This window comes from Duncaniella dubosii, from assembly GCF_004803915.1.
GTDB lineage: Bacteria > Bacteroidota > Bacteroidia > Bacteroidales > Muribaculaceae > Duncaniella > Duncaniella dubosii.
On record NZ_CP039396.1, the window covers coordinates 576446 to 691788 of the forward strand.

The 115343-nt window shown below is 49.4% G+C and carries 99 protein-coding genes, 5 tRNA genes and 6 pseudogenes (2 of these 110 running past the window's edge); 73 read left to right on the plus strand and 37 right to left on the minus strand.

The genetic code is table 11. The features are described from left to right. The 6 genes from E7747_RS02485 to ypfJ all read left to right on the plus strand — a co-directional run. Positions 1-1048, plus strand: the 3' portion of a protein-coding gene (locus E7747_RS02485; RefSeq protein WP_136413902.1) for a potassium/proton antiporter. The gene continues 443 nt to the left of window position 1, outside the view; the window shows 1048 of its 1491 coding nt (coding positions 444-1491); its start codon lies off the left edge, out of view; its stop codon occupies positions 1046-1048. Positions 1049-1391: 343 nt separating this feature from the next. Then, positions 1392-1465 (plus strand) — tRNA-Asp (locus E7747_RS02490). Between the two features lie 112 nt (positions 1466-1577). Further along, positions 1578-2300, plus strand: coding sequence for a DNA alkylation repair protein (locus tag E7747_RS02495; RefSeq protein WP_136413904.1), 723 nt, complete (start codon positions 1578-1580; stop codon positions 2298-2300). Positions 2301-2512: 212 nt separating this feature from the next. Then, positions 2513-2586: transfer RNA gene (locus E7747_RS02500), tRNA-Asp, on the plus strand. 259 nt (positions 2587-2845) lie between these two features. Then, positions 2846-3559 (plus strand): MIP family channel protein, encoded by a 714-nt coding sequence (locus E7747_RS02505; protein ID WP_123615708.1) that lies wholly within the window; start codon positions 2846-2848, stop codon positions 3557-3559. 126 nt (positions 3560-3685) lie between these two features. Continuing rightward, on the plus strand, positions 3686-4555 hold the full coding sequence (ypfJ, locus tag E7747_RS02510) for a KPN_02809 family neutral zinc metallopeptidase (protein ID WP_136413906.1): 870 nt from the start codon (positions 3686-3688) through the stop codon (positions 4553-4555). Positions 4556-4658: 103 nt separating this feature from the next. Here ypfJ and bcp read toward each other — a convergent pair whose 3' ends face one another. Together bcp and E7747_RS02520 are read right to left on the minus strand one after the other, a co-directional pair. Next, the gene (bcp, locus tag E7747_RS02515) at positions 4659-5114 is read right to left on the minus strand and encodes a thioredoxin-dependent thiol peroxidase (RefSeq protein WP_136413908.1); all 456 of its coding nucleotides are present in this window, start codon (positions 5112-5114) and stop codon (positions 4659-4661) included. A gap of 151 nt (positions 5115-5265) precedes the next feature. Further along, a complete protein-coding gene (locus E7747_RS02520; RefSeq protein ID WP_136413910.1) occupies positions 5266-5715 on the minus strand; it encodes a cupin domain-containing protein in 450 nt (149 codons plus the stop codon). A 209-nt stretch (positions 5716-5924) separates the two neighbouring features. On the opposite strand from E7747_RS02520, the gene E7747_RS02525 reads away from it, so the two are divergent. Together E7747_RS02525 and E7747_RS02530 are read left to right on the plus strand one after the other, a co-directional pair. Next, positions 5925-6302 carry a winged helix-turn-helix transcriptional regulator gene (locus E7747_RS02525; RefSeq protein ID WP_123615712.1) on the plus strand — a complete coding sequence of 126 codons (378 nt, stop codon included), beginning with the start codon at positions 5925-5927 and terminating at the stop codon, positions 6300-6302. Continuing rightward, entirely contained in the window at positions 6259-7278 is a 1020-nt protein-coding gene (locus tag E7747_RS02530) for a glycosyltransferase family A protein (protein ID WP_136413911.1), read from the plus strand. The genes E7747_RS02525 and E7747_RS02530 overlap by 44 nt, the downstream gene beginning before the upstream one ends. A 9-nt stretch (positions 7279-7287) precedes the next feature. On the opposite strand, the gene E7747_RS02535 is transcribed toward E7747_RS02530, so the two are convergent. The 6 genes and pseudogenes from E7747_RS02535 to E7747_RS02560 form a co-directional block, all read right to left on the minus strand. Next, positions 7288-8505, minus strand: coding sequence for an aminotransferase class V-fold PLP-dependent enzyme (locus E7747_RS02535; RefSeq protein WP_136417012.1), 1218 nt, complete (start codon positions 8503-8505; stop codon positions 7288-7290). A 42-nt stretch (positions 8506-8547) separates the two neighbouring features. Then, entirely contained in the window at positions 8548-9396 is an 849-nt protein-coding gene (gene sufD, locus E7747_RS02540) for a Fe-S cluster assembly protein SufD (RefSeq protein WP_168185193.1), read from the minus strand. Continuing rightward, positions 9336-9902 (minus strand): hypothetical protein, encoded by a 567-nt coding sequence (locus E7747_RS02545; protein ID WP_136413915.1) that lies wholly within the window; start codon positions 9900-9902, stop codon positions 9336-9338. Before E7747_RS02545 ends, sufD begins: the two co-directional genes overlap by 61 nt. Further along, positions 9899-10663 (minus strand): Fe-S cluster assembly ATPase SufC, encoded by a 765-nt coding sequence (gene sufC, locus E7747_RS02550; RefSeq protein WP_123615716.1) that lies wholly within the window; start codon positions 10661-10663, stop codon positions 9899-9901. The genes E7747_RS02545 and sufC overlap by 4 nt, the downstream gene beginning before the upstream one ends. A gap of 625 nt (positions 10664-11288) precedes the next feature. Next, a pseudogene (gene pyk, locus E7747_RS02555) lies at positions 11289-12739 on the minus strand (pyruvate kinase). A 274-nt stretch (positions 12740-13013) separates the two neighbouring features. Further along, positions 13014-13910: a helix-turn-helix domain-containing protein gene (locus tag E7747_RS02560; RefSeq protein ID WP_123615718.1), complete on the minus strand. Its 897-nt coding sequence runs from the start codon at positions 13908-13910 to the stop codon at positions 13014-13016. 238 nt (positions 13911-14148) lie between these two features. On the opposite strand from E7747_RS02560, the gene E7747_RS02565 reads away from it, so the two are divergent. The 5 genes from E7747_RS02565 to E7747_RS02580 all read left to right on the plus strand — a co-directional run bounded on the left by E7747_RS02565 (position 14149) and on the right by E7747_RS02580 (position 17569). Next, complete coding sequence (locus tag E7747_RS02565) at positions 14149-14577, plus strand: LbetaH domain-containing protein (protein WP_228449231.1); 429 nt, start codon at positions 14149-14151, stop codon at positions 14575-14577. Further along, on the plus strand, positions 14556-14708 hold the full coding sequence (locus E7747_RS16845; protein ID WP_228449232.1) for an LbetaH domain-containing protein: 153 nt from the start codon (positions 14556-14558) through the stop codon (positions 14706-14708). The genes E7747_RS02565 and E7747_RS16845 overlap by 22 nt, the downstream gene beginning before the upstream one ends. A 4-nt stretch (positions 14709-14712) precedes the next feature. Next, positions 14713-15780 (plus strand): alpha/beta hydrolase, encoded by a 1068-nt coding sequence (locus E7747_RS02570; RefSeq protein ID WP_123615720.1) that lies wholly within the window; start codon positions 14713-14715, stop codon positions 15778-15780. Further along, on the plus strand, positions 15777-15959 hold the full coding sequence (locus E7747_RS02575; RefSeq protein WP_123615721.1) for a hypothetical protein: 183 nt from the start codon (positions 15777-15779) through the stop codon (positions 15957-15959). The genes E7747_RS02570 and E7747_RS02575 overlap by 4 nt, the downstream gene beginning before the upstream one ends. A 260-nt stretch (positions 15960-16219) precedes the next feature. Continuing rightward, positions 16220-17569: a tyrosine-type recombinase/integrase gene (locus E7747_RS02580; protein ID WP_136413916.1), complete on the plus strand. Its 1350-nt coding sequence runs from the start codon at positions 16220-16222 to the stop codon at positions 17567-17569. Between the two features lie 267 nt (positions 17570-17836). On the opposite strand, the gene E7747_RS02585 is transcribed toward E7747_RS02580, so the two are convergent. Next, a complete protein-coding gene (locus E7747_RS02585; protein ID WP_123615723.1) occupies positions 17837-18349 on the minus strand; it encodes a hypothetical protein in 513 nt (170 codons plus the stop codon). A gap of 3 nt (positions 18350-18352) precedes the next feature. Beyond that, positions 18353-19021 carry a DUF3800 domain-containing protein gene (locus E7747_RS02590; RefSeq protein WP_136413918.1) on the minus strand — a complete coding sequence of 223 codons (669 nt, stop codon included), beginning with the start codon at positions 19019-19021 and terminating at the stop codon, positions 18353-18355. 281 nt (positions 19022-19302) lie between these two features. On the opposite strand from E7747_RS02590, the gene E7747_RS02595 reads away from it, so the two are divergent. The 9 genes from E7747_RS02595 (at position 19303) to E7747_RS02630 (ending at position 25750) form a co-directional block, all read left to right on the plus strand. Then, a complete protein-coding gene (locus tag E7747_RS02595; RefSeq protein ID WP_168185194.1) occupies positions 19303-20430 on the plus strand; it encodes a hypothetical protein in 1128 nt (375 codons plus the stop codon). A gap of 238 nt (positions 20431-20668) precedes the next feature. Further along, the gene (locus tag E7747_RS02600) at positions 20669-20998 is read left to right on the plus strand and encodes a DUF3853 family protein (protein ID WP_135994023.1); all 330 of its coding nucleotides are present in this window, start codon (positions 20669-20671) and stop codon (positions 20996-20998) included. Next, positions 20995-22038, plus strand: coding sequence for an AAA family ATPase (locus tag E7747_RS02605; RefSeq protein WP_136413922.1), 1044 nt, complete (start codon positions 20995-20997; stop codon positions 22036-22038). The genes E7747_RS02600 and E7747_RS02605 overlap by 4 nt, the downstream gene beginning before the upstream one ends. Before the next feature lie 86 nt (positions 22039-22124). Then, complete coding sequence (locus E7747_RS16445) at positions 22125-22754, plus strand: hypothetical protein (protein ID WP_168185195.1); 630 nt, start codon at positions 22125-22127, stop codon at positions 22752-22754. Next, positions 22706-23011 (plus strand): toprim domain-containing protein, encoded by a 306-nt coding sequence (locus E7747_RS16450; RefSeq protein WP_168185196.1) that lies wholly within the window; start codon positions 22706-22708, stop codon positions 23009-23011. The genes E7747_RS16445 and E7747_RS16450 overlap by 49 nt, the downstream gene beginning before the upstream one ends. After that, positions 22998-23495 carry a DUF3408 domain-containing protein gene (locus E7747_RS02615; protein ID WP_168185197.1) on the plus strand — a complete coding sequence of 166 codons (498 nt, stop codon included), beginning with the start codon at positions 22998-23000 and terminating at the stop codon, positions 23493-23495. Before E7747_RS16450 ends, E7747_RS02615 begins: the two co-directional genes overlap by 14 nt. A 185-nt stretch (positions 23496-23680) precedes the next feature. Beyond that, complete coding sequence (locus E7747_RS02620) at positions 23681-24067, plus strand: plasmid mobilization protein (protein WP_136413926.1); 387 nt, start codon at positions 23681-23683, stop codon at positions 24065-24067. After that, entirely contained in the window at positions 24048-25004 is a 957-nt protein-coding gene (locus E7747_RS02625) for a relaxase/mobilization nuclease domain-containing protein (RefSeq protein WP_136413928.1), read from the plus strand. Before E7747_RS02620 ends, E7747_RS02625 begins: the two co-directional genes overlap by 20 nt. Positions 25005-25006: 2 nt before the next feature. Next, on the plus strand, positions 25007-25750 hold the full coding sequence (locus E7747_RS02630; protein ID WP_107035866.1) for a hypothetical protein: 744 nt from the start codon (positions 25007-25009) through the stop codon (positions 25748-25750). Between the two features lie 299 nt (positions 25751-26049). Here E7747_RS02630 and E7747_RS02635 read toward each other — a convergent pair whose 3' ends face one another. Beyond that, positions 26050-28086 (minus strand): outer membrane beta-barrel family protein, encoded by a 2037-nt coding sequence (locus tag E7747_RS02635; RefSeq protein ID WP_136413930.1) that lies wholly within the window; start codon positions 28084-28086, stop codon positions 26050-26052. 152 nt (positions 28087-28238) lie between these two features. Between E7747_RS02635 and E7747_RS02640 the strand changes: the two genes are divergently transcribed. The 3 genes from E7747_RS02640 to E7747_RS02650 are packed head-to-tail and all read left to right on the plus strand — an operon-like array spanning position 28239 to position 31127. Then, on the plus strand, positions 28239-29657 hold the full coding sequence (locus E7747_RS02640) for a sensor histidine kinase (RefSeq protein WP_136413931.1): 1419 nt from the start codon (positions 28239-28241) through the stop codon (positions 29655-29657). Further along, positions 29647-30327 carry a response regulator transcription factor gene (locus E7747_RS02645; protein WP_136413933.1) on the plus strand — a complete coding sequence of 227 codons (681 nt, stop codon included), beginning with the start codon at positions 29647-29649 and terminating at the stop codon, positions 30325-30327. Before E7747_RS02640 ends, E7747_RS02645 begins: the two co-directional genes overlap by 11 nt. 8 nt (positions 30328-30335) lie before the next feature. Then, complete coding sequence (locus E7747_RS02650) at positions 30336-31127, plus strand: hypothetical protein (protein WP_136413935.1); 792 nt, start codon at positions 30336-30338, stop codon at positions 31125-31127. Between the two features lie 314 nt (positions 31128-31441). Here E7747_RS02650 and E7747_RS02655 read toward each other — a convergent pair. Further along, positions 31442-31515 (minus strand) — tRNA-Ile (locus tag E7747_RS02655). Positions 31516-31710: 195 nt separating this feature from the next. Here E7747_RS02655 and E7747_RS02660 point away from each other — a divergent pair. From E7747_RS02660 to E7747_RS02690, 7 genes are all read left to right on the plus strand, one after another. Next, on the plus strand, positions 31711-33441 hold the full coding sequence (locus tag E7747_RS02660; protein ID WP_136413937.1) for an SWIM zinc finger family protein: 1731 nt from the start codon (positions 31711-31713) through the stop codon (positions 33439-33441). 79 nt (positions 33442-33520) lie between these two features. Beyond that, a complete protein-coding gene (locus tag E7747_RS02665) occupies positions 33521-35467 on the plus strand; it encodes an McrB family protein (protein WP_136413939.1) in 1947 nt (648 codons plus the stop codon). A 43-nt stretch (positions 35468-35510) separates the two neighbouring features. Further along, positions 35511-35927 (plus strand): hypothetical protein, encoded by a 417-nt coding sequence (locus E7747_RS02670; protein WP_136413419.1) that lies wholly within the window; start codon positions 35511-35513, stop codon positions 35925-35927. After that, positions 35914-36270 (plus strand): IS66 family insertion sequence element accessory protein TnpB, encoded by a 357-nt coding sequence (tnpB, locus tag E7747_RS02675; protein ID WP_136413421.1) that lies wholly within the window; start codon positions 35914-35916, stop codon positions 36268-36270. Before E7747_RS02670 ends, tnpB begins: the two co-directional genes overlap by 14 nt. Positions 36271-36348: 78 nt before the next feature. After that, the gene (tnpC, locus tag E7747_RS02680) at positions 36349-37950 is read left to right on the plus strand and encodes an IS66 family transposase (protein ID WP_136413423.1); all 1602 of its coding nucleotides are present in this window, start codon (positions 36349-36351) and stop codon (positions 37948-37950) included. Positions 37951-38051: 101 nt separating this feature from the next. Then, the gene (locus tag E7747_RS02685; RefSeq protein ID WP_136413941.1) at positions 38052-38375 is read left to right on the plus strand and encodes a hypothetical protein; all 324 of its coding nucleotides are present in this window, start codon (positions 38052-38054) and stop codon (positions 38373-38375) included. Continuing rightward, entirely contained in the window at positions 38359-39708 is a 1350-nt protein-coding gene (locus tag E7747_RS02690; RefSeq protein WP_136413943.1) for a 5-methylcytosine restriction system specificity protein McrC, read from the plus strand. Before E7747_RS02685 ends, E7747_RS02690 begins: the two co-directional genes overlap by 17 nt. Positions 39709-39810: 102 nt before the next feature. On the opposite strand, the gene eno is transcribed toward E7747_RS02690, so the two are convergent. The 10 genes and pseudogenes from eno to E7747_RS02740 all read right to left on the minus strand — a co-directional run bounded on the left by eno (position 39811) and on the right by E7747_RS02740 (position 54448). Further along, positions 39811-41103, minus strand: a complete 1293-nt coding sequence (gene eno / locus E7747_RS02695; protein WP_136413944.1) for a phosphopyruvate hydratase — start codon at positions 41101-41103, stop codon at positions 39811-39813. Positions 41104-41271: 168 nt separating this feature from the next. Then, positions 41272-44496 (minus strand): carbamoyl-phosphate synthase (glutamine-hydrolyzing) large subunit, encoded by a 3225-nt coding sequence (gene carB, locus E7747_RS02700; RefSeq protein ID WP_123614151.1) that lies wholly within the window; start codon positions 44494-44496, stop codon positions 41272-41274. 27 nt (positions 44497-44523) lie between these two features. After that, a complete protein-coding gene (gene carA / locus E7747_RS02705) occupies positions 44524-45594 on the minus strand; it encodes a glutamine-hydrolyzing carbamoyl-phosphate synthase small subunit (protein WP_123614150.1) in 1071 nt (356 codons plus the stop codon). Between the two features lie 223 nt (positions 45595-45817). Next, positions 45818-48100, minus strand: coding sequence for a RelA/SpoT family protein (locus tag E7747_RS02710; protein WP_123614149.1), 2283 nt, complete (start codon positions 48098-48100; stop codon positions 45818-45820). Positions 48101-48147: 47 nt separating this feature from the next. Continuing rightward, complete coding sequence (locus E7747_RS02715; RefSeq protein ID WP_136413946.1) at positions 48148-49239, minus strand: mannose-1-phosphate guanylyltransferase; 1092 nt, start codon at positions 49237-49239, stop codon at positions 48148-48150. Positions 49240-49340: 101 nt separating this feature from the next. Further along, complete coding sequence (locus tag E7747_RS02720; RefSeq protein WP_136413948.1) at positions 49341-50570, minus strand: ABC transporter permease; 1230 nt, start codon at positions 50568-50570, stop codon at positions 49341-49343. A 104-nt stretch (positions 50571-50674) separates the two neighbouring features. Next, positions 50675-51010, minus strand: a complete 336-nt coding sequence (rbfA, locus tag E7747_RS02725) for a 30S ribosome-binding factor RbfA (protein WP_123614146.1) — start codon at positions 51008-51010, stop codon at positions 50675-50677. Between the two features lie 125 nt (positions 51011-51135). Further along, positions 51136-52407 carry a serine--tRNA ligase gene (gene serS / locus E7747_RS02730; protein ID WP_123614145.1) on the minus strand — a complete coding sequence of 424 codons (1272 nt, stop codon included), beginning with the start codon at positions 52405-52407 and terminating at the stop codon, positions 51136-51138. A gap of 38 nt (positions 52408-52445) precedes the next feature. Then, the gene (locus tag E7747_RS02735) at positions 52446-52898 is read right to left on the minus strand and encodes a GatB/YqeY domain-containing protein (RefSeq protein WP_123614144.1); all 453 of its coding nucleotides are present in this window, start codon (positions 52896-52898) and stop codon (positions 52446-52448) included. A 261-nt stretch (positions 52899-53159) separates the two neighbouring features. Beyond that, positions 53160-54448: pseudogene (locus E7747_RS02740) on the minus strand (O-acetylhomoserine aminocarboxypropyltransferase/cysteine synthase family protein). 180 nt (positions 54449-54628) lie between these two features. On the opposite strand from E7747_RS02740, the gene E7747_RS02745 reads away from it, so the two are divergent. The 5 genes and pseudogenes from E7747_RS02745 (at position 54629) to hutI (ending at position 61734) form a co-directional block, all read left to right on the plus strand. Next, on the plus strand, positions 54629-55108 hold the full coding sequence (locus E7747_RS02745) for an Lrp/AsnC family transcriptional regulator (RefSeq protein WP_136413949.1): 480 nt from the start codon (positions 54629-54631) through the stop codon (positions 55106-55108). A 130-nt stretch (positions 55109-55238) separates the two neighbouring features. Then, positions 55239-56942 carry a glutamate formimidoyltransferase gene (gene ftcD / locus E7747_RS02750; RefSeq protein ID WP_136413951.1) on the plus strand — a complete coding sequence of 568 codons (1704 nt, stop codon included), beginning with the start codon at positions 55239-55241 and terminating at the stop codon, positions 56940-56942. Between the two features lie 13 nt (positions 56943-56955). Further along, positions 56956-58968 carry a urocanate hydratase gene (locus tag E7747_RS02755; RefSeq protein ID WP_136413953.1) on the plus strand — a complete coding sequence of 671 codons (2013 nt, stop codon included), beginning with the start codon at positions 56956-56958 and terminating at the stop codon, positions 58966-58968. A 37-nt stretch (positions 58969-59005) separates the two neighbouring features. Then, a complete protein-coding gene (hutH, locus tag E7747_RS02760) occupies positions 59006-60487 on the plus strand; it encodes a histidine ammonia-lyase (protein ID WP_136413955.1) in 1482 nt (493 codons plus the stop codon). Between the two features lie 9 nt (positions 60488-60496). Then, positions 60497-61734 (plus strand): annotated as a pseudogene (gene hutI, locus E7747_RS02765) (imidazolonepropionase). Positions 61735-61849: 115 nt separating this feature from the next. Here hutI and E7747_RS02770 read toward each other — a convergent pair. The 3 genes from E7747_RS02770 to E7747_RS02780 all read right to left on the minus strand — a co-directional run bounded on the left by E7747_RS02770 (position 61850) and on the right by E7747_RS02780 (position 63787). Continuing rightward, entirely contained in the window at positions 61850-62407 is a 558-nt protein-coding gene (locus E7747_RS02770) for an RsmD family RNA methyltransferase (protein ID WP_123614138.1), read from the minus strand. Then, positions 62398-63222 (minus strand): DUF3822 family protein, encoded by an 825-nt coding sequence (locus tag E7747_RS02775; protein ID WP_136413957.1) that lies wholly within the window; start codon positions 63220-63222, stop codon positions 62398-62400. The genes E7747_RS02770 and E7747_RS02775 overlap by 10 nt, the downstream gene beginning before the upstream one ends. A gap of 184 nt (positions 63223-63406) precedes the next feature. Beyond that, a complete protein-coding gene (locus tag E7747_RS02780; protein ID WP_123614136.1) occupies positions 63407-63787 on the minus strand; it encodes a DUF805 domain-containing protein in 381 nt (126 codons plus the stop codon). Between the two features lie 370 nt (positions 63788-64157). On the opposite strand from E7747_RS02780, the gene E7747_RS02785 reads away from it, so the two are divergent. The 7 genes from E7747_RS02785 to E7747_RS02815 all read left to right on the plus strand — a co-directional run bounded on the left by E7747_RS02785 (position 64158) and on the right by E7747_RS02815 (position 69990). Then, positions 64158-64604 (plus strand): DUF4494 domain-containing protein, encoded by a 447-nt coding sequence (locus tag E7747_RS02785; RefSeq protein ID WP_123614135.1) that lies wholly within the window; start codon positions 64158-64160, stop codon positions 64602-64604. 55 nt (positions 64605-64659) lie between these two features. Next, entirely contained in the window at positions 64660-65334 is a 675-nt protein-coding gene (locus tag E7747_RS02790; protein ID WP_136413959.1) for a YggS family pyridoxal phosphate-dependent enzyme, read from the plus strand. Between the two features lie 54 nt (positions 65335-65388). After that, entirely contained in the window at positions 65389-66558 is a 1170-nt protein-coding gene (neuC, locus tag E7747_RS02795) for a UDP-N-acetylglucosamine 2-epimerase (protein ID WP_168185198.1), read from the plus strand. Continuing rightward, positions 66542-67240 carry an acylneuraminate cytidylyltransferase family protein gene (locus tag E7747_RS02800; RefSeq protein ID WP_123614132.1) on the plus strand — a complete coding sequence of 233 codons (699 nt, stop codon included), beginning with the start codon at positions 66542-66544 and terminating at the stop codon, positions 67238-67240. Before neuC ends, E7747_RS02800 begins: the two co-directional genes overlap by 17 nt. Then, positions 67230-68285 carry a sugar phosphate nucleotidyltransferase gene (locus E7747_RS02805; protein ID WP_123614131.1) on the plus strand — a complete coding sequence of 352 codons (1056 nt, stop codon included), beginning with the start codon at positions 67230-67232 and terminating at the stop codon, positions 68283-68285. Before E7747_RS02800 ends, E7747_RS02805 begins: the two co-directional genes overlap by 11 nt. Before the next feature lie 117 nt (positions 68286-68402). After that, a complete protein-coding gene (obgE, locus tag E7747_RS02810; protein WP_136413963.1) occupies positions 68403-69590 on the plus strand; it encodes a GTPase ObgE in 1188 nt (395 codons plus the stop codon). A gap of 31 nt (positions 69591-69621) precedes the next feature. After that, positions 69622-69990: a YraN family protein gene (locus tag E7747_RS02815; protein WP_136413965.1), complete on the plus strand. Its 369-nt coding sequence runs from the start codon at positions 69622-69624 to the stop codon at positions 69988-69990. Between the two features lie 103 nt (positions 69991-70093). Here E7747_RS02815 and E7747_RS02820 read toward each other — a convergent pair whose 3' ends face one another. The 4 genes from E7747_RS02820 to E7747_RS02835 all read right to left on the minus strand — a co-directional run bounded on the left by E7747_RS02820 (position 70094) and on the right by E7747_RS02835 (position 72882). Then, positions 70094-70897: an energy transducer TonB gene (locus E7747_RS02820; RefSeq protein WP_136413967.1), complete on the minus strand. Its 804-nt coding sequence runs from the start codon at positions 70895-70897 to the stop codon at positions 70094-70096. 46 nt (positions 70898-70943) lie between these two features. Further along, the gene (locus tag E7747_RS02825; protein WP_123614127.1) at positions 70944-71381 is read right to left on the minus strand and encodes an ExbD/TolR family protein; all 438 of its coding nucleotides are present in this window, start codon (positions 71379-71381) and stop codon (positions 70944-70946) included. Between the two features lie 32 nt (positions 71382-71413). Further along, entirely contained in the window at positions 71414-72070 is a 657-nt protein-coding gene (locus E7747_RS02830; protein ID WP_228449301.1) for a MotA/TolQ/ExbB proton channel family protein, read from the minus strand. A gap of 98 nt (positions 72071-72168) precedes the next feature. Further along, positions 72169-72882, minus strand: a complete 714-nt coding sequence (locus E7747_RS02835; protein WP_136413969.1) for a pyridoxine 5'-phosphate synthase — start codon at positions 72880-72882, stop codon at positions 72169-72171. 136 nt (positions 72883-73018) lie between these two features. On the opposite strand from E7747_RS02835, the gene E7747_RS02840 reads away from it, so the two are divergent. The 10 genes and pseudogenes from E7747_RS02840 to E7747_RS02885 all read left to right on the plus strand — a co-directional run bounded on the left by E7747_RS02840 (position 73019) and on the right by E7747_RS02885 (position 85517). Further along, positions 73019-73405 carry a hypothetical protein gene (locus tag E7747_RS02840; RefSeq protein ID WP_123614124.1) on the plus strand — a complete coding sequence of 129 codons (387 nt, stop codon included), beginning with the start codon at positions 73019-73021 and terminating at the stop codon, positions 73403-73405. Positions 73406-73651: 246 nt separating this feature from the next. Then, a pseudogene (locus E7747_RS17435) lies at positions 73652-74376 on the plus strand (NAD(+)/NADH kinase). Beyond that, the gene (locus E7747_RS02855; protein WP_136413973.1) at positions 74373-74669 is read left to right on the plus strand and encodes a hypothetical protein; all 297 of its coding nucleotides are present in this window, start codon (positions 74373-74375) and stop codon (positions 74667-74669) included. Before E7747_RS17435 ends, E7747_RS02855 begins: the two are co-directional and overlap by 4 nt. Beyond that, positions 74666-74833, plus strand: a complete 168-nt coding sequence (locus E7747_RS16455) for a hypothetical protein (RefSeq protein WP_168185201.1) — start codon at positions 74666-74668, stop codon at positions 74831-74833. Before E7747_RS02855 ends, E7747_RS16455 begins: the two co-directional genes overlap by 4 nt. Next, positions 74763-75110, plus strand: coding sequence for a M48 metallopeptidase family protein (locus E7747_RS02860; RefSeq protein ID WP_168185202.1), 348 nt, complete (start codon positions 74763-74765; stop codon positions 75108-75110). Before E7747_RS16455 ends, E7747_RS02860 begins: the two co-directional genes overlap by 71 nt. Before the next feature lie 611 nt (positions 75111-75721). Further along, positions 75722-78775 (plus strand): SusC/RagA family TonB-linked outer membrane protein, encoded by a 3054-nt coding sequence (locus tag E7747_RS02865; protein ID WP_228449233.1) that lies wholly within the window; start codon positions 75722-75724, stop codon positions 78773-78775. 36 nt (positions 78776-78811) lie between these two features. Continuing rightward, complete coding sequence (locus E7747_RS02870; protein ID WP_136413979.1) at positions 78812-80356, plus strand: RagB/SusD family nutrient uptake outer membrane protein; 1545 nt, start codon at positions 78812-78814, stop codon at positions 80354-80356. A 21-nt stretch (positions 80357-80377) separates the two neighbouring features. Continuing rightward, positions 80378-81655 (plus strand): SusE domain-containing protein, encoded by a 1278-nt coding sequence (locus E7747_RS02875; protein ID WP_168185203.1) that lies wholly within the window; start codon positions 80378-80380, stop codon positions 81653-81655. A gap of 66 nt (positions 81656-81721) precedes the next feature. Then, positions 81722-83179, plus strand: a complete 1458-nt coding sequence (locus E7747_RS02880) for a cadherin repeat domain-containing protein (RefSeq protein ID WP_136413983.1) — start codon at positions 81722-81724, stop codon at positions 83177-83179. Between the two features lie 364 nt (positions 83180-83543). After that, positions 83544-85517 (plus strand): alpha-L-arabinofuranosidase C-terminal domain-containing protein, encoded by a 1974-nt coding sequence (locus tag E7747_RS02885; protein ID WP_136413985.1) that lies wholly within the window; start codon positions 83544-83546, stop codon positions 85515-85517. Between the two features lie 193 nt (positions 85518-85710). Here E7747_RS02885 and E7747_RS02890 read toward each other — a convergent pair whose 3' ends face one another. After that, positions 85711-87159, minus strand: a complete 1449-nt coding sequence (locus E7747_RS02890) for a glycoside hydrolase family 28 protein (protein ID WP_123614116.1) — start codon at positions 87157-87159, stop codon at positions 85711-85713. 218 nt (positions 87160-87377) lie between these two features. Here E7747_RS02890 and E7747_RS02895 point away from each other — a divergent pair, with 218 nt between their 5' ends. The 4 genes from E7747_RS02895 to E7747_RS02910 all read left to right on the plus strand — a co-directional run bounded on the left by E7747_RS02895 (position 87378) and on the right by E7747_RS02910 (position 94114). After that, positions 87378-89111 (plus strand): glycosyltransferase, encoded by a 1734-nt coding sequence (locus E7747_RS02895; RefSeq protein WP_455550227.1) that lies wholly within the window; start codon positions 87378-87380, stop codon positions 89109-89111. A gap of 58 nt (positions 89112-89169) precedes the next feature. Then, entirely contained in the window at positions 89170-91728 is a 2559-nt protein-coding gene (gene glgP, locus E7747_RS02900) for an alpha-glucan family phosphorylase (protein ID WP_123614114.1), read from the plus strand. Between the two features lie 262 nt (positions 91729-91990). Continuing rightward, a complete protein-coding gene (locus tag E7747_RS02905) occupies positions 91991-92818 on the plus strand; it encodes an acid phosphatase (protein WP_123614113.1) in 828 nt (275 codons plus the stop codon). Between the two features lie 126 nt (positions 92819-92944). Then, on the plus strand, positions 92945-94114 hold the full coding sequence (locus tag E7747_RS02910) for a porin (protein WP_123614112.1): 1170 nt from the start codon (positions 92945-92947) through the stop codon (positions 94112-94114). A gap of 87 nt (positions 94115-94201) precedes the next feature. On the opposite strand, the pseudogene E7747_RS02915 reads toward E7747_RS02910, so the two are convergent. From E7747_RS02915 to E7747_RS02945, 7 genes and pseudogenes are all read right to left on the minus strand, one after another. Further along, positions 94202-95484: pseudogene (locus E7747_RS02915) on the minus strand (L-cysteine desulfidase family protein). 233 nt (positions 95485-95717) lie between these two features. Continuing rightward, positions 95718-96602 (minus strand): GTPase Era, encoded by an 885-nt coding sequence (gene era, locus E7747_RS02920; RefSeq protein ID WP_123614110.1) that lies wholly within the window; start codon positions 96600-96602, stop codon positions 95718-95720. A 155-nt stretch (positions 96603-96757) separates the two neighbouring features. After that, positions 96758-97741: a beta-ketoacyl-ACP synthase III gene (locus tag E7747_RS02925; protein ID WP_136413987.1), complete on the minus strand. Its 984-nt coding sequence runs from the start codon at positions 97739-97741 to the stop codon at positions 96758-96760. Positions 97742-97929: 188 nt separating this feature from the next. Next, positions 97930-98115 carry a 50S ribosomal protein L32 gene (gene rpmF, locus E7747_RS02930; protein ID WP_136413989.1) on the minus strand — a complete coding sequence of 62 codons (186 nt, stop codon included), beginning with the start codon at positions 98113-98115 and terminating at the stop codon, positions 97930-97932. Between the two features lie 85 nt (positions 98116-98200). Further along, positions 98201-98812, minus strand: coding sequence for a YceD family protein (locus E7747_RS02935; protein ID WP_168185204.1), 612 nt, complete (start codon positions 98810-98812; stop codon positions 98201-98203). Between the two features lie 263 nt (positions 98813-99075). Continuing rightward, positions 99076-100397: pseudogene (locus tag E7747_RS02940) on the minus strand (NAD(P)-dependent oxidoreductase). 12 nt (positions 100398-100409) lie between these two features. Continuing rightward, entirely contained in the window at positions 100410-101978 is a 1569-nt protein-coding gene (locus tag E7747_RS02945; RefSeq protein WP_228449234.1) for a glycoside hydrolase family 43 protein, read from the minus strand. Positions 101979-102258: 280 nt separating this feature from the next. Here E7747_RS02945 and E7747_RS02950 point away from each other — a divergent pair, with 280 nt between their 5' ends. The 15 genes from E7747_RS02950 to E7747_RS03020 all read left to right on the plus strand — a co-directional run. After that, the gene (locus E7747_RS02950) at positions 102259-102513 is read left to right on the plus strand and encodes a hypothetical protein (RefSeq protein ID WP_136413995.1); all 255 of its coding nucleotides are present in this window, start codon (positions 102259-102261) and stop codon (positions 102511-102513) included. A gap of 137 nt (positions 102514-102650) precedes the next feature. Continuing rightward, positions 102651-103850 carry a coiled-coil domain-containing protein gene (locus tag E7747_RS02955; RefSeq protein ID WP_136413997.1) on the plus strand — a complete coding sequence of 400 codons (1200 nt, stop codon included), beginning with the start codon at positions 102651-102653 and terminating at the stop codon, positions 103848-103850. A 94-nt stretch (positions 103851-103944) separates the two neighbouring features. After that, the gene (locus E7747_RS02960) at positions 103945-106131 is read left to right on the plus strand and encodes a S9 family peptidase (RefSeq protein WP_136413999.1); all 2187 of its coding nucleotides are present in this window, start codon (positions 103945-103947) and stop codon (positions 106129-106131) included. A gap of 20 nt (positions 106132-106151) precedes the next feature. Continuing rightward, positions 106152-107489 carry a hypothetical protein gene (locus E7747_RS02965; protein WP_136414001.1) on the plus strand — a complete coding sequence of 446 codons (1338 nt, stop codon included), beginning with the start codon at positions 106152-106154 and terminating at the stop codon, positions 107487-107489. 11 nt (positions 107490-107500) lie between these two features. Next, positions 107501-108430, plus strand: a complete 930-nt coding sequence (miaA, locus tag E7747_RS02970; protein ID WP_136414003.1) for a tRNA (adenosine(37)-N6)-dimethylallyltransferase MiaA — start codon at positions 107501-107503, stop codon at positions 108428-108430. Positions 108431-108762: 332 nt separating this feature from the next. Beyond that, positions 108763-108835, plus strand: a tRNA-Phe gene (locus E7747_RS02975). 15 nt (positions 108836-108850) lie between these two features. Then, positions 108851-108923: transfer RNA gene (locus E7747_RS02980), tRNA-Lys, on the plus strand. A gap of 242 nt (positions 108924-109165) precedes the next feature. Beyond that, positions 109166-110134: a DUF6043 family protein gene (locus E7747_RS02985; RefSeq protein ID WP_136414005.1), complete on the plus strand. Its 969-nt coding sequence runs from the start codon at positions 109166-109168 to the stop codon at positions 110132-110134. 371 nt (positions 110135-110505) lie between these two features. After that, positions 110506-110772, plus strand: coding sequence for a helix-turn-helix domain-containing protein (locus E7747_RS02990; protein ID WP_168185205.1), 267 nt, complete (start codon positions 110506-110508; stop codon positions 110770-110772). After that, positions 110750-112120, plus strand: a complete 1371-nt coding sequence (locus E7747_RS02995) for a DUF3987 domain-containing protein (RefSeq protein ID WP_136414009.1) — start codon at positions 110750-110752, stop codon at positions 112118-112120. Before E7747_RS02990 ends, E7747_RS02995 begins: the two co-directional genes overlap by 23 nt. Before the next feature lie 89 nt (positions 112121-112209). Further along, positions 112210-113292, plus strand: coding sequence for a DUF6371 domain-containing protein (locus tag E7747_RS03000; RefSeq protein ID WP_136414011.1), 1083 nt, complete (start codon positions 112210-112212; stop codon positions 113290-113292). Then, on the plus strand, positions 113289-113777 hold the full coding sequence (locus tag E7747_RS03005; protein WP_136414013.1) for a DUF3408 domain-containing protein: 489 nt from the start codon (positions 113289-113291) through the stop codon (positions 113775-113777). Before E7747_RS03000 ends, E7747_RS03005 begins: the two co-directional genes overlap by 4 nt. Positions 113778-113961: 184 nt before the next feature. After that, complete coding sequence (locus tag E7747_RS03010; RefSeq protein WP_136414014.1) at positions 113962-114348, plus strand: plasmid mobilization protein; 387 nt, start codon at positions 113962-113964, stop codon at positions 114346-114348. Continuing rightward, complete coding sequence (locus tag E7747_RS03015) at positions 114329-115285, plus strand: relaxase/mobilization nuclease domain-containing protein (RefSeq protein WP_136414016.1); 957 nt, start codon at positions 114329-114331, stop codon at positions 115283-115285. Before E7747_RS03010 ends, E7747_RS03015 begins: the two co-directional genes overlap by 20 nt. Positions 115286-115287: 2 nt before the next feature. Further along, positions 115288-115343: the beginning of a hypothetical protein gene (locus E7747_RS03020; protein ID WP_136414018.1), read on the plus strand. Its footprint extends 862 nt past the window's final position; 56 of the gene's 918 nt are visible here — the first part of the coding sequence; its start codon is at positions 115288-115290; the stop codon falls past the right edge of the window.

The window sequence follows — 115343 nt, forward strand, 5'->3', positions numbered from 1 at the left end:
AAGTCAGAAAGTGGCACTTCGCAATCACCTTCGCCCCATGCTTGAGCTTGAAAGCGGATCAAACGACCCTATGGCCTATATGCTAACCATAATACTTATAGAGGCCATCACTCTCGGCGGAGGGCTTTCGGCCGGTAACATAGCTGTCGAGCTAATCTTGCAATTCGGAGTGGGCGGGGCAACCGGATTTGTGATGGGCAAACTCACGCTTTGGCTCATCAGCGCATACCGGCGCATCGGCCGCAGCTCTGGCAATCAGGAGGATGCGTCCCAGGCCACTTCAATGATTTCGATACTGATGATCGGATGTGTATTCTTCACCTTCGCTATCACGACCGCCCTTGCAGGCAACGGCTATCTCGCCGTATATATCTGCGGGATAGTTCTCGGCAATGCCACACTTCCCAACCATCGCGGAATCTCGAAATTCATCGACGGCATGACATGGCTGGCACAGATAGTCGTGTTCCTTATGCTCGGCCTGCTCGTGAACCCTCACGAGATGATCGATGTTGCGGTGGTCTCAATCATGATTGGCATATTCATGATCCTTGTGGGACGTCCGCTCAGCGTGTTCGTCTCGCTCGCACCTTTGCGAAAAATCAGCACCCGGTCCAAGCTGTTCATATCATGGGTCGGCCTGCGCGGAGCCGTACCAATCATCTTCGCCACATATCCTGTCGTCGCAAATATCGAAGGTGCCGGACAGATTTTCAACATTGTGTTTTTTGTCACGCTCCTTTCCCTGCTAATACAGGGCACGACTGTAATAGCATCGGCAAAGAAACTGAAACTAATCGATCCGGATGCCAAGGAGGATGATGATTTCGGAGTCGAGCTTGCCGATGATATCCCGACTTCGCTCCAGACTCTAACCCTGACCGAACAGCATCTTGCAGGAGGAAACACCCTCCGCGACATGCAGCTCCCGGCCGGCTCGCTCGTCATGATGATCCGGCGCGATTCGCGCTATATCGTTCCTAACGGCACACGCAGGCTTCTGCCGGGAGATACATTGCTTATAATCCGTGAAGAAAAAAGCTCTTGACCATCATCACATGCACTGATAACATCAATAACGGCAGCAAATAACCGAATTTGATATAAAATCTGAATAAAATCAACCTTTATGTTCTTCAACAGTTCGGTAATTTTTGAACAGGCATAGCTGTATCGCACTGATACACAATAGTTTGCATTGATATTGAATTGTTATTGTATCTTATTGATATTCAATTGAATATGCAAATTTTACCGAACTATTGTTCTTTTTACATCGAAAAAATTTGCATATATCGGAAAACTCTCGTAACTTTGCACTCGCAAAACGGAAATAACGCCGGTTGATGAGAGAATCAACAAAACGGCATCCGAAAGCATCTCAAAACCTTGGTGTGGTAGTTCAGCTGGTTAGAATACCTGCCTGTCACGCAGGGGGTCGCGGGTTCGAGTCCCGTCCATACCGCTGAGGAGAGAGGAGAATGAGTAATTGTAAATTCCTTCGGGAATTGCGTTACTCATTCTTTTTTTATACCTTTACGCCGTGCCAAACACCCAATTATATAAACCCCTGCATTATGGATGAACTGCTTTATCAATGGACCGACATGCTGTCTGCCGAAATAGTTCCCGGCAAACGCGAAGTGCTGATGCGATTTTTCAAGACTGCACCCGGAGAATATGGTGAAGGCGACCAATTTTTAGGCATCACAGTCCCGTCTGTCAGGAAAGTATCCAAGCTTATGACTGAAGCTCCTTTAGAAGCTATCAGCAGAATGCTTAAGTCTGAAATCCATGAACACAGGCTGTCAGCCCTGCTGGTACTCGTCGAACGCTACCGACGGGCTAAAAAGAACCACGAGCTGAAAAAACAGATTGCCGATTTCTATCTGTCAAACACCCCCTCAATCAACAACTGGGATCTTGTCGACCTTTCGGCCCCAAAAATCATCGGTAACTACGTCTATGAAACAGGCAATTATGAAATACTTTACCGCCTAAGCCGTTCTTCAGACCTTTGGGAACAACGAATAGCCATAGTATCGACCTACACGCTGCTTTGCAACGGTATCACCGAACCAACGATCTCTATTTCTCAAAGCTATCTCACCCACAAACATGACCTCATACACAAAGCCACAGGATGGATGCTGCGCGAAATGGGAAAACGGACAGATGAGAGCCTGCTCACAAAATTTCTGGATGCACACACCCGGAATATGCCAAGAACAATGCTCCGATATGCAATCGAAAAACTTTCACCTGAACTGAGACAATATTACCTGCACCTGCCAAGATGAGAGAATTAGCCACACAGTCGACACTTACAGAAAGCTATGCAATGCCGATTTATTCCCAAATAGAACAATTATAAACCCGTTTCTCGCAAGAATAAAAAAATTGAAAAAAAAGTTCCATAAAAAATTGCACAATTAAGGATTGATTCATACCTTTGCAGTCGCAAAAAGACAATGAAACTATTGGTCAACAGCCTCGATGCAATTCAAACCTTGGTGTGGTAGTTCAGCTGGTTAGAATACCTGCCTGTCACGCAGGGGGTCGCGGGTTCGAGTCCCGTCCATACCGCTGAGGAGAGAGGAGAATGAGTAATTGTAAATTCCTTTGGGAATTGCGTTACTCATTCTTTTTCTGTATATTTGCCTCAGACAACTTTCTTTGATACCGCACACCCGGATGCGGATAATCAATCTCTCAGATAATATCTGCGCACCTACAAAACATTCACTTTCCAAAATTTGTTGATGAAACGAGGGAATGTGACATATTTTGCCTACACTCAACTCAAACCTAAATAATTTACGTTCAACTAAAATTCAATCAACTAATGAAGAAGTATCTTGCAGAGATGATCGGTACGTTTGTATTGGTCTTGATGGGCTGCGGTAGCGCAATTTTCGCCGGAATCGGAGTCGGAACAACCGGCTACGGAGTCACAACCCTCGGTGTAGCAATGGCTTTCGGTCTTTCGGTAGTAGCGATGGCTTACACAATAGGAAATATCTCAGGCTGCCATATCAATCCGGCAATCACACTCGGTGTATGGTCAAGCGGACGCATGAGCGGACGCGAGGCCGGAGGATATATGCTTTTCCAGTGTATCGGAGCGATACTCGCCTCTTTCGTCCTATGGATTCTTGTCCATACAGGTAATCAGGCCGGCATCGAAGCCGTGTTCAACGACACGACAACCACAGGAGCAAACAGCTTTATGCCCGGCAACATCGTACCCGCGTTTATTGCTGAAATGGTTTTCACTTTCATTTTCGTATTGGTGGTGCTTGGCTCTACTGACCAGAAAAAAGGTGCAGGCAATTTCGCCGGTCTTGCCATAGGACTCACACTTGTTCTCGTACACATCGCATGTATTCCTATCACCGGAACATCTGTCAATCCCGCCCGTTCACTCGGCCCGGCCATATTCGCTGCGATTGAAGGAAATGCCCAGCCCATAGCACAGCTCTGGCTCTTTATCGTCGCTCCCTTCATCGGCGCAATCATAAGCTCATACGTATGGAAGCTGATCGGATCTAAAGATTGATCGGTCCGTCGTAAAACAGATACATCATACAAAGGCTGTGTCAGGAAACCGACAGTCGATTTTCTGACGCAGCTTTTTTTATAGAATTGCAGCCATAGAGGTTGCATAACAACTAAATTGACGACTATGCGACTCAACGGACGACGCGAAAGCTCAAATGTCAGCGACCGGCGCGGCAGCGGTGGCGCACGTGGTTTAAAAATCGGAGGCGGTATAGGTGCTGTCATCATCGCCGTAATCATTGCTTGGATTTCGGGAGGAAACCCGCTCGATGTCATAACCTCAAATGTCGGAAACCTGACATCCAGCAATCATACCACACAGAACTATACCCCGACAGAAGAGGAGGAGGAACTCGCACAATTCTCACGGCAGATTCTCGCCGGAACTGAAGATGTGTGGACCAAGCTTTTTGCCTCAATGGGCAAGGAATACGAGCCTCCAACACTTGTATTGTTCACCGATGCCGTACAGAGCGCCTGTGGCAACGCTACCTCGCAGGTCGGGCCATTTTATTGCTCCGCAGACCAATGTCTTTACATTGACCTGTCATTTTTCCGTGACATGCGCAAGACTCTCGGAGCAGACGGCGATTTTGCCTACGCCTATGTCATAGCCCACGAAGTCGGACACCATGTCCAGCATCTTTTGGGCACACTCGATCAGGCTCACTCCCAGATGAACAGAGTCAACGAAACCGAAGCCAACAATATCAGCGTGCGCATCGAATTGCAAGCTGATTTCCTTGCCGGCGTGTGGGCACACCATGACAACGCCATGTTCAATTCACTTGAACCGGGCGACATCGAAGAAGCTCTCGACGCTTCAATGAAAATCGGTGACGATTATCTGCAGAAACGTGCTCAAGGCTACTCTGTCCCAGATTCTTTTACCCACGGAACATCAGAGCAACGTAGCCGGTGGCTAAAACGCGGACTTTCGACAGGAGATATAACAAAAGGCGATACATTCTCTATTCCATACTCCTCGCTCTGACATATATCGTTCACAGATAAAAGCCATCGGGCGGACACTTCGTTTTTCAGTGTCCGCCCGATGCTTTCATTATGCGCTGACGAGACCAGCCCGAACTCGCAGACTAATCTCCGATAAGTCCGAGAAGCTGCTCACCGGCTTTCTTGGTGTCGACCTTATTGATTATATGTGTTATCTTGTGGTCAGCATCGGTAATGAAAGTCGTACGGACTGTCCCCAAGTATTCACGTCCTGCCATTTTCTTTTTCTGCCATACACCGAAAGCCTGATTGACTTCTGTCGACGGGTCGGAAAGCAGAATGAACGGAAGTGAAAATTTATCCGCAAATTTAAGATGACTTGCCGAGGAATCCTTGCTGATGCCTATCACAGTATATCCCTTAGCCGTAAGCTCGCTGTTATGATCACGGATCGAACAAGCCTCAGCCGTACAACCGGGAGTGTTATCCTTGGGATAGAAGTAGACAATCAGTGGCTTGCCTGCAAAATCAGAACTTTTCACCTCGTTGCCATCTGCATCGAGACCGAGAATCTCAGGAATTTTATCGCCGATATTCATAGCATTATTTTATTATTAGAATTAATGAAGTTTTTTTCTGAGTTCAAATTTAATAAAACTTACACTTATATCAACGGAATCACTCCCTATAAAGTTGTCAACACTCCATAATAGCCGGTGATGTCATACAATTCTCTGTTATTGTATAGGCCTACCACTTTACCGGCCCGGCAATAATATCACCGTCCGTAATATCATCCGCCGTAAAGGTGTTGCCGCGATACTGCACGCAAAGCATGACAAGCGGTTCTGTCCCGTTGTTACGGACCGACCGGTAACCGGCGGGAGCTACACGCACCACACTGCCTTCCTCAACCGGAAACACATTGCCGTCAACCTGAAACTCACCTTTGCCCGACAGGAAAAAATAAAGCTCCTCATGAGTCTTGTGGATATGCAGGAAACCGGTCTCCTGCCCCGGAGCGAAAACCTGAAAAGAAAATTCGCTACCGGTGGCACCGACGGCCCGTCCTCCGAACACTTTTCCGGGGATTTTGATTTCAGGACTGAACTCAAGTACATAGTCCTTTATTTCCGATAGACTGCCAAGGTTGACAGCGCTATAGTTTTCAGCGCTTGAATTTTGTTGAATCTGTTTCATATCTGATAATGTTTTCAAATTTTATTTCTGCAAAGTTAAGCTACTAATCATTATTAATCAAGAAGTTACTTTCTGCTCGCATAGTTACTTTTTTATTACTTTTGCAGAGCCTCAACGACTTATACCGATACTTTTTTTCTAAAAAAATAGAATAAATATGCTCATATATCCAAAATCGCCACTAACTTTGCAAAATAAAGCATCATGATATGAAAGAAGAAGACAATGCCACCAAATACCCCATCGCGATATGTCCTATCCGTAATGTCGTCGCACGTTTCGGCGATAAATGGTCGCTGCTTGTCCTGCTCGTAATCGAGGGAGAAGGCACAGTGAGATTCAATGAATTGCGCAGAATCATTCCAGACATATCTACCCGCGTACTTTCTTCCACACTCAAAACGCTTGAGGCCGACGGACTCATCAACCGCAAAGTTTATGCGCAAGTGCCTCCAAAAGTGGAATACACGCTGACTGAAACCGGCAAATCGCTGATACCAATCATCAATCAGCTCACACAATGGGCACAGACGAACATGGAAAATGTCATCAGACACCGCGAGGATTACGCCTCTGCTCAAGGATAGCACATCAATCACAATGGGCACAGAAATAACAATAGTAATCCCTGTCTACAACAGGGCACACACGTTGGGGAGAACCTTGCGCTCGATTGAAGGTCAAAAAGTAAGCCCTGCGCGTGTCATACTCGTTGACAACAACTCGACCGACGATTCATGGGAAACGATGCAACGCTGGAGCAACCACATGAAAGAATGTGGCCATGATGTCATGCTGTTTAAAGAGAGGAAAACCGGAGCATGCGCGGCACGCAACCGCGGGCTCAGAGAGGTCGAAACTTCATTCGTGATGTTTTTTGATTCCGACGACGAGATGCTTCCCGACCACGTGGCCGATTTTTCGGAAGCAATCAGGAAAAATCCTACGTGTGATATCTTCGGACGAAGCATCGAGTGCGAGGAGGCAGATGGAAAGCGGCGAAAACTGTATTTTACGGCAAAATCTCCGATGTTCAATCATCTTTTCAGAGGCTGCCTGTCGACACAACGCATGGTAATAAGAACGGAACTGGTCCGACAGACCGGCGGATGGGACGAGACGCTCCCGGCATGGAATGACTATGAACTTGGGGTGAGACTATTGCTGGCCACCGACAGGATAATGGACATCGGCGGAAAGACGACCGTCGTGACCCATCATCTTGCCGATTCCATAACAGGCACATCGTATAGCTCCCGTCATGAACACTGGGAAAAATCTCTCGACCGAGTGGAGAAGCATTTCATAAACATCGGCCGCAAAGACCTTGCAAGACTTACGGATGCACGGCGCATGGTACTCGCTTCGCAATACCGCAGCGAAGGTGACACGTGTGAGGAAAATCAGATGCGTAAAAATGCGATCCATCAAGCCGCACGACTCTATGCCGAGGTCATTGACAAAACCGACAGCCCGTGGAAAATGAAGGCGGTCTATCTCCATAACCGCCTGTTCAAACGCCTGACGTGGGCGCTTGCCCGAATTATTTTTCCTTTAGGATGAACCGTTGCCTCAGCGCAGCATCTCACTGACGCGCTTCAGCGCCGAGAGAAAGGCATCGCATTCCTCAATTGTATTGTAGACTGCAAACGAAGCTCTGACCGTACCCTCGATACCAAGTGACTGCATCAGAGGCTGCGCACAATGATGACCGGTGCGGACAGCTATGCCGAGTTTATCGAGAAGCATCCCCATGTCATAATGGTGTTCGCCGTCAACGAGAAACGAAATAATGCCGCATTTACCGGGAGCGGTTCCATAAATCTTAAGTCCGGGTATCTCCTCAAGCATCCGGCGGGTAGTATATTCAAGCAGTTCATGCTCGTGGGCGGCAATCCGCTCGACACCAAGCCGTGTCATATAGTCAATGGCTTTTTCGAGAGCCGCAATGCCGATGAAATCAGGAGTGCCGGCCTCAAACTTATAGGGAAGCTCGGCGTAGGTAGTCTTTTCAAAGCTGACAGATTCTATCATCTCTCCCCCACCCTGATACGGAGGCATCATTTCAAGCCATTTGCGCTTGCCATACAGCACGCCGACACCGGCAGGGCCATACATCTTATGGGCTGAAAAGGCATAAAAATCGGCATCGAGATCCTGAACATCAATTCTGATATGAGGCGCGGCCTGCGCTCCGTCAATCAGAACCGGGACATCATGGGCATGAGCCTCGGCTATGATTTCCTTGACCGGATTGACAGTTCCAAGAACATTCGAGGCATGACAGATCGCGACAAAACGTGTATGCTCGTTGAAAAGCGACCGATAGACACCCATATCAAGCGAACCGTCCTCACGGATGGGGACAACACGCAATTTTATATCGGAACGGCGCTGAAGCAGCTGCCAAGGGACAATATTGGAGTGATGCTCCATGACCGACAGAATGATTTCGTCACCGTCACGGAAAAACGCCCCGCCATAAGACGCAGCCACAAGATTGATGGCCTCTGTCGTCCCTCGGGTGAATATGATTTCATCCGACGACGGAGCATTGATAAACTCTCTTACCTTACGGCGCGCACCCTCCTGAAGCTCGGTCGCCTCCATTGACAGGGTGTGTACGCCGCGATGGACGTTGGCTTTCGTGCGGGTATAGCCGGCAACCACAGCATCGACCACTTCGCGTGGAGTCTGCGATGTAGCCGTATTATCGAGATAGACTAAAGAGCGTCCATAAATCTTACGGTCAAGAATCGGGTAGTCCTCACGTATCTTAGCAATGTCCAACATTATTCCTTCTGTTTTTATATCCGTATGTCAAATATGAAATCATTCGTGGCAATCAGTGCTGCGACAGCCTGAACAGTCGCCGAGTGTACCCGAAAAACGACGGTCGACAAGATGCAGCAGTCGTTCGCGCAGACCGCTTATGTGCACACTGTCAATCACATCGACCATGAAAGCCTGCATGAGCATCGTACGGGCCTCTGCTTCGGGGATTCCGCGCGAACGCATATAGAAGAGCGCATCGTTGTCAAGCTGCCCCGTGGTGGCTCCATGTGAGCATTTCACGTCGTCGTTGTAGATTTCAAGCTGCGGTTTGCAGTGCATCCGAGCCTCGGTCGAGGCAAGTATGTTGCGGTTGCTCTGATAGGCTTCAGTAAACTGCGCGCCGGGAGCGACAAGTATGCCACCCTCGAATGCCGCGGTCGAAGCATCGTCAAGCACATATTTGAAAAGCTGGTTGCTCCGGCAGCGAGGGCTAAGGTGACGGATGGCAGAATCATTGTCGATGTGCATATTTCCTGAACCGATCACCATGCCTGCAAGATGCGTCTCGGCATTCTCACCGTTCAGGTCAATCGAGAATTCATTGCGAGTAGTCCCGCAGGTGAGTGTCGTGGAGTTGAACGAGAAATGCGAATCTCTTTCCTGACGGACAAACATGCGCGAATAGCGCGATGTGTTGACCGATGACTCTTCGATGGAACAAGCCTCGAAACGCGCTCCCGCTCCGACATAGACCTCGGCAATCTGCGAACCGAGATAGCTGTTAGCCGTATCCTGAGTATGGTCGCAGACAAGAAGCTGCATTTCCGCTCCTTCGTCAAGCACAATCAGCAGACGACGGAAAGCGGCCAGTGAAATAGGCGACGAAAAGATATTGACAAGCTGCAACGGACGCTGAATCTTAACTCCACGGGGACATAAATCAGAACCCCGTCCTGAGCCAGAAGAGTGTTGAGAGCCACCGAAGCCTCACCCATAGGAGCAATCTCACCGTAGTAGCGGTTGACAATCTCCGGGAGTTCCGAAGCTGCACGCTTCAGCGAACCGAAAAACACACCTTCAGGCAGCTTTGATTCAAGCTTAGATGTCGGATGAAACGAATCGTTGATGACAAGACCCAGCAAAGTAGACAGCGAAGGGACATCGCATTTGAAACTTGCAGCGACATCAACCGGGATATTGACACGCGAAATATTGACTCCGTAGTCTGGTGAAAACATCTCGTCGATAGAAGTCTTTTCAAATCCCTCGCAGTTCTTGTCTGGGAGGTGAGCGTCGCGAAGCTGTGCGAGAGCCTCGTCACGGAGTGTATTCAGTTTACCGGCCGAATTGGCGCACACTGTCTCATGGTTCTGCTCGAAAAGTCCGATATATTGAGTCAGTGCGTTGCTCATAGGTCATTTTCCTCCTTAATCCAGTCGTAGCCTTTTTCTTCAAGTTCAAGCGCAAGTTCCGGACCGCCGGTCTTCACGATGCGTCCCTTATATAATATGTGTACGAAATCAGGACGGATATAATCAAGGAGACGCTGATAGTGGGTGATGACGATAGTTGCGTTCTTGTCAGTCTTAAGTTTATTTACACCGCCGGCCACCACTCGGAGCGCATCAATGTCAAGACCTGAATCTGTCTCATCGAGAATAGCTACGCGCGGTTCAAGCACTGCCATCTGGAAAATTTCATTGCGTTTTTTCTCACCGCCAGAGAAACCCTCGTTGACAGAACGCGATGCAAGCTTGTTGTCAAGCTCGACAATCGCACGCTTCTGGCGCATCATCTTCAGGAAATCGCTCGCACTGAGTGGCGCTTCGTCAAAATATTTACGTTTGGCGTTGACGGCGGCACGCATAAAATTCACCATCGATACACCGGGAATTTCCACTGGATACTGAAACGACAGGAAAAGACCTTCATGGCTACGGTCTTCGGGAGAAAGTTCGAGTAGATTCACACCGTGGAGAAAAGCCTCTCCCCCGGTGACAGTATAGGCCGGATTTCCGGCAAGCACGCCTGAAAGGGTGCTCTTACCTGAGCCGTTAGGCCCCATGATGGCATGGACTTCGCCTTCGTTGACGCTGAGATTCACACCGCGAAGTATTTCCTTCCCCTCAACCGAGGCATGGAGGTCGCGCACTTCAAGTAGTTTCTTGCTCATCCTATGTATATATAATTGTAGCTGTAGTTATGTTTTCTTTATTTGTGATGCGAAATTACTCAATTTCTATCATCTACCAAAACATTTTTCCCAAGACTTTGGTTTGAAGGTCTTTCGCCAGTCTTGCCCGTTCTCCGACAATTTATTAAACAAAATATTGAAATGTATTTAACCGATGTTAAATCAGTAATCGAATCAGTCCTTTTAAAGCTACTTTCCTTAACAAAGGTTAAAAACACATCGTGTAACAATATTGTACTTTCATTGTAACACACTTGTAACACAAACGCATTAATTTTGCAATGTGAAATCAAACAAGCATCTTCATTCGCAAAGAAGATTGCTGACAAGATATAGAATCAATACCTATAACACGAAAATTTACGGTTGCAAAATAGTTTTTTAGTAGACAAAACCAAAGATTTATCACATTTTTACGAAAAGGCTGTCGAGAACGACAGCCTTTCTCGTTTTTATAACATTAATGAGAAATAAAAGATTAGCGACCTCCCCGCTTTTTGTATAGTCATGACAAAAAAATCGCTGAAATTCAAAAATTTCAGCGATTTTTTATTCATATCTAAATTTTTCCGGCCTTCACTAACCGAAAAATCAGTAAACCATATCAGGATTCATGAGCGGAAGTGCCGTGCTCAAGAATCGCTTGCACGGAGTTGATGGCAAGGAATGTCGCACCAGTTCCGTTGATTGCTCCGAGTATGGCGATACGGTCGGAATAGTCCAGCAAACCTTGTTCGATGAAATCGCGCAGGGCTTCAAGCGGATAGCGATGCTGCTGCGTATAATCCTTATAGTAATAAGCCTTGATTCCATATGAGATGCTCAGCCAGCGCATGGTGCGACGGCGGTAGCAGATTGCATAAACCGGACATGCACCACGGAAGGAGGCTATGAAACGGGCTGTACGGCCATGATAAGCGTTGGCAATTATAGCTTTCGTACCGATCTCTCGCTCGGACACTACTGCCTGACGGGCAAGGAACGATGTGACATGCTCATCGGCAAGCTGAGGAATATTATCGCTGGTAATGGTCGCGGTCAACGAAGCTTCAACTTCCTGAGCGACACTTGCCATAGTCGACACAGCCTCTACGGGATAGCGGCCGTTGGCAGTCTCTCCCGACAGCATCAGACAGTCGGCACGCTGGTAGACGGCATTTGCGATGTCGCTGACCTCGGCACGTGTCGGACGCGGAGATGTAATCATCGAATGTAGCATCTGTGTGGCCACAATGACAGGATGATGCGCGGCTATACACTTTTCGATCATTTCGTGCTGAATCACAGGGATGCGTTCAGCGGCCACCTCGATTCCAAGATCGCCTCGGGCAATCATGATGCCGTATGAAGCCTCAAGAATTGAGTCAAAGTTATCGACACCCTGCTGGTTCTCGATCTTGGAGATAATCTTCATGTCAGAACCAAGACGGTCAAGCTCGGCCTGCACGGCATGGACATCATCGGCACTGCGCACAAACGAGTGAGCCACGAAATCCACGCCAAGCGATGCTGCAGTGGCGAGTGTGGTCTTATCGCGTTCTGTCAGAGAAGCAAGATGGATGTCGCTGCCCGGGATATTGACACTCTTGCGCGAACCGAGTCCTCCGTCGTTAAGACAACGTGCACGAATAATGCCGGTGTCGGTATTGATATCGAGAATAAGGAAGTCAAGCTCTCCGTCGTCAATCAGAAAGTGCATTCCGGGATGAACATCCTGAGCAATTTCTGAATAGTTGAGACATATGCGCCCGGCTGTGGTGGGTTCAGACACATGACCGCAAAACTCAACTTCCATTCCTTCGCGAAACGCAATTTTCTCGTTTGGCTCTGCATTGACAGTGGTTCTGATTTCAGGACCTTTTGTGTCGATGATGATACCGATACGAGGCGAGACCGCCCGACAGTTTTCTACTATCCTTGCCATTCCTTCAGCCCAAGATGAGCCGAATTCATTCTCACGACATTCATTCCTGCCATAAAGAGGCTACGGATAAACTCAACATCACATCGACGGTCTGAAATCGTCGTTATAATTTTAGTGCTTTTTTTTAGCATGTGCCTATTACTTGATTGGGCGAAATAATTAAAACTAAACAATTCTCATCAGAACTTATCCTATTAGCCCGGATGAGAATGCGTTCATACCTTGACGGTATATGAAACTGGATTACATAAAATTTTATACAAAATTACTCAATTATATTGGTTAAGCCTCGCAATTATTAAAAATATTTTACAATTCAAGCGTGGCGCAGATATGCTGTTCGCCTTTCAAACCGACTCTCGAAAGCCATCGATAGCCGGTTTGAAAGGCGAACAGACATCAGACTTAATTCAGTTGCAGGCGATATTCCCTCGGAGTGTTGCCTGTCTGTTTTTTGAAGAAGCGTATGAAGTGCTGTGAATGCTGGAATCCGAGAAGTTCGGCTATCTGTTTGGTGCTCAAGGCAGGATTGAGCAATGAGTTTTTAGCAAAGTTTATCATTTTCAGTTGGATATACTCCTGTGCGGTCTTGCCTGTCTCCTGCTTTACAAGATCTCCGAAATAGTTGGACGAAAGGCATATCTTGTCGGCGAAATACTTTACTGTAGGTATTCCGTCAGTCGCGCCACGACCGCCATCAAGATATTCGTCAATCAATTGCTCGAATTTACCGATAGCGTTATGGTTCAGTTCTTCACGTGTTACAAACTGGCGCTCGTAGAAGCGCATGCAGTAATTGAGCATCACCTCTATATTGGAAATGATAAGAGACTTGGAGAACTTGTCGATGGGATGTTGCAGCTCACGGGCTATCTTGTCCATATAGTCCTGCAGAATCAGGCGCTCTTCCGTCGACAGATGCAACGCTTCGTTTGAAGCGTAGGAGAAGAATGTGTATTGCTTGATTTTCTGAGCTAAAGGAGTCCGCAGAAGAAAATCGGGATGAAACAGCAGTCCGACAGCTTCCGGTGCCGGTCCGTCCTCAAGACGGTGAACCCCCACCGTCTGCCCCGGGGCAAAACTGACTACAGTTTCGTCATCGAAGTCATAGGATGTCTTCCCATAGTTTATTTTACACCCCGTGGTCTTTTTTATGAAAAGCGAATAAAAACCGAAGTGCATACAATGAGTCGGCTGTTCTACTGTGTCGTCAAAATGTACTATGCCGACAAGCGGATGCCGCGTCTCAAAACCGAAATAACGGTTATATTTTTCAATAGTGTCTGCCTCGTATATTTCCATATAAGATTTCTTTTTGCAAAGATAGTTATAATCAGTTGTCACGCAATGTAGGAAACTCACCGATATGTAATCGGGGTACATAATTCCGTAAGATTGGTATATTTTGCGAATCAGAGATTTAAGGCAGATGCGTAATTCCGTAATCGAGGTATATTCAGGCGTAACATTGGTTATTCCCACCATCTTTTTTGAAGCTAATTTTGCGATGTGAAAACAAACGTAAAAGTGACAAATAATTATGGCTACTGTTATTGAACGTATGAGAAACGGCGAGCGCATATCAGAGACCGCACCCGAACTTCTCTGTGACGAAATCGAGAACACTCGCAAGCTTATTGCCAAACTGAACACAGGATTTCATACACCCGATGAAACCCGCGCTATACTTGAACGCATCTGGGGACAGAAACTGGACAGTTCGGTTAGGATGTTCCCGCCGTTCTATACCGCTCTCGGCAAAATGACAACTGTAGGCAAAGAGGTTTTTATAAACTTCGGCTGCACCTTTCTCGATCAGGGCGGCATAACGCTGGACGACGGAGTTTTCATAGGCCCGGGGGTGAAGATAGCAACGGAAGGACATCCCGAAGAGCCCGAGAGACGACATTCGCTGATTACAGCCCCGGTTGTGATACGCCGTAACGCTTGGATCGGGCGGGCGCGATAATACTTCCCGGTGTCACTGTCGGAGAAAACGCCATAGTCGCAGCCGGAGCGGTAGTGACAAAAGATGTCGCAGAAAATACAATCGTCGCAGGAATACCGGCAAAATACATTCGTGATATAAAACAAGGCTAACGTTATGAAACGATACATCTATTCAATGATAATCGCATGCTTTTTACTGACGACAATCAATGCACAAAACAATAATATTACAGACATGGAAAATCTCAAACTTACTTCCGAATGGGACAAGACTTTCCCGAAAAGTGAAAATGTTGAACATTCCAAAGTGGCTTTTGTCAACCGCTACGGCATCACTCTTGCCGCCGATATGTATGTTCCCAAAGGCGCAAAGACACCACTCCCGGCCATAGCTGTCTGCGGACCGTTTGGCGCAGTCAAGGAACAGTGTTCTGGTCTTTATGCACAGGAAATGGCTGAACGCGGCTTCATCACTCTTGCTTTCGATCCGTCATTTACAGGAGAAAGCGGCGGACAGCCTCGCTACATGACCTCCCCGGATATAAACACGGAGGATTTCAGCGCAGCGGTCGACTACCTTGTAACAAACCCCTCTGTCAATCCCGAAGGAGTCGGAGTCATCGGCATCTGTGGCTGGGGCGGTCTTGCCATAAATGCCGCTGCGGCCGACCCACGTATCAAAGCCACTGTTGCATCGACAATGTATGACATGAGCCGTGTAAGCGCCAACGGATATTTCGACAGCGCTGACACTCCCGAAGACCGCTATAAGATGAAATCAGAATTGGCTGTACAGCGTACAGAGGATTTCCGCAACGGAACGCCCAAGCTTGGCGGAGGTGTGCCCGACGTGCTTCCTGAGGATGCTCCTAAATTCCTTCGTGATTATTTCGACTACTATAAGACTCCGAGAGGCTACCACCCCAGATCGCTCAACTCAAACGGAGGACGCAACGCGACCTCGCCAATCCCGTGGATAAACTTCCCGCTCATGAGCCGTGCCGATGAGATTAAGAATGCGGTAATAATCATACATGGCGAAAAGGCTCATTCATTCTATTTTGGAAGTGACGCCTACAAAAAACTCACAGTAACTCCCGGACAGGACAACAATAAGCTCTTAATGGTTATCCCCGGCGCAAGCCATACGGACCTCTATGACCGAAAAGACATAATTCCGTTTGATGCTCTTGTCAGATTCTTCAATGAATATCTGAAATGAAACTACCCATTCTTTCAGGGCTGATGGCCATGTTGTCAATGACAGCTTGTGCATCATGCACCACAACGGATGATGACCCCATAACTGAAAATCCTGCTCCTAATCCGACTCCCGGCACTCAAACCGGCAACAATGGCAGCGTATTGGTGGCATATTTCTCATGTACGGGCACCACTTGAACCAAGGACTCCCTGATTATGAGTAGGTGGAAGGCGTGATTTTGAACGAAACCGTATGAAACTTTGTTAATAATATGCAGGTTGATTATCAGATATTTGCAAGCGTGAAACAAACTTTGTAATTTTGTGTGAGACCTCTTGAAACTCGCGAGTTGTGTTCAAAATGTGTTCAAATCCCATTTGCTGAACACGCTCCCTGATTGTTTTATTGGGTCCGCCATGTCTAATAAAAACTTGAACACAACTTTGAACACATCAATATGAATAAGGCTCTCTTCAGCGACGAATCCCGGAGATTCGCAGGGGCGACGGTGTATATCATTCTCGCTCCTGATAATAGGTATAAATTTGACACAGGCAAATCTGTGCCGTTGACAGTCTGCGTCACCCATCAGCGGTCGAGAAGATATTTCTCGACCGGATATAAGGTGTCATCAATGAAAGAATACGAGGCTCTGTTCTCAAAATCTAATTCCGCCATCGAAATCCGAAAAGAACTTCGCAAGATGTTTGATCGGGTATGCGCCAAAGTTGATGAACTAATCCTGCTAAATCGCTTCTCTGTAGCCGACTTGAAAAGTTATCTCGACAAGTCGGAAGGAAAAGTGACAGAAAAAACGATGAGAGCAGATGATACGTTTTCTTATTGGGCAGCTCTTGGAGCATCGAAAGAGAAAGTAAAGACCCGCGCGATGTATTCTTCCGCGCTTGATTGGTTCAAACTGTTCCGAAAGGATAAGCCTATTTCACTTGGTGCTGTCGATACCGCCATAATCACACGCTTCGCCAAATGGCTTGATGAACAGAAAGCACGCAACGGCACAGATCAGCCGCTTTCTTTGGACACACGAATGGTAATTCTTCGCGCCACCCGTGCTGTATTCAATCAGGCCTATAAAGATGGACACACCACTATGGTACCCAATTTCAAAGGTCTTATACATGCTGGCAATCGTCGCCGCCTGAACGCCTTGACTGTGGAAGAAGTGTTGAAATTGTGGGAATATTGGCTTGCTTCTCCCGATAAACAGTCAAAATATGCCCGTGCCGTAGGACGCTGGCTGCTCCTTTACTGTCTCAACGGGATGAACACCATAGATATGGCTAAACTTGTCTGGACAGAGAAGGCGGCAATCTCGCAGAAATTTCCGCAATTTGTTTTCATCCGCTCTAAGATTGACAGGGCAAACAAACCTATCGGCAAGCAGCTTGATGAAACATCAGTACCGATTATTCCGCAGTTACGGCAGTTGCTCGATGTATATGCCTCGCAATATAGTCCCGGTGAGCTTGTTTTCCCTGACATCTTTCTCAATGCTGTCACCGATGAGCAAAAAGCAATCCGCGTTCACGACTTTAACCGCCGGATTTCAAAGAACATAAAGGACGTATGCGAATCGCTCGGAATCCAAAGTGTCACTCCCCAGTATGCCCGCAACTCGTTTATCTCGGCATTGGCACATCATGGGGTCATGACCGCTTACATAGACTATGCGGTAGGCCATGCCACATCGGAGGTGTCTGCACTCCTTGCAGGTTATATTTCCAATGTAACACCTGCTATGATGCAGGCTTTCAATGAGAAAATATTTATCGTACCTCCGATATGATGAAGCTGATATAGAGCAACTTTTTTAATCGGAATGCTGATTTATCGTAGTACGCGCATATCAAATATGCCGAATTATCGTAGTTTGCAACGTTGGATTTTGCTGGTTTATCGAAGTTTTATTATCCTCATAAAACATTTTGAAGTTTCCAACGTTAGAATTTTGCAGGGTCAACAAAAATTTGTACCTTTGCACCAGAGTTCATTCCTCATTTGAGGAAAGGAAATCGAAAAACGCAAGCCTTGAAGCTCTGCGTTTTTTGCTTTTTTATAGAAGATTGGGTAGCCGTCTGCGACGGTACTTGTTCATGATTTTATTGCGAGCGGCATCCTTACCTTCAAGATGATATGCTGTTAGCAGATAATATGCAGAACCATTCCTGCGAGGTTCAAGAACAATTACATACTTCTCATCTATATCATAGATGTAAGTTCGCGGCGCACGAGGCTCGTCCACTGAGAAATAGAGCATATTATCCGCTTTCTTTTGCTCAACATGATGCCTAATCCAATGTAAACGCTGCGAGCGATGGGAGTCATATTCTCTATGGTGTGTATCTTTATCAATCTCCTTTCGAGTAAGATGATTGAAGAGATTCTCCATTGCTATCTGTCCATCTTCGCGTGGTGTTGGATAAATAGGCTTACCATTAAATGAAAAAGCCGGATTGTCCTGAATATCCCTGTTAAATATTCTCCTTAATGAATCGTTGCGTTGACTCTCGGACATGCCTAATATATCAAGCAGATCATTATATTTCTTTGTAAGATTTAATGGCATGACTCAACGCAGGTTTATAAAGAATAGATTCAGTTTGTCAGAATAGTTGGTTGTGCTAAGACTTTGTGAATTCAGGTGCTTTTTGATACGCTCAATTATGGCGACTTTCGCTTGATTGCGGCGTAGCTTATCGTTCATATTATATGATATTGCACCCATGATGAAATCTGTCAATTGCATTAACAGACTCTCATTCGAACAAATATTCTGAACATTTCTGAATACTCCATATTTTACGTTTAGTATTTCTTTAAGCCTACGAACCTTAACAGCGCTCAAGCTATCCTTGATGTCAAGATATACATTGTAATGATCCAGAGTATCGATTTTGTAATTAAGAAGATAGTAATACATCTTATAATAGAAATCATCGTAGGTGGTATTGTCATCTACCCTAATCAGACTTTTTTTAATTCCAATTGATCTAAATCGTAAGTCAGTATCAAAAAAATAATCTATCAAATCAAGATAAAACCTTATCTTAGACTGTGAAACATTACTCCATTTTATTTCCGCATAGAAATTATGCGCTTTTTTTAGCTCGTCTATTCGCTTGGTATGTCGACGGATTTGTGGATAGGCACAGCTGACTGAACCAAGAAACATGAAGTCCTTGCCGTCATGTTCAATATGACAGCTTTCATCACAGTATATGTTGAATGTCTTGTTCATGTACGCAAAATTACGAAAAAAACTTTGATATTCCGGGACTTCCCTTCGTTTGTTTTGACGTTGTTTGGGTGCGTGGGCTGCATATTAGAGTATATTGGGCATTTGCGTATTACGGAGAACCTGAAAGAGGTGTAGAAAGATATCATGTATTTGTGAGTACTGTGAACACTTCTATCTGAAGCGTTGTTTGATATGCCGAGTGCAGCTGTCTCGAAAATTTCAGTAAATCGGCATAGCTATTGGCATTCATATTCATCAACCCGTTAAACACCACCCCGCCAATGCCAAACCATACGACCCTACGCGATGTTGTGCCAATATTGGAAGATTTGAGGCAGCTTACGAAAGCTCCGCTGGTAGCCAAACAGGATACAATTTTTTACAAGCGAATTGCCGAAGCCACCAGCAAACTATGTTCTATTGACATCGAAAATGCTATCATCGAATCTCACGCCTCTGGAGAAATCGGAAAGGTACAAGCAGACCAAACCCGAAATTACTGTGCCGAGATTGCAACAAGGTTAATTACATTCTGGAATGTATTCTATACTTTGGACCGTGAACGTAAGAATAAATCCAAGGCAGACATGATAGACGGGTACGAAAGCAACCACTTCCTAAAAGACGTGGAGATGTTCTATATCTGTGCAGCTCATTATGAGTACGCACTAAAGGCTTGCCACAAAATCCCGGTGCCTGACGACTGGACGATAGATAAATACAAACAGGAAATCGAGCAATTCCATATGTCCGAAACCCGTGAGGGATGGCTTGAAAAGAAACGGGAGTTCCTTAAGAAATTACAGGAAAGCGTTGAATATGATGAATTTCTGTTGAAGCCATCATTCGATGTATACCATGAGTTGCGAAGTGTCTGTCGTAGAATTTTCATCACGGTGGAGCGATACTTTCCGCCATGTGAAATTCGGTTACATCCGAAATGTAGGGAAACTTTTATCCAAAAGATGCAGGTTCCCAATGGTAGTTATCCGGCACCTGAACAACCTGTAAAACAGAATCAGACAAATACGAAATCATGCCGCCAATGGGAAGAAGATCTGTTCCCTATGATACTTGTTTCGGAGTTATACGAAGTTTGTTCTGATGTTTTCGACAGCACCGAGACCCAGTTCCATTCATCACTCAATCTCCACGGCAAACATGAACCCATAAAGATACGCCCCAAGCAGAAAATCAAGGCTTGCTATCTCATATCGAAATTATACGAAATAGTTCCGGCCAAGCATAAAGCGGCGTGGCGTGAGGATATTCTCGCTCATCTTGATATTCAGTGGAGCTACTACGAAAAGAAGTATTGTCATCCACGCGGCGATGATGCCAGTGTGTCAAGCAGAGAATATGCTGATGAGATTGACAGAATCCTCAAAAATCACAAAAAACGAGCATGAGAGTCCGTGCAACTTAATGATACCACCCGCGCACCACTTTCACCACTTGAAATTCCACTTTTGAGACCTTATGATGCTACCCGTTAGAGCTTGATACTCTGACGGGTAGTCTTGTTATATCCATAGTCATACACCACATACACACCACTCATGACCGACAGTAATTTTGCAGTGTCCGGGAGTTACTCGGATGCGCTCTACAAGAGGGCGGTAAGTACAACTCTAAACAACACTGCGTATGACAAAAGACCAGTTACTCAAACTCCCTCTCTGGCAGTACACCGGAGAACAATTTTTAGAATTACTTGACTCTCATTTTGTCAAGACCACGACCGCAACCGAAAACGTGACCTCTGACGAAAATGTTGCCACCACTGCAAAGCGTTGGCTCGTTTATGGAATCAACGGACTCTGCGAACTTCTCCAGTGCAGTAAGGCTACCGCACACCGCATCAAGAATAGTGGTGTAATCAAAGATGCCATTACACAATCAGGCAGAAAAATCGTCATAGACGCCCAGAAAGCACTCGACCTTATGCAGGCTTATAAGGAAGGAGGTGAAAAGTGAGCGAAGTAAAGCAAGACATCCTCAGACTTTGGGAGGAGAAGCAGTTGCGAATCACTGATGAGATTCAGACTGCGCCGGAGGTGCTGTATGCCAACGGCAGCGTTATCGGTACGCTCGGCAACTTCTCGGCATCAACCGGAAAGGCAAAGAGCAAAAAGACTTTCAATGTTGCCGCCATCGTCGGAGCTTCGCTCGTCAACGGCAAGGTGCTGGGCTACACAGCCGAGTTTCCAGATGACAAGCGCACAATCCTCTACTTCGACACAGAGCAGAGTCCTTATCATTGTCAAAAGGTCATGGAGCGCGCCCTGCGACTTGCGAAACTACCGACCGATACACATCCGGAGCACTTGAAGTTTGCCGCTCTGCGCCAGCTTACACCCTCGTTGCGCCTTGAAGTCATAGAACAGGCAATAATCAACACTCCGGGCGTCGGGCTGGTAATCATCGATGGTGTGCGCGACCTGATGTATGACATCAACTGCGCCAAGGAGTCCACCGACCTTATCGGCAAGCTGATGGAATGGACTGACAAATTCCAGATACATATCCACACGGTTCTGCATCTCAACAAGAGCGATGACAACGCCCGTGGTCATGTAGGCACAGAACTCAACAACAAGGCTGAGACAGTCCTTCAGGTGAGCCGAAGCAAAACAGATGATACCGTATCGGAGGTATGCGCCGCTATGATTCGCGCCGCCGAGTTTGACCCATTTGCATTCCGGGTGAATGACTATGGATTACCAGAGATAGCCAGCGGATATGTATTTACCGAACCGGGCAAGAAAGCATCTTCGCCGTTCCCTTACAAGGAGTTGACCGAGGAACAGCACCGTGAGGCATTGGGTGTAGTTTTCGCCAATGGCCCGATAAAAGGTTGCCGTAACTTCGAGGCGGCATTGAAAGCCGGATATGCCGCCTGTGGACACTCGTATTCCAACAACAAGGTCAAGGGGTTGAAGACCTTTCTTGACAACAAAGGCATGATTCGCTACGAGAACCGCGAATATATCTACAATCCGGATTTCTACTATTGAAAACCACAATTTTGGTTTGGTTTAGCAAAGGGCATATATAATAGAACCTGAACCACGAACCAGCTCACCCAAACATTTTAGAACTCATGATAAAAGAGATTAAATCAATCCCTTTAGCCACCTTCTTGTCTCAACTCGGACATGAACCGACGGCGAGAAAAGGAACAAGGCTATGGTATAAATCACCGTTGCGACAGGAACATACGCCGTCGTTTAAGGTGGAAACCACGCTTAACTGCTGGTATGACTTCGGGCTTGGCAGAGGTGGAAACATCATCGACCTTGCAGCCGAGATGTATCAGTCAACCGACCTCCGCTATCTCATGCGTTGCATCGCTGACAGTTGTCCGGTGCTACCGGTGCAGACAGTCGCTTCCTCTTATCCCCAGCGACACTCCGCGCCGAGCATGGAGCGATTTGAGATCGTGCCACTGGAACACCGCGCACTTGTCGCATACCTCCAAGAGCGTGGCATTCCGGCACACATCGCCAGGGCGAAATGCAAAGAGGCGCATTACAGCGTCAACGGCAGATTTTATTTTGCCGTGGCATTCGAGAATATCAGTGGCGGCCGGAACTGCGCAACCGCTATTTCAAAGGTTGCCGGGGACGTAAGGACATCTCATATCTTCCGTGGGCGAGAGATGGCCCGTCAACAGAGTGTGTCGTGTTCGAGGGATTCATTGATTATCTCTCTGCGCTCACGCTCGGCATAATCAGCGGAGTCGATGCAATCATACTCAACTCGGTTGTCAATGTCTACAAGGTTATGCCTTATCTCAAAGATTACATAACAATCAACTGCTATCTTGACAACGACACTGCCGGACGAACAGCACTCACCGAGTTGACAGCCATATATGGTTCAACCGTAATTGACCGCTCCATACTATACTCCGAGTTCAACGACTTGAATGAGTATCTCACAAATCAAAGTTTCACCAAAAACACACTTTCCAATGAAAACAAATAAATCCACGGCATCCAAGTCAACCGAGTTGACCGATGCACCCAAATCCATAGTATCAACCATCAAACCACAAATTATTATGCAACCGGATAATTCAATCAACTCAACTCCCACTATCAATGCTGTAAACAGTGACAACGCTGTCAACAGCACTTCTCCTGCTAACACAGACAATCTGTTTGGCAACGAACAGACGGCAACGGAGGCAACAGCCGTAACCGACACTACCGAGCCACCGAAGCAACAGCGCGTGGGCAAGCAACAGCGCAAATCGGATTACGCCGATTTCAAGGCTACCTATCTCACTCCGGCAAAGCTTGTGAAGCGTCACCCTGTCAACATTGAGGACAGCGTGTGGGAGAAGTTCGAACGCATCGCCCGTATCCTCGGCGACCGTGACACCACCGTCGGCAGCTACATCAACGCCGTCCTCTTGGAGCATCTCAATCTCTATGCCAACGACATCGAAATATGGCGTAAACTCTGAGATGATAATGTCGGGATACCACTGCACCCGGTACACCGTGGGGCAGCTTCCCGATGAACGTAGTGAATTGGGAAGGCAAGGATATGTTTCGGGATTTCTTTTTCTCCGAAAACGACTCCCCAAAACTGCGCAGCATAAGCCGCTCTTTGCCTCCCCGATTCACATAAACCACAACAATGTCTACTATGAGTAAACCTACTGTCAGGAAGGGCGGTCGTCCCTCTAAACCGACCGATGAGAAGCGCACCCATGTGGTGACAATCAAACTGAACGATGCCGAATACTCCGACCTTCTGGAGCGGTCAAAAGCCGCCGGAGTAAAGATGGCGGAGTATGTCAGGCATGGCGCGTTCCGTCTCACTATCGTCAGTCGCCTGAGCGAGATTGAACAGGAGATCGCCAAAGGAATACTAAATCTCAGTTCCGATTTCAATCAGGCAATGACCTGTTTTCATCAGCTCAAACTTCGCAGCGCGGCCAATAAATTAGCCGCCGTTGTCGATAAGATGTTTGACATTCTCAAAAAATTGAGACCCAATAAAGATACCGATTATGTTTGCAAGAATACTTAAAAGCGGCACGTTTCACGATGTCGTGGGGTATGTGACGCGCCAGTTCCACGACCCCGAAGAATATACGCCGGACACATGGCGCATCATCGGAAGCGAAAATATTTTCACTACCGACTATGCGAAAATGGTGCAGTCGTTTGAAGCGATACATGGATTTATGCCCGGCAAGGAGAATCCGGCAGGACATATTTCCATCAGTTTTGACAACGCTGACGCGCCTCGTATGACCGATGAATTCATGGCTCAGCTTGCCAAAGAGCATATGGAAGGTATGGGAATCAAGAACACCCAGTTTCTTGTCGTGCGCCATCTGGAAACCGGACATCCGCATTTCCACATCGTCTATAATCGTGTGAATATGTCAGGCAAGGCAGTCGACGAGCGCAATAATTTCAGGCGTAGCGACCGTGTTGTAAAGGCCATCAAGGACAAATACGGACTCACATACTCGCCGCTGAAACAGAAATACGAGGACAGAATTCCGGTATTCAAGGAGCGGATCAGTCAGGCGATTTATGGCTGTAAGTCGTGGGATGAGTTCTCGCGCCGCCTCGCCTGTGCAGGAATTGAGGTAAAATTTCATGACGACCACAACACAGGCAAACACATAGGGGTGAAATTTACAGACGGCGATATAACGGTCAACGGGTCTAAAATCGACCGTGCTTTCACATATCGCCGCTTGAACAACCTCTTTGATTTCAATCGCAGACATGGGCAACAACAGTCTGATTACACTACGACGCGCCCCAAAGTAACAGTCGAATATACACCGACGCAGAAGTCCTCACTTGTGGAAGATGTGATTGAAGCCACCGTCGGAGCAATCGGAAATCTGTTCACTCTCGGCCCCGGCTTCGACCCGGAGGAACAGGCGTTTCAAAACGCCATCAAGAAAGAAGAAGCCAAACGTAAACGCAAATCAAGAAAAATCTGAATATGTCGAAACTCTATGATGACGTCAAAAAACAAGGTGAGCAGATTGACGACCTGCAAAAGACAGTAACCAACCACACAACTCGCATCGAGACCCTCGAAACCAATGCGAAGGCAACGCCACCGCCACAAGCAGTCAATCAAGGGCCGATAACGGTGAAATTGCCCGACAACATAGCGACCAATGAAAGCGTCGGCAAACTGCTTGATGAAAAGCTGCCGGAAACCTCGACCGACGACACTCTCAAAAAAGTCATGGAGCAACTTCCGAGCAGCCTGTCGAAAGGCGTTGCGGATCTGCTGTCGGACAATCTCGGGATCAAGGTCAAGGACGCTCTTCATGAGGGTTGCCGCAGGGAGTTTGCCGATGAGCGTGAAAAGCTCTATAACGTGGTGAACGACCTCCGCTACAAGGCCCAGTCCATAATATGGGGACAATGGTGGCGCGCAACCCCGCATTGGGTCTATGCCATCTTCGCAGTCCTTCTTCTCGCCGCCGGAGGCTTCGGCTACGCTTTCTTCTATCAGTTCAACGAAAACTCAAAGCTAAAAGATGTGGAATGGCTCTACCGATACGAAAGGCTCTGGTGGGAAGACAAGCAGCAGGAAGATTTACTGCAACGAGAAAAAATCTTTGCTGTCGGCACACAACATGAGCAGGATTCAATTAAGAACCGTACCCGCCAGCTCGAAAAATCCCGACACATAGAAGAAACCTTTCTATATTTCAATCCGACGGAGAAATAGCATTACTCTAATCGTAAGGCAGGCAACCCCAACATCTCTGCCGAGGTTGCCTGTCTTTGTCTATTGTATGATTAAGCTTATATTGAAGAGATATTATTTGAACTTGTATTGAAATAGCGTATCCGCACACGCAGCATCTGATCGTTGCAGCCCTTTAATTTGGGCATCAGACATTCCTGTTTGACGATATGGTTCATATCCTCGTGTTGTAACAATAACTTTTTTCTCTAAGCTACAAGAGCAAAAAGCCATCAATGTTATTAGTAGTAATAAAATTCGCATAAATCATTAGTTTAACGCTATTTTCCTGTGCCAAAACGCGATGTGTCAATGTTTGTTTCTTTGGGTTTGAAGCCGTTGAACCGCCAGATGAATGTCAGTTTGAGATTGTGAGACATGTCGCGCACTTTCATCCGGTAATCCTGACCGGCATGGTTGATAGTCATGGTTGGCGACCATTTATTGAAAATGTCATCGGCTTTCAAATCTAGTTCACAGCATCGATTCTTTCCGAACTGCCATTTTACGCCGGCATCGACTTTCCATATACTCGATAAGTCGGCTATACCCTGCAATGATGGCGAGATGTAGCTGAAATCAACGGTCAGTGATACCGGGCAGTTCTGACTGAACTTAAAAGAATTGCTAAATTCACCATAGAATATCCACTTGCTGTTGTCAAAGCCGATGTCATGAAAATGGTCGGCTTTCTCCCGCTGATTGAAAACATTGGCTGTGGCCGTGGCATTCCAGATATATCCTACACCAAAAGGCGCATAAAGATTAAGCCCGACAACGCGCTTATAGTTCATGTTGATGGTCTGATAGATGAGATTCATGGCATCCGGCGATTGGTAGGGAAGCTGCACCGTGGTCTTGTCGCCATATTGGAAATAGAAGGTCGCTACATATTTTTGCCTGAGGATATAGTTGAACTGGGCATCATATTGAATATAGGGTTGCAACTGGAGATTACCGACAATTGTCGAGTAGTTGTTAATGTGGCTCGTGCCGCCATGTAGTTCCCAATATGAGGGATATATGCGTTGGGTGTTGAAGTTCAGTTGAAATATGCTTTTTGGTGTTTTGTAGTAAGTCGCCCCAAACTGAGGAATAAAATTCCAGTTGTGTTGATATTTGTTGTGATAATATTCACCTTTTGCCGATAGGTTGAACGACAGTCCCCAGTCGAAAGATCGCTGTGTGCCGGCGTAAAAACTCGCCACATCTTCGCTGAGAATATCATCGAAATCGGGATTGTCGGACATTGCGTAGTGTTGTGAACTGTGATCTTTTGAGTGTTGATATTCTGCGCCATAGTTCAGTTGCCACTGTCCAAGCTGATGCTGTTGGTCGACATACACATGCCAGCGGTCTATCGCCTGACGATTTTCAGAGCCAAGCAGATAATCGGCATCCTTAAATAATGACTGTGAGCGGTTCTCGGAATAGTGGGTATAATCGCCACCGACTGTCATACCAAATGGCGCTGCATAACGCAAGGCTATGTTATGATAGCCGACAGGGGACAGCATATTGTAGGCATTTGTATAGTTTCCGAGAGTGCCAGAAGAAAGGCTCCAACTCTTTGAATCGGAGATTATCTGACCGTTGTAAGTGAGTTTAAGCGTTTTCCATGAAGCGGAAGCAAATATGGTATTGTTCCAGTTCTGACCGATTCTGCGCATATCATCCTCAATCATAGTCCGTTTACCATCATAAAGATGATTCGACCATGTTTCCTCGCGGCTCCACGATTTACTACGTGTCAGTCCATAGTTTAGGTCGAAAGTCCAGTCTTTTATAGCGTATGTGGCTGCAAGTACACCGCCATACGAACCATAGTGGGCTTGATTATATCCGGCTCTGACCTGTCCCTGCAAGCCGTCGAGAGGCGTCGGAGTTTTCAGAACCACATTGATTACGGCACCATTAACATGATACTTAGCCGGGGCGGAATACATAATCTCCACGTTTTTCAGCCTGTCAACCGGAGTGTTGTAGAGAAGTTGATAAAGATTCTGGAGCGGCATATTGGTAAGCTCGCCATTGAGAATAATAGTGACATTTGAAGCTCCCGTGAGCCATATCATACCGTTGTTGTTTGTGACGCCGGGCATATAACCGAGAGCCTCAAGGATATTGGTCACAGGCTTGTCCTTGACTATTCCGGGGAGGTCGACTACCATAATTCCGTCCTTACCTTTGACTTGTGGTTTCTCTCCCTTTACAACAACCTCATCGAGCTGTCTGGTAGAAATTGTATCAGTTGCTTCCGTCTGAGCCACAGCCGATATGAACGTAATGAATGAAGCGAATAATATGCCTTTCCTCATAGCTGTTTCGTTTTTGTTTGATGCAAAATTACAGGCATATGGTCTTTGGCAGATAATTCTCAACCTTATTTAGTCTTAAATGCTCCCTTATTTAGTCTTAAATTGAAGTGTTACTAAACAATTGTGTGACGGATTATTAGTAACTTCGCATTATGAAACGCTTTAAGACTATCTCGACTACGTTTATTGTTGTCATTGCAGTTATTTTCAGCTGCAATGTCTATTATCTCGTAAGCCTGTATAATTCTATAAGAAGTAATGTCGAACGCGATGTAATGACTGCTTTGGCCGATGCAGATATTGACGACCTAATGTTTCGGGCAGGGAGGGCGCAGGCATTGGCATCAAATGTACAAATGCAGGAAGACATTGAAGAATATAATGCCCCCAGAAAAGCAGAAGCATCAACATATAAAGATGAAAACGGTCAACTCATATCAGTCCGGACTGAAGCCGACGGAACTGTTATTGAAGAGCGCGCGATGTTATCTGAAAACTCGTCCTATTCCAATCAGATGGTTGATGCTATGAGCCGGCAATTTCACGCTATAATGGATAAATACATCCCTTACGATATGGAGGTTATGGATAGCGTCTTATATAATCAACTTTCCAATAGGTTCATATATCCGGATTTCCTATGTGTGGAAGTTGTCAACAGTAACGATTCCGTGATTTGCGGCAATCCCAAATTCAACGGAGAATCAGGATTGGATTCATTCAGCTTCAATATCAATCCTGACGAGGGAATATATTACAAGGCATATATGACACCACTAACCCGCCATATACTTTCGCAGATGTTTGGAATCATTATTACGGTATTTCTTCTGATGGTTGCATTCTCTCTGGCGTTTTGGTATCTGTTCCGCACAGTCTCGCGACTGCGCACCATTGAGGAGATGAAAGATGATTTTGTCAGCAATATGACCCATGAATTGAAAACGCCTATTGCCATAGCATATTCAGCCAATGACGCTCTGCTCAATTATGACACAACCAACGACCCCGACAAAAAGACAAAGTATCTGACGATTGCAAACAAGCAACTGAGACGACTTGGCGAACTTGTGGAAAATATCCTTGCAATGAGTATGGAACGTCGAAAAACCATGAAACTCAGACCTGAAGATCTACAGTTACGCGAGTTTGTAGAAGAAATCGCCGCAGCCCAGCGTATGAGAGGAGATAAGGATATAACCATCAATGTTAATATTCCCGAAAATACCACCATTGAGGCTGACAGGGCGCACTTGGCAAATGTACTGAACAATCTGATTGACAATGCTATCAAATACTCCAGAGATAGCGTTGAGATAACGGTAACCGGCGACAGCCATGATCTTTCGGTAAGAGATAACGGCATCGGCATTCCGTCAAAATCCATTCCCTACCTGTTCAATAAGTTCTACCGCGTTCCGCATGGCAACCGTCAGGATGTCCGTGGCTATGGCATAGGACTATATTATGTAAAGAGTATTCTCGACAAAATGGGCTGGGATATTGAGGCCAAGAGTACAGAAGGTGAAGGCTCGGTGTTCACTATTAAATACAGCAAAGATGAGCAATAAGATACTGTTTGTAGAAGATGAGGAAGACCTGACGCTGATTGTCGCCGACACTCTGCGCGGGCAAGGCTATGAAGTTGTCACTGCTGTTGATGGCGTAGTCGGACTTGAGAAATTCAAAACCGAAGCTGCCGATATAGTCGTGGCTGATGTCATGATGCCCAAAATGGATGGGTTCACTATGGCGAAGGAGATAAGGAAATTGTCGCCGACAGTACCATTGCTTTTCCTCACCGCAAAAAGCACAATAGATGATGTTGAGCAAGGTTTTGAAATCGGAGCCAACGACTATCTTAAAAAGCCCTTTGAACTCCGCGAACTGATAGTGCGGATTAAAGCACTATTAAGAAGGTATGGTGACAATCGCACCGAGGATATCCGGTTTGCAATTGGAGCCTATACTTTTAACGTAACGACCCAGACACTATCATTTGGCGACAAAGAGACAGAGCTGTCTCACTTTGAAGCCAAGATTCTTGAACATCTGGCAACCAATATCGGCAAGACTGTCGATGCCTCAGAATTGATGATTGCCGTATGGCAGCGCGATGAACAAAGCAACCGCAACTCCCTGCATGGTTACATCCACAAACTCCGCCGAACCCTGCGTCACGACCCCACAATTTCTATCATCAACCAGCGTGGGTTCGGCTATATGCTCACCATTAAATGAACCGGACTATGAAAGCTTACATCCTTACATTTGTTATCTGCCTGGCGGCACCGCTGGCGGGTTTCGCACAGCGGGAAGTGCCGGACACAATCAGTCTGCGCTGCGACTCATTGGCTAAATCCATCAATATCGGCGGTTTAGTCAAAAGCGACAATCTGACCTCATACATCGGTCCGACATTTCAATATGCCCCTGAGAACACCCCGCTCGTCGATAATAGTGCTTCAGCTCCTTTAAAACTGAATATCCCCGATTTTACCTTTGCTCCGGGACAAGCTTCAATCTTCCGGTGGACAAATGGGGAATTCATAGCCTCGGGCGGTACTACGGTATATCCGGGACTGATGCAGATTGACAGTGGTGCTCTCCGTGTATTTCATCGATTTGGGAACTTTGACATATATGTTGGAGGGAAAGTTAACAAGTATGGATTTTTCAGAGGCATACACACTCAATACGGAGTGGATGGAAGCATCACATATAATTTATCTCCGACAACCTCATTCACAGCATTTGGCACATACTATTTCGGCAGACCGCCTATGATTGGCGGCGGACTGCCAATGCCACCAGCAATGGTTGGCTACTACGATACGTCTAAATTCGGAGGGTACGTCAACCAATCGTTAGGCGAGCGATTTGGGGTTCTTGTCGGTGTCCAGACCGTCCAACAGGTGTACACCCGGGAATACCGTCCCGAACCAATAGTTACTCCCTACGTCAAAGTAGGCACCGGAAAGAAAAAAGTAGCAATCGGCCTTCCTGTTGGTCAAATTCTACACGGCATACTCACAAGATAGCTATCTGCAACGAGAGCATAGTTTAACATTTCTCTTTCGCAAATATATTCATCTATTTTGGTTTGGTTCGGGCTTTATATATGCCCGGTTAAACCTAAACCTATATATAGAGGCGGGGCAAAAGAAAATGGCTCCCCATAATTTTCTTTTTCCTCAGCTATAGTTTGAACACAGAATTTGAACACAAGGGCATGAACATGGTGTATGCCAAAGCGGCTCGAAATGAGTTGGCGCGGAGTTGTGTTCAGATTTGTGTTCAAAGCAAAAGAAAAAGCAGCTACGATTCATTTCGTAACTGCTTAGTTTTCAAGAGGTGGTCCCACTTGGGCTTGAACCAAGGACTCCCTGATTATGAGTCAGGTGCTCTAACCAACTGAGCTATAGGACCTTACGCAATTGCGTAGCTATCAGATACGCATAAGGCATAAGCCTCAGAACTTTTAGCGTTGCAAAGTTAGACATTTTTTTTATTTCCAACAATATGTTTGGCATTTTTTTGAAAAAATTTTATCCTGCGTGCCGATAATTCATTATATTTGCAAATAATCTTCATGTCATCCCTCCTACGCACATTTACCCTACGATGAAACTTAATTTAAAGCTATTCGAACAGCAAGTCGACCCTACAATACTTCAGCGCGGACTGAAATATTATAGAGCAGACCGCGTTGATGAAATCGAGCGTTCAGACGATGGCAAGGAAATTGATTTCATCGTAGTAGGCAATGAGCCTTATAAAGTCCACATTTCAACTGACGGTGATGAGGTGGTCGACTACAGTTGTGACTGTCCGTATGACATGGGGCCTGTATGCAAGCATGTCGTGGCTGCACTGTTCGAACTTCAGCATGATTCTTTTACAGAATATGAAGACATCACACCGTCAGATTCAAGGAAAGATATAAAATCAAAATCCGCTTCCGTTCCAAAAAGAAAAAATATCACGACTAAAGATATTGACAGGATTCTTGATTCGCTCTCACCCGAAGAACTTAAGAGCTTTATCCGAAATGAGATTTCAGACCGCGCCGTGAAAATGCGTCTCGTCAGTATGTATGGCGAAAAAGTCATGCCTCCTTCCACTGAAACCTACCGTTCTCAGATCCGCTCTATTATCTCAGAAGCCGGCGGACGTTACGGATATGTCGAATACCACTCTGCACGAATGGTCGGAAACAGCATACAGGAAATTCTTGATCACACGCAAGAAAATATTTCAAACGGGCAATGGGAAGCGGCATTTGCCAAAATAAAAGCCGTCATCGAGGAAGCTGAAACAATCGTCTCGTGTGGTGACGACAGCAACGGTTATCTCGGAGCAGTCGTAGCCAGAGCTTTTAGTATCCTAAACAATATAGCTGCCGGATGTATTCCCGAACCGCTGCGGACAGAGCTGTTCGACTACGTTATGAAAAACTATGAAACCGGCTTCCTTTCCGGATGGGGATGGAACATAAATTTCATTAAGGCAGCCTTAGAACTCGCCTCTGACGACAAGGGACTGGACCGGATTGAAAAATCAATCCCCATCGGCAAATATGAGCCATCTTCATTGCGAGAACGCGACGGGATGGAGATAATGGCCCGACTCCTTGAAAAACGTTATTCAAAGGATGCCGCCGATAAATTCATATATGAAAACCGTGCAAACCCGGATTTCAGGGAAAGACTTCTCCAATCGGCCATCGATTCTAAAGACTATGACACTGCTCTCCGTCTCGCAGATGAAGGAATTGCTTCTGACGATAGCTGGACTGCTCTCACCCACGCATGGGAGGATTATAAACTGAAAATATACATACTCCTGAATGACGCTCCCAATATAGCAAGTCTCGCACAAAAAATATTTTTAGATGACTCCAATATCAGAACTGACAAGGACGAAATTTACCGGCTGATCAAGGAGAATATACCGGCGGAGGACTGGAGTGAATGTGTGGCAAATCTTATTTCCAGAATTAAAACGGCAAACAGATATTCGACATTCGACAATCTTAAATTCATTTACATCAAGGAAAGCATGTGGGATGAATATTTCCACCTCCTCACCCTTCACCCCGACCTCCCACATCTCGAAGAAGCAGAACCATACTTCAAAACCCTGCATCACGACGAATTCATCAGCCTATATGTCGAATCAATACGGCTCTTTACCGACCGGAACATGGGGCGCAGCTCCTACCAGCAAGTGACACGCTATCTAAGGCATCTGAAAAAATTAGGCGAGCGCCGGACTGCCGACGACCTTGCTACCGAACTGAAAAACAAATATCCCAGACGCCGGGCATTGATTGAAGAACTCAGGAATCTATGACAGAATCAGCCCACTGTCATTCTCTGCAATATATAACCTTTTTACTTATTCACACAAACCTCAACCGATCATAAGATCTATGGACCGAACAGATTTTATCGAAACCCGGACAGATGTCATAAAAAATATCTATACACTATATTCCTATACCCTCTCAGATGAAAACGAAAGGGGATGGGCATTGGAGCGTTTTATGAAAGGCAAATGTTTCATCGTCGAGCCTTTCGGCAACACGCTCATGTTTTCTCCCAGCCGTTTCAGCGGCTACAAGGACAACACTTGGCAAAAACATTGCGAGATGCGTGGCGACGGAACTCAGACCAACGATAACTTCCGCAATCTTAAACTGTATAAGGACGTGGAAGACCCTTGGCTAACAATGAAATTTGACGAATTTCTGAAGAGATTCGATTTACAGCGTAATGAGCCTAAATTTTTCATTCCTGCCAACATGAATCTTAACGATCTGGAATCCGAACGCCATTGCTTCTTCATCAGCCCTACACATTGTAACGGCCAAAAGGAAACGGCGTGGAAAAGTTTCCGCGACAAGGGCATCGCTGCAATCGGATGGGAGAATGATGACTACTCCGATGTTGCTATTGAAGATATAAAAAAGATATATGCCGACCAGCCGAAAGCCGCGGAAGCCTTCAGCCTCATGAAGCTGATAAAAGAAGGCGATATAATCTGCTGCACCAACAATAACCGCGGACTGTGGGGAATAGGCATCGCCACTTCCGGATATAAATATGATGAAAATATCCATTATGCCGGAAAAGATGACAATGACGAAGATTCTTTCTACTCTCACTACGTCGAAGTCGCATGGCTTTGTTTCAAAGAACAAGGCTATATTCTTACCGCCGAATTAAACATCTCCCCGACCGAAAAGCAATGGCAACCTTACGGGACACTGACACGAAAAGAAATTCCCGACTATATCAACAATTACCTTCTAAAACTAAATCCGTGGAATATGGAGAAACATTATAAATACGAGCACTACATCAATCTTCTGAAAGCCAACAAAAACCTTATTCTCACAGGTGCTCCCGGCACAGGCAAGACATATCTCGCCAAAGCTATCGCAGAAGAAATGAATGCAGAGACAGGATTTGTCCAATTCCATCCATCCTACGATTACACTGATTTTGTAGAAGGACTCCGCCCCACCCCGCCTGACAAAAACGGCAATATCGGATTTGAGCGAAAAGACGGAGTGTTCAAGGAATTCTGCAAATCAGCAATTTGCTTTGATAACAGTTTTAATCAAAAACCTTATAAGCATATTAATAAGACAAATACTCAATGTGAGCCATCAAATACAAGGACTTTCTATCAGCTATATGAAGATTTAAAACGCCGCATAATAAATCGTGAGGTCACTTTATACACTAAATATCCTAAAAATATTATGGATGTACGTGTTGAGGACAATTATATCCTTTATAAAAAAGGAGACCGTTTTGACTCAAATTATATAAATATTGATTATGTTTTTAAGATCTACCATTATTATAAAGACAAGCATATATATGATATAACACGGTGCACATTTAACGAATTCTGTCAAATTATAGGCAATACGCTTAACTATACTTATTACAGAGGAATAGTTCAAGAATTGCTAAATATGAGCCATGATAATCCAACTAAAAACAAATTATCGCCTATTGCACCTTCCAATTCAACAACACCACATAACCAGCAGACAGACGCACAATTCTGCACAAATAAGCCTTTCGTCTTCATAATCGACGAAATAAACCGTGGTGAGATTTCCAAAATTTTCGGAGAGCTATTTTTCAGCATCGATCCGGGCTATAGAGGCAAAAAGGGAAAGGTCAAGACCCAATACCAGAATCTTATCACTGATAAATCCGATTCTTTTTATGAAGGATTCTTTGTACCTGACAATGTCTACCTGATAGGGACAATGAATGATATTGACCGTAGTGTCGAAAGCATTGATTTTGCAATGCGCAGACGTTTTGCAGTACAACCATCCGCGATAGCATATTGACGAACTCCGAAAGAGAGTTGTATCTTTGTCGACAAAAAGAATCATGGGTTATAACAAGTCTTTGTCCGATGTCTATTCAGAGACATGGACGCGTTACAAGAATCAATGCGAGACAGACGGCTATATCGCATTGAACCGTTTCTGTGCCGGTACCGGCGTCAACGTCCAGCGGCTTTATGAGTGGCTTCGGCGCCGCAAAATCAGCATAAGCGATTATCAACGCAGTCTGCCGGAGAGACCGGATTCGTCGCGGGAAGGTGGCGGGCCGTTATTCCGGGAGGTTAAGGTTCCCGGTATTCAGGTTGCGGATGAGAGCCGGGATGTCGGTGCCACCAGTGTCGTGCGTGACGTGCACATCGAACTCGGTTGGGGCCGAGGCGTGAGTCTGGGAGAGATAAGCGCGGAGGGGCTGGCGCTTCTGGTGGATGTCATGACACGCAGGAGTGATGTGGAGTCTTGAGGCGGATATGCGGCTCTGGGTATGCCGGCAGCCGGTATCGATGCGCTACGGCATCCGGGGTCTGGCCCAGATGGTGTGGTCGTGGAAGGGGCATTCTCCGGCATCGGGCGATGTGTATGTGTTTTTCTCAAAGGACCGCAAGACCATGAAGGCGTTGAAATGGGATGGCGACGGATTTTTGATGTACACAAAAAGACTGTCGCGAGGCCGTTTCCGGGAGGTGCTCAAAAAGGGCGATGACGGCGTGCGCAGGCTCCAATGGGACGATTTCTATATGCTGATGAGGGGCCTCACGCCTGTGAAGGTGATGGTCGAAAATCGCTTCAGAATGGCCGTAAAATAAGGCTTAATAATTTGTTAATCAAATAAATAAATGGCGTGGAAAGTTGCAAATGTCAGATATTTTTTGTAACTTTACACCATGAAAAAGAACGAGTTGATAGAGTTTCTGCAACGTCAGATCGAGTTCCTTCAAGGGCGGCTCGACGAGGCGTTGGCCTCTGTCAGCTCGCTTACTTTATCCAATGAAAAGCTGCAGTCGACCAACGAGAAGCTTGTGGCGACTGTAGATGAACTGCGCAAGCAAATGGCCTCAATGGAGGAGGCTATGAAAGGCAAAAGTGCGGAACTGAGCAAAGAGAAAGCCGCGCGTCAGGCAGTGCAGCGTCTGCAGGGCTCGCCGTCGGAGCGTCAGAAGAAACCGGTGACGACTCCTGCCACATCCGAAACTCGACAGCAGAAGCCAGAGAAGAAACGTACCAACAACGGCGCCAAAAGGAAGACGCATCCGGAGTGTGAGGTGGAGACCATTATAGTGGAGCCTGACAGTCCGGACTTCAATCCCGAGGCGGCGACGTTTATCGGCGAGTGCGATGTCGTGCGCTACGTCATGGAGCCGATGCGCTTCAAAAAAATTATCTACAAGGTCAGAAAATACGTGCAGGACGAGAAAATATACAAAGGTTCCGCACCCGCCACACCGCTGCTTAACTCGCAGTATACATCTTCCTTCATAGCCGGACTCGCCGAGCTACGCTATCTCCACTGCATGCCACTTGAAAATGCTGTCGAATACTTCCGTGCCCACGGCTTCGACCTTGACAAAGGCACCGCACAGAAGCTCGTAAGTAAGGTAAGGGTACATCTGGAAAATCTATACAAGGCGCTGGGTCAGGCAATAGTCGCGGACAATTATATCTGCGGTGACGAGACCTATCAGAAAGTGCGGCTGCAGGTGGCAACTCCTTCGGGAAGAAAGATCAAGAAAGGCTACATATGGGTGTTCGTCGGCATGACAACCGGGCTTGTGTACTTCTTCTATGACGACGGCTCCCGCTCGGCCGAAGTCTTCGAGCAACACATAAAAGGCTTCAACGGAGCCTTCCAGTGCGACTATTACTCGGGATACCGGCATATCGGAATCGGTGGGATGAGCGGGATAAAACGCTTGCCATGCCTGCAGCACATCAAGCGAAAGTTTCTCGATCTGAAAGACAATCCAAAGGCGCAGGAAATAGCAAAGCTCTTCGGACTCCTTTACCACTTCGAGCATCAGCACCGCATAGGCAAAGACGGATGGACGGCGGGAAAGCACCTTGAGTGGAGACAACGATACTCCAAGGTGATGCTCGAGAAAATCCGCATGAGACTGACAGCAGTCAAAGACCGCATCGGCGTGCCACCCGACGACCCGCTGCTCGCCGCCACCGAACATGCACTCAAACAATGGGACGAGATACCACGCATCTTTGCCTCACCCACCTACAGACTCGACAACAACGAAGTCGAGCGAATCAACCGCTACATATCCCTGACCCGTCGCCGACTTACAATCGGCTCCCACTCCGGAGCCGAAGCCGCCGCCCTGTACCACTCTCTTGCGATCACCTGCCACCGCTGCGGAGTCAACGTCTTCGACTACTTCTGCGACATAATCGACCGATGTGCCGCATGGCCGCCAAACACCCCGATCGAAAAATACCGCGACCTGCTTCCCGACCGCTGGAAACTCTCACAAAAATAGCCGCCCAAAACCTGGACGGCTATTTTTTTAAGCTATACCTGCTGTCGCGGACGGTTGTACGTTTTGCATGGCAGGAAATCATTGCTGCCGATAATACGGAAATGCTTGATGTCCTCGGCGACTTGAAAGAGGAAGTCATCACAAAAATGAACAATCTCAACAACGCCATCTGGAATTCCGCTACCGGCAACGGAATCGAAGGTCTGAATAATGCCTACCATATCGGAGGAGCGTATTTCTGCAAGCTCACCCACTATCTTGACGAAAATCAAAGCAACGTGGATGAAGCCTACCGACTCCTTTGGGACAACCATTTGCGTGGAGTACTGTTTGAATATCTGCGAGGCTCTGTCGACGCTATGGAAAATCTAAAAATGCTTGAGAATATTTTCTTTAAAACAGACTCCGATGTTATGCCTGAATGACAACACCCCTTATAGTGTTAAAGCCGATGAACTATGCGCATACGATGCGTTGCGGGCAATAGCCAACCGGCCTGTCAAGGATATTGTCGACAGTCATGGCAACAATCTGCTCATCTATCCCCATTCATTCCGGCAGAGCAAAGATAAAATCGGCAGTCAGAGCATATTGTCATGGCAGACAATATGGAGAGACGGTAAATGTGACGGCTCTGATATATCGACAGGAAATGTCGTAGGGTTCATCGGTATAGACGGCTGTGACATCACCATAAAATCCCGGTTCTCCGAAAACACCGGGGAAGATTATTTCCTTCACTATATGCTGCAAAAAGCACTATGTATCAACATATTCAATCTCAGCCACAGTTCCAGGCCGGAAACTCTGTTTGACTTCCTTCTCTTTCTGTTTCCAAAACACCTCAACGAAGCTCTTATGCAAGGCATTTATAAGGATTACCGTCATAACAGCTATAACGATGCCAACATCAGAGGTGTCATCGACATAAACCGGCACATAAACGCCAACATTCCTTTCAACGGCCGTGTGGCATACCACACACGGGAGCTAAGCTACGACAACCGTGTGACACAATTGATACGCCATACGATCGAACACATCGCCACGACAGACATAGGCAAGAAACTGCTGGAAAATGAAGCTGAAACCCATGCTTCCGTTTCTCGGATAATAGCTGCCACCCCGGGCTACCGCCGACAAGACCGCAGCAAAATAATAAAAGACAATCTAAAACCCTTAAGCCATCCCTATTACACCCGATATAAACCTCTGCAACAAATCTGCATGCGTATACTGAACCATGACAGACTTAAATATGGACCAAACGGCGACAGGATCTACGGCATATTGTTCGACATATCTTATCTCTGGGAAGAATATCTCTTCACACTCCTACGCCCTCTCGGATTCAAGCACCCCGACAACCGTTCAAACCGTGGCGGCATTTACCTCAGCCAATGCAACCACTTCATACGCTTCCCTGACTTCTATGACAGCGAGACAGTCATTGATGCCAAATACAAAGTGAGCATCGACACCCGCAACGATATAAACCAGATGCTCACCTATATGTACACCTTGAAAAGCAGACATGGGGTCATCATACAGCCGGCGGTTGATTGTACACAAATTCAACCATTCCGGCTAAACGGACACGGCAAAGATCATGGTGCAACGCTATACATTTCATCATTGCGAATCCCACGCGCAGCCGTGAACTACAATGCTTTCAAAGCAGCTATGAAGACATCAGAAAACGAATTTAAAACGATTCTGACATCTGTATTCAGAGAGAATGACACACCCCTACCCTGACACACCTCTCCGCCAAAACCATGAAGCAATTCAACATCCTACAATAAAAAATGCCGGCCCGGTCAGGGTCGGCATTGATTTTTATCGAAGTTTCAGGCTCGATTATTCTGCACGCTTGGTCTTCTTGCCATAGCCATACTGAGCAGCGTCGCCGAGTTCTTCCTGAATGCGGAGAAGCTGATTGTACTTCGCCATACGGTCAGAACGGCTTGCAGAACCGGTCTTGATCTGTCCGGCGTTGGTAGCAACTGCGATGTCAGCGATAGTTGCATCCTCAGTTTCACCTGAACGGTGAGAGATAACTGCAGTGTAACCGTTGCGCTGAGCAAGTTCTACGGCACGGAGAGTCTCAGTGAGTGAACCGATCTGGTTAACCTTAACGAGGATTGAGTTTGCGCAACCCATTTCGATACCCTTTTCGAGATACTTAACGTTGGTTACGAAGAGGTCGTCACCAACGAGCTGGCAACGGTCACCGATAAGGTCGGTAAGAATCTTCCAGCCTTCCCAGTCGCCTTCTGCCATACCGTCCTCGATTGAATCGATGGGGTAAGCGTTAACGAGTTCCTGAAGATACTTGGCCTGTTCTTCCGAAGTATATTTGGGAGCGTCAGCGCCCTGCTTCCAAGTGTAGTCATAACGGCCGTCCTTGTAGAATTCAGAAGAAGCGCAGTCAAGACCGATAGTCACATCCTTACCGGGAACATAGCCGGCAGCTTCGATAGCCTTGATGATGACATTGAGAGCGTCTTCAGTTCCGTCAAGTGCGGGAGCGAAACCACCTTCGTCACCTACTGCAGTTGAAAGACCGCGGTCGTGGAGCACCTTCTTGAGGTTGTGGAACACTTCAGTGCCCATGCGGATACCTTCCTTGAAGCAGCATGCGCCGATAGGACGGATCATGAATTCCTGGAAGCAGATGGGAGCGTCAGAATGAGCGCCACCGTTGATGATGTTCATCATCGGAACGGGGAGCACGTAGCTGTTGCAGCCACCGATATACTTGTAGAGGGGAAGATCGAGATAGTTTGCTGCTGCCTTTGCAACGGCGAGAGAAACACCGAGGATTGCGTTTGCACCGAGGTTTGATTTGGTTTCAGTTCCGTCGAGAGCGAGCATTGTCTCGTCAATCTTGATCTGATTGAGAGCGCTCATGCCCTTGAGAGCGTCAGCAATAGGACCGTTTACGTTAGCGACAGCCTTCTGGACACCCTTGCCCATGTAGCGAGACTTGTCACCGTCGCGGAGTTCGAGAGCCTCGTTCACACCTGTAGATGCGCCTGAGGGAACAGATGCGCGACCGAATGCGCCTGATTCGAGGATTACGTCTACTTCAACGGTAGGATTGCCACGTGAGTCAAGGACTTCACGACCGATAATTTTTTCAATTTTCATAGTCTATGGTTAATTATAATTGAGTTTTTTACCTTTATTGGATAGCCTCTTGGGCGAACTGATGATTTTCGTAAATGCGAAGGCAAATTTACGAATTATCCCGAGGCTTTGCAACAAGTGTTTGTTTAATTTTTATTGTATTTTGTAAAAGCTTAGAAAAAATACTCATTAATACTCATCCCAGCTCTTAATCTCGATTTCATCAAGCGGATGTGTGGTGAACGCGTCAATATATGCCGATGCGAGACGTGCGTTTGTCATCAGCGGGATATTGAGGTCAATAGCCGCACGACGGATCTTATAGCCGTTTGTCAGCTCTGTGGTCGAGAAATTCTTTGGGATGTTGATCACCATGTCAACCTTGTGGTCATGGAGAAGCTCGATGGCCTGAGGCTGCATGTCGGGCTGCGACGGCCAGTAGACACGGATTGCAGGAATACCGTTGTCGTTGAGATAGGCATGCGTACCGCCTGTCGCATAAATCGTGTAGCCACGGTTGGCAAGCTCATGAGCCGCATCAAGAAGGTCGGCCTTCTGTTTAGCCGTACCGGTCGACATAAGCACAGCCTTCGACGGAACGCGGTTGCCGACAGAAATCATAGCCTTTATGAGTGCTTCGGAAGAGTCTACGCCGATACAGCCCACCTCGCCTGTCGAAGCCATGTCGACTCCGAGCACAGGGTCAGCGCCCTGCAGACGCGAGAAGCTGAACTGCGAAGCCTTGATGCCGACATAATCGAGGTCAAAAGCATTCTTCGACGGTTTCTCGACAGGCAGACCGAGCATGACGCGTGTTGCAAGGTCGATGAAATTAATCTTGAGCACCTTCGACACAAATGGGAAACTGCGCGACGCACGAAGGTTACATTCGATAACCTTGATGTCGTTGTTCTTGGCAAGGAACTGGATGTTGAACGGGCCGGAGATTTCGAGAGCCTTTGCGATCTGGCGTGAAATCTTGCGGATGCGGCGCATGGTCTCGACATAGAGTTTCTGAGGCGGGAACTGAATGGTTGCGTCGCCTGAGTGGACACCGGCATATTCGATATGTTCCGAAATAGCGTATGCCACAATCTCGCCGTCCTGCGCCACGGCATCCATCTCGATTTCCTTAGCACCGGAAATGAACTGCGACACCACCACCGGATGCTGCTTCGACACGTTGGCTGCAAGCTGCAGGAAGCGTGTCAGCTGCTCTTGGTTGTGACATACGTTCATCGCCGCTCCTGAAAGCACATAGCTCGGACGGACAAGCACCGGGAAGCCCACCTCGTCGATGAAGTCGTTGATGTCTTCGAGGCTTGTAAGTTCGCGCCAGCGTGGCTGGTCAATGCCGAGACGGTCAAGCATGGCCGAGAATTTGTTGCGGTCCTCGGCATTGTCGATGCTCTGCGCAGTGGTTCCGAGAATATTGATGTTCTGCGCGTCGAGACGGGTCGCGAGATTATTTGGAATCTGACCGCCAACTGAAAGTATCGTTCCGTGAGGCTGTTCAAGATCAAGAATATCCATCACACGCTCGAAAGTAAGCTCGTCGAAATAGAGACGGTCACAGATATCATAGTCGGTCGAGACGGTTTCGGGATTGTAATTAATCATCACCGAACGCCAGCCCTCCTTCTTGACGGTAAGAAGCGCATTGACCGAGCACCAGTCAAATTCGACCGACGAACCGATGCGGTAAGCTCCTGAACCGAGCACCACAATCGAACGGTGGTCGTGTAGATAGTTCACATCGTTTTCGCGACCGTTGTATGTCAGATAGAGATAGTTGGTCTGAGCGGGATATTCGGCGGCAAGAGTGTCGATCTGCTTGACAACAGGGAGAATTCCGAGCTGTTTGCGGAAAGCGCGGACTTCGAGCAGCGATTTCTCGGGATCGGTCAGTTTGTCCTGATATACCTCGCGTGCAATCTGGAAGTCACTGAAGCCCTGTTCCTTTGCCTGACGCAACAATGCTTCCGGGATTGCTTCGACTTCATCATAGCCGCTAAGCTCCTTGGCTGTGGCGATGATGTTCTGAAGCTTATAGAGGAACCATTTGTCGATTTTGGTCAGTTCATGAATGCGGTCGACGGTGTATCCTTTGAACAGAGCCTGTGCGATAGCGAAAATACGCTTGTCGGTAGGCTCTTTCAGAGCGTGTTCAAGCTCGGGAAGGTCGCGCTGGTTATTGCCGACGAAACCGTGCATGCCCTGACCGATCATGCGGAGTCCCTTCTGGATGACTTCTTCGAATGTACGTCCGATAGCCATCACCTCGCCGACTGATTTCATCGACGATCCGATTTCGCGTCGTACACCGTGGAATTTTCCGAGGTCCCAGCGAGGAATCTTACATACTATATAGTCAAGAGCCGGCTCAAAGAACGCCGAAGTCTCTTTTGTCACTGAATTCTTAAGGTCAAAAAGACCGTAGCCGAGTCCGAGTTTCGCAGCAACGAATGCCAAGGGATAACCGGTGGCCTTCGACGCAAGTGCCGACGAACGGCTCAGACGAGCGTTGACCTCGATTACTCGGTAGTCCATCGAAGTCGGGTCGAACGCATACTGCACGTTACATTCACCGACGATGCCGATGTGACGGATAATCTTGATGGCAAGCTTGCGCAGCCAGTGATAATCCTCGTTCGAGAGAGTCTGCGACGGAGCGACCACGATTGACTCGCCGGTATGTATGCCCAGCGGGTCGAAGTTTTCCATGTTGCAGACTGTGATACAGTTGTCGAAACGGTCGCGCACAACCTCATATTCGACTTCCTTCCACCCCTTGAGCGACTTCTCGACAAGCACCTGAGGCGAAAATGCCAGAGCCTTCTCGACGAGAGCCACAAGCTCCTCCTCGTTGTCGCAGAAACCGCTGCCGAGACCTCCGAGGGCGTAGGCAGCGCGGACAATGACAGGATATCCCAGAGCGGCCGCCGCATTCTTGGCATCGGCTATCGAGTTGACAGCCTCGCTCTTGATGGTCTTCACATCTATCTCATCGAGCTTTTTCACGAAAAGCTCGCGGTCTTCCGTGTCCATGATGGCCTGCACGGGTGTTCCGAGCACTTCCACTCCATATTTTTCAAGGATGCCGGAGCGATGGAGCTCCACTCCGCAGTTAAGTGCGGTCTGACCGCCGAATGCAAGCAGGATACCGTCAGGCTTCTCCTTGCGGATGACACGTTCAACGAAATAGGGTGTCACCGGAAGGAAATAGATCTTGTCGGCAAAACCGTCGGATGTCTGGACGGTCGCGATATTGGGGTTGATGAGGACGGTGGTAATCCCCTCCTCCTTCATGGCCTTGAGTGCCTGTGAGCCTGAATAGTCAAACTCACCGGCCTCACCGATTTTCAACGCGCCGCTACCAAGCAGCAATACTTTCTTGATGTTCTCGTTACGCATGATGAAAGAATATCTGAGGGGATGACGTTAAAGCATATTGATAAATTCATCGAAAAGGAACTCCGTGTCCTTAGGGCCGGAACTTGCCTCAGGATGGAACTGGGCTGAGAAATATGGTTTCGACTTATGGCGGATACCCTCGTTAGTGCCGTCGTTCATATTGATGAAAAGCGGTTCCCACTCCTCGGGGAGCGTCGCATTGTCGACCGCGAATCCATGGTTCTGCGAAGTGATGAAACAGTTTTCTGTCCCGACGCGGCGCACCGGCTGATTGTGGCTTCTGTGACCGTATTTCAGTTTATATGTCTTTGCGCCGGCAGCCTTTGCAAGAAGCTGGTTACCCATGCAGATACCGCATATCGGCTTGCCAATTTCCATGGCCTTGCGGATATTGGCTACGGTAGCCTCGGCCATGTCAGGATTACCCGGGCCATTCGAGATAAACAGTCCGTCGTAGGGGATTGTGGTGAAGTCGTAGTTCCAAGGAACTCTTACCACCTTGACACCTCTGCGTGTGAGGCAGCGGATTATATTGTGCTTGACTCCGCAGTCGACAAGAACCACGGTCTTTTCTCCGTCACCGTGAACCTCGACCTCTTTGCAACTTACTTTTCCGACGAGGTTTTCAACGTTCGGGTCATAAAAATCGACATCTCCACAACCGTCAATCACTATTTTGCCGAGCATCGAACCATGTTCGCGGAGATGCTTGGTGAGCTGACGTGTGTCAATGCCGTAGATTCCGGGGATTTTTTCCTCCTGCAGCCACTGGGCCAGAGAGCGGTCCGCCTGCCAGTGGGAATGGTCATAGGAATAATCCTGAGCCACGATGGCCTGACAATGAATCTTGTCACTTTCGTAATATTCACTGACGTCGTCTTTCTCGCGACGCGGAGGAACGCCGTAGTTGCCGAGAATCGGATAGGTGGTGACGAGAATCTGCCCTTCATACGAGGGATCCGTCAAACTTTCCGGATAGCCGGTCATAGCGGTGTTAAACACCACTTCGCCGGCAGTTGAGGCTTCATAGCCAAAGGATTTTCCTTCAAAAGTGGTGCCGTCTTCGAGGAGCAGGACGGCGCGCTTAAACTGTCGCATGCGATGGAATGGATTATGAAGTTTGAAAGGGGTGCACTATTACCCGTGTGCAAAGTTACGACTTTTTCACCACATTACATGTCTCACCGGCTAAAAATCGAAACGCCACTGCCTCATTTTATATTATTTGGCATTTCAGTGTTACCCACCGGCATATAACAAGAGTGACGCATCGGCTGAAAAACCTGTGCGCCACTCTCGTGTCATGAAGTCTGATTTACGACTACTGTTCCTGTTCGTAGACCCTCACGCGGTCTGCCTTGCGGACTCCTTCGATTTTAAGGATGCTTTTGCAAAGCTCCACAACCGCCTCTGTGTTCGAGACGAGGACTCCGAGGTCACACGTAAACACTTCCTTGTCGGCCTCGATGTTGAGACGGCGGATATCGATGTTGAGCGCCGTCGAAATCATGCGCGTAAGTTCCTGAAGTATGCCGTGACGGTCGATACCCTCGATGCGGATATTCGCAAGGAAGCTTCCGCTGATTTCATCCCATTTTGTCGCGACAATCCGCGAACCAAAACTTGCTTTCAGCACCTGAGCACGCGGACATGTCAGCGAGTGTACTTCGACAGTTCCCTCGTCGGTGATGAAGCCCATCACCTCGTCGCCCGGAATCGGACGACAACACTCGGCAAATGCAAAATTGCTCTCCTGCTCGTTGAAACGCAACACGTAGGTCTCTTTGGTGTTGATTTTCGGACGCGCGGCCTTGGCAGCGGTGTCAGAGTCGGGAACCGACAGAAGTTTCTTGACCTTCGTCTTCTTGTTGTCTCCTCCGAATCCGAGACGGAACAGCCGCGACACAAGCGAACGCGCGCCACGCGATGTGTTGACATTCAGATAATCGTCAATCGACACCTCTCCGCTTCCGAGCTTATAGAAAAGTTCCTCGCGGGTGGCGACGTGATATATGCCGAGAATCTTTGTCATCACACTGTTGTTGACAATGATGTCGTTTTGCGCTATGAATTGGTCAAAAATCTTTTTACCCTCCTCGATGACCGGCTGCTGGACTTTTCTCAGCTCCTTTCGCAGACGTGTCTTGGCCTTGGCCGTGGCAAGAAACGCCATCCATTCAGGCTTCGGCGACTGGGAATGAGAGGTCAGAACCTCAACCTGATCGCCGGAATTGAGCCGGTGGGAAAGCGACACAAGCTTATGGTTGACCTTTCCGGCTATACACCTGAAGCCGAGCTGCGAGTGTAGCGTGAAAGCCACATCAAGCACGGTAGCCCCCGCAGGAAGAGTCAGCAGCTCGCCTTTCGGCGTAAAGACGACAATCTCAGTCGCGAAAAGATTGAGCTTGAGAGTGTCAAGGAAGTCAATCGCATTGGGTGTCGGATCGTCAAGGATGTCCTTGATGGTCTTGAGCCATACATTAAGCTCGCTTTCCTCCTCATGCTCCCCGATTTTATATTTCCAGTGTGCGGCAAAGCCTTTTTCGGCAATCTCGTCCATCCTGCGGCTCCGTATCTGAACCTCGATCCAGTTCCCGTCAGGACCCATGAGAGTGACATGAAGAGCCTGATAACCATTGGCCTTAGGATTTGTAATCCAGTCACGGGTACGGTCGGGATGCGGTCGGTAAAGGTCGGTCAGTGCCGAATAAATCTTGAAACACATCTCCTTCTCGGAAATTCCGTCGGGCGTATCGAATATGATACGCATAGCATAGAGGTCATAGACCTCCTCGAAAGGGATATGTTTCGTGTCCATCTTGCGCCAGATGGAATAGACCGACTTCAGCCGGGCCTTGGCCTCATATTTAAGCCCCATGCTGTCAAGGCGCTTGAGTATTGGGGTCGCGAAATCATTATAGACCATCTCGCGTCCGGCCTCGCTCTGGGAAATCAGCTTGGTTATGCGCTGATATTCTCCGGGATGCTCATATTTGAAGCTCAGGTCCTCAAGTTCGGTCTTGATTTCAAACAGTCCGAGGCGATGGGCAAGCGGAGCATATATATATAATGTCTCTCCGGCAATCTTATACTGCTTGTTGGGAGCCATCGAGCCGAGTGTACGCATGTTGTGCAGACGGTCGGCCATCTTTATGAGCACGACACGTATATCCTCGCTCATGGTCAGCAGGAGCTTTCGGAAATTTTCGGCCTGCACCGAAGCCTTGTCGCCGAAAATACCGCCTGAAATCTTAGTCAGGCCCTCGACTATACGCGCGATTTTCCGTCCGAAATGCTGTTCGATATCCTCGACGGTATATTCCGTATCCTCCACCACATCGTGGAGCAGAGCGGCGCATATCGAAGTCGAGCCGAGACCGATTTCCTGCGATGCGATTTTGGCCACCGCTATCGGATGGATGATATAAGGCTCGCCCGAACGACGCCTCACGCCTTTGTGAGCTTCCTTGGCAAAACGGAACGCACGCTCGATTATATCCACCTTCTTGCGGTGGTTGCTGGCCAGATAGCCGTCCAGTAAGTCACGGAACTGCTGTTCGACATGAGCATCTTCCTGCTCGGGAGTAAGGTTATATTCCTGCATCGTCTTGGTCGCGTAAGGTGGTGAATACTGATTTTACCGGGAGGTGCTTAAAGATACTTGTCGCCGAACGACAGTTTCGCATCCGTAACCATCTGTTTGATACGCTGCTCTTCAGCCTTAGGACATATCAGCAACACGTCGCCTGCATCGGCGATGATATAGTCATTAAGACCCTGCACCACTACAAGCTTATCGGGCGACTGGACGGCAAACATGTTGCCGGTGCTCTCATAGGCCAGCACATTGCAGTTCTGCGCCACGTTCTTGACCTCGTTACACGGCGAATTGTCATAGAGAGCACTCCAAGTGCCGAGGTCGTTCCATCCGAAATTCACACATTCGACATACACGTTGTCGGCCTTCTCCATGACCGCATAGTCGATCGAGTTTGGGGGACATGATGTGAAATTAGCGTTGATGAACTCCATCTCGCGTGGAGTACCGAAGTCGCTCACGCCACGGTCAAAGAGACATGTGAGATCAGCGTCATATTTGTGGAGCGCGCTGATGATCGACGATGCTTTCCAAAGGAAGATGCCTGAGTTCCAGAAAAATTCTCCCGAGTCAAGAAAGACCTTCGCGAGTTCGAGATTGGGTTTCTCGGTGAAGGTCTTGACCTTCAGGATTCCCGGCTCTGCTTCCTGACCGATCTGTATGTAACCGTAGCCGGTTTCGGGACGGACAGGTGTGATGCCGAGAGTCAGAAGCGCGTCGTGGCTTTCGACAAATTCAAATCCTCTGCGCACACAGTCCTCAAAAACATTCTCGCGGGTGATGAGATGGTCGCTCGGAGTCACTATCATGGATGCTTCGGGATCGAGCGCAGCGATATGGTAAGCGGCCCATGCGATACACGGTGCTGTATTGCGGCGGGCAGGCTCAAGAAGGATGTTCGAGGGAAGTATATCAGGTAGCTGTTCACGGATAAGCCCCGCATACTTCTCGTTTGTCACCACTATGATGTTTTCCTTCGGGACAATCGGAAGGATGCGGTCATACGACATCTGAAGAAGCGAACGTCCTGTGCCGAGGAAGTCGATGAACTGCTTGGGACAGTCCTCACGTGAATACGGCCAGAAGCGGCTTCCGACTCCGCCACACATGATTACGCAATATCTATGGATTGAAGGGGTTGACATAATTGATTGAAGTTGTTAATAGATTAGATTATTGATAACACAGATTACATCGGCTAAGTTACGAATTTTATTGTCAATAGCCAAAACAGAGGAGCGATTTTCTAATGCCGGTCGGAATCCGCGTGCGCTTTCACGCCACGCGAAGCTATCCAGCCTGACAGCAGCCCGATTGCAATGACCACCCCGGCTGTGATAAGGACATCCGTAAACTCAGGCACACAGGGATAGGTCACAATCGACATCTGCGAATGGTCACCACCGAGAGTTATGACTCCGAAATGTTCCTGAATCAGACACAGAATCACGCCTACCGTGATACCTATACCGCCACCGGTGACGGCAACCAGCACTCCCTGATTCATGAATATGCGCTTCAACATGCTGTCCGTTGCTCCAAGCGAGCTTAATATCCTCAGACTTTCCTCTTTCTCGATTATCAGCATCGAAAGCGAGGATAGAATGTTGAACGAGGCCATGACAAGCACAAAAACAAGCATCAGAAATGTGATCCACTTTTCGATTGAAATCATGCGGAACGAGTGTGATTCCTGCCTCAACCGGTCGGCGACGAGATAGTCAGAACCAAGCTTCTCTTCGATACGTTTAATGACTTTGGCCGTCTCTCGGGCATTGGCGACGCTTATCTCGATCGCTGTGCCCTCGGTCGTGTAGTCAAGCAGATTGCGCGCATCGTCAAGCGACAGATAGATCATCGCATTGTCAAATTCAGGCTGATTGCTGCGGTAGACACCAGTAACGACAAGCGTATCCGTCGAGAAAGCGGCCATAGGCAAGGCCGGATTTATTCGTCCGAGTCTGCGGGGGACAGTCAGCAACAGTCCCCGTTCGGGCGACGGTCGGGCATCGAGCTGCACCGCAGCCCCGACCCCGAGCAACGCTCCGCCGAAGCCATAGAGACTTGTAAGCGGCTCGCCGTCGATGAGCAGCGACTCCAGTGCCGACACTTCGTCGAAACCGTCGGGGATGCCACAGATATTGACCGGGAGCTGCGCCCCGTTGTAGATGGCGAGGGCTTCACCGCGTAGAGTCGGGAGCGCCACACGCACGCCGGGAATCCCCCTCAGCTCTTCGGCAAGCGAATCAGCGTCGGAGATGACACGTGTGTTGACTGGCGTTACCTTCACGTCGGGGTTTACAAGCGAAAGACGGTCGGAGGCCAGCTGCGAAAAACCGTTGAACACTGAAAGCACGCAGACCATAGCCAGAGCGGCCACGGCGATTCCGGCCATTGAGATATAGGAAATGATATTGACTGCCGTATGGCTTTTTCTGGCCAACAGATAACGGATTGCGATCCTTAGTGCAGGCATTGTGGTGATTGGGAAAGAAGATTGACTGGCATGTAATAAAAGCGGTGACGTTGAAAAACCGACGCCACCGCATATAAAGCGTATTTATCGTATTTCCGAGGCAACTATTTAGTGAGAAGCTTGTCGATATTGTCGATATAGTCGAGCGAGTCATCAAGATAGAAGCTCAGGTCCGGGCACTTCCTCAACTGGAAGCGGACTTTCTGCGCAAGCTCATATCTGATGGTCTTGGCATTGTTCCTGATGCTTTCGAGAAGTTCCTGCGATCTCTCTGACGGGAATATCGAAAGATATACCTTGGCGATGCTGAGATCCGGAGAGACTCTGACTATGCTCACTGACACAAGTGTGCCATGGGTCTTGGCTGTCTGCTGACGGAAAATCTCACTGAGTTCCTTCTGCAGCAGACGCGATATTTTAGCTTGACGTGTTGATTCCATGATTACATTTGTATTTTATAAGTGGTAAGCGGTCCGATGTTGTCCCTCGGGCCACTCTTATACAACGCGCCGACGACTGTAATAGTTGCCGCCGTTAATGGGCGTGACTACTGAAAATATGGCAATCAGTCGATGATGTCGAAGCCTGTGTAGCGGCGCAGACATTCAGGAATCACGATGCCCTGAGGGGTCTGATTGTTTTCAAGAAGAGCGGCCATGATGCGCGGAAGTGCGAGAGCCGAGCCGTTGAGAGTGTGGCAGAGACGTGTTTTCTTGTCCTCGGCACGGTAACGGCATTTCAGACGGTTGGCCTGATATGTCTCGAAATTGGAAACCGATGATACTTCAAGCCAGCGGCCCTGTGCGGCAGAGTAGACTTCGAAATCGAAGGTGATGGCTGAAGTGAAACTCATGTCTCCTCCACAGAGACGGAGTATGTGCCAAGGCAGACCGAGTTTTTCAAGAAGTCCCTGCACGTGGTCCTTCATTTCCTCAAGAGCGGCATATGAATTCTCAGGCTTTTCAATGCGCACGATTTCCACCTTGTCAAACTGATGGAGACGGTTAAGACCGCGGACATCCTTACCATACGAACCGGCCTCGCGGCGGAAACATGCTGAATATGCACAGTTCTTGATCGGAAGCTGGTCAGCCGAAAGGATTACATCGCGATAGATGTTGGTTACGGGAACTTCGGCAGTCGGAATAAGGTAGAGTTTGTCTTCATTGATGAAATACATCTGGCCTTCCTTGTCGGGGAGCTGGCCTGTTCCGTAGCCTGAAGCCTCGTTGACAACGTAGGGTGGCTGGATTTCAATGTAACCTGCTTTTCCGGCTTCGTCGAGGAAGAACTGGATGAGAGCACGCTGCAGACGTGCGCCCTTGCCGATGTAGACAGGGAAGCCCGGACCTGTGATTTTCACACCGAGGTCAAAGTTGATAAGATTGTACTTCTTTGCGAGTTCCCAGTGAGGAAGGGCATCGGCAGGAAGATCAGGCATCGGGCCGCCGGTCTTTTCAACCACATTGTCCTCCGCGCTCTTGCCTTCCGGCACTGCGTCGCAAGGGATATTTGGCATACCGAGAAGAATGTCGCGGATAGCGTTTTCAGTTATAGTCAGGCGGTCGGCTATCTCTTTTTGCTGAGCCTTGATTTCAGCCACATTCTTTTTGGCTTCCTCGGCCTCTTCGCGACGGCCTTCCTTCATCAGACGGCCGATTGCATCAGCCTGCTTCTTGAGTTCGGCTGCAAGATTGTCGTTCTGATACTGAAGGCTGCGGCGTTCGTCGTCGAAGTCGATAACATCGTTGACTCCCTGCTTTCCGTCAAAGCCCTTGACGGCGAGGCGCGCTATGATGCGTTCGGGATCCTCTTTGATTTGCTGAAGGGTAAGCATTTGTGTATCTTGTTGTAATAATTATCCTGTTTATGAGATCAATTGTTAAGGAGCTCTCTGACCTTGGCCGATATGACCTTGCCGTCAGCACGTCCGGCGAGCGTCTTTGAAGCCACGCCCATAACCTTGCCCATTTCCTTGGGTGATGTCGCGCCCGTCTCGGCAATGATTTTCTTCAGTTCAGCTGTAAGCTCCTCGTCACTGAGCTGTTTCGGGAGATATTCTTCAATCACGGCAGCCTCGGCAAGCTCGTTGTCGCGAAGTTCCGGACGGTTCTGCTCTTCATAGATCTGAGCCGTCTCACGACGCTGCTTCGCCATCTTGGCAAGAATCTTTGTCGCAGCCTCGTCAGAAAGCGAACCGTCGCCGCCTTTTGCGGTTTTCGCTTCAAGAAATTCTTTCTTTATACCGCGAAGAGTCTCAAGACGCACTTTTTCGCGCGCAAGCATCGCAGACTTTATATCGGCTGAAATCTTTTCAAATAAATCCATATCTTTTTTCAAAATAATTTTATGTATAAAAACGTGAGGAGTTTAATTTGTTTGGCCTAAAGCACAAAATACAGAAAAGCGCACTTCCGAATCCGAAATTCAGAAGAGCCTGTCTATCTATCTGCAAAGTTACAAGATTTTTGAATATTTTAATCAACGCAACAGCATAAAAAAGAAAAAACAAGCCTCCCGGCCTTCTGAAATGCAAAGGTTGCACGTGCGGTGGCTTCGCAGACACCGCACGTGGCTGAATCCATGATATCACACCTCATCCAGAGCAGCGGCAAGGTCGTCGATAATATCGTCGATATGCTCCGTACCGATGCTCAGACGCACGGTCGAGGGGATATGTGCTGACGTTTAAGTTCTTCGGGAGAGAGCTGTGAATGTGTGGTCGTGTAGGGATGGATGACGAGGCTTTTTACATCGGCCACGTTTGCAAGCAGCGAGAATATTTTCAATGAATCAATGAAGCGCCATGCTTCTTCCCGGCCTCCTTTGATTTCGAATGTGAATATGCTTCCTCCGCCGGCGGGGAAAAGCTTGTCATAGAGTTCATGGTCGGGATGTTCCGGCAATGAGGGATGGTTGACCTTTGCGACTTTTGGATGCGATGCAAGGAAATTCACAACCTTGAGAGCATTCTCCACATGCCGCTCGACACGCAGTGACAAGGTCTCCACACCCTGAAGCAGAATAAAGGCATTGAATGGAGAAATTGCCGCACCGGTATCGCGGAGAAGCACGGCGCGTATGCGGGTCACAAAAGCAGCCGGCCCTGCGACATCTGCAAAAACTGTGCCATGATAGCTCGGATCAGGCTTTGCAAGAGTCGGGAATTTATCCGGGTAGGCCTTCCAGTCAAAGCTGCCGCCGTCAACAATCACACCACCGAGACTTGTACCGTGGCCGCCGAGGAATTTTGTAGCGGAATGCACCACAATGTCAGCTCCATGTTCAAGAGGACGAATGAGATAAGGAGTTCCGAATGTATTGTCGACAACAAGCGGGATATTGTGACGGCGGGCTATTTCGGCAAGAGCGTCAATGTCGGTGACATCACAGTTGGGATTGCCGAAGGTCTCAACAAAGAGCACCTTGGTGTTGGGCTTTATCGAACGTTCGACAAAAGCGAGATCCCTTACATCGACAAAATCACTTTCCACACCACGCGGAGCGAATGTATGGGCTATAAGGTTGTAGCTTCCGCCATAAAGATTGTCGGCGGCCAAAATGTGATCACCTGCCTGTACTATGTTTTCAAGCGCATAGCTGATAGCTGCCGCACCGCTCGCAACTGCAAGTCCGGCGACTCCGCCTTCAAGAGCCGCGACACGCTCTTCAAGCACCCCTTGTGTAGAATTGGTAAGACGTCCGTAGATATTTCCCGGGTCACGCAGTCCGAAACGGTCTGAAGCATGCTGCGAATCCCTGAAAACATAGGATGTAGTCTGATATATGGGGACAGCCCGTGCGTCGGTTGCCGGATCCGGATTCTCTTGTCCTACGTGTAACTGGAGCGTCTCGAAATGAAGTTTGTTCTTTGCCATAATTCAATAGTTTTTTGTTTGTTTCTGATGGCAAAATTACGACAGACAAAATATTCATCCAAGATATATAAAAAACTTAGAAAATTACCCTACATTTGCAAAATACATAGCTCATACATTCTAAAAAATAGACTTTCCACCCATTTTAAGCAGAATATTATTCTCATCAAGCCATTCATCATGAAATCGACCTATACTCTCGACGCCACAGACCTACGCATCCTGAGTGCCCTTCAGAACAATTCGCGTCTTACTGTCAAAGAACTCGCATCGGCCATCCACCTCTCTCCCACCCCGACTTTCGAACGGGTGAAACGCCTTGAACGAGACGGTTACATAACTAAATACATGGCTGTGCTCAACGCCGAAAAGCTTGAATGCGGCTTCATTGCTTTCTGTTATCTCAAATTGAAACAACATACACGCGAAAACGCCATGCGTATAATGGAAGCAGTCCAAAACATACCTGAAATCGCTGAATGTTACAATATTTCAGGAGATTATGACTTTCTACTCAAAATATATACCCGCGACATGAAATCTTATCAGAAATTTCTTCTCCGCATTCTCGGCGACCTTGACTGTATCGGCTCGCTCAACAGCTCCTTCGTTCTCGGTGAAGTCAAAAACACCCATCTCCTTCCCTTGCCGGAACAATAATCCGCATTTTACTGACAATTTCACAATTACCGCAAAAATGTCTCCGCTGAAATTTGCCGCTTAGATTTCGATTATTTAAATTTGCATACATACTTTATAGAATCAATACCATCACTTATTTTTACATTCCATGAAAACACGAATTATTGAATGTGTCCCTAATTTCAGCGAGGGACGCGACAAGAATGTAATAAAATCCATCACCGACGCAATCAAAAGCGTCAAGGGGATAAATCTGCTCGATGTCGATCCGGGAGAGGCGACAAACCGCACGGTCGTGACTTTCGTCGGCGAGCCGGAAGCCGTGGTCGAAGCTGCATTCAGAGGTGTCAAACGCGCGGCAGAACTTATCGACATGCGCAGCCATCACGGCGCTCATCCCCGCATGGGTGCGACCGACGTGTGCCCTCTCATCCCAATCTCAGGTATAACGCTTGAAGAGTGTGCCGAACTCGCACGCAAACTTGCAAAACGCATAGCCGACGAACTTGAAATCCCGACCTATTGCTATGAGGCAGCGGCCTTCACACCCGAACGCCGTAATCTCGCTGTCTGCCGTGAAGGAGAATACGAAGCTCTTCCGGAAAAAATGAACCATTCCGGCAAAGGTCCTGATTTCGGTGATCGCCCGTTTGACGAGAAAGCAGCCCGCAGCGGAGCAACCACTGTCGGTGCGCGCGACTTCCTCATTGCCGTCAACTTCAACCTCAACACAACCTCGACCCGACGGGCAAATGCAATTGCCTTCGATGTCCGCGAGAAAGGCCGTCCGATGCGCGAGGGCGGAAAGATAACCGGTAAACCGCTGAAAGATGCCGACGGCAACACAATCATGCAGCCCGGGACTCTCAAAGCGACAAAAGCCATCGGCTGGTTCATTGACGAATATGGCATAGCACAGGTGTCGATGAACATCACCGATATATCAGTCACACCGCTACATATAGCTTTCGATGAAGTATGCCGTGCGGCCAACGCACGCGGACTGCGCGTGACAGGTACAGAGATTGTAGGTCTTGTCCCCAAACGCACGCTTATCGAGGCCGGGCGATATTTCCTCCACAAACAGCAACGCTCCACAGGTATTTCGGAGGATGAAATCATCCGCATGGCCGTAAAGTCAATGGGACTTGACGAACTAACGCCATTCCGGCCGGAAGAAAAGGTGATTGAATTCATGATCGCGCAAAAAAACGCAGGAAAAAAGCTCACCGATATGACATGTACGGAATTTGCCGAGGAGACAGCATCCGAATCACCCGCCCCCGGAGGCGGCTCGATATCGGCCTATATGGGAGCGCTTGCCGCCGCACTCGGGACTATGGTGGCTAACCTGTCGGCACACAAAGCCGGATGGGACGACCGTTGGAAAGAATTTTCCGATCAGGCCGACAGGGGACATGAAATCCTACAGCAGCTCCTTCACCTTGTCGACGAAGACACCGAGGCTTTCAACCGCATCATGGATGCGTTCAAGATGCCTAAATCAAGCGAAGAGGAAAAGGCAGCCCGCGCAGCCGCCATTGAAGATGCCACTCTATATGCAACACGCATACCGCTGTCGACAATGGAAACAGCCTGCGCTGTCTTCCCCTTGCTCGAATCAATGGCCCGCACAGGAAATCCGGCCTCTGTAAGCGATGCCGGAGTCGGAGCGCTCGCCGCACGCTCGGCGGTACTCGGGGCCCAGCTCAATGTGCGCATAAATGCCGCCTCACTCAAAAACCGAGACGAGGCGGACCGCCTTACAGCCCGGGCAGCAGAAATCGCAGCAGAAGCAATTGCCGCAGAAGCGAGAGTACTTGAGACTGTCAATGAAATACTCAACCGATAAGCCGATACCAACCATGACTAACGAAGAATTCCGAATGACAGTCGGCGCAGGCATACCCGACACGCTCCCTGCGCCAAAAGAATATGACACAAGCGTCAACCATGCCCCACGACGCAAGGACATATTGACTCCGGCTGAGAAAAAACTGGCTCTCAGAAACGCTCTTCGCTATTTCCCTCGACATCTCCACCGCGAGCTTGCCGGAGAATTCGCATCCGAACTTGAGACCTACGGACGCATCTACATGTACCGTTTCCGTCCCGACTACGAAATGTATGCCCGGCCGATAGACGCATACCCTGCACGTTCCCGTCAGGCGGCAGCAATCATGATGATGATTCAAAACAATCTTGATCCCCGTGTGGCGCAGCACCCGCACGAACTGATCACTTACGGAGGAAACGGCGCGGTGTTCCAGAACTGGGCCCAATATCTTCTGGCAATGAAATATCTGTCGGAGATGACAGATTCCCAGACGCTGGTAATGTACTCCGGCCATCCGTTAGGACTGTTTCCGTCACACCCCGACGCCCCTCGGGTAATCGTCACCAACGGCATGGTTATACCTAACTATTCCAAGCCTGACGACTGGGAGCGTTTCAACGCTCTCGGCGTGTCGCAATACGGCCAGATGACAGCCGGTTCATATATGTATATCGGCCCGCAGGGAATTGTCCACGGAACAACCATCACCGTCCTCAACGCCGGACGCAAACGCCTCGCCGAAGGAAGTCATGACCTCGGAGGAATGCTGTTTGTCTCAGCCGGACTCGGCGGTATGTCAGGCGCACAGCCGAAGGCCGGAAACATAGCGGGCGTAGTCAGCATTACCGCCGAAGTGAATCCAAAAGCTGTCGAGACACGCCACAGTCAGGGTTGGGTCGATGAAGTATACACCTCGCTCGACGACCTGATGGTCCGTGTGGCCGAAGCACGCAAGAACCGCGAGGCAGTCTCATTTGCCTATCAGGGCAATGTTGTAGACCTATGGGAACGCCTTGCCGACGACGGGGTGAAAGTGGATCTCGGCTCAGACCAGACATCGCTCCACAACCCTTGGGCCGGAGGATATTATCCCGTCGGGCTGAGCTTCGAAGAGGCCAAGACAATGATGGCCGGAAATCCGGAAGAATTCAAGCGCCACGTTCAGGAATCACTGCGCCGTCAGGTCAAGGCAATCAACCGGCTGACCGAAAACGGCATGTATTTCTTTGACTACGGCAATGCCTTCCTTCTCGAATCATCACGGGCGGGAGCTGACATAATGAAGGAAGACGGCACTTTCCGCTACCCTTCATACGTGCAGGACATCATGGGACCGAGTTTCTTCGACTACGGATTCGGGCCATTCCGCTGGGTATGTACCTCTGGAAATCCCGACGATCTTGCAAAAAGTGATGAAATCGCAGCAAACGTGCTTGAAGAAATACTCAAGAGCGCGCCTGAGGAAATCAAAGGCCAACTGCGCGACAATATCCACTGGATACGCGAAGCCGGACGCAACAGACTCGTAGTCGGTTCTCAGGCGCGAATCCTGTATGCCGACTGTGAGGGGCGCACCAAAATCGCACGAGCCTTTAACGATGCAATAGCCCGGGGTGAAATATCAGCACCGATAGTGCTCGGACGCGACCACCACGACGTTTCGGGTACAGACTCCCCCTACCGCGAGACATCGAATATCTACGACGGTTCGCAGTATACAGCCGACATGGCCGTACACAACGTCATAGGCGACTCTTTCCGTGGCGCTACATGGGTTTCAATACACAACGGCGGAGGTGTCGGCTGGGGCGAGGTAATCAACGGCGGTTTCGGCATGGTCATCGACGGAAGCGACGATTCAGCCCGCCACATTGACGAAATGCTCCTATGGGACGTGAACAACGGTATCGCACGCCGGTCATGGGCACGCAACGAAGGTGCCATATCCGCTATAAAGCGCGAAATGGAGCGCACTCCGCTGCTGCGCGTTACCCTCCCAAACATCGCCGACGACTCCGTGATCGGCGAGGCATTCAAATGACAAACAGAAAAACGAATAACCTTAGACTAATCCGAAAATGATACATTATATCAGTCCCGAACGCCTCACAATCGAGCGCGTCGGGGAAATCATCACCAAGAACATGCGTCTCGCTCTAAGCGAGGAATCAGTGGAGCGCATCACACGCTGCCGCCGTTATCTTGACGACAAAATCAGCGAATGCGACCATCCAATCTATGGCATAACCACCGGCTTCGGCTCACTGTGTAACATTTCTATCGACACTCAGGACCTTTCGACACTTCAGGAAAACCTTGTGAAGTCACACGCCTGCGGCTGTGGCGAAAAAGTCGACCCTATGATTGTGAAAATCATGCTGCTCACCAAAATAATGTCGCTTTCATTCGGCAATTCAGGAGTGCAGCTGTCGACGGTGCAGCGACTTGTTGACTTCTTCAACGACGATGTCCTGCCGGTAATCTATCAGCTCGGTTCGCTCGGAGCTTCGGGCGACCTCGCCCCGCTCGCCAACATGTGCCTGCCTCTGCTCGGTCTTGGAGAAGTATTATATAAAGGTGAGATACGTCCCGCAGCCGAAGTGCTTGAGGAAAAGGGCTGGAAACCTGTGAAACTCGTATCGAAAGAAGGACTCGCCCTTCTGAACGGAACGCAGTTCATGTCGTCACACGCCGTCTATGCCATCCTCAACGCCCGTCGTCTCAGCGCGCTCGCCGACAAGATTGGAGCGCTCTCGCTCGATGTGTTCGACGGCCGTATCGACCCGTTCGGCGACTCGGTCAATGCTGTCCGCCCACATCCGGGACAGCTTGCCACGGCCAGAGCCGTGCGCGCGCATCTCGAAGGAAGCGAACTTATAAGGCAATATAAGAAGCATGTTCAAGACCCCTACTCGTTCCGCTGCATGCCTCAGGTCCACGGAGCTGTGAAAGACGCTCTCGACTACACAGGCAATATAATCGAGACTGAAATCAACTCGCCGACCGACAATCCGACAATCTTCCCCGAAGAAGACATCATCGTGTCGGCCGGTAATTTCCACGGAGAGCCTATCGCTCTTCCGATGGATTATCTCGCACTTGCACTCGCCGAGCTTGGAAGTATCTCCGAACGCCGCATCTACCGACTGATCTCAGGTGCGCGCGGACTGCCGCCGTTCCTCGTTGCAAATCCCGGCCTCAACAGCGGTTTCATGATTCCACAATATGCCGCAGCCTCAATAGTCAATCAGTCCAAAGGACTATGCTGGCCGACAAGCTGCGATTCGATTCCCTCGTCGCAAGGGCAGGAAGACCACGTCTCGATGGGTGGCAATTCAGCTACGAAACTTTGTCGCGTCGTCGACAATACCGAACGTGTCCTTGCAATCGAACTTTTCAACGCAGCCCAGGCGCTTGACCTCCGCCGTCCGATGAAAACCTCGCCTGAACTTGAAAAATGGCATGAAGCCTACCGCAGACTTATCCCATTTATCGACAACGACACTGTAATGTCGCCTTATATAGCCGCATCGGTCGATTTCCTGCGTACAAACCCTTAATGAACGGATATGCTTCTACGTAATATCGGTGTCCTCGTCGGAGTCGACGGCGGGGACACTCCTTTCCTTCGCGGGAAAGATATGAACCGCATAAACACAATCGAAAACGCATGGCTCCGCATCCGCGACGGACGTTTCTTATCGTTCGGCAAGATGGACGAATGCCCGGTGGCCGAACCTGATGAAGAGGTTGCGGATGCCGGCGGAGGCTATGTATTCCCGTCGTTCTGTGATTCGCACACTCACATTGTCTATGCCGGAAGCCGCGAACGCGAGTTTATCGACAAAATCAATGGACTAAGCTATGAGGAAATCGCCAGACGTGGCGGAGGAATCCTCAATTCAGCCGATCTTCTCCACGAAACATCGGAAGATGAGCTTTACAATCAGGCAATGACACGTGTACGCGAAATCATGGCAATGGGCACAGGATGTGTCGAAATCAAAAGCGGTTACGGACTCACAACCGCCGACGAACTTAAGATGCTCCGCGTGATAGCCCGCATCGCCGAAAGCACGCCGATGAAAGTCAAAGCTACGTTTCTCGGCGCTCATGCCGTAGGGCGTGCCTTTGCCGGACGACAGGACGAGTATGTGAGCTTAGTCTGCGATGAAATGATTCCGGCTGTGGCAGCCGAAGGTCTTGCCGAATTCGTAGATGTGTTCTGCGATGCCGGATTCTTTACCGTGGAGTATACCGACCGTATTCTCACCGCTGCGTCACGCTACGGGCTGCGCCCGAAAATCCATGCCAACGAACTTGCCATATCCGGAGGCGTTCAGATCGGAGTAAAACACGGCGCACTGTCCGTCGACCATCTCGAACGTATCGGCGAAGAGGAAATAGCGCTATTGAGTCAGAATCAGACAGTAGCCACAATGCTGCCGGGGGCTTCTTTTTTCCTCGGCATGCCTTACGGACCGGCTCGGAAAGTAATCGAGAGCGGAGCTATCCTCGCTCTGGCCTCCGACTACAATCCCGGTTCATCGCCCTCGGGCAACATGCGCATGGTCATGTCACTCGGATGTATAAAGATGAAACTTTCGCCATCACAGGCCATAAACGCCACCACTATCAACGGTGCGTATGCAATGGGCGAGAGCAGAGACTACGGTTCGATAGCCCCGGGAAAATAGCCAATTTCTATATCACCCGCCCTATGCCGTCAATCGACTTCTATCCCTACGCCTACGCTACTCCCGTAATAACCCACACCTATATTAAAGGTAAAGAAGTGAAGTTTTAAACGTCCACACAAATCCACAAATGGCAGAAATGACCTATTTGTCCGTTTTCATATTTCCTTACGGACCGAGAATATGTCATTTCTGCCATTTGTGGATTTGTGTGTCCTCCTTCTTTCAGTCGGCGGTCTCGTTTTCCTCAGGGATTTTGAAGATTGAGAAATTTACAGAACCATAGGCCCTGTGGTCAATGAAATGGGGAAGACTTGAAAAGTCATATTTCTTGGAGTGCTCTATAATGAATATGCTTCCCGGATGCAGCAGTCTTGATTCGAGCACCATCTGAGGAATGTCGCCGAAACCGTCGAGATCATAGGGCGGATCGGCAAACACGAAATCAAAGCTTGTGGAAGAATCCCGGATATAGCGCAACGCATCGGTTCGCAACAGATGCAGATTGCGGTCATTCAGCTCCTGTTTCACTTTCTCTATGAAACGCGCCTGAGTAGCCGATTTTTCAACAGAAGTCACCGAAGCCGCCCCACGCGAGAGCAGTTCGAAGCTTACAGCACCGGTCCCGGCAAAAAGGTCAAGACACTTCAGACCTTCGAGATCGACAAGATTTTCAATCACGTTAAATATATTCTCACGAGCAAAATCCGTTGTCGGACGTGCCGTTATATTGGTCGGGACGCTGAAACGACGGCGACCGTATTTTCCTCTGATTATTCGCATAGCGGTAAAGTTATGAGATCAAACGGGACAAGCATGGCTTCTTTGCCCGCCTTAAACATCTGTGGCGGAAATATGATCGGCATCACCCGCGCCACAAAATTGCGCAACATAGGCATTATTTCCTCACGGCAAGCCTGATCGCCGGCAAGAAAAAGTTCATCATTGTGTGCATCCAGCCCGAGCCGCTGACGGACGGCAAGAAGATAATATGCTGCATCATCCGGCTTGTCATAAGCGAAAGTATTGGCAAGCATAAGCCTTCTGCCGTCGATTACGATTACATCCACCGACCGTTCATGCAGATTCGCTATCATCCTCACCTTATTGCCATGACTGCCATTGAGGGTGGCATAACGGCACAACGATGCGATGTGACTCACAATTGACACTCGTTGGAACGTGCGGTTTATAAAACCTCTCAATTCCGGTTCTATAGCTGTGAGAGCTATGGCATTGTGTGTCGCAGTGTCATCAACAGCCATTTCAAGGCCGCTGCCGGGAAAAGCCGTCCCGAAAAGCAGACAGCGGTCTGATTCCGACTCGCACTCCGAAGGCACAATAAGATATTTATCAGTCTCGACCACACAATATACGCGACGGAAATCGCTCAATATAGCCGGATTGTCATAGATGACATTCTGGAGCGCGCCAATCCACGACGAAGAAGCCGTGTCGAGATTAAAACGTCGGTAGACCAATGAATTATCCTCAACAATCGAATATATCACCACATGCAGCGCATCTCGGCTGATACGCAGCAGCAGATTCCATAGTTCAGGGGTTTCAATCTTGTCGCTTAAAGCTTCGTGTGCCATTGGATAGTGGTTAGTGAGAAGCAAAATTAGTCAAAAAACTCAGATTCCGCAAAAAGGCGATGAAGTTTTTCAGACGGGCCGGGACATTGGATGGAAGGCAAAGCGCAGACACATGCAGAAAATCAATCCCATGCAAAGTTAACACCACGCATGGGATAGATAAGTTAATCCAAAACCATTTTGTCTATGCCACAAGATTAGGGACACCACCCCACTTATTCGGCACGTTCTGGCTCGGTTGCACTGTGAAATACAGATAAATCAACTGGCCGATCAACGGTATGACATTGATAAAAATCCACCATCCAGAACGTCCGGTATCATGCAGACGGCGCACAGACAGTCCGAGTCCCGGCAGCAGCATAGCCAAAGAGAACAAGCCGCTGACAAGATATTCCAAGGTCTCACTCCAGACAAAAACAGCTCCTATCACAAGTCCTGCAATAAAATTAAACAGAAAGAACCACCAGTATTCCGAACGGGACGCACGCCCTTCGAAATTGCAGTAATTGACGGTCAGCGCCTTTGTCACTGCCTCGCCGAATGAAAGTTGACGTTGATACATGAGATTGAGTTTAGAGGTTTGTACTTATAGTATTATTTTATTGTAACATTACCTATCATGAACAGCTATCTTCCGGGCCAGACCGGAAACAAATACCGTTGATAAGCAAATATACGAATTTTAATCGGATTCCAATCAATATACTTACATATAAAATCTAAAGAATGTTCAGCCGGGGGAGCAGGGCAACCGATTGTTTATTTCAATTGATTCCGGCCATCTTCTGACAATCATGCGCAATCTAAAATTTACCATCTCCGCAACTCTTTTTCCTTATTGCAGCTCAAAAATTCACGCTTTTTAGCTAACTTTGCACCCTTGAGTATTAATTGAAAACAAACATCGAAAATACACAGAAAAAAGTAAAATTATGGCAAATTGGTTTGAAACTAAAGTCCGCTATGACAAGACAATGGAAAACGGCGCTATCAAAAAAGTGACTGAAGCTTATATGGTTGACGCGCTTTCGTTTACCGAAGCAGAAGCCCGTATTTCAGAAGAAATATCACATTTTACGTCAGAGTTTTCGGTTTCAGCTGTGAAGCGTACCAAAATTGCCGAAATTTTCCGCGAAAGAACAGGCGACAAATGGTATCTCGTCAAAGTTGCATTCATCACTCTTGACGAAAAGACCGCTGTCGAGAAAAAATCAATCTCACAGATTCTCGTGGCTGCCGATTCATTCAAGGAGGCTTTCGACAACTTCATGGAAGGCATGAAGGGCACTATGGCCGATTTTGAAATCAATACAATCCAAGAGACTCTCATCATGGATGTCTATGACGCAAACCTCAGCGGAGAAAGCAAGGAAGCTTGATTTTTCCACATCCCAGCCCGTATAACAAATCATTTTTAATAATATATCCACCATAATGTCAGGCTCTGTCAGCAAAAATCTGCAACGACTGCGCGAATCTATTCCGACAGGAGTCGAACTCGTAGCCGTGTCGAAATTTCATCCGGCCGAGGCTTTGCAGGAAGCCTACAGAGCCGGACAACGTGTGTTTGGCGAAAGCCGCGCACTCGAACTTGAAGCCAAGGCCAAGGAACTCCCGGCTGATATCGAATGGCATTTCATAGGGCATCTTCAGACCAATAAGGTCCGCAAAGTCATTCCATGTGTCTCGATGATCCACAGCATCGATTCCGAACGTCTGCTGCGCGCCGTCGATACCGAGGCCATAAAGACCGACCGTCGTATAGGCGTGCTGCTACAGCTTCATGTCGCACAGGAGGAGACAAAATTTGGCTTTACTCCTGAAGAGCTGATTGATTTTGTCACGCCGGAACTATTGTCATCACTCGAAGGTGTTGAAATCCGCGGAGTGATGGGAATGGCATCGAATGTGGACGACGAGGAACGCATCCGCAAGGACTTCCATGAAATCCGCAACACATTCGACAGGCTGAAATCAGGCGTCATGTCCGAACACGAAAGTTTCGACACCATCAGCATGGGCATGAGCCATGACTGGACAATCGCTGTCGACGAAGGAAGCAACATGATCCGTGTCGGCACTTCGATTTTCGGCGAACGCGAATACTAAGCTCACCAATCTTCTCAATCTTTTATCCTTAACCTCCTTATTACTTTCTATAATTTGGTTTCTGTCAGAAAAATAGCAATCGCAACCGGAACTCGTGCCGACTGGGGATTACTCAGCGGGATTGCACGCAGCCTTGCTTCACGTAAAGACTGCCAAGTCGACATTCTCGCGACAAACATGCACCTTAGCGAACGCTATGGACATACTATTGACGAAATCAAAGCCGACGGATTCACAGACCCTGTCTGCGTAGGGATGCCGGATTCGACCGACACCCCCGCCGGGGCTGTAAGCGCAATGGCCGTATGTATGGACGGTATGTCCCGTGAACTCGAAAAACTAAGCCCGGACATTATCGTAATACTCGGCGACCGATTCGAGATGCTCGCCACTGCGACAGCTGCCCTCATGCTACGCATCCCGATAGTCCATATTGCTGGCGGCGAAATCTCGGAAGGCGCTATAGACGACAGCATCCGCCACGCCATCACCAAAATGTCGGCACTGCATCTTACAGCGACCGAACCTTACCGCAAGCGGGTAATCGCAATGGGCGAAGACCCTCGGTTGGTCATAAACACCGGGGCGATAGGAGTCTATAATATAATGCACGAGCAGCTAATGGGCCGAAAGCAGCTGGAAGAGTCCGTAGGCATCACACTGCCCGAAGGCTCAATGCTCGTGACATACCATCCGGCAACACTCGACGACGAAGATCCGGCAACACATTGCGACGCTCTTTTACAGGCGCTTGACCGTTTCCCGGATTCACACGTCATCATCACATATCCCAACAACGACTCGCGCGGCCGAATCATTATCGACAGGATCGAGGCTTATGCAAGGCTGCACCCCGAGCGCGTGAAGGTGATTCCATCGCTTGGCAAACTCCGCTACCTTTCGGCACTACGATGTGTCAGCGCAGTCGTAGGCAACTCATCGAGCGGCATTGTCGAAGTTCCCTCAATGGGAATACCGACAGTCGACATCGGCATGCGCCAGCGCGGACGCCTTTGCGGCGATAGTGTCATTCACTGTGGCGATTCTGCCGAGGAAATTACAGAAGCCATCAGATATGCCCTCAGTCCCGCCGGACAGAAACGTGCCCGCCAAGCTGAAAACCCGTACTTCCGGCCTGATACTCTCGACATAATGGTCAAAGCCATTGCCGAAACTCCACTCGACTCTCTGCGAAACAAGAAATTTTATGACATACCGCAATAACACTCTCTTCATCATTCCGGCTCGTGGAGGCAGCAAAGGAATACCACGCAAAAACATAAAGCCTTTGCGCGGTAAGCCTCTGATCCACTACTCCATCGAAGTGGCGCGCGCACTGTCGCCCGACAGTCACATCATAGTCTCGACCGATGACGATGAGATACGCAGTGTGGCCCAAGCGACAGGACTCCCGGTCGACTACCGCCGTCCACCAGAACTCGGAGGTGACAAGGTCGGTTCACGCGAAGTCATAATAGACGCTATGGACTGGGCAGACAAAAACGGAATAGCATACGACAAAGTGGTGTTGCTACAGCCGACATCCCCCCTGCGCACCGTCAATGATGTGGAAGGATGCCTCAAACTTTACACACCCGACACCGACATGGTGGTGACAGTCACCGAGGCAGCCTGCAACCCATATTATGACTGCTTTGAATGCTCCGCCGACGGTTTGCTGCACGTCTCCAAAGGCGACGGTCGCTTCACACGCCGTCAGGACGCACCAAAGGCATGGCAGTTCAACGGCGCAGTCTATGTCATAAATCCCGATTCAATCCGCCGGATGCCCCTCGGCCAATTCCCGCACAGGATTCCATACGAAATGCCACGCAGCAGATCGGTCGACCTTGACACTCCTCTCGACTGGCTTATAACCGAAAAAATCATGGAAGATGCAAATTGACAGACATATCATCACCGACGACGCGCCTCTCATCACCGCTATCAGCCGGCTCAACGACCTCTCTGGAGCTGTGATGACACTCATTGTGACCGACAGAGACGGGCGTATGGCTGGCACGCTTACCGACGGCGACGTGCGGCGCGCCTTGCTGCAAGGTGTCACCCTCGACGCACCTGTGGCTGATGCAATGTTCCGCAACTTCCGTTTCCTTCGTGAAGGAGAAGTCAATCCAGACACACTGCGAAAACTGCGCCGACACCGCCTGTCGCTTATCCCTGTGCTTGACTCTGACGGTAAACTATGCCGTCTTATCGACACCCGCGTGACAAAGACGGTGCTCCCGGTAAGCGCCATCCTAATGGCAGGAGGCAAAGGCGAACGCCTCCGCCCCCTGACACTCACGACACCAAAACCACTGCTGGAAATAGGCGGTAAAGCAATAATCGACTACAACATCGAGGCTCTCGCATCAGTCGGCATAGAGAATGTAAATGTCACTGTCAACTATCTTGCCGAACAGCTCGAAGAACATTTCTCTCAACCTGTAGCCGGAATCAACGTAAAGTGTGTCCGCGAAAATCGGCCTCTTGGAACTATCGGGGCTGCCTCGCTTGTCGACATACCCGCCGAAGGTGAGACAATCGTAATGAACTCCGACCTGCTGACCACAATCTCATTCGAAGACCTGTATCTCCATCACCGCAATGAGAAAGCCGACATAACAATCGCAGCTGTCCCCTACAATATATCCGTACCCTACGCGATTCTTGAGACAGACGGCCAACGCGTCACGGCTCTTGAGGAGAAACCGTCGTATGCCTACTACGCCAATGCCGGCATCTATATATTCTCCAACGATCTGCTCAGGTCATTAAGCAGCAACGAACGCACCGATGCGACAGACCTCATCGAACGTGCGCTCACCGAGGGACGGACCGTAAGCTATTTCCCGATAAACGGGACTTGGATCGACGTAGGTACCCCTGTTGACTTCGCTCATGCACGCGAACTGATGCGTCATCTTCAGCAGACCCTTGAAGCCTGATCCGGCAGGTCTCCGCCAATATTCCATCCCGGAAGCCCTAAAAATCTTTTCGCTCCTCAAATTTGTTTTACACCTATAAATATATAATCATCAAACACAATATAATAGTCCGCTCACATGGCTGATTCCAACTTCATAGACTATGTAAAAGTCCTCTGTCGCTCAGGCAAAGGCGGTGCCGGCTCAAGGCATTTCTATCGTGCGAAATATGTCCCCAAAGGAGGTCCTGACGGTGGCGACGGTGGCCGTGGCGGCCATATCATCCTCCGTGGCAACTCCCACATGTGGACATTGCTTCCGCTGCGCTATCGCCGCCACATCTTTGCCGGAAACGGTCAGAGTGGATCCGGCGGCCGTTCGTTTGGCAAAGACGGTGAAGATGTAATCGTCGATGTTCCATGCGGAACAGTTGTATTTGATGCGGAGACAGGTGAATTTCTCTGCGAAGTGACCTCAGACGGCGAGGAAGTGAAGCTCCTCCGCGGCGGACGCGGCGGACTAGGCAACTGGCATTTCAAAAGTGCGACCAACCGCACACCGCGCTATGCACAGCCAGGTGAACCTGCCATCGAGAAGTCAATCATCATGGAGCTGAAGCTACTCGCCGATGTCGGCCTTGTCGGATTTCCCAACGCCGGCAAATCGACACTGCTCTCATCAATCTCAGCCGCCCGGCCGAAAATCGCCGACTACCCGTTCACGACAATGGAACCTCAGCTCGGCATCGTCTCCTACCGCGACAACAGATCGTTTGTCATGGCCGACATTCCCGGCATCATCGAAGGCGCGAGCGAAGGCAAGGGGCTCGGACTCCGCTTCCTCCGTCACATCGAGCGCAACGCCGTGCTTCTGTTTATGGTTCCGGCCGATGCCGACGACATCAAGGCTCAATACGACATACTCGTCGGGGAGCTGGAGCAGTTCAATCCTCAGCTTGCCGACAAACCGCGTGTGCTCGCCATCTCCAAAAGCGACATGCTCGACGACGAGCTAATGCAGGAGATTGAAAAGACACTCCCCGAAGGTGTGCCGCATATCTTCATCTCAGCAGTCACCGGCATGGGACTTACAGAGCTTAAAGACATGCTTTGGGCTGAGATAACCGATGAGCGCAACCGTATCGAAGCCGCTCCGATCACCCACCGTCCGCTCGACGGACACCATCGTGTGCGTGAGGAAGACGAATTCATCTTTGAAAATGTCCCCTCAATGCCAGAGGATGATGAAGAATACCTCGACGATGAGGATTTCGAAGGCGAGGACTACGGGTATGAAATGCTCGACGAAGACGAATACGAAGGCTAAAAACAAGGTTTGCACTACCATATAATAATATATGGCCGACCATAACGAACTTGGCAAGTGGGGAGAAAGCGTAGCACGCGAATTTCTTCTGACGCAGGGCTACGCTATCAGCGGTGAGAATATCCGGATTGCAGGAAGCGAGATTGACTTCATCGCTATGAAGGACGACAATATCTGTTTTGTCGAGGTCAAGACCCGTGCGACCGACTTCACTGACCCGGCCGATGCCATTGACAAGCGTAAGCGCAGCCGGCTGACACGTGCGGCTGATGCCTATATGAATTCATACGACATACCGCTCGAACCCCGGTTTGACATCGTGCTCGTAATCGGTAATCCGTCGGATTTTACGGTCGAACATATCCCGGATGCCTTCTTACCGACATTAAACAACAGATAGGATTGTCTTTTCTACATAACATAATCAGCGGCCCTGACTTTCGCTATATTGAAAGTCAGGGCCGCTGATTATTTTTGGAATATTTCAAAACGGATTGATAGAATCACTTGAAGTTATAGGTAATAGAGCCTGTCTGTGAAGGAGGCGCATCCTCATCAACAGAGAATTGCGAGCGCAAGGCTGCCTGCACACAGCTTTGTCGGGCGGTCTGGCTTGCAGCAGCCGCACCTGTGCCTGACATGTAGCTTGCCGATGTCACCTTACCCTGACGGTTGACACTGACCCTGATTGTGATAGTGCCTAAAGGAGCGGCCGCAGGTCTATGCCAGTCCGCAAGTGTACGGCCTTTGAGATTAAAGCCGGGACTTCCGTTCACAGCACCGACCGAAGCGTTTCCGTCGGGACTTCCGGCATTTCCGGCCTTTGTCCCCGTGCCGGTCTGGCCGAATTTCACCTTTCCGGCTATGGCCTGACGGGTTTCCTGCTCACGCTTTGCCTTCTCGGCTGCTTCAATCTCAGCCTTTGTCGGGCCACTCTTCTCCGGGACAGGCTTCTTCTCTACCTTTGCCGGCGAAGGCTGCTCGCTGCTTATGACAGGAGCCGGCTTTGCTTCCTCACCGGAATTTTCAAGCGCTTCGACCTCCGGGGCGGGGACAGCCTCAGCCTCCGTTGCCGACGAAGCCGGCTCACCGGTATTGTCGGCAATCTCCGGGCGATCACCCACCATCACATATTCGCCACCGAACAGCACCTCCGAAGAATCCACGGGAGGCCACTTACGCTCCATATCCGAAGCCACAGGCTGAAGATAAAGCGTGATGAGCAGCACTGCCACGGCTACGTGAAAAGCCACGGTGACGAACAGGGCTATCAAACGGTGACGGCTGTCACTCTTGGTGTCTGACATGATTGCGTTATGAGTAATTGTTTTAGAGCGTATTTATTGGATGGTATCACTTGCGCGGACGCGCCGATGTCGGCGCAGGCTTGGTGGCGAGTACCATTTTCAGATTGTTCTGCGCACCGAGGTCAAGCACCTTCACAAGCGCGCCGTATGTCACCTCCTCGTCGGCATAGACGGCTATGTATTCCTCGCCCCCGTCGGGTTTGGCAGCCTGATTTCCGAGAAAGGCGAGGAGCGAATCCATGTCCATCTCCACAGGTTCGCTTTCATCGGCTGTAGCGTAGATCGCACCATGTTTGTCAATATAGACGCGCGTGGTCGGTTTCAATGCCGTCTGCTTGGAACTTTGGGGCAGATTGACCTCCAAGGCTGTCGGAAATACGAACGTAGAGGTCACCATGAAAAAAATCAGCAACAGGAAGATGACATCTGTCATCGATGCCATCGAAAATGTCGCCATCATGGTATTTTGTCGTTTAAGAGCCATAGTGATGCTGTTGGATATGGTTTGACAGTGAATCAGGCAGGCTCGTTGAGAAGATCCATGAATTCCATTGTCTTGGCTTCAAGGGCATTCATCACCTTGTTGATGCGCGCCACAAGATAGTTGTAGGCAAAAAGAGCGATGATGCCGACAATCAGACCGGCGACAGTGGTGACAAGCGCGGCATAGATACCGTCGGCAAGGACAGCGATATTCGCGCTCGACCCGGCGGAGGCAAGATTATAGAATGCCTGAACCATACCGATAACCGTGCCGAGAAAGCCTATCATAGGCGCACCGGCAGCAGTAGTGGCAAGCCACGGAAGCCCCTTTTCAAGAGTTGCAATCTCGATGTTGCCCGTGTTTTCGATTGTCACGAGCACATCGTTCATCGGACGGCCGATACGGCTTATGCCCTTGCCGATAAGACGCGCGTATGGTGTGTCAGTTTTCGCACACAGACGGCGGGCGCTCTCGATTTCGCCGTCATGGATATATTCACGTATGCGGTCCATGAACGAATTATCTTCCTTCTGGGCATGGCGCAGAGCCAGACAGCGTTCCACAAATATATATATGCAAACCAGCGACAGGATGGCAAGCGGAATCATAATCCACCCTCCGCGCATAGTTAGATCCCAGACCGACAGTTCCTGCACAGCTGCCTGTGTGACCGCCTCACCGTAGTTCATGGCGGCACCTGCCACCGTATCGACAAATTCCTGCTGAATCATAGCTTTTTCCTAACCTTAAACTCTTTAAAACTTTATAATTTAAATCTTAACCCTCGTCACACCAGACATTCCTTATACTCCCTGATGGTTTTCTCCAGCCCGAGATAGAGCGCGTCGCAGATGAGCGCATGGCCTATGGACACTTCGCTCAGGCGGGGAATGTTGCGATGGAAGTAAGCGAGATTGACCAGACTGAGGTCATGGCCGGCGTTCACACCGAGACCTGCGGAGAAAGCGGCGTGGGCGGCTTCTACAAACGGAGCTACCGCAGCTTCGGGATTCTCCGGATAGAGGTCGGCGTATGGTTTGGTGTAAAGCTCGATGCGGTCAGCGCCCGTTCGGGCTGCAAGCTGCACGTTCTCGATATCAGTACCCACAAAAATCGACGAGCGGATACCACCCTCGCGCAGACGGTCGACAATCGACGTAAGGAACTCCATGTGCTGTCCGACATTCCAGCCCGCACTTGATGTCAGAGCATCGGGCGCATCAGGGACAAGTGTCACCTGTTCAGGCTTAACCTGCATCACGAGTTCCATGAACTCGGGCGACGGATAACCCTCGATGTTAAACTCTGTCTTGACCAGCGGCCGCAGACGATATACATCGTCTCGACGGATGTGACGCTCGTCGGGACGCGGATGCACCGTAATGCCGTCCGCACCGAATGCCTCACAGTCGGCAGCCACTTTCAGAAGGTCAGGGACATTCTCTCCGCGCGCATTGCGCAAAGTGGCTATCTTGTTGATGTTTACGCTTAGATTTGTCATTTTTCCTTGCAGTGTAATCTTTTTGTCGGTCTGAGTGGTTCTTTTTATAAAGTATTATTAGTAAATTTGCATCTCATTTACCGACACACGGTTTTGTGCATGCAAAATTAGTCAGAAAAACCAAATTTAGAAATATTTGCTCCGAAAAGACGACATAACTGTTCAAAACGTCACAATTCCCGCCTCTCCGGCGAGCAGGCTTGAACGTCTCTTTCCTCCAGTCGAGGAAAGCAGCACCATTCTTCTTGCCTGTCCCCGTGGCGACTACAGTGCATCGCGCATCGCAAGGGCGGTCGAAGACTGCGACGCTCACCTGCTGAACCTCAACATTACTTCCGACGGAGAGAATTTCGACAACCGCATTATCGCGGAGCTGCGTGTCAGCCACCGCAACCCTGAATCGGTCGGACGATCGCTCGAACGTTACGGCTACGAAGTGGTCGATGCCGAAGGCGCTCCTCTCGCCGACGACTCCCTCATGCGCTCTCGCTACGACGAACTCATGCACTATCTTGGTATCTGAGACACCGCCTTGGCCTCCGGCTTTCAATCCGTGATCCACGGCACTAAAAATATTTTCCAATCAGCCTCCCGACCTTGATTTTATGAAAATAGCCATCTTCGGCAAGCGCCGTCAGACTCCTGGCGACATCCGGCATATCACAGCTCTTCTCGACCGTCTCGCAGCCCTCGACATCTTTGTCGCATAGACCGTCGCTTCTACGAAGCTCTGGTCAGGCAGACCGGTGTGCCGATTAACGCCGACGATGTGTTTGAAGACGACGATTTCAAAGCCGACTTCTGTTTCAGTTTCGGAGGCGACGGGACATTCCTGCGAACCGCGAGGCGTGTTGCATCAAAAGAAATACCTATCATCGGTTTTCAACACCGGCCACCTCGGCTTTCTGGCGGAGCAATCCGTGAGCGAAGCCAGCACTATGGTCGACCGTCTGATTTCAGGCGACTACACCGTCGAGTCGCGCTCGCTCCTCGAAGGCAAAGGCATCGGAAACAAAGTCAAGGCCGGAGTGTCGGCTGGGGATTCGCGCTCAACGAAATCGCAATCCTACGTCAGGACACCGCATCGATGATAACCGTCAACGCGCTACTTGACGGAATGCCGGTCGCATCATATCAGGGCGACGGACTAATCGTGTCGACCCCCACCGGCTCGACAGCCTACAACCTTTCGGTCGGAGGCCGATCGTGCAGCCGACAGCACCGTGCTGGGTGCTATCGCCTATCGCGCCCCACTCACTGACGATGCGCCCGCTTGTCGTAGCCGACAGCCATATAATCGACATCTCCGTGGAGTCGCGCACCGATACATACCGTGTGACGCTCGACGGCCGTTCGCTCATTCTGCCGATCGACGTTAAACTCCGGCTGCGGCGTGCGCCGTTCGTGACAAAGATTGTCCACAGCACCGACCACAACTTCATCGACACACTCCGCGCAAAACTTCTGTGGGGAATCTCGAAACGCGACGAATGAGCACTCTCCACATCAGTCACCCGTCGCTTGGACTCATACACGTCACCGAACGCCGTGGTTCACACCGCGTGTCGGCAAGATGGAAAGGCGGACAACTACACGTCAACATCCCCGCCGGACTTCCCGCCGACCGGATAGACGACGCCATAGAGCGGATGCGTGAAGACCTCGAACGCATCAGACCCCGACACCGCTATCACATCGGGACTAAAATTGAAATTCTCCCGGAGACTGGGACTACCCTGCGTTCATATTATGCATCGCTCCAGCCCTTCCCCAACACCGCGACATGACAGTCACAGGTCGCTCCGAAGGAGCTACGACCGTCTACACCTTATATATACCAACCGATGCCGACATATCCACACCATCTGTCCAGACCCGCATTGACAGCTGCATCAAAAACTTCGGACGCAGACTCGCCCCGACCTCCTTCTGCCACATGCGCGGAAAATAGCCGACAGCCTCGGCTAAGGGTCGACAGCTGGGAGATAGCCCACGGACGCACGGTGCTCGGCACATGCTATCCGCGTCAGAGACGCATCAGGCTTTCCTATCTCAACGTGTTCCTTCCACCCGAGCTGCGCGACTATATAATCCGTCATGAACTCGCCCATCTCACAGAGCCGGGACACACGGCGGCCTTCCACACTCTCTGCGACCGCTATTGCTCCGGTCGCGAAAGCCAACTGACCCACAGTCTGCGCAATTACCACTGGCCTGTCGACAGATAGGAAAAACGCATCCATTTTCTACACTTACACTTGAATTTTATCTATCTTCCCATATTTCCTATAAAAATATTTGAACGAATCAAAATAAAGTTTTATATTTGTCGCGGATTTCGCCATAAGCTCCTGCCTAAGGCTTTATCTACTTACCCTTTTCCACTGATAGCGGCTTAAAAACCGCCGGAATGTAGAGAGATTGAAATAAAGGAAATATTATCATCATCACTGTTTGTTCTGGATTAATCGGACAAACCCCGACGTAGAGATTAAAAAACAGACCGAACGGATTTTTCACGGCTCAAGGTACGCACTCATGGTTTGGCGCGACAGACCGGCACGGCTACGTTGCCGGACGCTTTAAACCGTAAGAATCGGCCTGACATTTCTTGCCTTAAACTGACCGCGACACATCCCGCTGTCCGCACGAATCATTTCCTTTTATTCCATCCCTGACACTCCTCCGACCTTACCGTCTGCTATCGGCAGAAAAAAATACCATCACACCACGTGACGGCCATAGCTGTCAGGAACGACAACCTATTACATTTTTTTGAGATTATCATATTTACAAATTTTATTTAAACAATTCGTGCATGAAGAACATTTGTTTTCAAATGACCCGGAAAGTATGGCTGGTGGCATTCATGGCCCTCTGTGCAGCTTTCCCCGCTTTCGCGCAAACGATTACAGTCAAAGGTACTGTAGTTGACAAAGAGGGCGAACCTCTGATTGGCGCAAGTGTAGTAGTCCGGGGCGAGACCCTCGGAACTGCCACCGACATCGACGGCAACTACACTATCTCCGCTCCATCCGACGGCACCCTCGTGGTGTCATACGTCGGCTATGAGACTCAGGAAATAGCCATCAACGGCCGTACCGAAATCGACGTCACAATGTCAGAAAACTCTGTGATGCTCGGCGAAGTCGTAGCGATCGGTTACGGTACAGTCAAGAAAAGCGATGCCACCGGTTCAGTGGCGACAATCAAGCCTTCGGAAATCGAAGCCGGCCTTGCCACATCGGCTCAGGATCTTCTCGTCGGTGCTTCTCCGGGTGTGGTCGTGACCACTTCAGGTAATCCATCGGAAGGCGGTAACATCCAGATCCGTGGTGGCGCTTCACTCGCCGCATCCAACGCTCCCCTTATCGTCATCGACGGAGTTCCCATGGACACTAAGGGTATCGTAGGTTCTTCAAACCCTCTCGCACTCGTATCGCCTGAAAACGTCGAATCGATGACCATCCTCAAGGATGCTTCGGCTACAGCTATCTACGGTAGCCGTGCGTCAAACGGTGTCATCATCATCACCACAAAAGCCGGTGCGAAGGGCAAACCTCAAGTCAACTTCACCATGAACGGATACATCAACACCACCCGCAAGTATCTCGACATGATGAGCGCAAGCCAGTTCCGCAACTTCATCACAGAAGAATACGGACTCGAATCGGCTCAGTACGGACAGATCCGCGACTATGACACCGACTGGCAGAAGGAACTCACACGCACGACATTCTCATCGGACTACAGCCTCAGCGTCGGCGGTACTGCCGGATGGCTTCCCTACCGCGTCGGCGTAACCTACACAGACAACAACGGTATCATCAACAATACCGACATGGATCGTCTGACCGCATCAATCAACCTGACTCCAAAGTTCTTCAACAATCTTCTCTCGGTCAACGCTAACGTCAAGGGTGCATACATCACCAATAATTATGGTGCAAACACACTCCGTGCATCCGCCGGCATGAACCCGACTCTTCCTGTAATCGACCCCAACGGCTCTCCGCTCTTCAGCAACTATACATCATACGTCAACGGCGGTATCCTCGCCGGTCCTGACGCCATCGGTGAAACCATCGACTCCACTACATCACCGCTCAACCCTATCGCTGAAAACCGCGCAGCAGTTTCAAAAGGTACAGCATATCAGTCGGTTGGCAATCTCCAGCTCGACCTCAAGATGCCATTCCTCACCGACCTGCGTGCAAACCTTAACCTCGGTTACGACTACCAGCACGGTGAAAACCACTCAAACGATTTCATCAACACTCCAAAGGCATGGAACAACGGCTATACAGTGCTTGAAAACGGCAACCGCATCAACATCAAGGACGGTGGTGTCAGCCGCAAATATGAATTCCAGACCCGTGTCAACCTCCTCCTTGATTTCTATCTCAACTACAACCACGCCTTCGAGAGCATCAACTCGACTCTTGACGTGACAGCAGGTTACTCATGGCAGAAATTCCACAACAAGAAACGCGACTACACCCGCGTGTATGAAGTTGTAAATCCTGAAAACGAGAAATACATCGGCAATCAGGCAGACCCGACAAACATCACTATCCAGCCTCATCAGCTTGTGTCGTTCTTCGGACGTGTAAACTTCACATTCCTTGACAAATATCTTGTGACTGCCACAGTGCGCCGCGACGGTACTTCACGCTTCTCCAAGGACAACCGCTGGGGTACTTTCCCCTCTGTGGCCCTCGGCTGGAAGCTTCTTGAAGAAAACTTCATGGAAAGCGCCCGCAGCTATATGAACGAACTCAAAATCCGCGCAGGCTACGGTGTGACCGGCCAGCAGGATCTCGGCGATGACTACTTCCCCTATCTTCCCGTCTACAACCAGTGGACAGGCGGTGGCGCAGTCTATCCATCAATCACCGGCCAGCCTACAGTCGGAACATATCCCTTCTATGCAACTGCCTACAATTCAAACATCAAGTGGGAGGAAACCCACACATGGAACGCAGGTGTTGACTTCGGATTCCTCAACAACAGAATCCTCGGTAGCCTTGATTTCTACAAGCGCAAAACCAAGGACCTCCTCACAAAGTCTCCCTATCCCGCAGGCTCAAACATCTCGAACGCCGGCAACATGAACCTCGGTGACCTTGAGAACACAGGTATCGAGTTCAACATAACCGCCCGTCCTATCGTCACCAACGATTTCCGCTGGACATCCGCATTCAACGTCGCATGGAACAAGAACAAGATTACCCGCCTTGCCGACGGTGCCGACACTGTTGTCGACGACTCAGGCATCTCGCTCGGTAACGGTAACAAGATCCAGAAACATCAGGTAGGCCAGTCAGCCTTCAGTTTCTATGTCTACGAACAGGTGTATGACGAAAACGGCAATCCCCTTGAAGGTGTCTACGTAGACCAGAACGGCGACGGTGAAATCACAGTCGACGACAAGATTATCTACCACAGCCGTGACCCGAAGGTGACAATGAACTGGAACAACACTTTCAACTACAAGAACTGGGACTTCGGTATCTCACTCCGCGCCAACCTCGGCAACTGGGTGTATAACGACACTCAGGCAAACAGCGCTGTGAAAGAAGTCAACAACTCACTGCCCCTCTCAAATCTCAACACCACCTCATTCCTCTTTAACAAGACTACCAACGAGCTCGCCTGCAGCAGCTACTTCGTACAGAACGCATCGTTCCTCCGCTGTGACAACATCACCGTGGGCTATACATGGGACAATCTTCTCAACAACCGTCTGCGCCTGCGCCTCTACGGTGCTTGTCAGAATCCGTTCGTGATCACCAAATACAAAGGTCTCGATCCTGAAATCTTCTCAGGTATTGACAACAACGTCTATCCCCACCCGCTGACCGTATCGTTTGGTATCGTGGCTTCATTCTAACAATTCATCCTCACCAAATCATAACGAAGAATCAATATGAAATTATCAAAATATATCGTTCTCGGTGCCATCGCTCTCTCATCGCCCGCTTTCGTTGCGTGTGTGGGTGACCTTGATGTGACTCCCGAGAATCCGACGACAAAAACAGAAATCTCCACTGCCGAAGAACTCTACGGAGAACTTGCCGGTATCTACGGCGGTCTTGTATTTGAAGGCGGTATTACAGTTGACGACGGCGGAACTGGTGTCTACACACGTCAGCTCTGGAACCTTCAGGAACTCTGTTCCGACGAAACACTCATCGGTTCGAACTGGGCCGACGGCGGTATCAACGAGCTCGTCTACTCCACATGGTCGCCTGACAACCACTGGCTCTACGAATGCTTCTCGCGCTTCAACTACCAGATTGCAATCGTCAACCAGTTTCTCCGCGACCTTCACAAATATGGCAGCCTGCTTCCCGGAAGCGACAATCTGTCTGTCGAAGTATTCGACGCAGAAGCCCGCACCCTCCGCGCGCTTTCATATTATCACATGATCGACATTTTCGGCGTAGGCCCGTGGACAACAGAGGATTCTCCTGTCGGAGTGACACCTCCCACCTACGACCGCAAGCAACTTTTCGAAGCTGTGGTGGAAGACCTTGCCAATGCAATCCCCAACCTCGTTCCCGCCTCTCAGCAGGTCTACGGACGTCTTTCCCGCGAAGCCGGCTACATGCTCCTTGCCAAACTCTACCTCAACGCCGAAGTCTACACAGGCGAGCCACGCTGGCAGGACTGCGCAAACGCATGTAACGAAATCCGCAAGACAATCGACACCCTTGCACCGACCTATAAATATCTCTTCTGTGCCACCAACGACAAGTATGTGGGCAACGGTGAAATCATCTGGGGTATTCCTCAGGACGGAACTACCCTCACCACATACGGCGGTACTACCTATATCTCGGGCGGCAGCTACCGTGGCGACTCAGAACTCCTCAAGACCCTCGGACTCGCAGTGTCGGGATGGGAAGGTCCCCGCGTCCGCGAAGAACTTTCAAAAGCGCTTCTTCCCAACGATGCACGACGTCTTATCTACGAAGGAGAATACACCGAGGACATACAGGACCTCAGCGACAAGAATCAGGGCTACATGTGCGTGAAGTTTGTCTACACTCCTGAGGACGACTACAAAAACGAGAAACAGGAGACTCCCTATTGCAACACAATTTTCAACCCTGCCGATTTCCCCCTCTTCCGTCTTGCCGACGTATATCTGATGCTTGCAGAATGTGAGCTTAACGGCGCACAGGGATGCAACGGTCTTGAGATGATGAACCGTGTGCGTCAGCGTGCCGGTCTCGCAGATGTAAGAACTCTCACCGCCGAAAATATCCTTGACGAGCGTATGTGTGAGCTCTATTGGGAAGGACACCGCCGTTCCGACCTTGTACGTTTCGGAAAATTCGCAGGTTCAAACTATAACTGGAGCTGGAAAGGCGCGAATGCCAACGGAGCTAACGTACAGGCTTACCGCAATGTCTACTGTGTGCCCACCCAGTTTGTCTCTACCCTTGGTCAGAATCCCGGCTACTAATGATTTAAAATGGTTTCATCAATGAAAAAGTTATATATTTTAGCATCTCTTGCGGTAGCCGCCGCTGCTTTCACATCGTGTGAGGCTGACAAAGAGCCAATCTACCACGCTCCCGAGCCGGCTACTTTTGTTCTCAACACTCCTCCGATGGCCAATCAGCTCTACATCCTTCAGGATGGAGGAACTGTCTCACTCACTACATCACAACCCGACTACGGTGTAGCCACCACAACCCAATATTCTGTCGATGTCACTCTTGACAATGAGTTCGTAGAGGCGACAGCTGAAGGAGGCGAGGCAAACTACATGACCTTAACACCCAAAGTCCCGACTCAGGCCAAAATCGAACTTGATGCGAAAGAGCTCGACGAAGTACTTTGCAAGCTCATGGGTGTCAGCTCTTTTGCTCAGTATCCAGAAGAAGGAATCGCCCCTGTCAAGGTTACAATGCGCGCACATGCGTGGATTACAAACGTCGCTTCAAGCCAGTGCGTGTCCAACAATATCGTACTTGAGGCAGTGCAGCTGTTCAATCCGTTCCCGGAAGTGCCCAGATTCGTTTATTTTGTCGGAGCTCCGACAGGCTGGACCGAACCGTCGGAAGCCAATGCCAAACTCTATGCCAACTGGGCTATCGAAGAGACCGGTGTCGGAACAGGAATATTTGAAGGTTCTGTGAACATACCTGCCGGCGCTCAGGAATTCCGATTCTACACTCAGCTCGCAGGCTGGGATGCTCCCAACGCTTCACTTGGCGCACAAACAGCCGGCTCTGTGGTCAACTTCAGCAATACCGACATCTTGCTTGACCCGACCTACACCCAGAACAACTGGAAGACCGATGAAAGCTGGGCCGGTGGCGATGTGACATTCGTCTTTGACCTCACCGATGCAGATGCTCCCAAAATCACTGCCAAAGAAGGTAAATTCGTTAAAGAAACCTACGTATATCTTGTAGGCTCGATGGCAGGATGGGCAGAACCAAGCGAAGCAAGCGCAGCTGTCTATGCAAACTGGCGTCTTATCGACCGTGAAGGAGAAGGTATCTACACCAATACGTTCAACATTGCAGCCGGCGATCTTTATTTCAGAATTTATCCTGAACTTACCGGCTGGGGAGCCACTCCATATTCGTCAGACAATGGAGGTTCAGACCTGACAATGACTCTCGGCGACGCTTACAAATGCGTTACCGGCGAAGGCTGCTGGACATTCAACTGGGGCGGCGGTGACCTCACTTTCACACTTGATACAACAGCCGATCCTGCGACGCTCACTGTATCATCCGCCACTGAATAAATCTAAATTCCCTGCCATCGGTAAAATGATGGCAGGGTCACAAAAATCAGAATCAGAAAAACGATAATGAAAAAATCAGTATTATTCGGCATATTTGCTATAGGCATCGGACTTGTCTCCTGCGACAATGACTTCGACTTCCCCAACCCTCCCGGCCAGTCAAATCCGCAAGAACCAATCTACGATTCCGCCAATCTAACCATTTCGTCAATCGTATCAGGCACAATCAACCTTGACGAAGCAAACAACAGCGACACGCTTGTTCCCCTCGCGGAGATCACAGCATCCGACAGTCTTGTAGCCGGCTATGAACTCAAGTTTGTAGGCCAGATGGCTGCGACAGACGCATTCTCGACTCCCGCAGAGTTTCCCGTAGAACTTCAGGAAACACAGCTCATGGCCAATCCCGATGACCTTGACGCTGCCTTCCATGAAGTTATGAAGACTCTCGACCCTGCATCCAAGGAAACCCACATCCGTTATATAGCCTATGCGGTCGAAGGATCCAATTATATGCGTCTCGGCGGTGAAAACGTCTACTACTGCCCCATGACAGCCACGATGTCGCCGTTCGCTCCTGAATTCACAATCGAAGAGGAGTATTACATTGTCGGCACATGCACTAACGGCACGCTCGACATCGACAAGGCTATAAAAATGACCAACAGTGGCATCAGTCCCTACGACGATCCCTCGTTCTCAGGCATGATTGAAGTCAGCCCTGACCAAGCGGCCGGCGGTTATGAATGGGCAATTGTTCCCCGTTCGACCATCATTGCAGGTTCAGGTATCGTAATCGCACCCGACGCTGACCTCGCCGATGAAAAAAGCGGCTATCTCAAGGACTACACGTCACTCGGCACTTACGGCATGATCAACGAGGCAAGCAAATTCCTCCTCACTGTCAATCTTAAGCCCGAAGACGGCTTATACAGCTACGATATAGCTTATGCTTTCGACAACCTCTGGACTCCCGGTCCTGCCAACAACTGGAGCGCTGGTGCATCACAGATGCTCTACACCAATAATTACAAGAACTATCAGGGATATGTCCATATCGACGGTGAATTCAAATTCACATCGGCTCCAGACTGGGATCACACCAACTTCGGTTTTGCCGAAGCAGGAAAGCTCTCGACCGACGGAGGCGCAGGCAACCTGAATGTAACCCAGAACAATGAACCCTTCGGAAACAGCCTCTACTGGTGTACCGCCGACATCGTTGCCCTCACCTACACCACCACACCGATTGAATCAATCGCCATCATCGGCGATGCAACTGTCGGCGGATGGAGCGAAGAAACCAAAATGACTCCCTCTGAGGATCTCCTCACATGGACTCTCAAGACAACGCTCACCAACGGTGAATTCAAGTTCCGAGCCAACAACGACTTGAACATCAATCTCGGAGGTTCTCTTGACAATCTGACTATGGATGGAGCCAATATTACAGCACCTGTCACCGGTGAAGTGACCATCACCCTCGACCTCAGCTCACTCCCCTACACAGCTACCATCAAGTAAAATTTAAGAGTAAATTTTAAGGACTAAATTAAGGACTAAGTACGAAGGAGTAAGGACTAAGTTATGTACAAAGGACTAAGTACCAAATAATCCTTCATATCTTCCACTTGAAACTTAGTACTTAATACTCAATACTTAAAACTTGATACTTAGTACCCGATACTTAGTACTCAATACTTAAAACTTGCTACTTGGTGCAACGCACCCAATTGCCCTTTATTTCAATCAGAAGAGCCGCCCGGCATATCCGTTGTTAACGGAAGTTGCCGGGCGGCCATATTTTTATCACATATTTCACCTCATCGGAAAAAAATATTAAATTTGCATTCCGACAATGCTTTAAAACAATACCGGTAAACCAGCCATGAATCTTAAATCGACTTTTATCACTACCGCCCTTTTATTGGGTGCGTCGCTCACGTCCGGTTCACAGGTGCTCACCGTCCGCACCGACAAACCCGGAGCAGAAGTGCAGCCAACCATGTACGGACTGTTTTTTGAGGACATTAACTATGCCGCTGACGGCGGACTTTACGCCGAAATGGTCAAAAACCGCTCCTTCGAATTCCCGCAGTCACTGATGGGCTGGGAAAGTTTCGGAAATGTGACCGTAAGAGACGACGGCCCATTTGAACGCAACCCGCACTACGTCAGGCTTACCCCTGCCGGCCACGGGCACAAATCGACAGGTCTCAGCAACGAAGGTTTCTTCGGTGTGGCCTTCCGCAAGGGAGAGACATACAGGTTCAGCGTATGGGCACGCACACCAGCTGACGGGAAAAAATCGAAAATACGGGTGGAACTGACCGACCCGGCCTCGATGGGCGAGACTCAGGTCATGGCCTCACAGACTATTGAAATAGACTCCAAGGAATGGAAACGCTACACCGCCACACTCACCCCGTCGGCCACTGTGGCGAAAGGCCGTCTGCGCGTCTTCCTCGACTCCGGCAACGGCTGCGATCTCGAACACGTGTCGCTCTTCCCCGCCGACACATGGAAAGGGCATGAAAACGGACTGCGCAAAGACCTTGCACAGAAACTCGCCGACATCCATCCCGGACTGCTGCGCTTCCCCGGCGGATGTATAGTAGAGGGCACAGACCTGCAGACACGCTACCAATGGAAAAACAGTGTCGGGCCGGTCGAAAACCGTCCGCTCAACGAAAACCGATGGCACTACACCTTCCGCCACCGCTTCTTCCCAGACTATTACCAGAGCTACGGACTCGGATTTTTCGAATATTTCCGGCTTGCAGAGGAAATCGGAGCTGAACCGCTCCCTGTCCTCAGCGTAGGACTGGCGTGCCAGTATCAGAACAAGGACATGGGCGCGCATGTCCCGACCGACAGTCTGAAACCATATATCGACGACGCTCTCGACCTCATCGAGTTTGCCAACGGGCCGGTCGAAAGCGAGTGGGGAAAACTGCGTGCCGACATGGGACATCCGTCACCCTTCAATCTCAAATTCATTGCCATCGGCAACGAGCAGTGGGGACCGGAGTATCCCGAACGCCTTCAGCACTTCGTCAAGGCCATACGCGATAAATATCCCGACATAAAGATTGTCGGCTCATCCGGACCGAGCGCATCGGGCGATAAATTCGACTATCTCTGGCCTGAGATGAAACGATTGAAAGCCGACCTCGTTGACGAGCACTACTATCAGCCCGAAGAGTTCTTCCTTACCCAAGCCGATCGCTACGACAGCTATGACCGCAAAGGCCCGAAAGTCTTCGCCGGCGAATATGCCTGCCACGGCAAGGGCAAAAAGTTCAACCACTTCAACGCCGCCCTTATGGAAGCTGCCTTCATGACAGGTCTCGAACGCAATGCCGATGTCGTACACATGGCCACCTACGCGCCGCTCTTCGCCCACGTCGAAGGCTGGCAGTGGCGTCCCGACATGATATGGTTTGACAATCTCAACTCCGTCGCAACCGCAAGTTACTATGTGCAGCAGCTCTACGCCACATACAAAGGCTCACGCGTGCTCCCGCTGACACTCGACGGACATCCTGTGGCCGGCAAGGAGGGACAGAACGGACTCTATGCCTCGGCGGTCATCGACGACAAGACGGATGAATATATCGTAAAAGTCGCCAACACCTCCGGCTCGCCACGCGAACTGACCCTGAAATTCGACGGACTGAAAAAATCACGCAAATTCAGCGACGGACATGCAATCACACTGTCGGCCGACGACCCGGATGCAGACAACACAGTCGACAATCCCTCCCGCATCGTCCCGTCTGAGAGCCGGCTGACAGTTGACGGCAACACCATCCCGGTCACCATTCCGGCCAAGACATTTGCTGTCTACATCCTCAAATGATAACTTGAGATTAAAATTAAGAGGTACAGAAATTCAGAAATGACAAAAATAACAGACTTTTTATTTAATTCACTTGGTTATGGCGAATAATCGTCGTCTCCAAATGACAGAAATAAAAAGTCTGTTATTTTTGTCATTTCTGAATTTCTGTACCCCTCCAATACCAGACAGCACAGGCAGTCAGAAACCTTTTTTACATAGCGTTGCCGTTGATTTTGAGATTAAAGAAACGGACATCGGCTGCCTGACCGTTGAGAAGGAACGCGCCTGTCTGCACGCCGTCGAAGCTTGAATTCTTCACCTCAACATTGTAGACATTGCAGCGGTCATCGTAAGCGTCGATATAGACACCATACTTGCTCTTTTTGCAGGTCACGTTGTCGAGATAGACATTGCGCACGATAGGAGCGTAGGCACGGTTGCAGATTTCTTTCGGATCGTAGATGAGATTGATTTTCAACACTGCCTCCTTGCATTCGCCCACCTCAACGTTGCGCACATAGACATTCTCGATGATGCCTCCTCGGCAATTGTTGGTCTTGATACGGATCACACGGTCAAGGAGCGGAGAGTCCATCTGGCAGTTCTCGACGAAAAGGTTACGGTAGCCACCTGAAATCTCACTGCCGATCACCACGCCGCCATGACCGTTTTTCATACGGCAGTTGCGCACGATGATGTTTTCCGACGGACGACCGTCGCGACCGTCGCGGTTACGGCCGCTCTTGATGGCGATGCAGTCGTCGCCGGTGTCGAAGTAGCAGCCTTCGATAAGCACATTCTTGCAGGCATCAGGATCACAGCCATCGCCATTGGGACCTTCGTTCTGCACATGGACATTGCGGACGATCACATTGTCGCAGAGTGCGGGGTGAATCACCCAGAACGGAGAGCGGAGCATCGTCACACCTTCGATAAGCACATTCTTGCACATCATCGGATTGACAAGCTGCACACGCATGCCGTAACCGTCGCCGAGACGGCGCTGCTCTACGGGCACACCCTTTTCATTCCATTCAAGAAGAATAGGACGGCCGATTTTCTGCGACACGATTCCCTCTTCCCAGCCGAAATGCCTTGCGCCACACATGCGCCACCAGTTTTCAAACTTACCGCCGCCGTCGAGAGTACCCTTGCCGGTAATGGCTATGTTTTCCTGCTCGAAAGCATAGACCATCGGCTGATAGTTATAGCAGTCGACACCTTCCCAACGAGTGCGCACGATAGGATATTCCTTCAGGTCAGAAGTAAACAGCAGTGTGGCACCCTCTTCAAGATGAAGGTTGACATTGCTCTTAAGCGTAATCGGACCTGTCAGCCAAGTTCCGGCCGGAATCACCACACGGCCTCCGCCTTCCTTGGAACAGCGGTCAATAACCTTGTTGATGAGTTCTGTATATAGGTAACCTTCGGTATTAGATTTTTTGCCGTATTTGAAAATCGGATAATCCTTATCGCGGAAAGTCGGAGCCTGAATGGCCTTCTCGATTTCAGGATAAAGCTCGACCCAAGCCTTGGCCGATTCCTTATCGCGCGCGGCTGCTTTTTCTTTTGCGGATTGCGACTGAGCCGAAGCAGTCCCGGCGAAACTTCCGCCACCGAGCGCACATGCAAGCAGAAGTGCGATGACTGATTTTTTCATGGATCTCATTTATTTTTTGTTATTTTTGTAAAATCTCTGCAAATATAGCGATTATCCGCCGAAAACACAAAAAGGGTACTGAGCGACAGCGAGACGCAGACCACGGTGGCGTTTTACGGTACTGTGATGGCATTATTGTGTCATTTTCACTGTATCTTGCTGATATTTACAAAAAAATGCTTACCTTTGCGCCTCAAAATCGTTAATATCTAAGAAGAATGATGGACACAACACCTGCGACACCTCAGGTCGACCTCATTTTTGAGGTCAGCTGGGAAGTGTGTAACAAGATCGGCGGTATCTATACCGTCCTGTCCACTAAGGCAAAAACCTTACAGAAGCTCTACAAAGACAAAACAATTTTTATCGGACCTGACGTATGGACTTCTGAAAATCCATCGCCTTGGTTTACAGAATGTAAAGTTGACGGATTGTCTGCATGGGCCAAAAACGCCAAACTCCCTGACAGTGTGAGTGTCAGGGTAGGCCGTTGGGAAATTCCCGGACGACCCATAGCAGTGCTTGTAAAATTCGACGGCATGTATGCCGTAAAAGATGAATTCTACGGCGAAATGTGGCAGCGTTTCGGAGTCAATTCTCTCCATGCTTATGGAGACTACGATGAAGGCTGTGCGTTTGCCCACGCCTCAGGAATCGTCATCGAATCAATCATAGCAAGCGGTTATGGCTCAAAGCTCACTCCTACCGGACGAATCTCAAAGAAATATCAACCCCGCATGGTGGCCCACTTCGACGAGTGGACTACAGGAATGGGTCTTCTCTACGTGAAATGGAAACTGCCACAGGTAGCCACCGTTTTCACCACCCACGCCACAAGTATCGGGCGCAGCATCTGCGGCAACAACAAGCCCCTCTACGACTATATGAAGGGCTATAACGGCGACCAGATGGCCGCCGAGCTCAACATGGAAGCCAAACATTCGCTTGAAAAATGCGTGGCTCATGCCGCTGACATTTTCACCACTGTCAGCGACATCACAGCAACTGAATGTGAACAGCTCCTTGAACGTCGTCCCGATGTCGTCACGCCCAACGGCTTCGAAAAGAATTTCGTCCCCTCGGCCGCGAAATATCCGGAGGCACGCAAGACCGCTCGCGACCGAATGCTGACCGTTGCTTCGGCTTTGACCGGCAAACGCATGGATGACAATACATTTATCGTCATTACCAGTGGACGCTGCGAATACCGCAACAAGGGTCTCGACCTTTTCCTTGACATGTGTGAGGAACTCAAACACCGCCGTCTCTGCCGCAACGTGCTGGCATTCGTCATGGTGCCCGCATGGCCAAAGGAAGCCCGCAGCGACCTTGCCGGAAGAATGGCCGGAATGAACGATACTCCGTTTGTAAATGACGAAGCTCCTCTTGCCGACCCGGTGCTCACCCACTGGCTCAACAACCCAGATTCGGATGCGGTCAACAGCCGTATCCACTCGCTTGGCTTCACCACCCTTGACCCGCGTGTGACAGTCATATATGTGCCCTGTTACCTCAACGCAACCGACGGAATTTTCAATCTTTCGTACTACGACCTTCTGCCGGGTGCAGACGCAACGGTGTTCCCCTCATATTATGAACCGTGGGGCTACACTCCGCTTGAAAGTGTCGCCTTCGGAGTCCCGACCGTCACCACATCACTTTCCGGATTCGGACAGTGGGTATTAAAAGTATCGGAAAACTACTTCGACGAATGCGGTGTCAACGTCATCGGCCGTGGTGATTCAAACTACCGCAGTGTGGTTGAAAACATCTCCCATTCAATCGAATACCTCACATGTGCTGACGAAAAGGAAACAAAGAAGATCCACAAGGCAGCCATGCGCACCGCAGCCGAGGCCGCATGGCCGGAATTCATGGTCTACTACGACCAAGCCTATGCCCTCGCCCTCGACAAAGCCGCCGAGCGTGTGAAGATGATTAAAAACAGATAATCTCTGTACCATAAAAAAAGACTACCCAATAGACAAGCAACATAACTCTAAAAAGAATATGAAACTGCCAGTAAGCAAAACTAATGCCCCCGTTTGGCGCGACATTACTGTAAAATCTGTGCTTCCCGAGGCATTGAAACCTCTCGAAACCCTCTCACGCAACCTGTGGTGGGTATGGAACAGCGCAGCCAAAAATCTATTCCGTGATCTTGACGCCGATCTCTGGCGTGCAACAGGCGAAAACCCCGTCATGCTTCTTCAGCAGCTCTCCAACGAGCGCCTTGAAGAAATCATGAACGATCCTGAGATGATGGAACGCATCAAAGTGGTGTTTGACATGTTTAACGACTACATGTCGAAACCCATGCGCAAGGATATTCCTTCGGTTTCCTATTTCTCAATGGAATATGGCCTCTGCAACTGTCTGAAGATCTATTCCGGCGGTCTCGGCGTCCTTGCCGGCGACTACATCAAGGAAGCATCCGACAGCTGCGTTGACATGACCGCCATCGGCTTCCTCTACCGCTACGGCTACTTCACCCAGTCGCTCAGCGTCGACGGACAGCAGATCGCCAACTACGAGCCTCAGAACTTCAACCAGCTCCCCATCGAACAGATGACCGACGGCAACGGCCATCCGATGATTCTTGAAGTACCTTTCCCCGGCCGTATCATCTACAGCCACATCTGGCGTGTGAACGTAGGCCGCATGAAGCTCTATCTTCTCGACACCGACTTCGACATGAACAGCGAATGGGACCGTCCCATCACCCACCAGCTCTACGGCGGTGACTGGGAAAACCGTATCAAGCAGGAATATCTCCTCGGCATCGGCGGTGTGCTCGCTCTCAAGAAACTCGGCATCCACAACACCATCTACCACGCAAACGAAGGCCACGCAGCGCTCCTCAACCTCCAGCGTTTAGTCGACTACGTTGAAAAAGGTCTCGACTTCACAACAGCACTCGAACTCGTGCGCTCGTCAAGCCTCTACACCGTACACACCCCCGTGCCCGCAGGCCACGACTACTTCGACGAAGGTCTCGCCCACAAATATCTCAACGAATTCCCCGGCCGTCTCGGCATCACTTGGCAGGACCTCATGAACATGGGCCGCGAGAACCCCGACAGCCAGGACCGCTTCTCAATGAGCGTATTCGCCCTCAACACCTGTCAGGAAGCAAACGGCGTAAGCTGGCTTCACGGAGAGGTTTCAAAGAAAATGTTTGCCGGCGTATGGAAAGGCTACTCTTGGGAAGAAAGCCATGTAGGCTACGTCACCAACGGCGTACACATGCCGACATGGGCTGCCAGCGAATGGAAATCGTTCTACGCTGAAAAACTCGGCGATCAGGTGTTCAGCCACCAGAGCGACCCCAAGGCATGGGAAGGCATCTTCAAAGTGAAAGACGAAGAAATCTGGAATATGCGCACGACGATGAAGAACAAATTCATCAACTTCGTCAAGCGTGATTTCAAGGCCAAGTGGCTCGCTAACCAAGGCGATCCATCAGCGGTAATCAAAATCCTCGAACGCATCAACCCCAACGCACTTATCATAGGTTTCGCACGCCGTTTCGCCACCTACAAGCGCGCTCACCTTCTCTTCACCGACCTCGACCGTCTCGCACGCATCGTAAACAACGAGCAGTTCCCCGTACAGTTCATCTTCTCAGGCAAGGCACATCCCGCCGACGGAGCAGGACAGGGACTCATCAAGCGCATCACTGAAATCTCGCGCATGCCCCAGTTCCAAGGCAAGATTATCTTCCTTGAAGACTACAACATGATTGTTGCAAAACGCCTCGTGACCGGTGTCGACATCTGGCTCAACACCCCGACCCGTCCTCTCGAAGCGTCAGGCACATCAGGCGAAAAGGCCGAGATGAACGGTGTGCTCAACTTCTCAGTGCTCGACGGATGGTGGTATGAAGGCTACCGTCTCGACGAAAAGGCCGGCTGGGCTCTCACCGACAAGCGCACATTCACCGATCAGAGCCAGCAGGACAAACTCGACGCAGCGACCATCTACTCGATGCTCGAAAACGAGATTATCCCCCTCTACTTTGCCAAGAACTCCAAGGGCTATTCTCCCGAATGGATCCAGTATATCAAACGTTCAATCGGCCACATCGCTCCACAATACACAATGCAGCGCATGATCGAAGACTACATCGAGCGTTTCTACGAGCCGGAAGCAAAGCGTTTCGACAAGATCTCAGCCGACAGCTTCAAGCTTGCCAAGGAAATCGCAGCATGGAAAGAGAAAGTGGCAGCCGCATGGGATGGCGTGAAGGTTCTCGAAGTCAGCACAGACCGCGACCTCTCGCAGCACACCAACAGCGGTGAGGCATTCACGACAACCATCAAGATTGATGCCAACGGTCTTGCCGACGACCTCGCTCTTGAGCTTGTCATCGACAAAGTTCATGACAATCAGGAAAGCCGCGTAGGAAGCGTGCCGTTCAAGGTGGTTTCAAAGGATGGCAACATCGTCACCTTCCAGCTTGCCGACAAGCTCCGCGATCCGGGCGTGTTCCGCTACAGCTACCGTCTCTATCCCAGCAACCCCGAACTCCCCCACCGTCAGGACTTCGCATTCGTACGCTGGATCTAATCGACCGATACAATAGTTAAAAACGATATTATCCGCCTGATTCCCGACAAAGGAGTCAGGCGGATATTATTTTTGAAGGCTGTTTAACAAATATTGAATATAATGGCAAAATATGCTCAATAACATATAAAATTTGAAAACTATACTTAATATGACATGTTATTGTAGTATATACGCCGCCACTCCGAGCAACATGACAGAGCCCTACGGCAGAACAATCTTGATAAAAATAAAATCTTTAACTTCCTAATCAAATTCTCACATGGAGAAGCGACTCGTTTCAACACTACGCAACGCCACATGCGCACTATTCTTTGCCGTTGCCACCACTCTCTCGTTTGCACAGGATGCCACTCCTGCAAAGAAAATCAAAGACCATCGCACCAACCCTGAGGTTTTCTTCCTTCAGGAAGGTGATGTCCCCAACAGTTATCTGCTGCTACCTCCTCCCCCTGACGGTGCTTCAATCACATTCCTTAACGATCAAGCCCGCTATACATGGGGCAAGACCATGCGTAACACCCCGCGAGGCGACCAAGCTGTCACCGATGCCCGGGTCGAAGGCAACGGAGTGCCTGAAGCTTTTTCAGAAGCATTCGGTGTAGAGATTGACGAGAACACTCCCGAAATCCTCAAACTTGTGGTCGGAATGCGCGAAGACGCAGGCGACCTCGGCACCCGCGAGGCAAAGAACTACTACAACCGCCAGCGACCGTTCTCATTTTATTCGGAAGATACCTGTAACCCCGAACAGCAGGAGGAACTTTCTACCAACGGATCATATCCTTCAGGCCACACATCCATCGGCTGGGCGACAGCGCTGGTTCTTGCCGAAATCAACCCTGAGCGCCAGAACGAAATCCTCAAACGCGGATATGAGATGGGCGAAAGCCGCGTCATCTGCGGTTACCATTTCCAGAGCGATGTCGATGCCGGACGTATCACAGGAGCTGTCACCGTCGCACGCCTCCATGCTGACCCGGCTTTCCAGACTCAGCTCGAAAAAGCCAAAGCCGAATTCAAGAAGCTGAAAAAGCAAGGTAAAGTCGCAAAAGGCACACCAGTCCCGACCAAAACCACAACGGACTGACCGACCTGAAAAACGAATAATGTAAAAACACATCCGCTCTTTCCTCACATCACAACAACTCTATCCTTTTTTACCAGACTTTCATCTTTGTTTTTAACTACTGAAAGACACAAACACACGACTATTATGAAAAAGATTATATTTGCTCTTGTGACAGCTACAGCATGCGCTCTCCCGTCAATGGCCGAAGACGAAGCCCCGAAACTTTCAGTCAAGCCTACCGGCCGAATCCTAATGGACGGTGCAGTCTACATGGGAGGCAACGGAGACATCAAGAATGACGAAGAGGACACAAAATTTGTCGACGGCGTAGCTATTCCCGACCTACGTCTCGGTGTCAAGGCGAGCTATGGCAAATGGAAAGCAAAAATAGATGTCGGTTTCGGCTATGGTAAAGTAGGTCTGAAGGACACATATCTCGAATATGATTTCAATCCGGCCAATCTCATCCGCGTAGGTTACTTCGTCCCGCAATGGGGACTGAACTCAGAGACGAGCTCGTCAATGAAGCAGACTTATGAGGAACCTACATCCAATGAATTCTTTTATGCCAATCCCCGTCTGCTCGCCGCAATGTGGGTCTATGACAAAGACCAGTTCTTTGCAGGAACTTCAGTATTCTCGGAAGCAGCAGCAATGACACAGAATGCCACTGCTATGGGCAAACAAGGCTGGGGCGCACAGACTCGTCTCGTATGGCGACCGATGCACAGCGACGGCGATGTGTTGCAGATAGGTTCATCCTTCAACTATTCGTCACCGACAGCCTTTGACCATACAGGTTTCGAATACAGCGCCAATTTCCCGAGCCGAGTTTCAAAAGTGCCCGTACTCTCTGCCGGCATCGACCATGCGCGCGGACTCTTCAAGATGACACCCGAACTACTCCTTATAAAAAGTAATTTCGCTCTTGAAGCCCAGTACTACTACATGAACGTAGCACGCAAGGACGGTTTCAGAAACTACACCGCACAGGGTGCCTACGGTATGATACGAACACTGCTCATCGGATCGCAATATACCTATTCACACGCCGATGCCGGTGTCGCCACTCCGGCCAAAGGCTCACTTGAATTCGTGTTGGGCTACAACTACACAAACGCGTCTGATTCCAAGGCCGGAATCAAGGGAGGTATCATGAACGACATCAACTGCACGTTCAACTACTACATCAACTCATGGATGCTCGCCCGTCTGCGCTATTCCTACAGCACGGTCCGCAACAGAGACGTTGAAAACCTGCTCCCAAAACGCCACGTAAACATTCTTGAAGCCCGTCTTCAGATTATATTCTAAGAGCCTCCAAACCTCTCACGGACCTCAGAAACGATAAAGAGTTGCAGACGTCTGCAACTCTTTATCGTTTCTCCTTATATATCCCTGTCACTTAGAAGTCATGATCTGCAGCACAAGGCGGTCGGTCTCGTTCATGGCCTCACGCCCGATAGAGGTCAGATTGTGGATGGTCGCATCGACATCCTCGCTGATTATACCTTCGGCTGACGACACACACTTTCCGTTCATGGCAAGCATGGCCGACATCATGGCTGTCGACACTCCTGACGAAATCTTAAGCGCGCACGACGGTTTCGCTCCGTCGCAGATCATACCTGTAAGATTCGCAACCATGTTCTTGACTGCCGAGCAGACCTCACTGAAACCTCCCCCCATCAGATAGACGATGGCCGCCGATGCACCTGTAGAGGCTACAACACATCCGCAGAGCGCCGACAGACGTCCAAGACTCTGCTTGATGTAGATGCTCGTGAGATGACTAAGGATGAGCGCACGGATGGTCTGCTCCTCTCCGGCCTCCATATCGGCGGCAAAGCTGACCACAGGCATAGTTGCAGTGATGCCCTGATTGCCGCTTCCTGAGTTTGACATCACAGCAACCGGTGCGCCACCCATGCGTGCATCGCAGGCGGCAGACGTGTATGAAATCATGTGTTCGACCGGTGTATCACCGTAATATTTCAGTCCGTAGTTGCGTATGGTAGCGCCGAGCGAATGCCCGTAATCGCCGGAAAGCGCAGTTTCAGCCGCGGCCAAGTTCAGCCGTTTCGCTTCAAGGATGAATGAAATCTCGTCGACCGGCGTCTCTGTTGCAAATTCATAGACGGTAGCGAGATCAAGAGCGACATCATCGGTGCTTTCGGCGGCATCGCCTGTGGCATCTTCGCAGAGAAGGGTCTCACCGTTCTTCTGAAGAAGAATGAAATGGGTGTGTTCACACGAAATCACCGCTCTCGCCTTGTTTCCGTCATCGTCAGAAACTGTCACATCGACGTGGAGCTTCGAGGGGGCTGTTTCATCATGTGAAATCGAAATACGCCCTTCGGAAATATAGCGTGTGCCCGTCTCGACAGCCTCGGGTGTTACATCCTTCAGCACTTCAAGGCCATATTCCGACTTCCCGACGAGAGCGCCGAGCGCCATTGCGATGGGTAGTCCGATCATCCCTGTCCCGGGATTCCCACTCCCATTGCATTTTTCAACATGTTACCGCTCAGAGCCACCTCTATGCGTGCAGGAAGCACACCGAGAAGCTCAGAGGCCTTAGCCACACAAAGAGCCACCGCAACAGGTTCGGTACAGCCTATGGCCGGCACAACTTCGCTATTGATAAGCGCGATAATCTTCTCTCTTTTTGATTCACTTACCATATCTTCTGTGAATATTAGATGTATCGGTATTTAAAATTAAGGTTACCTCGGCAAAGGTACGCCATTTACATCACCGAAACAAGCAAACAGGATTAATTTAAAAGCATGGTTATTTACAAAAACGTAAATTTGCACAGGAGTGTAACACTTTGCCGTAACACAGACAAAAGTCAGGGGAGGACACTGCAAGCAGCATCCTCCCCCTGTTTTTTCTGGAGCGGTTTCCGGCCTTTTTATTCCATATAGCCAAACGACCGCAGTTTGTTCTCGCGGTTACGCCAATTCGGCTCGACTTTTACAAACAGCTCAAGGAACACGCTCTTGTCAAAGAATTTTTCAATATCCTTGCGTGCCTCCATGCCGACTTTTTTGATTTTGCTTCCCTGATGGCCGATGATGATACCCTTCTGGGAATCTCTCTCGACATAGATGACGGCCATAATGTGGATTGACTTATCTTTTTCCTCGAATTTCTCTACTATGACTTCCACCGAATAGGGAATCTCTTTCTCATAAAGAGTCAGAATCTTCTCACGGATTATTTCAGTGACAAAGAAACGGGCAGGCTTGTCGGTCAGGGCATCCTTGCCGAAATAAGGTGCGGACACAGGAAGAAGCTCCACTATGCGTTTGAGAAGATTGTCGGTATTGAAACCCTCCTTGGCTGAAATTGGGAAGACCTCGGCATTAGGCAGAATGCCGCGCCAGCGTTCGGTGAGATCTTCGAGTTCCTTCTGTTCCTTTACGAGGTCAATCTTGTTGATGACGAGGAGCACCGGTATCTTTTCTTTGGCAACCTTCGCGAGAAAGTCGGCATTTTTCGAGGGGTCTTCAACCACATCGGTGACATAGATAAGCACATCTGCATCCACCAAAGCACCCTCGCTGAAATTCAGCATGCTTTCCTGAAGCTTGTATTTGGGCTGAAGGACACCGGGAGTGTCGGAAAACACAATCTGATAGTCGGGCGTGTTGACAATACCCATTATGCGGTGGCGTGTAGTCTGGGCTTTGGAAGTTATGATGCTTATGCGTTCGCCTACGAGGTCGTTCATTAGAGTCGACTTTCCGACATTCGGATTACCGACAATATTGACAAATCCTGCTTTATGTTCCATATCGCTGATTTTTCTGTTTTGATGATTATAATTATTGACTATAATTATAAACAAAAATAGCACCTGAAAAGATGCTATTTCCGTTTAAAATTACAGAGAGTGCCTTTTCCGTCGTCATGACGTCAAGCCACATTTCAATGATGTCAGGGTTCTGATCAGAGATCCCAGATAATGTACATAGCGCCCCATGTGAAGCCTGCGCCGAAGGCGGTAAGGATGATTTTGTCACCCTTCTTCAGACGGTCCTGATATTCATCAAGACAGAGGGGAACGGAAGCAGCCGAGGTGTTTCCGTATTTCTCGATATTCACAAGCACCTTGTCATTGTCGATGCCAAGGCGTGAACCTACGGCTTCGATGATACGGAGATTGGCCTGATGTGAAACAAACCAGTCGATATTGTCAACGGTGAGACCGTTGCGGTTCATCACTTCAAGCGATGATTCAAGCATGTCGGTCACAGCGTTCTTGTAGACATTGCGACCGTCCTGAATTACGAAATGCTGCTGTGCGTCGACTGTCTCGTGAGAAGCGGGAAGCACAGAGCCGCCGGCGGGCATCCAGAGATGTTCGAGACCCTCGCCGTCAACGTGGAACACTCCGTCCATCACACCGACATTCTCTTCGGTCGGTTCGAGGAGCATCGCACCGGCACCGTCGCCGAAGAGCGGACATGTAGCGCGATCCTGATAGTTGGTCATCGACGACATCTTTTCAGCCGCAACAACAACCACCTTCTTGCGAAGACCTGAACGGACATAAGCCGAACCGTCCTCAAGCGCAACAAGAAATCCGGCGCATGCAGCCTGCACGTCGTAGGCGTAGGCATTCTTGAGGCCAAGCTGGTGGGCGATTACCGAACCGGTCGACGGGAAGCGGTAGTCGGGATTGGAAGTGGCGCAAATGAGAAGGTCAACTTCCTCAGGCTTTGTTCTGGTGCGTTCGAGGAGTTTCTCGACAGCCTTGATACCGAGATATGACGAACCTTTGCCGGGTTCGCGAAGGATTCGACGTTCCTTGATGCCTACACGGGTGGTAATCCACTCGTCGTTCGTGTCGACCATCTTCGACAGCATTTCGTTGTCGAGGATATCGTCAGGCGCATAGGAAGCTAATCCTGAAATTCGTGCATGGAGCATAACTAAATTTCGATTTAAAGTTAGCGGAGGTCAGCTGACGTCACTTTATCATGTAATACTAATATAAACCATGCGCGAGTCTGACCGACCCGCGGATGGTTGATATTTTCTGAACACTCCGTTCAATAAGTTCATCCCGCAAGTCTGCCTGAGCCGCGCGAGATTCATTGCGTAAAAGCCGGCTTGGCTTAGACAGCTGCTGTCTTTTCGATGGCGATGTGTCCGCGATAGTAACCGCATTCACCGCATACGGTGTGATACAGATGCCATGAACCGCAGTTGGGGCAGAGGGCGAGTGTGGGGACTACAGCCTTGTCATGTGTACGACGCTTTGCTGTACGGGTCTTTGATTGCTTGCGTTTAGGATGTGCCATGATTTATTATTATTTTTTGTTTTGCTTGATGAAATGTGAAAACACGTATATTATCTATTTATCTTGACCGTTCCGGCTGGGCGTTTCAGTCAGACGGTTCTGAGGGGTCTGTCGCAAGTTTTTTCAGCGCGTCCCACCGGGAATCGACAGGCTGCTGAGATTCTCCGGGAGTGTCGGGGGCAGCTTCCATCGAATCCATCTCGTCCATCAGCTGATCGGTAAGCTCTGCGTCCTCATCGTCAATCTTGGTCGCGCGGTGCTTGCGGAGCAGTGCGCTCATAGCGCGGTTGCACTTGCCGAGAGGGTGGACATGCTTGACCGGTATGGCCAGTGATGCGGTGTCGAAAATCATATATGACACGTTCAGCCAATTTTCGCTTTCAGGAATGATGAGCAATTCATCGGTTTCCGAGTAGTCATCGCCATACTTAACGGCGATGTCGTATGTAGCGTCAATCGGATGGATGAGATCATCAAGACAACGGTCACATATAAGCGTGACAGTTCCGGTGACATGGAATGCAAGATTATAAATATCATGCTTGTGAGTCACCGTCAGCCTTACCGTAAGGTCGGCATCGTGTATGTCTGCACTCTCCATGTTAACGAAAAACTGCTTGCCGAGATGATATTCAAACTCTTGAACACCTTCGGGGATGTTTTTCAATTGGAGGCGGAATTCTGAAAATTTTCCCACAACAATATTGATTGAAAAAACTGCGCAAAGGTAGTCAAAAAGTTTCATAAATCAAAACAAAACGCGCCAAAACAGCAATTTTCGATGAAACCTGACATTTTCGTGGGATAACGAAGAGCAGGGAAACCACGGTTTTCACCCGGCGGCATCCCTGCACTTCGTCAAAATATCATAACTGACGGGCCATAGGCCAATCCATCGACAGGCTATCAGAGCTATGTCGCTATCATTTCCGGATTAGCCCGGCTGACCGCACAGTGCCGTCAGATTTCCTTGCTGTCGATTTCCGACATGAGCTTGAGAGCGTCGACATACTGCATTATGCCGTCAGACACCTTGCGGGCATCCTGCATGGCATGCACCACAGTTGCAGGACGGTTGGTGACATCGCCTCCGGCAAACACACCCTTGCGGCTCGTCATGCCGTAGGGTGTCTCACGGGTAAGGACATATCCCTTGTCATCAACCTTTATACCTTCTGTGGTCGAGACTATTCGGCTCGCAGGCTGGCTGCCGACAGCCATCACAATCCTGTCGGCCGGAAGGACAATCTCCTCTCCTTCATGGTTAATGGTGACCTCTTTTATGATTCCGTTCTCGCCACGGATTTCAGTAATCGAGGAATTCCACATAAACCGGACTCCTTCATTGACGGCATCGTCATACTCTGCCCTCAGAGCGCTCATATTCTCAATCGACCTGTGGTAGACAACTGTAACCTCCTTGGCATCCATGCGCAAAGCCGTACGGGCGGCATCCATAGCGGTGTTGCCGCAGCCGATGACAAAAACTCGGTCATTTTCCTTAACCGGGATTTCATCACGGCTGATAAGCCCCGAATTATAGAGGCTTACACGGCGGAGGAAGTAGATGGCCTGACGGACTCCTTCGTAGTCTTTTCCGGGAATAGAAAGCTTCTTGGGCTTACCTGTGCCCGTACCCATGAAAATAGCATCGAAACCTTTCTCGAACAGGTCGTCAACAGTAAAATCCTTGCCGATGGTTACATTACAGTGTATGCGCACACCAAGCTCACAGATTTTTTTGATTTCGTTGCGGACCACCTCTTTCGGCAGACGGTATTCGGGAATGCCGAGCATCAGCACACCGCCGGCCTCAGGCTCCATTTCGAAAATCTCCACATCGAAGCCCTTGCGTGAAAGTTCACCAGCGACCGTAAGGCCGGCGGGACCGCTGCCGATGACTGCCACTCGGCCACGGGTCTTCGGACAAGATTCTCGCGTGTGAGATTCATAGCGCTGTCGAAATCAGCGACGAAACGTTCGAGTTTGCCGATATGGATATGGGCGTTTTTCTTGTTAAGGATGCAATTACCCTCACACTGACGCTCGTGGGCGCAGACCCTGCCGCAGACTGCCGGCAGATTGCTCTTCGCGTTGATGATGGCCATCGCATTGCCGAGATTGCCCATCGAAAGTTCCCGTATCCAGTCGGGCATGTCGTTGCTGATGGGACAGCCTTTCTTGCACAAGGGATTTTTACAGTGAAGACAGCGTTTCGCTTCCTCTATAGCCTCAAGCATCGTGTAGTCGTCGGAGGCTGAATCATTGATTTTTCTATTCATTGTCAAAATTGATTATTCGTTTTGTGATGATAAGTCCGGTCCGTCGTGACGGTAACGGAAATAATCAAAATGTGTTTTCCCATAGCCTTCCGTTGTCGAATAGGCATATATGCCGGTTCTGACACCTTTCCAGAAACCTTCTTTCATTTCAAAGGCTTCTCCGAGTGGCATGTAGTTTTTCCCGTCAAGGCTATAGCTGAAACGGAAATCACCATCTACGGTGTCAATCGACAGTCGGACGTTCACTTTCCCCGGCTCTGCCACTTCAAACGGCCTGCGGAACACCACCGAACTGTCGTTTTCCATATAGACCGATGTCACACGACGGCCATTAACGTCCTCGACCATGACACCGCCTCCGACAAATTGCTTGCCAAGGCATTCAAGCCCGCTCCTGTCGCCCGGCTTCATATCGGATATGTCGAAAGAAAGTTCCGCCTCCGAGCGGAAGCCCATTATTTTTTGTGTGAGCTGATTGCGTGCGGTGCGCAGCATCGGCGACTGCATAGGGATTATGGTCAGGCATCCTTCACGATGGCCGAAAGATATATTTCCGGGCACAGGATTATGATTGGTCTGCCACTGGATTTCCAGCCGTCTCTCATCGAACTCGTCGGATGTCTGAGGCACTTCACGGCGTGATAATCCGGCCAACGGCTTAGGACATATCTTCATAGGCTCGCCCACTCCGTTGCCGTCATAGTCTTCCCCGATGAAAGGAAAGCCGTCAATCCATTTCACAGGCTGGAGATGGACGACACGGCCACGCGCCCCGGCCGACTGGAAATGATAGAACCACCAGTCGCCGTCGGGTGTGTCGACAAGCGCCCCCTGATGCGGGCCATTGACATCAGTACTTCCCCTTTCGAGCACACGGCGTGACTCATAAGGGCCATAGACATCCTTGGAGCGAAGAACCGTCTGCCATCCTTTGCTGACACCGCCTTCGGGAATACTTATATAATAGTAGCCGTCCTTTTTAAACATTTTAGGGCCTTCGGCAACCGGACCTTTATAGACTGTCACTCCTTCATCGAGCAATTCACGTCCGTCGGGGCTCATACGATGAATTATTATAGGCCCTGCGCGATGACGGCTGCGCACAAGATAAGCGTCACCGTTATCATCCCAGAAAGGACAGGGATCTTCCCATTTGGCCACACCTTTTACAAGATGCAACGGACTCCACGGCCCGGCGGGATCCTCCGCAACGGTCATGAAGAGACCCTCTTCGGGAGTGCAGACAAAAATCCAGAATTTACCGTCGTGGTAACGCAAGGCAGGCGCCCATGTTCCTTCGGCATACTTTATCATGTCTCCATATCCGGGCATTCCGATATTGTCATATACCTGTCCGATGATACGCCAGTTGACCATATCGTCAGATTCCAGAACCGGCATACCCATGAAATGGAACTCGGAGCATGTCATGTAGTATTTGTCGCCCACACGGATCACATCAAGATCTGAATAGTCGGCATTGAGAACCGGATTTGCAAAAGTGCCGTCGCCTCTGTCGCCCCAAGCAAGAGCCAAGCCACCGTTACCGGCATGTCCTGCAACCGCGACAGCAAGAATCAAGGTTAAAATTATTATACTTCTACGTAACATCAGAACGTGTATTATACAATATGGGGTGCAAATTTACACAGATTTTTCTTCTATTTGGGACATTTCAGTTACAATTCTATCATATATATATGTATTTTGGATTTTTTCATTTATCTTTGCATTGTGGCGGTCTGACCCCAAAAGGAAGCTGACATCCGAAGGCGGTCAGACATACCGTCATCAGTACACCCTGCCATACCCTGAAACTTATAGGGCACCAGCCCGTCTATCATCATAACACAGAGCCAATATGTCTGTAGTGACAATCCTACGTCGTGCATTCGGTTTTTCGCCGGAAACCGAAGAGGAGGAAGGGGAATATGACCCGACAGTCCCCACCGATGCTGTCAACAATGATACGGAGACACCAACCGAATCTCCGACCGCACCGACAACACCTCACGAAGAACCGGAATCCGAGACATCGGACTCCGAAGCCGGTGACACACCTAAAGATGAGGACTCATCTGACCCGGACTCACAAACGACCTGTTTGACGCGGTAATCGACCTGTTCAACCGGACTCAGCCTGAATTCGTCAGGGAATGCCTTAACGTAGAAGCCCAGCGTCAATACATCCTTAACTCGCTCTCCGAATCGCTTCGTCAACGGGTCGATTCCGCCCTTTCAGCCGACAGCAAGATGTGGGAAAAAGAGCGAGAGGAGCTTCTGAAAAAAATAGCAGAACTTGAAGGAAGTGAAAATGAACTGTCATCGATTCGCGACGAAAACCGCAAACTCCGCCTGAGCGCTGACCGCCAGAAGCACGCTCTTCTCGACCGCATCAATGATCTGGAGGCACAGCTTACAAAACAAGTGCAGGAAAAAGAGCGCTTCTTCAGCCGTAAGCCCTCACACGATGCCGAGGAACTTGCCAAGGCTACGGCCCGGGTAAAAGGTCTTGAAGATGAAAGCGAATCGCTGAAAGCTAAAAATTCAGAACTCGAAATCCGTGGCAATGAACTCGAAACCCGAAGAAACGAGCTTGAGGCCAAAATAAAGGAACTCGAAGCCGAAAAAGCCGACCTGATATTGAAATCGGAGACTCAGATGGCGACTTCCACCGACATCCGTCCCGAGAATGACGAAAAGATGTCGGCATCGGAAGCGCTCATATCCGAACTTAAATCAAAAAATTCCGGTCTTGAAGCCAAGGTAGCGGAACTGGGGACAAAGATTCCACTGCTTGAGACACAGAACTCGGCTCTTGAACAGGACAACGAAGCAATGGCCGCCGAATGCGAGCGCCTGCGTGGAGAAGTCGTCCGGCAATTGACACTTAAGGAACAGCTTGAAGTCAAATGCTCGATGAGCGATGTGATGATAAACGACCTCCGCAATCAGGTGGCTGCAATGCGAAAAGAACTCGAACGGCAACAGAACGGTCAGGAGGATGTCGTCGGTCAGATTCAGGAACAGCTCGACCGGTTTGAGGAAATCAAAGCACGGAAGGATGCCAAAATCAACGAACTTCAGGAATCGAACGCGTCTCTTCACCGCACTATAGAGACAAATCTCTACAATCAGGCCAACAGCGAAATGAAGCTTCGCAGCGAAATCAAAAAACTGAAAGCCGAACTCGCCCGCCGGGATGCAACTCCGGAAGAACCGCGCACCTATGCTACCGGCCCGGTCAAGCTTCCCGCGCCTTCGCCCGAATCAGCAAAACCGGCTCCGGCCAAACGAAGAGGCCGTCCGAAGAAAGTGCGCATTGACAATAACCTTGACAACACCGACTGGTTCTCCGGAAAGCAGCAGCGAAATGAAGACCCTGATTTCGGCTATCATGAACCGCCGCGCAAGCCGGTCAACGACAACGAGGCTCAGCTGACCCTTTTCTGACCATTCCGCTATCCGGCTCTCACCTGTCCCCTACTCTCTATTCCCGCACTTCAACACATATATTATATAGTATTATTCTATCGACGATAGAGACATGAAAAAAATATTCCCATATCTGTTGATGGCCTCGGTGGCCCTTCCGGCTATCTCAGCCAATATATCCGACGACAAAGATCTCGCTCCATACGTTTTTCCACAGAACTCTCCCACCCGTGTGTCACGTCCGGCATATCTCGCCGACGGACTGAGCTATCTCTCACTGTCTGCCGACGGCAAAAAGGTGGTGAAATACGAAACCGCCACCGGCAAGGAAATAGAGACAGTAATGGATGTCACACATACGCGCGAGACAACCATTCCGTCAATCGAGAGTTTCGTGATGAGCCCCGACGGCTCAAAACTCCTCGTTGGACGCGAACGGAAACCGATCTACCGCCGTTCTTCGATGGCCAAATACTATGTCTACAACATAAGGACCCGCCAGCTGCATCCGCTGTCAGTTAATTTTGAATACCAACGCGAGCCTCTTTTCTCTCCCGACGGACGGATGGTGGCCTTCGTAGGTTCTGACAATGACATCCATCTCCATAAAATAGACTATAATACGGAGGTCGATGTAACCACCGACGGCATGACCGACAAGATTATCAACGGGGTGCCTGACTGGGTATATGAAGAAGAATTCACCACTTCTTCGTCAATGGCATGGGCACCCGACAATCTTACGCTATGCTACATCAAGTATAATGAGACAGATGTCCCGGCCTATTCATTCCCGCTATATGAAGGGACTTGCAATCCGATGGAGCAATATGCGCTCTACCCCGGTTCGTTCACATACAAATATCCCGTAGCCGGACAACCGAATTCGAAAGTCAGCGTCCACAGCTATGACGTTGACAACCGCAAGACAAAGAATCTTGACATTCCTGCCACTAATTTCGAATATATCCCCAGAATATCTTACGGAGGAAGCCCCGACCGCCTGATTATCGCAACCCTCAACCGCGCACAGACCCGCATGGAGCTTTTCAGCATGAATCCTAAATCAAACGTGGCCAAATCGATACTTGTGGAAGAGGAATCGGCATGGCTTGAACCGTCGACCTACGAGAATCTGACATTCAACACAGATAATTTTGTCGTCCTTTCGTCGCGCTCCGGATTCACCCACGCCTATCAGTACAACTATGCCGGCTCAATGACCCGTGCCATCACAAAAGGCGATTTCGATGTGCTTGCTTACTACGGCGCAGATGCAAAAGGCAACCACTATGTGCAGTCGACAGCCACAGGACCTATCAACAGAGTGGTCTCGCGCATTGACCCAAAAGGAATAATGACCCACATGACTCCTGAGAAGGGCAACGCTTCTGTCTGGTTTACTCCTGCAAAGAACTATTACACCGTCTGCTACAGCAACGCACAGACCCCTCCTGTCTACACACTGCGCAACATAGCCGGAAAAGACATTCGTGTGCTTGAGGACAATGCTGCGGCAAAGGCAAAATATGCCTCCGCTCCCAAACGTGAGTTCTTCACCGTAACGACGGCCGAGGGCATCACTATCAATGCCTACATGCTGAAACCGGCCGGATTCTCCGCATCAGGCTCATATCCCGTGATCATGACGCAGTACAGCGGCCCCGGCTCTCAGCAAGTGCTCGACTCATGGGCCATCGACTGGGAACAGTATGCCGCCATGCAGGGATATATCGTAATCTGTGCCGACGGTCGCGGAACAGGCGGACGCGGACGCGCATGGGAAACCATCGTATACAAGAATCTCGGCCACTACGAGACAATCGACCAGCAGGCAGTGGCAAAATGGGCTGCCGGACAACCATACGTTAAATCAGGCAGCATCGGCATCTGCGGATGGAGCTACGGAGGCTACGAGACACTTATGTGCGTGTCGACCCCATCGACACCTTTCGCTGCCGCCGTGGCCATAGCCCCTGTCACCGACTGGCGTTACTATGACACTATCTACGCCGAGCGCTATATGCTCACTCCGCAGGAAAATGAAGACGGCTACCGCGCGTCTGCCCCTCTGAATGCCGTCGGCAACCTGTCAGTACCGCTGCTAATGATGCACGGGACTGCCGATGACAACGTACATTTCATGAACACAGTCCAGTATACATCCGCACTCCAGTCTGCCGGAAAGTGGTGTGACATGTTCATATATCCTAACATGAACCATTCGATCTATGGATGCGGTGCGCGTCTTTCGGTCTACTCGCGAATGCTCGCCTACTTTAAATCCAATCTTCGTTAAGCTACAAGCATCTGACATACATGACCCAACATCATCACATTACAAACGAAAAAGCAATCTTCACGCTATGGCTCAACTGGGCCATTGCTGTGGGGGCTCTCGCTTTGCCTGAAATGGCCGCACTTTTCGTGCCACGACACTGGATTCCGACAATCACTTTCGGACTGATGTTACTCCTCATTATCTACCGCAACAACGGGAGGAAGCTGAGTGCGTCGTCGTGTGACCTCATCCAGACAATATGCGTCAGGACATTGTGTACATCGGCTCTGATAATGATAATAATATCCATTATCTATACCCGCCATATCATCTCGCTGTTCTATCCCGAAGAGCTGCTTAACATGCACATCCCCTATCTGACAATACTCATACTCGGGCCTGTAGCCACATTCTACTGCCTTTTGTCGGAAATACAGGGAAACAACGCATCTGTATGCCGGGAGTGCATAATACGCAACGGCACAGCTTCTGAGCGAGGATTTCTTGGAAAAGTCTTCTCACAGGAAAGCCGCTATCAGGTCAGAACTTTGCTCGTCCTCTCCGCTACCGTCAGCGTGACGTCATGGGTATATTATGCACTCTACTATGTCAACGTGAATCTCAACAGTGCCGATCATTTCTTCTATAACTGGGTTCCGTCTATATTATACGGTTTCTCAATCATTTTCTTCGGCATGAGATATTTCGGACTATGGAGCTATTATTACAACCACATCGAGCAGAACCCTCGTGTCTGCATGAACGGTTCCGGCGTACGCTTCCTAATTTTTCATGAAGACAACATATTCCTGAGCCGGACCGAAGGTTTCCATGACTATCCTGATGGCGACAAGTTCGACACTCCTACCGAAATCAGCCTGTCGCACTCTAATTCCATAAGCGTCGAAGATGCCGCCGACCATTTTTCAAATCTGACAGGTCTGCCGGCAGAGGACATGTCGATACGTTTTATGTATAAAAGCACCGACATGTCGGGACAGGCCAATGTATTCCATTTCATCTGCTGTCTGCCGGCCAAAGAAACCATTAACAGCACGTCTGTACGCGGCCAATGGTTCACACTGTCCCAGCTGCAGCGTCTGCTTTATAATCATGAACTGACCAAGATGCTCGCCTCCGAGATCCACAGGCTATACACTGTCACTATGGCATGGAAGACCTATGACGCGGATGGCAACAGGCTCTATCGCATCAAGAATTATCGCCCGACCTTCCACCTGAAGGGTATCTGTGACTGGGATGTCGATTTCAACGATTCACAATGGCTTGAAGTAGCACGCTTCAATGAGGACAAACCTCTCTTCCATCTGCGCAAACTGTTTCACCGCCGGCAGCGTAAAGCAACGCAAGCCTGATTCAATAGATAATGGACACAGATAAAAATAGACCGCTTATAGTCATTACCGGGCCTACAGCCTCGGGGAAAACACGCAGGGCTGTGGACCTTGCCCGGAGAATCGGCGCTGAAATAATCAGTGCCGATTCCCGTCAGATATACCGGGGAATGGACATCGGTACGGGCAAGGACATTGAGGAATACGGAGAAATTCCTGTTCACCTTATAGATATATGCCCTGCCGGTTATAAATATAACCTCTATGAATTTCTACGGGATTTTCATAAGGCAAAGACCGATATTGAATCCAGAGGAAACTATGTGATCCTATGCGGTGGCACAGGCCTCTACGTCGAAAGTGTCCTCAAAGGTCTGCGCCTCCCGGAAGTACCGGAAAATCCGGAGCTTCGGCACAGCCTCGAAGGAAAGCCGCTCAACGAACTCTCAGAGATATTGGCCTCGATGAAAAATCTGCATAACACAACCGATGTAGACACCGCTAAGCGAGCCATACGCGCCATCGAAATTCAGACATACTACAATGACCATCCTGACGCAGCACGCGAGGCAGAGCCATCGCCTGTTACCGATGCGGTAGTGATAGGCGTGGAGATTGACCGCGACAGACGCCGCGACCGCATCTCCCGGCGTCTTCATAGCCGTCTGGAAGAAGGGATGGTCGATGAAGTACGCCGGTTGCTTGACTCAGGCATTCCTGCCGACGATCTGATTTATTATGGTCTTGAATATAAATACCTGACCCTCTATCTAACCGGCAAGATGGCATACGAAGAGATGGTGTCAGGACTTGAAATCGCCATACACCAGTTTGCCAAAAGACAGATGACATGGTTCAGAGGCATGGAAAAACGCGGTTTCCCGATTCATTGGCTGCCGTATGACCTATCGGCAGAAGCTTTCACGGATGAGATTGAAAAACTTATCTTAGACAGCCATTAGTTTTTTGCCGCACTGGTATCCATAGGAAATATTTTTTTCGAATAATTCGATACTCTTTTATGAGCAAAAATAGAAATCACCGTACAGTATGAACAAAATATAAAAATCACCATCAAAAAACAATCAGCTCCCGAAAAAGTTAAAAGCAGCCATAACCTTCCCGCACCCTCCAAAAATACCCTCAAAAACGCTAAAAAAGCTCGATTTTCAACTTTTTTTGAAAAAATCGAAAAAAAGTTACCAAAAAATTTGCACAGTATCGGAAAACTCCCTACCTTTGCAACGCAAAAACGGAAAAACAACAACGTTTCCTTCTTGTAAAAACATATTTTGGTGCCATAGCTCAGTTGGTAGAGCAAAGGACTGAAAATCCTTGTGTCCCCGGTTCGATTCCTGGTGGCACCACAAAAAAAGGAAAATGACTCCGTAGCTCAGTTGGTAGAGCAACTGACTCTTAATCAGTGGGTCGAGAGTTCGAGCCTCTCCGGGGTCACTTAATAGAAACTCAATCACTTATGAATCAAGTGATTGAGTTTCTATTTATGGGTATTCTGTCCACAAATTGTCCACCAAACTGAATCCTATGCGTCGGCGACATTCATTTTCTATGTTTTTGAATGTCGTTGGACTATGCTGAATGTCGGTGACATTCAACCGCGCGAACAAGTGAGCGTTATTGGATGTTTTAAGAATCGTGAGTTAATGTTGACTCCCGTTAAAATTCAGTTATAGCCAGTGAGCACCGACACACCCCCACCTCCACGACACAAAGAGCTACTCGACGAGTGGATTTCCAATAACTACGAAGAATACTGCGACTTTACCGACATGATGCACTCCGCCGACGGCGTAGGCTTCGAGAAAGTTTTTAATTTTGCCAGCAAACTTGCTCCCGGATTCAAGAAAGCTGTCGAGTGTCGCCTGAAAGACGACCGGGCAACCGATTTCAAGAATTTGGAGGAAATTCTGCACGAAGCGAAAATAGGCAATAAGCTGTTGGCCGGCTTTGAAAACCCTCTGCCAGATTCAATGATACCGGCGATGCTTGCATGGCTTTTCCGTGGACGTAGCTTCGAGTGTATGACAGAAATGGGCGAGGAACTGATACGCGGAGGCAAACTGACCTTCTTGGCTCGTATAGTTTTCAAATTTACAATAAAAACTATCATATATACCAGCATCTCTATTGAGGCAAGAACTGAAGATGATTGGCGTAATTTCTGCGAAGAGCAGGATGAACTGGGCGTTGTTCCAACCGTGACGCTAAAAGTCGTAAAGAAATTCAAATCTGCCGTTCCTGTCACCGATGACAATGTGGTAACCACCGAAAAGAAAAAGCCCAAGGCAAGAATAGCAGAGCGGAAACCGTTGAAAGAACTGCTTACCGACCACACATTACTCGAACTGATAGAGGAACGTGTGACAGTCAAGAAAAGAGCCAAAGACATAGCGATGTTATATATCGCACTCGACAAAGCACATGTACTCCATAGCTGTACCATCGTAGAATTCCATTCAGCTCTTGATGAAGCTTTCGGAGAAAAGGCCGGTTATAAGAAAATTCATGTCCGCGGTGTGCAGGACGCACACAAAACCTTTATGTCAAGAGTACAGAACAAACTCGTCATAGACTTCCCGGAGAACAAAGCGGAGTTGGCAGACATAAGGGATTTCCTTGACCTCCCGGCATACGCTACCGTATAAAATCCTCTACGAAGACATACTCAAGAAAGCCATCTGACCTTCATGGTCGGGTGGCTTTTGTCATTTGTGACTATCGTGTAAGTGTCAATTATGTCATAATGTCAGCCCCTATAATGGCGCAAAAAATCTCGTATTTCTTCGTTTTCTTCGTTTACGAATTAAAACGAATTTAACCTCCTGTGTATCAGCGTTATACATTTGAAAAGACACGATATTTGTGCTTTCTTTGCAGCCCTGTTCCGAGTGGAATAGGCGAAGGGAGCGGGTAAAGTTGCCACCGCTGCCGGGGTATAACAATGGCGACACATAGGAGAATCTGAATGACAGATATTCTTAGCATCTTACAAGCGGGAGCCAATGTTTCTCTGACTATGACTCCACAAGATTTGTTCGATTTCGCAAAGAACGTAATCGAACTGACAAAGGAGCAACTGTTGCCAATGATGGCGACAGCCGCTCAGACCACTTTACTCTCACGCAAAGAGGTAATGGAAAAACTCGGCGTGTGTGAGGTCACTCTCTACAACTGGCGCAAAAGCGGATACCTTGAGGCGGTAAAGGTTGGGCGCAAAGTTTTCTATCGCCAAGAAGATGTACAAAAAACATTGGAACTGCATGGTGACAAGACAGGAAAATAAGGGCATAGACCCGATGCTCGTGCTCGGCAAGGCTGTTGACATGAGCGTGAAGATTAAAGGCGGCGATTTCCCTTTGGGTGCCATGCCTATGAAGATTCAGCGTATCGTGCGGGAGGCGAATGAGTGTTACGGTTACCCGGTGGATTATCTAGCAGGAGCTATGCTTGTGGCTGTCGGGCTGGGTATCGGCAATACCCATTTCGCCCGGCTCAAAGGGAAATGGGATGAGAGCGCGATTCTTTTCATGGCTCTTGTCGGCAGACCCGGTGCCTGTAAGTCGCATCCGCTGAATTTCGCCATACGTCCGTTCACGGAGCTGGACGGTAAGGCGACACGCGCATATGTCAAGGAGTGCGAGGAATACGAGCGTCAGCGTGAACTGCCGATGAAGGAGCGTACAGCCTCACACCCTGTGGCCCCGGTATGCAAACGTTTTCTTATTTCTGACGCCACCCCGGAAGCCATGCTGCTTATTCACTCGCAGAATCTGCGTGGCATACTTATGTGGAATGACGAGCTTGCAGGATGGTTCAAGAACTTCAACCGCTACAACAAAGGCTCTGACGAGGAATATTGGCTCAAACTGTTCAATGCCAATCCGTCGTTCTCCGACCGCAAGGGCGTGAAAAACTCTGTATACATCAGTCGCCCTTTTATCTCGGTTGTGGGGACTATCCAGAACGGCATATTGAATGAGCTGGCTCAGGGAAGTCGCACCTCAAATGGTTTCATTGACCGTCTGCTGTTCGTTATGCCCGGCAATCAGGACAAGCAGCCGTGGAGCGACCGAGAACCGTCGTTCGACATCGAAGCGGCATGGGCTGACATCATCGGCAGACTTGTGGCGATGCCCTACGAAACCGATGATGACGGCAATATCGTCGCCGGTATTCTGCCTTTCACTCCTGAGGCAAAATCGCGGCTCTACGAATGGCAACGTCAGAACACTGAGGAATGTAACCGGGAGGAATGTGACGCACTGAAAGGTGTCTATAACAAGTTTGATTTCCATGCCATACGCTTTTGTCTAATAATGCAAATGGCGCGCTGGGCCTGTGGTGAAGCTGACAAATCGGAAATAGATCTTGTCTCGGTTGAAAATGCCATATCACTTGTGGATTATTTCAAGACAACCGCCACAAGAGTACAGGGCATTATCCGCGAGCTGTCGCTGTCGGAACTGCAAAGAGCCGTGATGTCGGCTCTACCCGATGAGTTCACAACTGAGCAGGGTGTGGAAATCGCCGCCGACAATTCTATGCCGGAGCGTACTTTCAAGGATTTTATCAGGCGTTTCACCGGGATTCACTTTCAGAAAATACGTCATGGAATTTATGGCAAGATATGACTGTAAACCTGCATTTTCTGCACTTTCGGCATTTTCAGCCCACAAAATGCGGATAATGCAGATAGTGCGAACCGATTTTTTGAGAATCTATGAATAATACACACCGATTCATTCTCCAGCCATACAAAGGAGTGGCTACACGGCACACCTGCCCCGCCTGTCACAAGAAACGTTGTTTTAGCCGGTATATTGACACCGAGAAACAAATTTCGTTTCCGGACGATGTGGGCAGATGTGACCATGAACAGAGCTGCGGCTATAATCTTACGCCAAAGGAATATTTCGAGCGTAATCCTCAGGCGAAGCCCTTGCACTCCGATTTCGCCACTCCGTCAGCATGGCGAGCCAAACCGACCGAGCGACGCAAACCATCACTGATAGAGTCAAAGACTGTTTCACAGACTTTGCACGGCTACCATCTGAACAACCTCTACCTTTTCCTCCGCTCCAAATTCGGAGCCGAGGAAGCGGAGAGGCTGATAGGAGTATATCGTGTCGGCACATCAAAGCACTGGCCGGGGTCATGCGTGTTCTGGCAGACCGATGCCAATGGAGACACCCGCACAGGAAAGGTCATGCTCTATAACGCTGACTGCGGCAAGCGTGTCAAGGAGCCATTCAATCATGTGACATGGGTTCACTCGCTGTTAAAGATGCCCGACTTCAATCTGCGTCAGTGCTTTTTCGGCGAACACCTCTTGCCGATGAACCGAGGCAAACCGGTTGCCATCGTCGAGAGCGAGAAGACCGCTCTTGTGGCGGCATATTATCTGCCGGAATATGTGTGGCTGGCTACAGGTGGTAAAAACGGTTGCTTTAATGCCGACGCACTTCGTGTTCTCCGTGGCTGTCAGGTTATCCTGTATCCCGATATTGGCGCGACAGACCAGTGGCGGCAGAAACTGAGATTGCTCCGCAGTCTCGGTATCGAGGCAAGCATCTTCAACTTCCTTGAAGATGTTGCCACCGATGACGAGCGAACAGTCGGACTCGACATAGCGGACTACCTGCTGCAAATAGAGCCTGACCAAGCGATACTGCAATCAATGATACGCCGCAATCCGATTTTACAGACGCTCATTGATGAACTACAACTCACTCTTGTGTCAGTTGAACGGTACAACCCGGATACTTATGCAATTCACAAACCCTCAAAAACCGAAAAACAATGACAGCAAAGAAATCTCCGTCAACAACCGCATCCAAGTCAACCGAGTTGACCGATGCACCCGAATCCAAAGTATCAACCATCAAACCACAAATTATTATGCAACCAGATAATTCAATCAACTCAACTCCCGCTATCAATGCTGTAAACAGCGACAACACTATCAACAGCACCACTCCTGCCAATAACGATAATCTGTTCGATAACGAGCAGACGGCAATCGATACTACCGAATCGCCCAAGCAACAGCGCGTGGGCAAGCAACAGCGCAAATCCGATTACGCCGAGTTCAAGGCTACCTATCTCACTCCGGCAAAGCTGGAGAAGCGTCATCCGGTCAACATAGAGGACAGCGTATGGGCGAAGCTCGAACGCATTGCCCGCATCCTCGGTGACCGTGACACCACCGTCGGCAGCTACATCAATGCCGTCCTCTTGGAGCATCTCAATCTCTATGCCGACGACATCGAAATATGGCGCAAACTCTGAGATGATAATGTCGGGATACCACTGCACCCGGTACACCGTGGGGCAGCTTCCCGATGAACGTAGTGAATTGGGAAGGCAAGGATATGTTTCGGGATTTCTTTTTCTCCGAAAACGACTCCCAAAACTGCGCAGCATAAGCCGCTCTTTGCCTCCCCAATCCACATAAACCACAACAATGTCTACTATGAGTAAACCAACTGTCAGGAAGGGCGGTCGTCCCTCTAAACCGACCGATGAGAAGCGCACCCATGTGGTGACAATCAAACTGAACGATGCCGAATACTCCGACCTTCTGGAGCGGTCAAAAGCCGCCGGAGTAAAGATGGCGGAGTATGTACGCCACGGTGCGTTCCGGCTCACGATTGTCAGTCGCCTGAGCGGGATTGAACAGGAAATTGCTAGAGGAATACTAAATCTCAGTTCCGATTTCAATCAGGCAATGACATGTTTTCATCAGCTCAAACTCCGCAGTGCGGCCAATAAATTAGTCGCCGTCGTCGATAAGATGTTTGACATTCTCAAAAAATTAAGGCCCAATAAAGAGACTGATTATGTTTGCAAGAATACTTAAAAGCGGCACGTTTCACGATGTTGTGGGGTATGTGACGCGCCAGTTCCACGACCCGAAAGAGTACACACACGACACATGGCGCATCATCGGAAACGAAAATATTTTCACTACCGACTATGCGAAAATGGTTCAGTCGTTTGAAGCGATACATGGATTTATGCCCGGTAAAGAGAATCCGGCAGGACATATTTCCATCAGTTTTGACAACGCTGACGCGCCTCGTATGACCGATGAATTTATGGCTCAGCTCGCGAAAGAGTATATGGAAGGTATGGGTATCAAGGACACACAATATCTTATCGTGCGCCATCTGGAAACCGGACATCCGCATTTCCATATCGTCTATAACCGTGTAAATATGTCAGGCAAGGCAGTCGACGAGCGCAATAATTTCAGGCGCAGCGACCGTGTTGTAAAGGCTATCAAGGACAAATACGGACTCACATACTCGCCGCTGAAACAGAAATACGAGGACAAAATTCCGGTATTCAAGGAGCGGATAAGTCAGGCGATTTATGGCTGTAAGTCGTGGGATGAGTTCTCGCGCCGCCTCGCCTGTGCCGGAATTGAGGTAAAATTTCATGACGATCACAACACCGGCAAACACATCGGCGTGAAATTTACGGACGGAGACATAACGGTCAACGGGTCTAAAATCGACCGTGCTTTCACATATCGCCGCCTGAACAACCTCTTTGAGTTTAACCGCAGACAAGGATTTGAGCAATCAGACTCTATCCAGCAGAACCCGAAAGTAACCGTCGAATATATCCCGACGCAAAAGTCCTCCCTTGTGGAAGATGTGATTGAAGCCACCGTCGGGGCAATCGGAAATCTGTTCTCTCTCGGCCCCGGCTTCGACCCGGAGGAACAGGCGTTTCAAAACGCCATCAAGAAAGAAGAAGCCAAACGTAAACGCAAATCAAGAAGAATCTGAATATGTCAAAGTTATATGATGACGTCAAGAAACAAGGTGAGCAGATTGACGACCTGCA

Excerpts from the sequence above, each read along its gene's own strand:
- E7747_RS02560 (WP_123615718.1), bottom strand. The coding sequence starts at position 13,910 with ATGGAAATATACGAGGCAGACACTATTGAAAAATATAACCGTTATTTC.
- E7747_RS02520 (WP_136413910.1), bottom strand. The coding sequence starts at position 5,715 with ATGAAACAGATTCAACAAAATTCAAGCGCTGAAAACTATAGCGCTGTC.
- E7747_RS16445 (WP_168185195.1), top strand. The coding sequence starts at position 22,125 with ATGATAAAAGAGATTAAATCAATCCCTTTAGCCACCTTCTTGTCTCAA.
- E7747_RS02635 (WP_136413930.1), bottom strand. The coding sequence starts at position 28,086 with ATGAGGAAAGGCATATTATTCGCTTCATTCATTACGTTCATATCGGCT.
- E7747_RS02780 (WP_123614136.1), bottom strand. The coding sequence starts at position 63,787 with ATGTATCAACGTCAACTTTCATTCGGCGAGGCAGTGACAAAGGCGCTG.
- sufC (WP_123615716.1), bottom strand. The coding sequence starts at position 10,663 with ATGAGCAAGAAACTACTTGAAGTGCGCGACCTCCATGCCTCGGTTGAG.
- E7747_RS02665 (WP_136413939.1), top strand. The coding sequence starts at position 33,521 with ATGGACCGAACAGATTTTATCGAAACCCGGACAGATGTCATAAAAAAT.
- E7747_RS02590 (WP_136413918.1), bottom strand. The coding sequence starts at position 19,021 with ATGAACAAGACATTCAACATATACTGTGATGAAAGCTGTCATATTGAA.
- E7747_RS02710 (WP_123614149.1), bottom strand. The coding sequence starts at position 48,100 with ATGCAGGAATATAACCTTACTCCCGAGCAGGAAGATGCTCATGTCGAA.
- E7747_RS02720 (WP_136413948.1), bottom strand. The coding sequence starts at position 50,570 with ATGCCTGCACTAAGGATCGCAATCCGTTATCTGTTGGCCAGAAAAAGC.
- E7747_RS02575 (WP_123615721.1), top strand. The coding sequence starts at position 15,777 with ATGAAACTACCCATTCTTTCAGGGCTGATGGCCATGTTGTCAATGACA.
- E7747_RS02685 (WP_136413941.1), top strand. The coding sequence starts at position 38,052 with ATGCTTGATGTCCTCGGCGACTTGAAAGAGGAAGTCATCACAAAAATG.
- E7747_RS02815 (WP_136413965.1), top strand. The coding sequence starts at position 69,622 with ATGGCCGACCATAACGAACTTGGCAAGTGGGGAGAAAGCGTAGCACGC.
- E7747_RS02995 (WP_136414009.1), top strand. The coding sequence starts at position 110,750 with ATGGTGACAAGACAGGAAAATAAGGGCATAGACCCGATGCTCGTGCTC.
- E7747_RS02925 (WP_136413987.1), bottom strand. The coding sequence starts at position 97,741 with ATGCTCCATGCACGAATTTCAGGATTAGCTTCCTATGCGCCTGACGAT.
- E7747_RS02545 (WP_136413915.1), bottom strand. The coding sequence starts at position 9,902 with ATGAGCAACGCACTGACTCAATATATCGGACTTTTCGAGCAGAACCAT.
- E7747_RS02960 (WP_136413999.1), top strand. The coding sequence starts at position 103,945 with ATGAAAAAAATATTCCCATATCTGTTGATGGCCTCGGTGGCCCTTCCG.
- serS (WP_123614145.1), bottom strand. The coding sequence starts at position 52,407 with ATGCTTACCCTTCAGCAAATCAAAGAGGATCCCGAACGCATCATAGCG.
- E7747_RS02690 (WP_136413943.1), top strand. The coding sequence starts at position 38,359 with ATGTTATGCCTGAATGACAACACCCCTTATAGTGTTAAAGCCGATGAA.
- E7747_RS02570 (WP_123615720.1), top strand. The coding sequence starts at position 14,713 with ATGAAACGATACATCTATTCAATGATAATCGCATGCTTTTTACTGACG.
- E7747_RS02715 (WP_136413946.1), bottom strand. The coding sequence starts at position 49,239 with ATGTCAACCCCTTCAATCCATAGATATTGCGTAATCATGTGTGGCGGA.
- ftcD (WP_136413951.1), top strand. The coding sequence starts at position 55,239 with ATGAAAACACGAATTATTGAATGTGTCCCTAATTTCAGCGAGGGACGC.
- hutH (WP_136413955.1), top strand. The coding sequence starts at position 59,006 with ATGATACATTATATCAGTCCCGAACGCCTCACAATCGAGCGCGTCGGG.
- glgP (WP_123614114.1), top strand. The coding sequence starts at position 89,170 with ATGAAACTGCCAGTAAGCAAAACTAATGCCCCCGTTTGGCGCGACATT.
- miaA (WP_136414003.1), top strand. The coding sequence starts at position 107,501 with ATGGACACAGATAAAAATAGACCGCTTATAGTCATTACCGGGCCTACA.
- E7747_RS02625 (WP_136413928.1), top strand. The coding sequence starts at position 24,048 with ATGTTTGCAAGAATACTTAAAAGCGGCACGTTTCACGATGTCGTGGGG.
- obgE (WP_136413963.1), top strand. The coding sequence starts at position 68,403 with ATGGCTGATTCCAACTTCATAGACTATGTAAAAGTCCTCTGTCGCTCA.
- E7747_RS02735 (WP_123614144.1), bottom strand. The coding sequence starts at position 52,898 with ATGGATTTATTTGAAAAGATTTCAGCCGATATAAAGTCTGCGATGCTT.
- E7747_RS02890 (WP_123614116.1), bottom strand. The coding sequence starts at position 87,159 with ATGAAAAAATCAGTCATCGCACTTCTGCTTGCATGTGCGCTCGGTGGC.
- E7747_RS02640 (WP_136413931.1), top strand. The coding sequence starts at position 28,239 with ATGAAACGCTTTAAGACTATCTCGACTACGTTTATTGTTGTCATTGCA.
- E7747_RS02525 (WP_123615712.1), top strand. The coding sequence starts at position 5,925 with ATGAAAGAAGAAGACAATGCCACCAAATACCCCATCGCGATATGTCCT.
- E7747_RS03000 (WP_136414011.1), top strand. The coding sequence starts at position 112,210 with ATGAATAATACACACCGATTCATTCTCCAGCCATACAAAGGAGTGGCT.
- E7747_RS02600 (WP_135994023.1), top strand. The coding sequence starts at position 20,669 with ATGACAAAAGACCAGTTACTCAAACTCCCTCTCTGGCAGTACACCGGA.
- E7747_RS02885 (WP_136413985.1), top strand. The coding sequence starts at position 83,544 with ATGAATCTTAAATCGACTTTTATCACTACCGCCCTTTTATTGGGTGCG.
- E7747_RS02660 (WP_136413937.1), top strand. The coding sequence starts at position 31,711 with ATGAAACTTAATTTAAAGCTATTCGAACAGCAAGTCGACCCTACAATA.
- era (WP_123614110.1), bottom strand. The coding sequence starts at position 96,602 with ATGGAACATAAAGCAGGATTTGTCAATATTGTCGGTAATCCGAATGTC.
- E7747_RS02495 (WP_136413904.1), top strand. The coding sequence starts at position 1,578 with ATGGATGAACTGCTTTATCAATGGACCGACATGCTGTCTGCCGAAATA.
- E7747_RS02615 (WP_168185197.1), top strand. The coding sequence starts at position 22,998 with ATGAAAACAAATAAATCCACGGCATCCAAGTCAACCGAGTTGACCGAT.
- E7747_RS02595 (WP_168185194.1), top strand. The coding sequence starts at position 19,303 with ATGCCAAACCATACGACCCTACGCGATGTTGTGCCAATATTGGAAGAT.
- E7747_RS02650 (WP_136413935.1), top strand. The coding sequence starts at position 30,336 with ATGAAAGCTTACATCCTTACATTTGTTATCTGCCTGGCGGCACCGCTG.
- E7747_RS02910 (WP_123614112.1), top strand. The coding sequence starts at position 92,945 with ATGAAAAAGATTATATTTGCTCTTGTGACAGCTACAGCATGCGCTCTC.
- E7747_RS02955 (WP_136413997.1), top strand. The coding sequence starts at position 102,651 with ATGTGGGAAAAAGAGCGAGAGGAGCTTCTGAAAAAAATAGCAGAACTT.
- E7747_RS02875 (WP_168185203.1), top strand. The coding sequence starts at position 80,378 with ATGAAAAAGTTATATATTTTAGCATCTCTTGCGGTAGCCGCCGCTGCT.
- E7747_RS02770 (WP_123614138.1), bottom strand. The coding sequence starts at position 62,407 with ATGCGAATAATCAGAGGAAAATACGGTCGCCGTCGTTTCAGCGTCCCG.
- E7747_RS03005 (WP_136414013.1), top strand. The coding sequence starts at position 113,289 with ATGACAGCAAAGAAATCTCCGTCAACAACCGCATCCAAGTCAACCGAG.
- E7747_RS03010 (WP_136414014.1), top strand. The coding sequence starts at position 113,962 with ATGAGTAAACCAACTGTCAGGAAGGGCGGTCGTCCCTCTAAACCGACC.
- rbfA (WP_123614146.1), bottom strand. The coding sequence starts at position 51,010 with ATGGAATCAACACGTCAAGCTAAAATATCGCGTCTGCTGCAGAAGGAA.
- carA (WP_123614150.1), bottom strand. The coding sequence starts at position 45,594 with ATGCGACAGTTTAAGCGCGCCGTCCTGCTCCTCGAAGACGGCACCACT.
- E7747_RS02775 (WP_136413957.1), bottom strand. The coding sequence starts at position 63,222 with ATGGCACACGAAGCTTTAAGCGACAAGATTGAAACCCCTGAACTATGG.
- E7747_RS02645 (WP_136413933.1), top strand. The coding sequence starts at position 29,647 with ATGAGCAATAAGATACTGTTTGTAGAAGATGAGGAAGACCTGACGCTG.
- E7747_RS02620 (WP_136413926.1), top strand. The coding sequence starts at position 23,681 with ATGAGTAAACCTACTGTCAGGAAGGGCGGTCGTCCCTCTAAACCGACC.
- E7747_RS03015 (WP_136414016.1), top strand. The coding sequence starts at position 114,329 with ATGTTTGCAAGAATACTTAAAAGCGGCACGTTTCACGATGTTGTGGGG.
- E7747_RS02565 (WP_228449231.1), top strand. The coding sequence starts at position 14,149 with ATGGCTACTGTTATTGAACGTATGAGAAACGGCGAGCGCATATCAGAG.
- E7747_RS02950 (WP_136413995.1), top strand. The coding sequence starts at position 102,259 with ATGTCTGTAGTGACAATCCTACGTCGTGCATTCGGTTTTTCGCCGGAA.
- E7747_RS02745 (WP_136413949.1), top strand. The coding sequence starts at position 54,629 with ATGAAATCGACCTATACTCTCGACGCCACAGACCTACGCATCCTGAGT.
- ypfJ (WP_136413906.1), top strand. The coding sequence starts at position 3,686 with ATGCGACTCAACGGACGACGCGAAAGCTCAAATGTCAGCGACCGGCGC.
- E7747_RS02905 (WP_123614113.1), top strand. The coding sequence starts at position 91,991 with ATGGAGAAGCGACTCGTTTCAACACTACGCAACGCCACATGCGCACTA.
- E7747_RS02585 (WP_123615723.1), bottom strand. The coding sequence starts at position 18,349 with ATGCCATTAAATCTTACAAAGAAATATAATGATCTGCTTGATATATTA.
- E7747_RS02530 (WP_136413911.1), top strand. The coding sequence starts at position 6,259 with ATGTCATCAGACACCGCGAGGATTACGCCTCTGCTCAAGGATAGCACA.
- E7747_RS02870 (WP_136413979.1), top strand. The coding sequence starts at position 78,812 with ATGAAATTATCAAAATATATCGTTCTCGGTGCCATCGCTCTCTCATCG.
- bcp (WP_136413908.1), bottom strand. The coding sequence starts at position 5,114 with ATGAATATCGGCGATAAAATTCCTGAGATTCTCGGTCTCGATGCAGAT.
- E7747_RS16455 (WP_168185201.1), top strand. The coding sequence starts at position 74,666 with ATGACAGTCACAGGTCGCTCCGAAGGAGCTACGACCGTCTACACCTTA.
- E7747_RS02990 (WP_168185205.1), top strand. The coding sequence starts at position 110,506 with ATGACTCCACAAGATTTGTTCGATTTCGCAAAGAACGTAATCGAACTG.
- E7747_RS02580 (WP_136413916.1), top strand. The coding sequence starts at position 16,220 with ATGAATAAGGCTCTCTTCAGCGACGAATCCCGGAGATTCGCAGGGGCG.
- E7747_RS02835 (WP_136413969.1), bottom strand. The coding sequence starts at position 72,882 with ATGACAAATCTAAGCGTAAACATCAACAAGATAGCCACTTTGCGCAAT.
- E7747_RS02825 (WP_123614127.1), bottom strand. The coding sequence starts at position 71,381 with ATGGCTCTTAAACGACAAAATACCATGATGGCGACATTTTCGATGGCA.
- E7747_RS02820 (WP_136413967.1), bottom strand. The coding sequence starts at position 70,897 with ATGTCAGACACCAAGAGTGACAGCCGTCACCGTTTGATAGCCCTGTTC.
- E7747_RS02785 (WP_123614135.1), top strand. The coding sequence starts at position 64,158 with ATGGCAAATTGGTTTGAAACTAAAGTCCGCTATGACAAGACAATGGAA.
- E7747_RS02790 (WP_136413959.1), top strand. The coding sequence starts at position 64,660 with ATGTCAGGCTCTGTCAGCAAAAATCTGCAACGACTGCGCGAATCTATT.
- E7747_RS02855 (WP_136413973.1), top strand. The coding sequence starts at position 74,373 with ATGAGCACTCTCCACATCAGTCACCCGTCGCTTGGACTCATACACGTC.
- E7747_RS02630 (WP_107035866.1), top strand. The coding sequence starts at position 25,007 with ATGTCGAAACTCTATGATGACGTCAAAAAACAAGGTGAGCAGATTGAC.
- E7747_RS02830 (WP_228449301.1), bottom strand. The coding sequence starts at position 72,070 with ATGAACTACGGTGAGGCGGTCACACAGGCAGCTGTGCAGGAACTGTCG.
- tnpC (WP_136413423.1), top strand. The coding sequence starts at position 36,349 with ATGAAAAAGAACGAGTTGATAGAGTTTCTGCAACGTCAGATCGAGTTC.
- carB (WP_123614151.1), bottom strand. The coding sequence starts at position 44,496 with ATGCGTAACGAGAACATCAAGAAAGTATTGCTGCTTGGTAGCGGCGCG.
- E7747_RS02865 (WP_228449233.1), top strand. The coding sequence starts at position 75,722 with ATGACCCGGAAAGTATGGCTGGTGGCATTCATGGCCCTCTGTGCAGCT.
- E7747_RS02805 (WP_123614131.1), top strand. The coding sequence starts at position 67,230 with ATGCAAATTGACAGACATATCATCACCGACGACGCGCCTCTCATCACC.
- E7747_RS02505 (WP_123615708.1), top strand. The coding sequence starts at position 2,846 with ATGAAGAAGTATCTTGCAGAGATGATCGGTACGTTTGTATTGGTCTTG.
- E7747_RS02965 (WP_136414001.1), top strand. The coding sequence starts at position 106,152 with ATGACCCAACATCATCACATTACAAACGAAAAAGCAATCTTCACGCTA.
- eno (WP_136413944.1), bottom strand. The coding sequence starts at position 41,103 with ATGAAAATTGAAAAAATTATCGGTCGTGAAGTCCTTGACTCACGTGGC.
- tnpB (WP_136413421.1), top strand. The coding sequence starts at position 35,914 with ATGTGGAGTCTTGAGGCGGATATGCGGCTCTGGGTATGCCGGCAGCCG.
- E7747_RS02670 (WP_136413419.1), top strand. The coding sequence starts at position 35,511 with ATGGGTTATAACAAGTCTTTGTCCGATGTCTATTCAGAGACATGGACG.
- E7747_RS02895 (WP_455550227.1), top strand. The coding sequence starts at position 87,378 with ATGATGGACACAACACCTGCGACACCTCAGGTCGACCTCATTTTTGAG.
- E7747_RS02880 (WP_136413983.1), top strand. The coding sequence starts at position 81,722 with ATGAAAAAATCAGTATTATTCGGCATATTTGCTATAGGCATCGGACTT.
- E7747_RS02800 (WP_123614132.1), top strand. The coding sequence starts at position 66,542 with ATGACATACCGCAATAACACTCTCTTCATCATTCCGGCTCGTGGAGGC.
- E7747_RS02755 (WP_136413953.1), top strand. The coding sequence starts at position 56,956 with ATGACTAACGAAGAATTCCGAATGACAGTCGGCGCAGGCATACCCGAC.
- rpmF (WP_136413989.1), bottom strand. The coding sequence starts at position 98,115 with ATGGCACATCCTAAACGCAAGCAATCAAAGACCCGTACAGCAAAGCGT.